At 65.6% G+C, this 112,056-nt stretch carries 109 protein-coding genes, 1 tRNA gene, 1 other RNA gene and 1 pseudogene (2 of these 112 only partly in view); 50 read left to right on the plus strand and 62 right to left on the minus strand.

All coding sequences use genetic code 11. From position 1 onward, the window contains the following. A protein-coding gene (gene tal, locus KYT87_RS22305) for a transaldolase (protein WP_219990861.1) crosses the window boundary here: on the plus strand, positions 1-78 show its end. Its footprint begins 876 nt before the window's first position; only the last 78 of its 954 coding nucleotides appear in the window; its start codon lies beyond the left edge, outside the window; the stop codon is at positions 76-78. Between the two features lie 87 nt (positions 79-165). Here tal and KYT87_RS22310 read toward each other — a convergent pair whose 3' ends face one another. Next, positions 166-693 (minus strand): carboxymuconolactone decarboxylase family protein, encoded by a 528-nt coding sequence (locus KYT87_RS22310; RefSeq protein ID WP_046806903.1) that lies wholly within the window; start codon positions 691-693, stop codon positions 166-168. Positions 694-792: 99 nt separating this feature from the next. On the opposite strand from KYT87_RS22310, the gene KYT87_RS22315 reads away from it, so the two are divergent. Genes KYT87_RS22315 through KYT87_RS22330 form a run of 4 tightly spaced genes read left to right on the plus strand, consistent with a single transcriptional unit; the run spans position 793 to position 4,616 of the window. After that, positions 793-2,985, plus strand: a complete 2,193-nt coding sequence (locus KYT87_RS22315) for an ATP-binding protein (protein WP_219990862.1) — start codon at positions 793-795, stop codon at positions 2,983-2,985. 24 nt (positions 2,986-3,009) lie between these two features. Beyond that, positions 3,010-3,363, plus strand: coding sequence for a response regulator (locus KYT87_RS22320; RefSeq protein ID WP_223264912.1), 354 nt, complete (start codon positions 3,010-3,012; stop codon positions 3,361-3,363). 7 nt (positions 3,364-3,370) lie between these two features. Next, positions 3,371-4,030 (plus strand): hypothetical protein, encoded by a 660-nt coding sequence (locus KYT87_RS22325; RefSeq protein WP_219990863.1) that lies wholly within the window; start codon positions 3,371-3,373, stop codon positions 4,028-4,030. 10 nt (positions 4,031-4,040) lie between these two features. Further along, positions 4,041-4,616: a biliverdin-producing heme oxygenase gene (locus KYT87_RS22330; RefSeq protein ID WP_219990864.1), complete on the plus strand. Its 576-nt coding sequence runs from the start codon at positions 4,041-4,043 to the stop codon at positions 4,614-4,616. 31 nt (positions 4,617-4,647) lie between these two features. Here the strand turns inward: KYT87_RS22330 and KYT87_RS22335 are convergent, their stop codons facing one another. The 12 genes from KYT87_RS22335 to KYT87_RS22390 all read right to left on the minus strand — a co-directional run bounded on the left by KYT87_RS22335 (position 4,648) and on the right by KYT87_RS22390 (position 21,156). Beyond that, positions 4,648-5,442: an ABC transporter permease gene (locus tag KYT87_RS22335; protein WP_006222859.1), complete on the minus strand. Its 795-nt coding sequence runs from the start codon at positions 5,440-5,442 to the stop codon at positions 4,648-4,650. Between the two features lie 3 nt (positions 5,443-5,445). After that, entirely contained in the window at positions 5,446-6,255 is an 810-nt protein-coding gene (locus KYT87_RS22340) for an ABC transporter ATP-binding protein (protein ID WP_104144548.1), read from the minus strand. Then, positions 6,248-7,288 (minus strand): ABC transporter substrate-binding protein, encoded by a 1,041-nt coding sequence (locus KYT87_RS22345; protein WP_046806909.1) that lies wholly within the window; start codon positions 7,286-7,288, stop codon positions 6,248-6,250. The genes KYT87_RS22340 and KYT87_RS22345 overlap by 8 nt, the downstream gene beginning before the upstream one ends. Positions 7,289-7,300: 12 nt before the next feature. Next, positions 7,301-8,560 (minus strand): CaiB/BaiF CoA-transferase family protein, encoded by a 1,260-nt coding sequence (locus KYT87_RS22350; RefSeq protein WP_219990865.1) that lies wholly within the window; start codon positions 8,558-8,560, stop codon positions 7,301-7,303. Between the two features lie 76 nt (positions 8,561-8,636). Continuing rightward, on the minus strand, positions 8,637-9,245 hold the full coding sequence (gene recR / locus KYT87_RS22355; RefSeq protein WP_046806911.1) for a recombination mediator RecR: 609 nt from the start codon (positions 9,243-9,245) through the stop codon (positions 8,637-8,639). A gap of 21 nt (positions 9,246-9,266) precedes the next feature. Next, entirely contained in the window at positions 9,267-9,593 is a 327-nt protein-coding gene (locus KYT87_RS22360) for a YbaB/EbfC family nucleoid-associated protein (protein ID WP_006221090.1), read from the minus strand. 45 nt (positions 9,594-9,638) lie between these two features. After that, a complete protein-coding gene (dnaX, locus tag KYT87_RS22365) occupies positions 9,639-12,317 on the minus strand; it encodes a DNA polymerase III subunit gamma/tau (protein WP_219990866.1) in 2,679 nt (892 codons plus the stop codon). A gap of 151 nt (positions 12,318-12,468) precedes the next feature. Then, positions 12,469-12,566: signal recognition particle sRNA small type (gene ffs / locus KYT87_RS22370), an RNA gene on the minus strand. Between the two features lie 657 nt (positions 12,567-13,223). Then, positions 13,224-16,811 (minus strand): exodeoxyribonuclease V subunit beta, encoded by a 3,588-nt coding sequence (locus KYT87_RS22375; RefSeq protein WP_219990867.1) that lies wholly within the window; start codon positions 16,809-16,811, stop codon positions 13,224-13,226. 3 nt (positions 16,812-16,814) lie between these two features. Continuing rightward, on the minus strand, positions 16,815-19,478 hold the full coding sequence (locus KYT87_RS22380) for a PD-(D/E)XK nuclease family protein (protein WP_219990868.1): 2,664 nt from the start codon (positions 19,476-19,478) through the stop codon (positions 16,815-16,817). Between the two features lie 102 nt (positions 19,479-19,580). Further along, positions 19,581-19,760, minus strand: a complete 180-nt coding sequence (locus KYT87_RS22385; protein ID WP_219990869.1) for a hypothetical protein — start codon at positions 19,758-19,760, stop codon at positions 19,581-19,583. A 184-nt stretch (positions 19,761-19,944) separates the two neighbouring features. After that, positions 19,945-21,156, minus strand: coding sequence for an MFS transporter (locus KYT87_RS22390; RefSeq protein ID WP_046807928.1), 1,212 nt, complete (start codon positions 21,154-21,156; stop codon positions 19,945-19,947). A 359-nt stretch (positions 21,157-21,515) separates the two neighbouring features. Here KYT87_RS22390 and KYT87_RS22395 point away from each other — a divergent pair, with 359 nt between their 5' ends. From KYT87_RS22395 to KYT87_RS22410, 4 genes are all read left to right on the plus strand, one after another. Further along, positions 21,516-21,794 carry a DUF485 domain-containing protein gene (locus KYT87_RS22395; protein WP_046804506.1) on the plus strand — a complete coding sequence of 93 codons (279 nt, stop codon included), beginning with the start codon at positions 21,516-21,518 and terminating at the stop codon, positions 21,792-21,794. Continuing rightward, positions 21,791-23,467 carry a cation/acetate symporter ActP gene (gene actP / locus KYT87_RS22400; protein WP_219990870.1) on the plus strand — a complete coding sequence of 559 codons (1,677 nt, stop codon included), beginning with the start codon at positions 21,791-21,793 and terminating at the stop codon, positions 23,465-23,467. Before KYT87_RS22395 ends, actP begins: the two co-directional genes overlap by 4 nt. 100 nt (positions 23,468-23,567) lie before the next feature. Continuing rightward, positions 23,568-25,523 (plus strand): acetate--CoA ligase, encoded by a 1,956-nt coding sequence (gene acs / locus KYT87_RS22405; RefSeq protein ID WP_219990871.1) that lies wholly within the window; start codon positions 23,568-23,570, stop codon positions 25,521-25,523. A 7-nt stretch (positions 25,524-25,530) separates the two neighbouring features. Next, entirely contained in the window at positions 25,531-26,187 is a 657-nt protein-coding gene (locus tag KYT87_RS22410) for a response regulator transcription factor (protein WP_046804483.1), read from the plus strand. Here the strand turns inward: KYT87_RS22410 and KYT87_RS22415 are convergent. After that, entirely contained in the window at positions 26,177-27,835 is a 1,659-nt protein-coding gene (locus KYT87_RS22415) for a hybrid sensor histidine kinase/response regulator (RefSeq protein ID WP_219990872.1), read from the minus strand. The two genes, KYT87_RS22410 and KYT87_RS22415, sit on opposite strands and share 11 nt — an antisense overlap. Positions 27,836-28,110: 275 nt before the next feature. On the opposite strand from KYT87_RS22415, the gene KYT87_RS22420 reads away from it, so the two are divergent. Both KYT87_RS22420 and pbpG read left to right on the plus strand, forming a co-directional pair. Then, positions 28,111-28,185 (plus strand) — tRNA-Arg (locus KYT87_RS22420). A 310-nt stretch (positions 28,186-28,495) separates the two neighbouring features. After that, positions 28,496-29,740, plus strand: coding sequence for a D-alanyl-D-alanine endopeptidase (gene pbpG / locus KYT87_RS29910; RefSeq protein ID WP_046804451.1), 1,245 nt, complete (start codon positions 28,496-28,498; stop codon positions 29,738-29,740). 111 nt (positions 29,741-29,851) lie between these two features. Here pbpG and KYT87_RS22430 read toward each other — a convergent pair whose 3' ends face one another. Beyond that, positions 29,852-30,241, minus strand: a complete 390-nt coding sequence (locus KYT87_RS22430; protein WP_046804450.1) for a ribbon-helix-helix domain-containing protein — start codon at positions 30,239-30,241, stop codon at positions 29,852-29,854. Positions 30,242-30,540: 299 nt separating this feature from the next. Here KYT87_RS22430 and adhP point away from each other — a divergent pair, with 299 nt between their 5' ends. Continuing rightward, complete coding sequence (adhP, locus tag KYT87_RS22435) at positions 30,541-31,566, plus strand: alcohol dehydrogenase AdhP (protein ID WP_046804449.1); 1,026 nt, start codon at positions 30,541-30,543, stop codon at positions 31,564-31,566. A gap of 136 nt (positions 31,567-31,702) precedes the next feature. Here the strand turns inward: adhP and KYT87_RS22440 are convergent, their stop codons facing one another. The 4 genes from KYT87_RS22440 to KYT87_RS22455 form a co-directional block, all read right to left on the minus strand. Next, complete coding sequence (locus tag KYT87_RS22440; RefSeq protein WP_046804448.1) at positions 31,703-32,281, minus strand: DJ-1/PfpI family protein; 579 nt, start codon at positions 32,279-32,281, stop codon at positions 31,703-31,705. 166 nt (positions 32,282-32,447) lie between these two features. After that, positions 32,448-33,152, minus strand: a complete 705-nt coding sequence (locus KYT87_RS22445; protein WP_219990873.1) for an SDR family NAD(P)-dependent oxidoreductase — start codon at positions 33,150-33,152, stop codon at positions 32,448-32,450. After that, positions 33,142-34,122 (minus strand): tripartite tricarboxylate transporter substrate binding protein, encoded by a 981-nt coding sequence (locus tag KYT87_RS22450; protein WP_219990874.1) that lies wholly within the window; start codon positions 34,120-34,122, stop codon positions 33,142-33,144. The genes KYT87_RS22445 and KYT87_RS22450 overlap by 11 nt, the downstream gene beginning before the upstream one ends. 99 nt (positions 34,123-34,221) lie before the next feature. Further along, positions 34,222-35,160: a dihydrodipicolinate synthase family protein gene (locus KYT87_RS22455; protein ID WP_219990875.1), complete on the minus strand. Its 939-nt coding sequence runs from the start codon at positions 35,158-35,160 to the stop codon at positions 34,222-34,224. Positions 35,161-35,301: 141 nt separating this feature from the next. Between KYT87_RS22455 and KYT87_RS22460 the strand changes: the two genes are divergently transcribed. Together KYT87_RS22460 and KYT87_RS22465 are read left to right on the plus strand one after the other, a co-directional pair. Further along, on the plus strand, positions 35,302-36,195 hold the full coding sequence (locus KYT87_RS22460; RefSeq protein ID WP_255593437.1) for a LysR family transcriptional regulator: 894 nt from the start codon (positions 35,302-35,304) through the stop codon (positions 36,193-36,195). 179 nt (positions 36,196-36,374) lie between these two features. After that, positions 36,375-37,427, plus strand: a complete 1,053-nt coding sequence (locus tag KYT87_RS22465) for an NADP-dependent oxidoreductase (protein WP_219990877.1) — start codon at positions 36,375-36,377, stop codon at positions 37,425-37,427. Here the strand turns inward: KYT87_RS22465 and ybaK are convergent. The 3 genes from ybaK to KYT87_RS22480 all read right to left on the minus strand — a co-directional run bounded on the left by ybaK (position 37,384) and on the right by KYT87_RS22480 (position 39,916). Continuing rightward, on the minus strand, positions 37,384-37,872 hold the full coding sequence (gene ybaK / locus KYT87_RS22470) for a Cys-tRNA(Pro) deacylase (protein WP_104144562.1): 489 nt from the start codon (positions 37,870-37,872) through the stop codon (positions 37,384-37,386). The two genes, KYT87_RS22465 and ybaK, sit on opposite strands and share 44 nt — an antisense overlap. A gap of 70 nt (positions 37,873-37,942) precedes the next feature. Further along, a complete protein-coding gene (gene xerD, locus KYT87_RS22475; protein ID WP_219990878.1) occupies positions 37,943-38,926 on the minus strand; it encodes a site-specific tyrosine recombinase XerD in 984 nt (327 codons plus the stop codon). A gap of 75 nt (positions 38,927-39,001) precedes the next feature. Then, entirely contained in the window at positions 39,002-39,916 is a 915-nt protein-coding gene (locus KYT87_RS22480; RefSeq protein ID WP_219990879.1) for a LysR substrate-binding domain-containing protein, read from the minus strand. Between the two features lie 136 nt (positions 39,917-40,052). Between KYT87_RS22480 and KYT87_RS22485 the strand changes: the two genes are divergently transcribed. Together KYT87_RS22485 and KYT87_RS22490 are read left to right on the plus strand one after the other, a co-directional pair. Further along, the gene (locus KYT87_RS22485; RefSeq protein WP_219990880.1) at positions 40,053-41,735 is read left to right on the plus strand and encodes a thiamine pyrophosphate-binding protein; all 1,683 of its coding nucleotides are present in this window, start codon (positions 40,053-40,055) and stop codon (positions 41,733-41,735) included. A gap of 136 nt (positions 41,736-41,871) precedes the next feature. Beyond that, positions 41,872-43,065, plus strand: a complete 1,194-nt coding sequence (locus KYT87_RS22490) for an acyl-CoA dehydrogenase (protein WP_006221118.1) — start codon at positions 41,872-41,874, stop codon at positions 43,063-43,065. Between the two features lie 141 nt (positions 43,066-43,206). Here the strand turns inward: KYT87_RS22490 and KYT87_RS22495 are convergent, their stop codons facing one another. From KYT87_RS22495 to KYT87_RS22515, 5 genes are all read right to left on the minus strand, one after another. Beyond that, a complete protein-coding gene (locus tag KYT87_RS22495) occupies positions 43,207-43,650 on the minus strand; it encodes a MaoC family dehydratase (RefSeq protein WP_046804439.1) in 444 nt (147 codons plus the stop codon). A 79-nt stretch (positions 43,651-43,729) separates the two neighbouring features. Continuing rightward, positions 43,730-45,004 carry a benzoyl-CoA 2,3-epoxidase subunit BoxA gene (gene boxA, locus KYT87_RS22500; protein ID WP_046804438.1) on the minus strand — a complete coding sequence of 425 codons (1,275 nt, stop codon included), beginning with the start codon at positions 45,002-45,004 and terminating at the stop codon, positions 43,730-43,732. A gap of 54 nt (positions 45,005-45,058) precedes the next feature. Continuing rightward, positions 45,059-46,486 carry a benzoyl-CoA 2,3-epoxidase subunit BoxB gene (gene boxB / locus KYT87_RS22505; protein WP_006221121.1) on the minus strand — a complete coding sequence of 476 codons (1,428 nt, stop codon included), beginning with the start codon at positions 46,484-46,486 and terminating at the stop codon, positions 45,059-45,061. 114 nt (positions 46,487-46,600) lie between these two features. Beyond that, complete coding sequence (gene boxC / locus KYT87_RS22510; protein ID WP_219990881.1) at positions 46,601-48,289, minus strand: 2,3-epoxybenzoyl-CoA dihydrolase; 1,689 nt, start codon at positions 48,287-48,289, stop codon at positions 46,601-46,603. A 117-nt stretch (positions 48,290-48,406) separates the two neighbouring features. After that, a complete protein-coding gene (locus tag KYT87_RS22515) occupies positions 48,407-49,315 on the minus strand; it encodes a helix-turn-helix transcriptional regulator (protein WP_046804436.1) in 909 nt (302 codons plus the stop codon). Positions 49,316-49,516: 201 nt separating this feature from the next. Between KYT87_RS22515 and KYT87_RS22520 the strand changes: the two genes are divergently transcribed. The 5 genes from KYT87_RS22520 (at position 49,517) to KYT87_RS22540 (ending at position 54,918) form a co-directional block, all read left to right on the plus strand. Then, a complete protein-coding gene (locus KYT87_RS22520) occupies positions 49,517-49,993 on the plus strand; it encodes a DUF4863 family protein (protein WP_046804435.1) in 477 nt (158 codons plus the stop codon). 71 nt (positions 49,994-50,064) lie between these two features. Next, the gene (locus tag KYT87_RS22525) at positions 50,065-51,609 is read left to right on the plus strand and encodes a benzoate-CoA ligase family protein (RefSeq protein ID WP_219990883.1); all 1,545 of its coding nucleotides are present in this window, start codon (positions 50,065-50,067) and stop codon (positions 51,607-51,609) included. An 81-nt stretch (positions 51,610-51,690) separates the two neighbouring features. Beyond that, the gene (locus KYT87_RS22530) at positions 51,691-52,851 is read left to right on the plus strand and encodes an ABC transporter substrate-binding protein (RefSeq protein WP_219990884.1); all 1,161 of its coding nucleotides are present in this window, start codon (positions 51,691-51,693) and stop codon (positions 52,849-52,851) included. A gap of 25 nt (positions 52,852-52,876) precedes the next feature. Next, complete coding sequence (locus KYT87_RS22535) at positions 52,877-53,758, plus strand: branched-chain amino acid ABC transporter permease (protein WP_104144568.1); 882 nt, start codon at positions 52,877-52,879, stop codon at positions 53,756-53,758. A gap of 2 nt (positions 53,759-53,760) precedes the next feature. Continuing rightward, the gene (locus KYT87_RS22540) at positions 53,761-54,918 is read left to right on the plus strand and encodes a branched-chain amino acid ABC transporter permease (RefSeq protein WP_255593439.1); all 1,158 of its coding nucleotides are present in this window, start codon (positions 53,761-53,763) and stop codon (positions 54,916-54,918) included. Here KYT87_RS22540 and KYT87_RS30085 read toward each other — a convergent pair. Next, positions 54,847-55,059: pseudogene (locus KYT87_RS30085) on the minus strand (hypothetical protein); the annotation flags it as partial. The gene KYT87_RS22540 and the pseudogene KYT87_RS30085 sit on opposite strands and share 72 nt — an antisense overlap. On the opposite strand from KYT87_RS30085, the gene KYT87_RS22550 reads away from it, so the two are divergent. Next, positions 54,971-55,717, plus strand: coding sequence for an ABC transporter ATP-binding protein (locus tag KYT87_RS22550; protein WP_370638784.1), 747 nt, complete (start codon positions 54,971-54,973; stop codon positions 55,715-55,717). The pseudogene KYT87_RS30085 and the gene KYT87_RS22550 overlap by 89 nt on opposite strands. After that, the gene (locus KYT87_RS22555; RefSeq protein WP_219990886.1) at positions 55,687-56,415 is read left to right on the plus strand and encodes an ABC transporter ATP-binding protein; all 729 of its coding nucleotides are present in this window, start codon (positions 55,687-55,689) and stop codon (positions 56,413-56,415) included. Before KYT87_RS22550 ends, KYT87_RS22555 begins: the two co-directional genes overlap by 31 nt. Before the next feature lie 21 nt (positions 56,416-56,436). Here the strand turns inward: KYT87_RS22555 and KYT87_RS22560 are convergent, their stop codons facing one another. The 7 genes from KYT87_RS22560 to KYT87_RS22590 form a co-directional block, all read right to left on the minus strand. Further along, entirely contained in the window at positions 56,437-57,996 is a 1,560-nt protein-coding gene (locus KYT87_RS22560) for an acetolactate synthase large subunit (RefSeq protein WP_046804428.1), read from the minus strand. A gap of 192 nt (positions 57,997-58,188) precedes the next feature. Further along, positions 58,189-58,905, minus strand: a complete 717-nt coding sequence (locus tag KYT87_RS22565) for an amino acid ABC transporter ATP-binding protein (RefSeq protein WP_370638785.1) — start codon at positions 58,903-58,905, stop codon at positions 58,189-58,191. A 40-nt stretch (positions 58,906-58,945) separates the two neighbouring features. After that, positions 58,946-59,638: an amino acid ABC transporter permease gene (locus tag KYT87_RS22570; protein ID WP_006222809.1), complete on the minus strand. Its 693-nt coding sequence runs from the start codon at positions 59,636-59,638 to the stop codon at positions 58,946-58,948. A 31-nt stretch (positions 59,639-59,669) separates the two neighbouring features. Continuing rightward, a complete protein-coding gene (locus KYT87_RS22575) occupies positions 59,670-60,458 on the minus strand; it encodes an ABC transporter substrate-binding protein (protein ID WP_046804426.1) in 789 nt (262 codons plus the stop codon). A gap of 57 nt (positions 60,459-60,515) precedes the next feature. Further along, positions 60,516-61,424, minus strand: coding sequence for an arginase family protein (locus KYT87_RS22580; protein WP_219990887.1), 909 nt, complete (start codon positions 61,422-61,424; stop codon positions 60,516-60,518). 284 nt (positions 61,425-61,708) lie between these two features. Next, a complete protein-coding gene (locus KYT87_RS22585) occupies positions 61,709-62,575 on the minus strand; it encodes an IclR family transcriptional regulator (RefSeq protein WP_046804424.1) in 867 nt (288 codons plus the stop codon). Positions 62,576-62,731: 156 nt separating this feature from the next. After that, positions 62,732-63,754, minus strand: a complete 1,023-nt coding sequence (locus tag KYT87_RS22590; protein WP_104144572.1) for an amino acid ABC transporter substrate-binding protein — start codon at positions 63,752-63,754, stop codon at positions 62,732-62,734. A 354-nt stretch (positions 63,755-64,108) separates the two neighbouring features. On the opposite strand from KYT87_RS22590, the gene KYT87_RS22595 reads away from it, so the two are divergent. From KYT87_RS22595 to KYT87_RS22610, 4 genes are read left to right on the plus strand one after another with little or no spacing between them, the layout of a single operon-like run. Then, a complete protein-coding gene (locus KYT87_RS22595) occupies positions 64,109-65,128 on the plus strand; it encodes a tripartite tricarboxylate transporter substrate binding protein (protein ID WP_120156718.1) in 1,020 nt (339 codons plus the stop codon). Positions 65,129-65,179: 51 nt separating this feature from the next. After that, positions 65,180-65,860 (plus strand): 3-oxoacid CoA-transferase subunit A, encoded by a 681-nt coding sequence (locus KYT87_RS22600; protein WP_219990888.1) that lies wholly within the window; start codon positions 65,180-65,182, stop codon positions 65,858-65,860. 9 nt (positions 65,861-65,869) lie between these two features. Further along, a complete protein-coding gene (locus KYT87_RS22605; protein WP_219990889.1) occupies positions 65,870-66,511 on the plus strand; it encodes a 3-oxoacid CoA-transferase subunit B in 642 nt (213 codons plus the stop codon). Continuing rightward, a complete protein-coding gene (locus KYT87_RS22610; RefSeq protein WP_046804420.1) occupies positions 66,511-67,338 on the plus strand; it encodes an IclR family transcriptional regulator C-terminal domain-containing protein in 828 nt (275 codons plus the stop codon). The genes KYT87_RS22605 and KYT87_RS22610 overlap by 1 nt, the downstream gene beginning before the upstream one ends. 213 nt (positions 67,339-67,551) lie before the next feature. Here the strand turns inward: KYT87_RS22610 and KYT87_RS22615 are convergent, their stop codons facing one another. The 6 genes from KYT87_RS22615 to KYT87_RS22640 all read right to left on the minus strand — a co-directional run bounded on the left by KYT87_RS22615 (position 67,552) and on the right by KYT87_RS22640 (position 72,305). Beyond that, positions 67,552-68,610 (minus strand): L-threonylcarbamoyladenylate synthase, encoded by a 1,059-nt coding sequence (locus tag KYT87_RS22615; RefSeq protein WP_219990890.1) that lies wholly within the window; start codon positions 68,608-68,610, stop codon positions 67,552-67,554. Between the two features lie 57 nt (positions 68,611-68,667). Beyond that, entirely contained in the window at positions 68,668-69,858 is a 1,191-nt protein-coding gene (locus KYT87_RS22620) for a 5-(carboxyamino)imidazole ribonucleotide synthase (protein ID WP_219990891.1), read from the minus strand. Continuing rightward, positions 69,855-70,385 (minus strand): 5-(carboxyamino)imidazole ribonucleotide mutase, encoded by a 531-nt coding sequence (gene purE, locus KYT87_RS22625; protein ID WP_046804417.1) that lies wholly within the window; start codon positions 70,383-70,385, stop codon positions 69,855-69,857. The genes KYT87_RS22620 and purE overlap by 4 nt, the downstream gene beginning before the upstream one ends. 106 nt (positions 70,386-70,491) lie before the next feature. Further along, positions 70,492-71,064 (minus strand): disulfide bond formation protein B, encoded by a 573-nt coding sequence (locus tag KYT87_RS22630; protein ID WP_046804416.1) that lies wholly within the window; start codon positions 71,062-71,064, stop codon positions 70,492-70,494. Between the two features lie 10 nt (positions 71,065-71,074). Next, a complete protein-coding gene (locus KYT87_RS22635) occupies positions 71,075-71,233 on the minus strand; it encodes a DUF5993 family protein (protein ID WP_046804415.1) in 159 nt (52 codons plus the stop codon). 190 nt (positions 71,234-71,423) lie between these two features. Beyond that, positions 71,424-72,305: a phosphoribosylaminoimidazolesuccinocarboxamide synthase gene (locus KYT87_RS22640; RefSeq protein ID WP_046804414.1), complete on the minus strand. Its 882-nt coding sequence runs from the start codon at positions 72,303-72,305 to the stop codon at positions 71,424-71,426. 242 nt (positions 72,306-72,547) lie between these two features. Here KYT87_RS22640 and KYT87_RS22645 point away from each other — a divergent pair, with 242 nt between their 5' ends. After that, entirely contained in the window at positions 72,548-73,003 is a 456-nt protein-coding gene (locus KYT87_RS22645; RefSeq protein ID WP_104144577.1) for a GFA family protein, read from the plus strand. Between the two features lie 127 nt (positions 73,004-73,130). Here KYT87_RS22645 and fba read toward each other — a convergent pair whose 3' ends face one another. Beyond that, positions 73,131-74,195 carry a class II fructose-bisphosphate aldolase gene (fba, locus tag KYT87_RS22650; RefSeq protein WP_046804412.1) on the minus strand — a complete coding sequence of 355 codons (1,065 nt, stop codon included), beginning with the start codon at positions 74,193-74,195 and terminating at the stop codon, positions 73,131-73,133. Positions 74,196-74,384: 189 nt separating this feature from the next. Then, complete coding sequence (locus tag KYT87_RS22655) at positions 74,385-75,284, minus strand: SMP-30/gluconolactonase/LRE family protein (RefSeq protein ID WP_219990892.1); 900 nt, start codon at positions 75,282-75,284, stop codon at positions 74,385-74,387. A 292-nt stretch (positions 75,285-75,576) separates the two neighbouring features. Here KYT87_RS22655 and KYT87_RS22660 point away from each other — a divergent pair, with 292 nt between their 5' ends. After that, positions 75,577-76,818 (plus strand): dicarboxylate/amino acid:cation symporter, encoded by a 1,242-nt coding sequence (locus KYT87_RS22660; RefSeq protein ID WP_104144615.1) that lies wholly within the window; start codon positions 75,577-75,579, stop codon positions 76,816-76,818. 180 nt (positions 76,819-76,998) lie between these two features. Beyond that, on the plus strand, positions 76,999-77,373 hold the full coding sequence (locus KYT87_RS22665; RefSeq protein WP_046804404.1) for a hypothetical protein: 375 nt from the start codon (positions 76,999-77,001) through the stop codon (positions 77,371-77,373). Between the two features lie 114 nt (positions 77,374-77,487). On the opposite strand, the gene KYT87_RS22670 is transcribed toward KYT87_RS22665, so the two are convergent. The 9 genes from KYT87_RS22670 to phnG form a co-directional block, all read right to left on the minus strand. Next, entirely contained in the window at positions 77,488-77,922 is a 435-nt protein-coding gene (locus KYT87_RS22670) for a hypothetical protein (RefSeq protein ID WP_219990893.1), read from the minus strand. Positions 77,923-78,047: 125 nt separating this feature from the next. After that, positions 78,048-78,590, minus strand: coding sequence for an MOSC domain-containing protein (locus KYT87_RS22675; protein WP_104144580.1), 543 nt, complete (start codon positions 78,588-78,590; stop codon positions 78,048-78,050). Positions 78,591-78,615: 25 nt separating this feature from the next. Beyond that, the gene (locus tag KYT87_RS22680) at positions 78,616-79,815 is read right to left on the minus strand and encodes an alpha-D-ribose 1-methylphosphonate 5-triphosphate diphosphatase (protein ID WP_219990894.1); all 1,200 of its coding nucleotides are present in this window, start codon (positions 79,813-79,815) and stop codon (positions 78,616-78,618) included. Beyond that, on the minus strand, positions 79,797-80,537 hold the full coding sequence (gene phnL, locus KYT87_RS22685) for a phosphonate C-P lyase system protein PhnL (protein WP_219990895.1): 741 nt from the start codon (positions 80,535-80,537) through the stop codon (positions 79,797-79,799). The genes KYT87_RS22680 and phnL overlap by 19 nt, the downstream gene beginning before the upstream one ends. Before the next feature lie 2 nt (positions 80,538-80,539). Then, a complete protein-coding gene (phnK, locus tag KYT87_RS22690) occupies positions 80,540-81,316 on the minus strand; it encodes a phosphonate C-P lyase system protein PhnK (protein WP_046804399.1) in 777 nt (258 codons plus the stop codon). Further along, positions 81,313-82,233 carry an alpha-D-ribose 1-methylphosphonate 5-phosphate C-P-lyase PhnJ gene (locus KYT87_RS22695; protein WP_046804492.1) on the minus strand — a complete coding sequence of 307 codons (921 nt, stop codon included), beginning with the start codon at positions 82,231-82,233 and terminating at the stop codon, positions 81,313-81,315. Before KYT87_RS22695 ends, phnK begins: the two co-directional genes overlap by 4 nt. Positions 82,234-82,274: 41 nt before the next feature. Next, entirely contained in the window at positions 82,275-83,390 is a 1,116-nt protein-coding gene (locus tag KYT87_RS22700; protein WP_046804398.1) for a carbon-phosphorus lyase complex subunit PhnI, read from the minus strand. Between the two features lies 1 nt (position 83,391). Next, positions 83,392-84,030, minus strand: coding sequence for a phosphonate C-P lyase system protein PhnH (phnH, locus tag KYT87_RS22705; protein ID WP_219992751.1), 639 nt, complete (start codon positions 84,028-84,030; stop codon positions 83,392-83,394). A 166-nt stretch (positions 84,031-84,196) separates the two neighbouring features. Beyond that, complete coding sequence (gene phnG, locus KYT87_RS22710) at positions 84,197-84,667, minus strand: phosphonate C-P lyase system protein PhnG (protein ID WP_219990896.1); 471 nt, start codon at positions 84,665-84,667, stop codon at positions 84,197-84,199. Between the two features lie 195 nt (positions 84,668-84,862). On the opposite strand from phnG, the gene phnF reads away from it, so the two are divergent. From phnF to phnN, 4 genes are all read left to right on the plus strand, one after another. Beyond that, complete coding sequence (gene phnF / locus KYT87_RS22715) at positions 84,863-85,585, plus strand: phosphonate metabolism transcriptional regulator PhnF (protein WP_104144585.1); 723 nt, start codon at positions 84,863-84,865, stop codon at positions 85,583-85,585. A 93-nt stretch (positions 85,586-85,678) separates the two neighbouring features. Beyond that, positions 85,679-86,872: an alpha-D-ribose 1-methylphosphonate 5-triphosphate diphosphatase gene (locus tag KYT87_RS22720; RefSeq protein ID WP_219990897.1), complete on the plus strand. Its 1,194-nt coding sequence runs from the start codon at positions 85,679-85,681 to the stop codon at positions 86,870-86,872. Between the two features lie 2 nt (positions 86,873-86,874). After that, positions 86,875-87,618, plus strand: coding sequence for a DUF1045 domain-containing protein (locus KYT87_RS22725; protein ID WP_219990898.1), 744 nt, complete (start codon positions 86,875-86,877; stop codon positions 87,616-87,618). Then, positions 87,615-88,205, plus strand: coding sequence for a phosphonate metabolism protein/1,5-bisphosphokinase (PRPP-forming) PhnN (gene phnN / locus KYT87_RS22730; RefSeq protein ID WP_219990899.1), 591 nt, complete (start codon positions 87,615-87,617; stop codon positions 88,203-88,205). The genes KYT87_RS22725 and phnN overlap by 4 nt, the downstream gene beginning before the upstream one ends. Here the strand turns inward: phnN and KYT87_RS22735 are convergent. Then, complete coding sequence (locus KYT87_RS22735) at positions 88,202-89,176, minus strand: LysR family transcriptional regulator (protein ID WP_046804391.1); 975 nt, start codon at positions 89,174-89,176, stop codon at positions 88,202-88,204. The two genes, phnN and KYT87_RS22735, sit on opposite strands and share 4 nt — an antisense overlap. 117 nt (positions 89,177-89,293) lie before the next feature. Between KYT87_RS22735 and KYT87_RS22740 the strand changes: the two genes are divergently transcribed. From KYT87_RS22740 to KYT87_RS22750, 3 genes are all read left to right on the plus strand, one after another. Beyond that, a complete protein-coding gene (locus KYT87_RS22740; RefSeq protein ID WP_219990900.1) occupies positions 89,294-91,129 on the plus strand; it encodes a gamma-glutamyltransferase family protein in 1,836 nt (611 codons plus the stop codon). Between the two features lie 146 nt (positions 91,130-91,275). After that, positions 91,276-92,250, plus strand: coding sequence for a tripartite tricarboxylate transporter substrate binding protein (locus KYT87_RS22745; RefSeq protein ID WP_046804389.1), 975 nt, complete (start codon positions 91,276-91,278; stop codon positions 92,248-92,250). Next, on the plus strand, positions 92,247-92,759 hold the full coding sequence (locus KYT87_RS22750) for a GAF domain-containing protein (RefSeq protein ID WP_104144591.1): 513 nt from the start codon (positions 92,247-92,249) through the stop codon (positions 92,757-92,759). Before KYT87_RS22745 ends, KYT87_RS22750 begins: the two co-directional genes overlap by 4 nt. Here the strand turns inward: KYT87_RS22750 and phnE are convergent. From phnE to phnC, 3 genes are all read right to left on the minus strand, one after another. After that, a complete protein-coding gene (gene phnE, locus KYT87_RS22755; protein ID WP_219990901.1) occupies positions 92,756-93,550 on the minus strand; it encodes a phosphonate ABC transporter, permease protein PhnE in 795 nt (264 codons plus the stop codon). The two genes, KYT87_RS22750 and phnE, sit on opposite strands and share 4 nt — an antisense overlap. A 29-nt stretch (positions 93,551-93,579) precedes the next feature. After that, complete coding sequence (phnD, locus tag KYT87_RS22760) at positions 93,580-94,563, minus strand: phosphonate ABC transporter substrate-binding protein (protein ID WP_219990902.1); 984 nt, start codon at positions 94,561-94,563, stop codon at positions 93,580-93,582. Positions 94,564-94,628: 65 nt separating this feature from the next. Further along, a complete protein-coding gene (gene phnC / locus KYT87_RS22765; RefSeq protein ID WP_046804385.1) occupies positions 94,629-95,471 on the minus strand; it encodes a phosphonate ABC transporter ATP-binding protein in 843 nt (280 codons plus the stop codon). Between the two features lie 204 nt (positions 95,472-95,675). On the opposite strand from phnC, the gene KYT87_RS22770 reads away from it, so the two are divergent. The 3 genes from KYT87_RS22770 (at position 95,676) to KYT87_RS22780 (ending at position 97,441) form a co-directional block, all read left to right on the plus strand. Next, positions 95,676-96,113: a GFA family protein gene (locus KYT87_RS22770; protein WP_046804384.1), complete on the plus strand. Its 438-nt coding sequence runs from the start codon at positions 95,676-95,678 to the stop codon at positions 96,111-96,113. A 601-nt stretch (positions 96,114-96,714) separates the two neighbouring features. Continuing rightward, positions 96,715-96,978, plus strand: coding sequence for a translation initiation factor IF-1 (gene infA / locus KYT87_RS22775; protein WP_006221179.1), 264 nt, complete (start codon positions 96,715-96,717; stop codon positions 96,976-96,978). A 175-nt stretch (positions 96,979-97,153) separates the two neighbouring features. Then, positions 97,154-97,441 (plus strand): hypothetical protein, encoded by a 288-nt coding sequence (locus KYT87_RS22780; RefSeq protein WP_046804383.1) that lies wholly within the window; start codon positions 97,154-97,156, stop codon positions 97,439-97,441. Positions 97,442-97,474: 33 nt separating this feature from the next. On the opposite strand, the gene KYT87_RS22785 is transcribed toward KYT87_RS22780, so the two are convergent. The 3 genes from KYT87_RS22785 to mog form a co-directional block, all read right to left on the minus strand. After that, positions 97,475-98,296 (minus strand): peptidoglycan DD-metalloendopeptidase family protein, encoded by an 822-nt coding sequence (locus KYT87_RS22785; RefSeq protein ID WP_046804491.1) that lies wholly within the window; start codon positions 98,294-98,296, stop codon positions 97,475-97,477. A 53-nt stretch (positions 98,297-98,349) separates the two neighbouring features. Beyond that, positions 98,350-98,688, minus strand: a complete 339-nt coding sequence (locus KYT87_RS22790; protein WP_046804382.1) for a hypothetical protein — start codon at positions 98,686-98,688, stop codon at positions 98,350-98,352. Positions 98,689-98,751: 63 nt separating this feature from the next. Continuing rightward, positions 98,752-99,384 (minus strand): molybdopterin adenylyltransferase, encoded by a 633-nt coding sequence (mog, locus tag KYT87_RS22795; RefSeq protein ID WP_219990903.1) that lies wholly within the window; start codon positions 99,382-99,384, stop codon positions 98,752-98,754. A 289-nt stretch (positions 99,385-99,673) separates the two neighbouring features. Here mog and KYT87_RS22800 point away from each other — a divergent pair, with 289 nt between their 5' ends. The 4 genes from KYT87_RS22800 to KYT87_RS22810 all read left to right on the plus strand — a co-directional run bounded on the left by KYT87_RS22800 (position 99,674) and on the right by KYT87_RS22810 (position 103,338). Next, positions 99,674-100,798, plus strand: coding sequence for a D-alanyl-lipoteichoic acid biosynthesis protein DltD (locus KYT87_RS22800; protein WP_219990904.1), 1,125 nt, complete (start codon positions 99,674-99,676; stop codon positions 100,796-100,798). Between the two features lie 52 nt (positions 100,799-100,850). Further along, on the plus strand, positions 100,851-100,976 hold the full coding sequence (locus KYT87_RS29915) for a hypothetical protein (protein ID WP_255221300.1): 126 nt from the start codon (positions 100,851-100,853) through the stop codon (positions 100,974-100,976). Positions 100,977-101,082: 106 nt separating this feature from the next. Further along, positions 101,083-102,558, plus strand: coding sequence for an inorganic phosphate transporter (locus KYT87_RS22805; RefSeq protein WP_104144595.1), 1,476 nt, complete (start codon positions 101,083-101,085; stop codon positions 102,556-102,558). A gap of 123 nt (positions 102,559-102,681) precedes the next feature. Next, the gene (locus tag KYT87_RS22810; RefSeq protein WP_219990905.1) at positions 102,682-103,338 is read left to right on the plus strand and encodes a DsbA family protein; all 657 of its coding nucleotides are present in this window, start codon (positions 102,682-102,684) and stop codon (positions 103,336-103,338) included. A 4-nt stretch (positions 103,339-103,342) separates the two neighbouring features. Here the strand turns inward: KYT87_RS22810 and KYT87_RS22815 are convergent, their stop codons facing one another. The 3 genes from KYT87_RS22815 to KYT87_RS22825 form a co-directional block, all read right to left on the minus strand. Further along, entirely contained in the window at positions 103,343-103,957 is a 615-nt protein-coding gene (locus KYT87_RS22815; protein ID WP_120156729.1) for a glutathione S-transferase family protein, read from the minus strand. 70 nt (positions 103,958-104,027) lie between these two features. Then, positions 104,028-104,342 (minus strand): chaperone modulator CbpM, encoded by a 315-nt coding sequence (locus KYT87_RS22820; protein WP_046804377.1) that lies wholly within the window; start codon positions 104,340-104,342, stop codon positions 104,028-104,030. Positions 104,343-104,344: 2 nt separating this feature from the next. Then, a complete protein-coding gene (locus KYT87_RS22825; RefSeq protein WP_219992752.1) occupies positions 104,345-105,286 on the minus strand; it encodes a DnaJ C-terminal domain-containing protein in 942 nt (313 codons plus the stop codon). 222 nt (positions 105,287-105,508) lie between these two features. Between KYT87_RS22825 and KYT87_RS22830 the strand changes: the two genes are divergently transcribed. From KYT87_RS22830 to fabI, 6 genes are all read left to right on the plus strand, one after another. Further along, positions 105,509-105,838 carry a DHCW motif cupin fold protein gene (locus KYT87_RS22830; RefSeq protein ID WP_046804375.1) on the plus strand — a complete coding sequence of 110 codons (330 nt, stop codon included), beginning with the start codon at positions 105,509-105,511 and terminating at the stop codon, positions 105,836-105,838. Between the two features lie 176 nt (positions 105,839-106,014). Then, on the plus strand, positions 106,015-106,650 hold the full coding sequence (gene yfcF / locus KYT87_RS22835; protein ID WP_219990906.1) for a glutathione transferase: 636 nt from the start codon (positions 106,015-106,017) through the stop codon (positions 106,648-106,650). Positions 106,651-106,911: 261 nt separating this feature from the next. After that, a complete protein-coding gene (locus KYT87_RS22840; RefSeq protein WP_219990907.1) occupies positions 106,912-109,551 on the plus strand; it encodes a DUF3141 domain-containing protein in 2,640 nt (879 codons plus the stop codon). Continuing rightward, positions 109,548-110,492, plus strand: a complete 945-nt coding sequence (locus KYT87_RS22845; RefSeq protein WP_219990908.1) for a phosphate acetyltransferase — start codon at positions 109,548-109,550, stop codon at positions 110,490-110,492. The genes KYT87_RS22840 and KYT87_RS22845 overlap by 4 nt, the downstream gene beginning before the upstream one ends. Positions 110,493-110,597: 105 nt before the next feature. Beyond that, positions 110,598-111,791 carry an acetate/propionate family kinase gene (locus KYT87_RS22850; RefSeq protein ID WP_104144600.1) on the plus strand — a complete coding sequence of 398 codons (1,194 nt, stop codon included), beginning with the start codon at positions 110,598-110,600 and terminating at the stop codon, positions 111,789-111,791. A 26-nt stretch (positions 111,792-111,817) separates the two neighbouring features. Further along, on the plus strand, positions 111,818-112,056 hold the beginning of the coding sequence (gene fabI / locus KYT87_RS22855) for an enoyl-ACP reductase FabI (protein ID WP_219992753.1). 562 nt of this gene lie beyond the right edge of the window; the window shows 239 of its 801 coding nt (coding positions 1-239); its start codon is at positions 111,818-111,820; its stop codon lies beyond the right edge, outside the window.

A 112,056-nucleotide genomic window follows, 5' to 3' on the forward strand; every position in this document is an offset into this window, starting at 1 on the left:
AAACTGTCCGAAGGCATCCGCCTGTTTGTCGCCGACGCCGTAAAGCTGGATGCACTGATCGACGCACTGCGCCGCTGATCCTCCGGCATTGCGCAAAAAAATCGCGCGCCCAAGGTTTGGGCACGCGACTTGCTGACTTACCTGTTGGCCTGCTGGATGGTGGCCTTAGCGGTGATCGTCCGAATGCACCTGCAACGCTTCCAAAAAGCGCGACACCATGTTGTACGCCGCGACGGTTGCGGTCAGTTCGACAATGAGCTTTTCGGAGCCCATGGCGGCGCGGGCGGCTTCAAACACCGGCTGCGGCACCTGCACGTGGCGCGTCATGGCGTCGGTGTAGGCCAACACGGCTTTTTGACGTGGGTCGAACAGCGTTGAGTTTTCCCAATCGCCCAGCGCATCCAGTTGGGCCTGCGACACGCCTTCGCGAAGCGCGATCGGCGCGTGCTGATCGGCCTCGTAAGGCGCGCCGTTAAGCGCGGCAACGCGCATGATGACCAGTTCGCGCAGGTCTCCGGGCAAGCTGCTCAGTTGCCGGATGGAAGTCAAATAGTTCAGCCAGCCTCCGGCCACTGCGGGGCTGTGCAGCAGCATTTGGTACAGATGAAGCACGCTGCCGCGCTCTGCAACGATGCGCTCCACCAGGGGACGTGCGTCGGGATGAGATAGATCGGCGTAGGCAAGACGGGCCATGGAAGCTCCAGATAGGTGACAGGGCTGCAAATGCATACATTCATACAATATATTTGACATAATGACAGCTCATTGCGCGTCCCAGGTACCCCACCCACAATGAATGCGCCGACCCATTCCCCTACGCCAGTCACGCTCGCCAATTGCGATAGCGAACCCATTCATATTCCGGGCGCTATTCAGCCATTGGGCGCGTTGCTGGCGTTCGACTCGGATGGCATTTTGCAGTTCGCCAGCGAAAACGCCCCCACTGTGCTCGGTGCGCCGCTGACGCTGGGCCAGTGCTGCCCCGCCGGCATACTGCCGCCCGCCCTGGCGCATTGCCTGACGGCGTGGCTGGACGATCCCGAACCCATCTTCGATCCGCTGACGCTGGCCCTGAACGGTGCCATGTTCGACATCATCGTCCATCGCAACAGTGATGGGCTGACTATCGTGGAGTTGGAACTGCGCGTTTCAACGGACGCGGATATGGCGGACCCGGCGCGCATCTACCGCAGCATTGAACGCGTCCGGCGCCAACGCGATATCGCCGGGCTTCTTGAGTGCGCCGTGCGCGAAGTGCGCCGCGCAACCGGCTTTGACCGGGTGATGGCATACCGTTTTCATCCGGACGACAGCGGCGAGATCGTGGCCGAAGAGCGCCACGAATCGCTGGAAGATTGGGTGGGTCGGCGCTACCCCGCCGGTGACATCCCCGCGCAGGCTCGCCGCCTGTACACCGTGAATACGCTGCGCCAGATCGCGGACGCCCGATATGCGCCCGTGCGCGTCCGGGGCGCACCGTCCGCCAGCGCCACGCCGCTGGACATGAGCTTTTCGGCGCTGCGCAGCGTGTCGCCGATTCACCTGGAATACATGGCGAACATGGGCGTGCAGGCCTCGATGAGCCTGTCGCTGGTGATCGAGGGCAAGCTGTGGGGCATGATCGCGTGCCACCACCATGCGCCGCGCCCGATCCCCTACCCCGCCCGGCTCGCTTGCGAAGCCATGGCGCAGGTGCTGTCCGCCGCGGTGGCCAACATCGAAGGCGCCGAACGCGCGGCGCAAGCGCGCCGCAACGCCGCGCTGGTCAGTGAAATAACGGAACGGGTGTCGGCGTCCGAAAACCTGCACCTGGCCTTGTCCAGCGGCCCGGACACGCCCGCCTCGCTGATTCCCAACGACGCCGCGCTGTGCCTGTGGGGCAACAGCGTCACCGTGTTCGGCGGCATTGCCCCGCGCGGTGAATTGGCCGGCATCCTGTGCGCGCTGGACCAAAGCGGACAGCGGGTGGTGCACACCGATAACATCGCCCGCGACTACCCCGAATTGCAAACCGATCTGGTGCCGTACGCCGGCCTGTTGGCGTGCAAATTCGACCCCATGAACAACGGCTGGCTGATCTGGCTGCGCAAAGAACAGGTTGAAACCCTGGTGTGGGGCGGCAAGCCCGAAAAGCAATACGCCGTGGGCAGCCAGGGGCCGCGCCTGACGCCGCGCGGCTCGTTCGAGGCCTGGCGCGAAGTGGTGCGCAATACCTGCACATCGTGGCTGCCGGGCGAACTGGAAGCCGCCGACAACCTGCGCGACGAACTCTCTCACATCGCCACCAGCCGCGCCGCTGACGTAGACCGGGCCCGCACCGCGCTGCTGGCCATGCTAGGCCACGATCTGCGCGACCCCCTGCAATCGATTTCGATGGCGGCCACGCTGCTGTCCAAAACGGATTCGGGCGCGCGCATGGGCGAGCGCATCCGATATTCCAGCGGCCGCATGCAACGCCTGATTTCGCAAGTGCTGGATTTGTCGCGCCTACAGGGCGGCATGGGGCTGGGCATCGAAAAAGGCCTGTGCAACCTCAGCGACCTGGTCAATGGCTTGATCGAGGAAAAGCGCCAGGCCTACCCCGGCTTGCGCATCGAGCCGGACGTGCAACCCGGACTGGCGCTGATGGCGGACACCGACCGCATCGCCCAGGTCGTGACCAACCTGATGAGCAACGCGCGCCAGCATGGCGCGCCCCGCCAGCCCATCCTGGTGCGCGCGCGGCAAGACGGCGACCACATAGAATTGCAAGTCACCAACCATGGCGCGCCCATTGCACCGGAAGTGCTGGCGCACCTGTTTTCGCCGTTCAAACCCGAGTCGCTGGGCCATTCGCGCAACCGCAATGGCTTGGGACTGGGCCTGTACATCGCCGAGCAGGTGGTGCGCGGCCATGACGGCGAAATCTCGGTGCAGTGCCGGGATGGCCTGGTCATTTTTACGGTAAGACTGCCGCGCGAATCCCGCGCCGCAGCCACCCCCTGAAGTATGGAGAACCTTTTGAACGAAGTGCGCGCAGTTCGCGTCCTGCTGGTTGACGACAATGAAATGGGCTCGGAGTTGCTTGCCGAATTCCTGGCGCTTTCCGGCGTGGAAACACGCTGCGCCCCCACAGGCGAAGCCGCTTTGGAAATGGTCGACAGCTTTCGGCCCGAGGCCGTGTTGGTGGACATACTGCTGCCCGACATGGACGGCTATGAACTGGCAACGCGGCTGCGCGCGCGCACCGAATCTCCTCGCATCTACGCGTTAAGCGGCCTGGCTCGCCACGAGCGCCGCGACGAAGACGGCATGTTCAACGGCTGGATCGAAAAGCCCGCGGACCCGGACGCGCTGCTGGCCATCCTGCGGCAAGCACACTGAGGCCGCCATGTCGATGGCCAATCCCATGAATGCCCTGGCGGCCCAGGGCGTGCGGTTCAAAGTGCTGGCGCAGGTATTTCCCGTGCTGCGCCATGAAGTTGTCGGCCCCTTGTCCAACGCCACGTTGGCCGCCGCGATGCTGCGCCAAAGCCCGGAAGGCGCCGACGCCGATACCTTGCAGCAACGATGCCACCGCCTGGCCGGCGACCTGACCGGCATGCTGGAAGACAGCGTCACCATCGTGCGCGAGCTGGATCAGTGGCTGCTCGATAGCGGCGCAACCACGTCCACGCAGGCGCTATTGCGCGAGTGCCGCAAGCTGATGTTCTCGCATCTGCTGCTGTCGCGACACAGCATCGTGTGGCCGGAAGACGTGGCGGATTTGCAGGTGCCGCAATTCACGTCGCGGTACCTGTTGCTGGCCTGGCTGTTGAGCCTGCTGTCCACGTTGCCGGCGGATGCCGCGCTGACGCTGGATTGTTCGCGGGCCGACGTGTGGCACGCGCATTTCCCGGCGCTGCCCGATACCGCCAAGGCGCCTGCCGACGCCCCCGCCGCCTTCCCGCCCGAAGACATTGAACTGCTGGCGGCGGCATCAGGCTGGCGGCTGCAACGGCAGGCGCAATGCTGGTCGCTGCACCTGCCCGTCACCCCTGCCCCAGCATGAGCGGCCGCTTATGATTTCCCCGGTACACCAAGTGCTGCGCGACGGCACCCGCGACAGGCATGAAACGCTGGATCAAGGGCTGGCCCTGACCAGCGGCGACCTGGACCGCGACGGGTATCTGAACTATCTGCGCGCCTTGCTGGGGTGGCTGGAACCGCTGGAGCGCCGCCTGTGGCAGCTGGATTGGCCTGACAGTTTGCAAGCGCAGGCCCGTGCCGGAAAAAGCGATTGGATACGTGCGGACCTGGCGGCGGCCGGCGACGCCGCGCCCGTGGCGCACTGCCCCGACGCGCCCCGCGTAAACGCTGCCGATGCCTACGCGCTGGGTGTGGCCTATGTGGTGGAAGGATCACAGCTGGGCGGACGCTTTCTGGCCAAACAGCTGGCAGATATCAGCCCTGCCCTGCCACTGCGCTATCTGCGCGGTTATGGCGAAAACCTGGGCCCGATGTGGAAGAACTTTCTGCATTATCTGGACAGCGAGGCCGGCGCCCAGGGGCGCGAAGCCCGCGCATTGCAAGGCGCGCGCGACGCCTTCGACAGCCTGACGGTCTGGCTGCACAGCCGGCAAGCGCTGCGAACCTGAATCTGTCAGGTGCGCAGCGCCGGCTGACCGACTACAGCTTTTCGGTTTCGCCCGACTTGGGTTGCCACTTCATCAAGCGCTTTTCACCGATGCCGACGATGTAGTCCAGCACCAGCGCAAACGCCGTCAGCACCACTATGCCCGCGAACACGGTGTTCACGTCGAACGTGCCCTCGGCTTGCAGGATCAGGTACCCGACGCCGCTTGCCGAGCCCAGATATTCACCCACCACCGCGCCCACGAAGGCCAGGCCCACCGACGTATGCAGGCTGGAGAACACCCAGCTGGTGGCAGACGGCAGGTAGACGTGACGCAGCAACTGACGCTTGCGCGCGCCCAGCATGCGAGCGTTGTCCAGCAAGGTGGGGCTGACTTCGCGCACGCCCTGGTAGACGTTGAAGAACACGATGAAGAACACCAGCGTGACCGCCAGCGCCACCTTGGACCAGATGCCCAGCCCGAACCACATGCCGAAGATCGGCGCCAGGATGACGCGCGGCATCGAGTTGGCGGCCTTGATGTAGGGGTCAAGGATGGCGCTGGCGCGCGGCGACAGCCCCAGCCACAAACCAAAGCCCAGGCCCGCGATGGTGCCGATGAAAAACGCCAGCACGGTTTCGGTCAACGTCACCCACAAGTGGGTGTAGATGTCGGCGTTGGTGACGAACCAGGCCCAGATGCGGCCCCAGACTTTCAGCGGTTCGCCAAAGAAGAACGCCACCTTGGAATCGCGCGACGCAAAATGCCAGACGCCCAGGATGACGACCAGCAGCAACAGTTGCCAGAAGCGCAGGCTGGCGGAACCGGATTTGAATGACTTCGACATACCTCAGGCTCGCTTCTGTTGGGCATAGCCCTTGAGCACTTCTTCGCGCAGCACGGCCCAGATGGCCGAATGCAGTTCAACGAAGCGCGGATGGGCGCGGACCTCTGCCACGTCGCGCGGACGCGGCAGGTCTATGGCGAATTCCCCGATCGGGTGCGTGCCGGGGCCGGCAGACAACACGATCACGCGGTCGCTCATGGCAATGGCTTCGTCCAGGTCGTGCGTGATGAACAGCACGGCCTTGCGCTTGGCCATCCACAAATCCAGGACCTCGTTTTCCATCAACTGGCGCGTCTGGATATCCAGCGCCGAGAACGGCTCGTCCATGAGGATGATGTCGGGGTCGCGGATCAGCGTCTGGGCCAGCATGGCGCGCTTGCGCATGCCGCCCGACATCTGGTGCGGATAGCGGCTTTCAAAGCCGCCCAAGCCCACGCGCCGCATCCATTCGCGGCCGCGTTCCAGCGCTTCGGGGCGCGGCACGCCGGCGAAGTCCAGGCCGGCCACCACGTTGTCCAGCGCACTGCGCCAGGGCAAGAGCGCCTCGCCCTGGAACATGTAGCCCGCGCGCGAATTGATGCCCGACAGCGGTTGCCCAAAGACCTTTACCTGCCCACTGGACGGTGCCAGCAAGCCGGCGCCGACATTAAGCAGGGTGGATTTGCCGCAGCCGGTCGGGCCCACCACCGACACGAACTCGCCCGGCGCGATGGCCAGGGTCGTGTCGCTGACGGCGGTGTAGCGCTGCGACCGGTCGTCGCGCGAAACAAAGGTGCAACTGATATTTTCCAGCGATAGTGCGGCTTCAGCCATTGGCGTACTTCTCGTTGGCGCGGCGCGCGAAATCGTTGGTCCAGACCTTGGACGGATCAATCTTCGAGCCGTCGAAATCCGCTTGGTAGGCGGCCAGCGCCTTGAGCGCGGTGGCGGCGCCGTCCTCGGGGATCATGCCATTGGGCGACAGGCCTTCCAGGCTCTTGGAAATGGCGGCCTTGTACACGGCCGGATCGCCCAGCAGGTAGGTTTCCGGCACGATCTTGGCGATCTCGTCGGGGCCCGCCTTTTGAATCCATTTATCGGCGCGCACCAAGGCGTTGGTCAGCGCCTGGGTGGTGTTGGGGTTGGCGTCGATGAATGCTTGCGGCGCGTACAGGCAGCCGGCGGGCATGTTGCCGCCGAAGATGTCCTGGGTGTCTTTCAACGTGCGCGTGTCGACAATGATCTGGATATCGCCCGGCATTTCCAACATCGACACCACGGGGTCGGTGTTGGAGATGGCGTCGATCTGGCCACTGCGCAGCGCGGTCACCGCGCCGGCGCCGGCGCCCACACCGATGATGGAAACGTCCGAGGCCTTCAGCCCGTGCTTGGCCAGGAAGAAGCTGACCACCATATTGGTGGACGAGCCCGGCGCGGTCACGCCGATCTTCTTGCCCTTGAGGTCGGCCGGGCCCTTGTAGTTGGGCAGGTTTTTCTTGGACACGCCCACGCCGATCATCGGCGCGCGGCCTTGCAGCACGAAGGCGCGATAGGCCTGGCCCTTGGACTGCATCGACAACGTGTGCTCGAACGCACCGGACACGACATCGGCGCTGCCGCCGACCACGGCTTGCAGGGCTTTGGAGCCGCCGGCAAAGTCCGCGATGCTGACGTCCAAGCCTTCGTCCTTGAAGTAGCCACGTGCTTCGGCGATGGACAGCGGAAGATAGTAGATCAGGGGCTTGCCGCCGACGGCGATCTGTACCTTGGTCTTTTCCAGTTTTTGTGCGCGCACGATGGCGGGCGCCAGGCTCATGATGCCGGCGGCGCCGGCGATCTTGAGCAACTCACGGCGAGTAACTGACATGGGGTTGTCTCCTTAGTTGTCGGGTTTACCGATAGCGCCGGTCTTCGCCAGCTCGTCAATAGCCGCTGAATCATACCCCAGCGATTTCAGGACTTCCTCGGTATGTTCCCCTAATTTCGGGCCCACCCAGCGCGTCTGGCCAGGGGTTTCAGACAGCTTGGGAACCACGGCGGGAAGCTTGACGGGGCTGCCGTCGGCAAGGCGATGTTGTTCGATCATGCGGCGCGCCAGGAACTGCGGATCGTTGAACATGTCGGCCACGCTGTAGATCTTTCCGACCGGCACGTCCGCCGCTTTCAGGGTGCCCAGCGCCTCGTCGATATTGCGGCCGTCGCACCACTGCTGAATGGCGCCATCGATCTCTTGGACGCGGCGCGCGCGGCCGTCGTTACGCACCAGATCAGGGTCTTCGGCCAGGTCGTCGCGGCCGATGGCGCGCATCAGTCGGTGGAAGATGGCGTCGCCATTGCCGGCGATGACGATGTTCTGGCCATCGCGCGTGGTGTAGGTGTTGGAGGGCACGATGCCGGGCAACGCACCGCCGGTGCGTTCGCGCACCACGCCGGCCACGTCATATTCGGGCACCAGGCTTTCCATCATGTTGAACACGGCTTCGTACAGGGCCACGTCAACCATCTGGCCCTGCCCCGCCTGGCATGCCTCGCCCGTCTTGCCGTTCCAGCGCCCGCCCGTGGCGTCGCGATGGCGCAGCGCCATCATCGCGCCGATCACGCCATGCAAGGCGGCGATGGAATCGCCGATGGAAATGCCGACCCGCAGCGGCGGCCGGTCGGGGTGGCCCGACACGTAGCGCAGCCCGCCCATCGATTCACCGATGGCGCCAAAACCCGGCTGGTCTTTCATGGGGCCGGTCTGGCCGTAGCCAGACAGCCGCACCATGATCAACGCCGGGTTGATGGCGCGCAATTGCTCAAAGCCCAGGCCCCACTTTTCCAGCACGCCCGGCCGGTAGTTTTCAACCACGACGTCCGCGTCCAGCGCCAGCTTGCGGGCAATTTCCTGGGCACGCGGATCTTTCAGGTTCAGGGCAATGGACTGCTTGTTGCGCGCCTGCACCGTCCACCAGAGCGAATTGCCCTCGTGCAGATGGCGCCAGCTGCGGATGGGGTCTCCGCCGCCCGTGCCATCAGGCCCGTGGGGCGTTTCCACCTTGATGACGTCGGCGCCGAATTCGCCGAAGATGCGCGCGGCGAAGGGGCCGGCGATGAGCGTGCCGAGTTCCAGGACTTTCAGTCCGGTCAGCGCTGACATGGTTTGTCTTCCTCACGTTTCGTGCCGCGCCGATGCTTTGCCGGGCGGCTATTTTGACGTTGCGAGCCCTGCTTTGCTAAGTGGTCTTGCGCTCCATCAGCGCCCAGGCAATGGTGCCGGCGTCCACGTATTCAAGCTCGCTGCCCGCGGGCACGCCGCGCGCCAGCCGGGTCACGCGCAGGCCGCGTTCGCCCAGCGCTTCGCCCAGAAAATGGGCGGTGGTCTCGCCTTCCGCCGTGAAGTTGGTGGCCAGGATAACTTCCGCGACCACGCCGTCGGTGGCGCGCTTGATAACGCGGTCGAAGTCCAGCTCACGCGGGCCGATGCCTTCCAGCGGCGCCACCCGGCCCATCAACACGTAGTACAGGCCACGGTAGCCGTGGCTGGACTCGATCATGTTCTGGTCGGCCGGCGTTTCCACGATGCACAAGAGCGAGGGGTCGCGCTTGGGGTTGGCGCAGGTGCCGCAGACCTCGTCTTCAGAAAAGCTGTTGCACCGGGCGCAATGTTTCAGGTCCCGCACGGCGCCGGCCAGCGCCCGCCCCAGCATGTCCGCGCCTTGCGGGTCGTGCTGAAGCAGGTGATAAGCCATGCGCCTGGCCGATCGGACGCCGACGCCGGGCAGGCGCCGGAGCGCCTCGATCAGAGACACCAGCGGTTCGGGTTCAGGCAGTAAAGGATCCATTGCAGCCCAGGGCAGCCTTGCTTAGAACGGCAGCTTCATGCCCGGGGGCAGCGGCATGCCGGCGGTGACGCCCGCCATTTTTTCCTGCGACGTGGTTTCGGCCTTGCGCAGCGCGTCGTTGAACGCAGCGGCAACCAGGTCTTCCAGCATGTCCTTGTCGTCGCCCAGCAGCGACGGGTCGATCACGACGCGCTTGACGTCGTGGCGGCAGGTCATGGTGACCTTGACCAGGCCGCCGCCGGAGGCGCCTTCGACCAGGATTTCGGCCAGCGCATCTTGCGCCTTCTTCATGTTTTCCTGCATCTGCTGCGCCTGGCGCATCAGGCCGGCCAGTTGTCCTTTCATCATGATGGATGTTCCTTGAACGAGGGAAATAAGAGAGGGGCCGCCGCGTCAGGCAGCGGCCGGGGGATCAACGTGGCGGATGGAGTCGGGCACGACATACCCGCCGAAATCGGCCAACAAGGCTTGCACAAAAGGATCGACGGCCACCGCGTCTTCGGCGGCCTGCTGGCGCGCGGCGCGTTCGGCCTTGGCCACGGCATGCGCCGTGTCCTCGCCGGTGACGCCGACCTGCACGTCCAGCCGGATGCCCTGCCCGAAATGTTCGCACAAGACGGTTTGCAGGCGAACCCGGCTTTCGCTTTCGGCCAGGGTTTTTACGGCAACGCGCAGGATGATGGCATCGCCCTGCACGCCGGCCCATTCGCTTTGCCGCGCCAGTTCTGCGGCCAGGCCGGTCACGGGCAGGGTCGCGGCCAGCCCGGGCCAGGCGGCTTGCGTCATGTCTTCGATGCGGGCGCGCGACGAACGCTTGCGCGAAGGCGCAGCGCCCTCACGGCGGACGGGGGCCACGGGGGGCGCCACGGAGGGCGCACTGGCCAGCGTTTCAAAACCATCGTCGTCGGGATCGGATGTGAATCCGCTCTCGGGAACAAAGCCGCCTTCGGCTTCAAATGGAATTTCTTCGTCGACCCAGGACGGCGGGCCGTCGGGGTCAGTCTCGGCCGGCGCAGTCGCCAGCACGGCAGCAACCGCAGGCGTCACCGCCAGCGCCGCAGAGCCTGCGGCCTTGGCGGCCGAGGCCTCCGGCGTGGGGAGGGATGCGGAGGCGGCGGGGGCCTGGGCGGGCGTTCCGGCGAGGGGCGATCCGGCGAGGGGCGTTCCGGCGAGGGGCGATCCGGCGGCGGGCGTTCCGGCGGCGAGCGTTCCGGCGGCGGGCGTTCCGGCGGCGGGCGTTCCGGCGGCGGGCGATCCCGACGCATTGGCCGGGGATGCAACCGTGCTTGCCGGTTGCGCGGAGTCTTCAGGGAGGTCTTCCCAAGGCGGCACGCCATCCGCAGAGGCGACGGCTGGGGAAGCAGCAGCCTGCTGAGCAGCTGCGCCAGCTTGTGCCGACGCGATGGCCACCTGCGGCGCGGCGGGCGCGAAGTCGGCAGCCGGGGCGTCGACGGTCGGAGCAGCGACGGTCGGTGAGGCAACAGCCGGAGAAGCAATCGCCGGTGAGGCGACCACAGGAGCATTGGCGGCCATTGAACCGGGCAAGTTCGACGGCGCGTCCGCTGCTGCCTTCGAGGCGGCGGCCGCCGTCGAGTCGGCGTTCACCGAGGGTGCGGCCTGGCCGACGGGGCTCGCAGTCGAAGCCGTCGCGGAGGCCGACATCGGCGCGGATGCGGGCGCGGATGCTGGCGCGGCCAAGGGCGCAACTGCGGGTGCAGAGACAGAAGCCGCTGCGGGTGCAACGACAGGGGCAACTGCGGAAGCGACAGGGGCAGCTGCGGAAGCGACGGGAGTAGCGGCGGGAGTGGCAGAAGCAGCTGCGGAAGCGACGGGAGTAGCGGCGGGAGCGGCAGAAGCCTCAATCGCAGCCGCAGCATGAGCCACCGGCGCGGCCGACGCATCGGCCTCAATCGCTGCCGCCACTGTCGCCGGCTCCGCCATCTGGCGTGCGGGCGTGGCGGGCGCTTCCAGCGCGGTCTGCGGACCCGCATCGCCGTTCAGCGCCAGCATGCGCAGGCAGGCCATGATGAAGCCTGCGTACTCGTCGGGTGCCAGCGTCAGTTCGCCTCGGCTGTGCACCGCCACGGAATAGAACAGCTGCACGGCGTCGGGATGCAGGCCCAGCGCCAGCCGCGCAATGTCGGCGGCCAACGGATCTTCGGCGGGCGTGACGCCCGTGACGCGCTGCTCGATCGCGACACGCGACAGCAACACTGCCAGGTCGGCCAAGGCGCCGGCATACGACAAGCCGCGTATGGCTAGCTCGTCGGCAACCGCCAGCACGCCCTTGGCATCGCCGGTGGCCAAGGCCTCAAGCAGGCGCACCAGGTGGCGTTGGTCGATGGTGCCGAGCATGCCGCGCACGGCGTCCTCGGTCATGTTGCCGGCGCTATAGGCAATGGCCTGGTCGGTAAGCGACAGCGCGTCGCGCATGGACCCTTGCGCGGCCTGGCCGATCAGGCGCAGGGCGGGCACTTCAAACGCGACCTCTTCGTGGCCCAGCACGGCTTGAAGGTGCCCGACGATGGAATCGGCCGGCATCTGCTTCAAGTTGAATTGCAGGCAGCGCGACAGCACCGTCACCGGGATCTTTTGGGGGTCCGTGGTGGCCAGGATGAATTTGACGTGAGGGGGCGGTTCTTCCAGCGTCTTCAACATGGCGTTGAAGGCGTGGCCGGTCAGCATGTGCACTTCGTCGATCATGTAGACCTTGAAGCGCCCCGCGCCCGGCGCGTACACCGCCTGTTCCAGCAACTGCGTCATTTCCTCGACGCCGCGGTTCGAGGCCGCGTCCAGTTCCAGGTAGTCGACAAAGCGTCCGGCGTCGATCTCGGTACAAGCGCGGCAGACACCGCAAGGCTTGGACGTGATGCCGGTTTCACAGTTGAGGGACTTGGCCAGGATGCGGGACAACGTGGTCTTGCCCACGCCCCGCGTGCCGGTGAACAACCAGGCATGGTGCAGGCGTTGGGTGTCGAGCGCATGGGTCAGCGCGCGCACCACGTGATCCTGTCCCACGAGGGTATCGAACGATCTCGGCCGCCACTTGCGGGCCAGTACCAGATAAGTCATGGCTGGATTGTAGAGCCTGTTTCGCGTGCTGGCTGAAATGCAAAGGGGACGGGCTTATTCCCGCGGAACGAATCCCTGGAAAATAACCCCGTCCCCCTTGAAAGCGAAGGGCCATGAAATGAAATCATGACCCTTTGCTTTGAAGAATTCGGTTGGCGAGCCTGACTCCGGCACTGACCCTAAACGACTATGGCTGCTTCGTTCCCGACCTGACCAGGTTCACCGTCGAACCATGCGGAGGGGCCCGCCAACCGGAATTCTAGCAGAGCTGCGCTTCGCTTGCTTGCAGCCTTCCGGTTGGCGGGCCCCTGAGGGGCGGTATGTTGCCCCCTCCCCGGCCCTCCCCCCGAGGGGGAGGGGGTGATGGCTTTGCTTCGCTTGCCATTTTTGGCTCGCTTCGCTTTGCCCTTGCTTCGCTTTGCCCTTGCTTCGCTTTGCCCTTGCTTCGCTTTGCCCCTTGCTTCGCTTGCCTTGCTTCGCTTGCCTCGCTTCGCTTTGGCTTGCTTCGCTTCGGCTTGCTGCGCTTTAGCTTGCTCCGGTTTGCCTTGCTCCGGTTTGCCTTGGTCCGGTTTGCCTTGCTCCGGTTTGCCTTGCTCCAGTTTGCCTTGGTCCGGTTTGCCTTGCTCCGGTTTGCCTTGCTCCAGTTTGCCTTGGTCCGGTTTGCTTTGGTCCGGCTTTCCTTGGGTCCGATTTGCCTGGGTCCGGCTTGCCTTGGTCCGGCTTGCCGTGCTCGCCTTGCGTTGCCTTGTTCCGCCTTGCCTTGCTTGGCGTTGCTTGCGGCTTATCGGCTTGCTTGCGCCTTATCTGTATGTTTGGCTCGCATTGATGGCGTTCGCGAGCGGGTTGCCTGGGGTTGCTTGGCGGCTTTGGGGCGCGGTTATTTGTTTGGGGCCAGGGGGCTTTTGGTTATTGGTGTAGGTCGATCCAGGCTTTGGCTCGGGGGAAATAGAGGGCGGCTTTGGCTTTGCGGCCGTCTAGGGACGTGACTTGCGAGCAGTAGCGCAGGAGTTGGTCGCCGTGGCGTTGGCGCATTCTGGTGGCGAAGGCGGCGGGGGGTTCTCCGGGGTGGGGGCGGCCGGTTTTGTAGTCGACGATCAGCCAGCCGTCTTCGGTGCTCAGCGCCAGGTCGATGACGGAGACCTTGCCGGCGGCGTCGATCAGGGGCCATTCGCGGCGGGCGCTGGATTGGGATAGCAGCCATAGGCCGCGTTCGTCGGACAGGGTGGCTTGCAGCGTTTCCAGTACGGCTTCGGCGGCGTCGTCGGCTTGGGAGGCGGGGATGCCGGCCCGGGTCAGCTGGCGACGCATGGCGGGCAGGCGGTCGGTCAGGGCTTCGGGCGGCCAGGCTTTTACGCCGTCTTGGCCGATGCGGGCAAGCCAGGCGTGGGCCAGCGTGCCGATGGCGGCGTCGTAGCCGGCTTCCAGTTGCCAGGCGGGGTGTTCGGTGCCGTCGCCCCAGGCGCCGCGGTCGGCGGTGCCGAAACCGGCGCTGATAAGGACGTTGGACTGTTGGGCCAATTGCGTCAGGCCGTCGCCGGCGACGCGGCGCAGGGGTTCGCCTTGCCATTCGGGAGTGTCGGCGGCGTCCGGTTCGGGCTGTTGGTCCAGCGGGGGCGGTTCGGGGGTGACCAGGCAGGGCCAGAGGCGGCCCAGCAGGCTGGCGGATGGCGGGGCTTTCACCTGGCCGCTGGCTTCGTCGATGGACACGTGGCCCACCAGGTGCAGGCGTTTGCGCGCGCGGGTGGCGGCCACGTACAGCAGGCGGTCGATTTCATAGGATGCGCGGCGGGCCTCGCGGGCGCCCAGGTAGCGCGATATCGGGTCGGCCTCGACCTCGGCGCGCGGCTTGACAGGGCCGAACAGCACGCGGCCACTGCTTTGTTCGAAACGCACCAGCGGCGCCTGGTCGCCGCGCGGGGCGCGATGCAGGCCGTACAGGATCACGGTTTCAAATTGCAGGCCCTTGGATTTGTGCATGGTCATGATCTCGACGGCGCCGTCGTCCTCGTCCGCCGCGTCGGGCGCGGCGAACAAGCGCGAGATCCCGGCGTCCAGCGCTGCCGGGTCGATGGCCCCGTGCGGGGCCAGGCGTTCGACCAGCTGGAACAGGCTTTCGGCGTCGTTCGACACCGACAGGCCGGCGTACAGCGCGGGGCCGCCCAGGCGGCGCCACAGGGATTCCACCCAGGCGGCGAACGGCATCGCGCCCGAGGCATTGCGCTTGTCCAGCAGCACGGCCGCCACTTGCCGCAGCCGTTCGAATTCGTCGGGGCTCAGCAGGGCTTGCGCCAATGGCGGCTCGGACGCGGGCGATTCGGCTTCAGGCCATGCGCCTTGTGCAACACGGCCGACGCCGGACGATGCGCTGTCCAACGGTGCGGATTGCGAAGCACCGTTTGCGGCGTCTGGACTGGCGTCAAACAACGAGCCTTGCGCGCCGCTGGCGGAGATGCCGCGCGCCGGCGCGACGACTCGCGAGGCGCCAGCAGCCGCCGTCGGAGCGGTAGCCGGAGTCATGCGCAGCGCGCGTTCCAGCAGTACCGGGACCGGCGTGACGTGGTCGTCGCCGAACAGGCGTTGCAGGGACGTCAGCGTCAGCCCGCAGTACGGGGCGCGCAGTACCGACAGCCAGGCCATGCGGTCGGCCGGGTGCGACAGCGCGCGCACCAGTTGCACCAGGTCGGCCACCACCGGCCGCAGCGCCAGGGGCACCAGGTCCACGGCGCGGCAGCGGATGCCTTCCTGCGCCAGCCGGCGCGTCAGATTGCCCAGATGGCTGCGCGCGCGCACCAACACCGCCACGGGGTGCTTGGCGCCTTTGTGATCGATCAGCGCCTGGCGCACCAGGCCGACGGCGATATCTTCTGCCTGCTCCTCGGCGGGCGTGCCGCCCGCGCGCGACCAAGCGGGGTGGAATCGCACCGCGGGGTCGGGCAGCGCCTCGTGGAACGCGGTGGACGGGCTGTACGCGATGGCGCCCGCCGCGGCGTCGCTACGCCGGGGCAGCAGACCCGCAAACGAACGGTTCACCCATTCCACAATGCCCGCCTGCGAGCGGAAGTTGTCGGTCAGGTTCAGGAAATCAGGCGTCAATTCGCCCACGCCGATATCGGCCACCTCCAGGAACAGGCCCACTTCCGCCTTGCGAAACCGGTAGATCGATTGCATCGGGTCGCCCACCAGGAACAGGCTGCGCCCGTCGCCCGCCTGCCAGCCCGACGTCAACGTGCGCAGCAAGTCCAGCTGTGTCTGGCTGGTGTCCTGGAATTCGTCGATCAGCAGATGGCGAATGGACGCGTCCAGTTTCAGCAACAGTTCGCCGGGATCATCGGCGCTGCCCAGCGCAGCGGCCGCGCGTTGCGCGATTTCGATGAAATCGACCTCGCCTTTGTCCGCGAAGCGCAGGCGCAGTTGCGCCACCGCCAGCGCCAGCGTCATCAACTGCGCGCCCAGCACTTCCCATTGCGCGTCCGTGAAATGCGGCGCCGGAATGTCGCGCACGGCGTGCAGGCGGCGCACCCAGGCGGCCTGCCCGTCGGCCGATTCCAGCCATGCCACAAAGGGTTCCTTGTGCGCGCACTTGGCCGGAAAGCCCAGGTTTTTGTTGACGGTCTTGCGCAGGCTGCCCGTGCCGGTCAACAGCAGATGCGCCACGGCGCGCCACTGGTCCAGCATTTCGGCGTCCGGCGGCAGTTCTTCCGTCCAGTCCAATAGCGCCAGCAGCTTGTTGTCGTCGTCGCCATCCTGCAAATGGGACGCGGCCAGGCGGGCCGGGCCGCACAGCGCATCGGCCCAGCCCAGCGGCATGGCGTCGCACAGCGCGTCCAGGTCTTCGCCGATGGCCTCGGCCAGCATCGCTTCCATGCCAGCGCGATCGGAGCCGTGGCGCAGCAGCGGCAGCCACTGGTCGCGCTGCCCCAGCATGTCGGCCAGGGCATCCTTGGCCGCCTGCACGTCCACATCCAGATGCTTGAGCAACACGCGCACCGCGTCGTAGTCATCGGCAAGATCCAGCGTGGCGCGCGCCGCCGCTTCGTAGTGCGCGCGTGCATCGTCGGTAATGTCGGGCATGCCGCCCAGCTCGGACAGCCACGGCATGCTGCGCACCAGGCCCGCGCAAAACGAGTCGATGGTGCGTATGGCCAGGCGCGCCGGATGGTCCAGTAGATGCCAGCCCTGCTCGGCATTGCGCGCCAAGGCGGCGCGCGCCAGTTCCCAGCTGCGGCGCTCGTGCATGGCCTCGGGCGGGGCGTCCAGCCCACGGCGCAGCTTGCTCAACACGCGCGCGTGCATTTCGGATGCCGCCTTGCGCGTGAACGTGATGGCGACAATTTCCTCGGGCCGGTTCACCGTGGCCAGCAGCGCCAGGATGCGGTCGGTCAGCAGTTCGGTCTTGCCCGAGCCGGCCGGCGCCTGCACGAGAAAAGAGCGGGTGGGATCCAGCGCGTCGGTACGCGCGGCGTGGTCCTGTGGCAGGCGTTCAGTGTCGGCCATGGCTTAGGCGTCCTCGTCGTCAAGATGCAAACGCAAGAACGGCAATGCATCGCAGTATTTCAAATCGTCCCGGCGGTAGGCCATGTTGGTGGCCACGCCCGCCACATACTCATCAGCCAGCGCTTCGATGGCAACGCGCCAACGCTGCCGGATCTCGGGCCAGGTCAGACCATCGAAGAACTTGCTGTCGCTGGCCAGCGTCACCCCGGGCACGCCAAGGTCTTCATCGGCCAGCCCTTGCGCCGCGACCTGCCGCGCATGGATCTGCGCCAGCACCAGCCCGGCGACCTCGCCGCCCGCGGCATCGGCAAGCACCGACGCGTAGAACGGCAACTGCACATTCACGGGCCGACTGCGCGACCAATCGGGTTCCGGCTTGGCGGCGGCCACGCCTGTCTTGTAATCGACGATGACGTTGCGCCCATCGGCCAGGGTGTCGATACGGTCCAGACGCAATTTCAGGTTCAACGCGCCGCGTTGCCACTGGTGGTTTTTTTCGACCTGGGCAACCGCGAACGGCAAGCGCTGCGCTTCCATGTCCAGCCACGCGGCCAGCACGGCGCGCGCGCGCTGGCATTCCAGCGCCTTCAACGCGGGCGCGTAGTCTTTGAGTTCTTCGTCGGCAGCCTGCGCCACGGCCTGCTCCAGCAAGGCAGCCAGCCGGCTCGTGGCCATGATTTCATGCAGCGTGTCCTGGTCGGGCATCATGCCCCATACCAATTCCAGCGCCTTATGCAGGAACTGCCCGCGCACGTTGACCGTGGCGCTGTCCGCATAAGGCGCCAGCTCGCGCCCGCCCAGGCGGTGGCGCACGAACGCCCAAAGCGGGTTGCGCGCCTGCGTGTCCAGCACGTCCAGCCCGCCGCCGCCCCGGTTGCCCGGCGCCAGTGGCGGCCCCAGATTGTCGTCCAGCGACTCTTGCGGCAAGGGCGCAGTGGGAGCCGCCGCCGGCGGCATCCAGTCGCTTAGCAAGGCGCCCGCGATCAGCGGCGATGGCCGTAGCTCGCGTTCCCCGTCCATGTGCGCGTGGCTGACGATGATGTCGGGCGCGCAGCGGCACAGCGCGGCGTACATGCCTTCGGCCCATTCGCGTTCACGTTCCGGCGTGGCGCGTGGCGCCTTGGCCTGGCGTAGCACTGCCAGCGGCAACAGCGGGTTGGGCTTGGGCGAGGCCGGCAGCACGTCGTCCGTCAAACCCAGCATCCAGACGCCGTCCCAATAGCCGCCTTCGGCTTCCAGCAGGCCCAGCACGTCAAGGCGCGCCGTGGGATCGCGCTGCGGTTGAAACGATGCCGACCGCGCCACGCTTTGCAGCAGGTTGACCGCCGCCACCCCGCCCAGCCGGCCGGCTGCCGGCGCCAAGGCCGAAAAGCTGCCCAGCGCGTCGCCCAATGCGCCCATGACCTGGTAGGCCACGCTGTCCAACACGCCTTCGCCCGGGAAACCCAGCGCCGTCAGCGCCGCTTTCATGCGCAGCATCCAGACGTCGCACGTCGCCTGGCGGCCGCCTTGCGTCCAGATTTCCAGCGCCTGATGCCAGGCCGGCGCCAGCGCGGGAAGATCGGCCAGCAGTTTTTTCCAATCATGCGGGCTGACATGTTGTACGGCTTGACGGCGCCAGCGCGCGTCGATGGCGGCCAGGCGCGCGCGGTCGCGGACATCGCCGGCACAATGCCCGGCCAGCAAGGCCGCGCCCAGAACGTCTACGCCGCAGCCCTTGCCGCTTGCACATTCCGCCAACGCGCGCAGCCACGCCAGTGCGGCACGCGCCATCGGCCATTCATTCAGTGGCCGGCCCACGGCCACGTTGAAGGCATGCGCGGGCGCCCCGTCGCGACCGGCCAGCGCCTGGCTCAAGATGCGGCGCGCGAATGGCGATTCGGCTTCCAGCTGCGGCGAGACGATCGCAAAGCGCCCTTGCGGATGCGCCTTCAATTGGCCGGCAGCCCAAGCGGCCGCCGCGCGCCATTCGGCGCCTTGGTCGGCCGCTTCGAAACGGCGCGCCACCGTTTCAACACGCTGCTCGTCACGCCATTGCGACACCCGCGAACCCTGCATTTCAAAGGCGCTGAGCAGGCGGCGAAATCGCGGCGACATATCGGTAAAGCCGGCCAGGACCAACTGCGCGGGCGTGCGCAGACGGCCCTCTTCCAACGCGCGCAGCACACGTGCGTAGCCTTGGTTGGCGTCTTCGGCGTCGATGCCGGCCAGCGTTTGCCGGTAGCGCACGCGCCAGCGCGCAAAGCCGCGATATTCATCCGTGTCGGCGCCCGAAGGCACGTGCAGGTCCCATTCGTCCATCAGCAGGTCGGCGTCCATCGCCAGCCTAGCCGCCTGGCTGGCGTCCAGCAGCACGCGTTCGGCTTCTTCGGCGCGGATGGCTTCGGTCCAGACCAGTTGCGTGGCGAAGCTGTCCAGCCGATAGGCGGGCACGTCGTCGTCCGCTTCGAAGGCCAGCTCGTTGGCGGATTCGGCCAGCCAGGCGGACAGCGGCAGGATGCGCGGCAACTCGCTGACCTGGCGTTCCTGGCGCAGCAGCCCGGCCAGTTCCAGCGTAAGGCGGCGCGACAGCCGGTTGTTCACCGTCAACACCAGCGTGTCGGCGGCGGCCAGGGCGCCGATATCCGGCAGCGATAGAAAGGGATGGGAAAGCGACGCGTCCTGCATGGGCATCCGTAAATCGCGCGCCCGAAGGCCGCGCGGGAAGACGAAAAAAACGACGGGAAAATTACCGTCGTAGGATACCGCGAGCCGCCGGGGCAAAGGCGGCTAAAAGCCGCAAAGCGATGCCAGGTTTTCCCAATGCACCTGCATGTCGGGCGTGGTGTAGCCCCAGAAAGCCAAGCCCAGCACCGCCGCCAGCGCCAGCATGCCCACAGCGCGCCAGGCGCGATGGCGGCGGGCGGCGGGCGGTTGGGCAGGCGGCAGGGAAGGATCGTGGGAGGGCATCACAGGCGCGTCGATTTCGGTGAAATTGCGGGACAGTTTTATCTCAGTTTCAAACAAACACGAAGGGGGCAGACAAGCGTAACGGCGATTTTGGGCCGGTTTCGAAGCGGTTTGGAAGCGGGTTGGAAGCCGTTTCGAAGCGGCTCCGAAGCGGTTCCGAACCGGCGCCAGCCACCACGCCATCTCAGGCCGACACCGGGCGCGTCTCCACAGGCGTGACCGGCTGTTCGCGCACCGGCAGGCACAACAGCGCGGCAATCACGGCAAGCGCCACGCCCAGCCACCAGACCATGTCGTAATTACCGGTCTTGGCGTACGCGTACCCGCCCAACCACACTCCGATAAAGCTGCCCAGCTGGTGGCCCAGGAACACGATGCCCGATAGCGTGGCGGCATAGCGCAGCCCGTAGATCTGCCCGATCAGCCCCTGGGTAAGCGGCACGGTGCCCAGCCAGAACAGCCCCATCCACGCGGCGAACACGTACAGCACCCACGCCGACAGCGGCACCGCCAGCAACAGCAGGATGCCGAACGCGCGCATGAAATACACCACGGCCAGCAGCCGCTTCTTGCTGTATTTGCCGCCCAGCTTGCCCGCATAGAACGAGCCCAGCACATTGAACAGGCCGATCAACGCCACCGCCGTCGCGCCCTGCCCCGCCGTCAAGCCGCCATCCGTCACGTAGGCCGGCAAGTGCAGCGTGATGAACGCGGTGTGAAAGCCGCAGACAAAGTAGCTCCAGAACAGGAAGTGAAACGACGGATGGCGCACGGCCTGCCGCACCGCGGACGCCAGCGACTGCTGCGGCCCGGACTGCGCTTGCGGGCGCCCGCGCAGGTAATAGGCCAGCGGCGCGGCACAGGCCACGAACAGGGACAAGACCCACAACGCGCCGGGCCAGTCCATGCCGGTGATCAGCGCCTGCCCGGTCGGCACCACGGCAAACTGGCCCAACGAGCCGCCCGCGCTGGCAATGCCCATGGCCGTGCTGCGGTAGGCCGCCGGCACCGCGCGCGCCACGACCGGCAGGATCACCGGAAACGTCGTGCCCGCCTGCCCCAGCCCGACCAGCACGCCGGCCGACAGGTACAAGGTGGTTTCATCGGTGGCGAAGCGGGTGCCGATCATGCCCAACATGTACAGCACGGCGCCCAGCGCGATGGTGCGGCCCGAGCCGTAGCGGTCGGCCAGGATGCCCATGAAGATGCAGGCCACGCCCCAGACCAGGTTCTGTAGCGCGAAGGCCATGGAAAAGACATCGCGGCCCCAGCCGTGGGCCAGGCCCATCGGCTGCATGAACAGGCCGAAGGTGGCGCGCACGCCCATGGCAAGCAGCACCACCAGGGTGCCCAGGATCAGGGTGCGCGTGGAAATCGTATCGGTTTGCGTAGACATGAAACCCGTGTCTGGTTGTTGTGTGGGTTTGCGTCCCCTCCTCGGGACTCGGCAAACATCATAAACAAGTCGCCGCGCTCCAAACCGTAATAGCCCTTCTGGCGAATCACGCTTTATGCCGCGCTGTCACTAGGGCCTACCCCGTACGACCAAGGTCGAGTGTCCGAGCCGGTGATGCGTCTCTATATTGGGCAGAGGCCCGCAAGGCATCGCTGCGCGGGCCGACCCGGATGCCTACACGCCGTCCGGCAATAACAACAAGGAGCCCGACCGTGCCCACCCCCGACCCCACCCCCGACCCCACCCCCGGCGCCACCCCCGCCACCTCCGCCACCCCCGCCACCATCACCGACGCCGTCATGCGCCATCCCAAATACCAGGAATTGTTGCGACGCCGCAGTCGCACCAGCCTGCTCTTCTTCGCCATCACCGCCGTCATCTACGCCGGCTTCATCCTGACGCTGGCATTCGACCCCGTCTTCTTCGGCAGCCCCGTGCCGGACATGACGATGAGCATTGGCGTGCTGACCGGCACGTTGGTCGTGTGCAGCGCCGTGGTGTTGATTTCCGCTTACGTGCATATCTCCAATTCCGTGTTCGACCCGCTGTTGGCCGCCATCATCAAGGACGTGTCATGAAAAACAAGAAACTGGGCGCCGCATTGATTTTCATATCGGGTTGCGCGCTGGCCGGATCGGCACGCGCCGCCACCACCGGCCAGGCCAGCATGTCCGCCATCGTCATGTTCCTGACGTTCATCGCGGGCACCATGGGCATCACCTATTGGGCCGCCAAGCGCACCCGCACCACGTCTGATTTCTACACCGCCGGCGGCGGCTTGTCGGGGTTTCAGAACGGCCTGGCCATCGCGGGCGACTACCTGTCCGCCGCCTCGTTCCTGGGCATCGCGGGCATGGTGTACGTCAGCGGCTTCGACGGCATGATCTACGCCATCGGCTTCTTGTTCGGCTGGCCCGTGGTCATGTTCCTGATCGCGGAACGGCTGCGCAACCTGGGCCGCTACAACTTCGCCGACGTGACCTCGTTCCGGCTGGCGCAAACGCCGATGCGAGTGCTGGCCGCCAGCGCATCGCTGCTGATCATCGCGCTGTACCTGATCGCGCAGATGGTGGGTGCGGGCAAGCTGATCGTGCTGCTGTTCGGGCTGGACTACAACGTGGCCGTGGTCATCGTCGGATCCCTGATGATGATCTACGTGGCCTTCGGCGGCATGACGGCCACCACGTGGGTGCAGATCATCAAGGCCGTGCTGATGCTGCTGGGCGCCACATTGATGACGGTGCTGGTCATGGCCGCGTTCAGCTACAGCCCCGACGCCTTGCTGGCCGAAGCCACGCGGGTGCACCCGTCCGGCCGCGAACTGCTGGCGCCGGGCGCGCAGGTCAGCAGCAACCCGCTTAACGCCTTGTCGCTGGGTATTGCGCTGGCGTTCGGCACGGCTGGCCTGCCGCATATCCTGATGCGATTCTTCACCGTGTCCAACGCGAAAGAAGCGCGCAAATCGGTCATCTACGCCAGCTCGTTCATCGGCTACTTCTACCTGCTGACGTTCATCATCGGCTTTGGCGCGGTGGCGTTGCTGGTGCGTCATCCCGAGTATTTCGTCACGGGAGTCGACGGGAAGTTCGACATGCTGAAAAGCCTGATCGGCGGCACCAACATGGTGGCGGTGCACCTGGCCAACGCCGTCGGCGGCAACCTGTTGCTGGGCTTTTTGGCGGCGGTAACCTTCGCCACCATCGTGGCGGTGGTGGCCGGGCTGGCGCTGGCCGGCGCGGCGGCCATTTCGCATGACCTGTACGCCAACGTCATTGCACGCGGCCGCGCCACTGAACGCCAGCAGATGCGCATTTCACGCTTGTCCACCATCGCGCTGGGCATCATGGCGATCTTGCTGGGCATCGTGTTTGAAAACCAGAACGTGGCCTTCATGGTGGGCCTGGCGTTCGCCATCGCGGCCAGCGCCAACTTCCCGGTGCTGGTGCTGTCCATTTCCTGGCGCGGCTGCACCACGCGCGGGGCCACCATCGGCGGCTTCCTGGGGCTGGCCAGCGCCACGCTGTGGGTCGTGCTAAGCGACACCGTCTGGGTGGATGTGTTCGGTTTTGCCACCCCCATCACGCCCTTTCCGAACCCCGGCATCCTGTCCATCCCGCTTGCGTTCTTCTCGATCTGGCTGTTTTCAAAGTTGGACAACAGCCCGCGCGCACAACAAGAAGCCGCGGCCTTCGACGCGCTGACCGTGCGCAGCCAGACGGGCATCGGCGCCACCACGGCGGTTGCGCATTGAACGCCGCGCATGAATACGGACATGAACATGAACATGGACATGAGCATGAACATGCACCGTGCCCGATAACGATCTCCCATCAACCGCCCCAGGAGCCCTAATGGAACCCATCCCCGATCGCTACCCCGTCCCGCAAGGGTTTGCCGGGCCGCAGACGGTGACGCAGGAGCAATACGCGCAGCAGTACGCGGCGTCCTTGCAAGACCCCGACGCGTTCTGGGCAAACGCCGCCAAGCGCTTGCAGTGGTATCAGGAACCCACTCAGATCCGCGACGTGGACTTGTCGGCCGATAACTTTCACATCCGCTGGTATGCCGATGGCGAGCTCAACGTCAGCGTCAACTGTCTGGACCGGCACCTGGAAGCGCGCGGCGACAAGGTCGCGCTGATCTGGGAATCCGATGACCCCGACCTGCCCTCGCAACGCATCACGTATCGCGAGCTTCACGCCAAGGTCTGCCAGATGGGCAACGCGCTTCGCCGCCAAGGCATCGGGCGGGGCGACCGCGTCACGATCTACCTGCCCATGATCGTCGAGACCGTCGTGGCGTTGCTGGCCTGCGCGCGCATCGGGGCCGTGCACAACGTGGTGTTCGGCGGTTTCGCGCCCGCTTCCATCGCGGACCGCGTGCGCAACTGCGGCGCTAAAGCCATCATCACCGCCGATAGCGGCCGTCGCGCGGGCCGCGGCATCCCCCTGAAAGACAACGTGGACGCCGCGCTGAACATGCCGGGCATGGAAGGCGTGCGCACCGTGCTGGTGGTGCCCCACGCCGGCACGCCGGTCACCATGACCGCCAACCGCGACCACTGGCTGGATCAGCTGATGCAAGCCGAGTCCACCGACTGCCCGCCCGAGCGCATGAACGCCGAGGACCCGCTGTTCATTCTGTACACGTCGGGCAGCACCGGCAAACCCAAGGGCATGCTGCACACCACGGGCGGTTATCTGGTCTACGCCGCCTACACGCACGCCGCCATCTTCGACATCCGCGACAGCGATGTCTTCTGGTGCACGGCCGACGTTGGCTGGATCACCGGCCATAGCTATCTGGTGTACGGCCCGCTGGCCAACGGCGCCACCACCGTCGTGTTCGAAGGCGTGCCCAGCTACCCGGACGCCTCGCGCTTCTGGCAGGTTATCGACAAGCATGCCGTGACCATCTTCTACACCGCTCCCACCGCCATCCGCGCCCTGATGCGCGAAGGCCCGGGCCCGGTGCTGCGCACGTCACGCCAGTCGTTGCGCTTGCTGGGCACGGTGGGCGAACCCATCAACCCCGAAGCCTGGCGCTGGTATCACGGCGTGGTGGGCGCGGGCCGTTGCCCCATCGTGGACACGTGGTGGCAGACCGAAACCGGCGGCATCCTGATTTCGCCGTTGCCCGGCGCCAAGGCCGCCAAACCCGGCGCGGCCGGCACGCCGTTCTTCGGCGTCCGGCCCGAGCTTGTTGACGTCAAGACCGGCGCCATCATCGAGGGCGCCGGCGAGGGCAACCTGTTCATCCGCGACTCGTGGCCGGGGCAGGCGCGCACCGTGTACGGCGACGAACCGCGCTATATCCAGAGCTGCTTCAAGGATTACCCCGGCATGTACTTCACGGGCGACAGTTGCCGTCGCGACGAAGACGGCGACTACTGGATTACCGGGCGCGTGGACGATGTGCTTAACGTCAGCGGGCACCGCATCGGTACCGCCGAACTGGAAAGCGCGCTGGTGCTGCATCCCAAGGTGGCGGAGGCCGCGGCCGTGGGCTTCGCGCATGACATCAAGGGCCAGGGTATCTACGTGTATGTCACGCTGAAGGCGGGCGCGGAACCGTCCGATGCGCTGCGTCACGAACTGGTGGCGCACGTGCGCCGCGAGATCGGCCCCATCGCCACGCCCGACCATCTGCAATGGGCGCCCAGCCTGCCCAAGACGCGCTCGGGCAAGATCATGCGGCGCATCTTGCGCAAGATTGCCGAGAACTCCGTGGACGATCTGGGCGACATCACCACACTGGCCGATCCGTCGGTGGTGCAGGCGCTGGTCCGCGAACGGCGTGTGGCATGATCGGCCGATGCCTGTCCTGCTTATCGCCGATGACCACCCGCTGTTTCGAGAAGCCCTGCGTGGCGTGATCGGCCGGGTCTTTCCCGGCGCGGTCATCCACGAGGCCGACCAGGTCAGCGTGCTTTACGACCTGGTCGATTCCTGCCCCGACGCCGACCTGCTCTTGCTGGACCTGGACATGCCCGGCTCGTCGGGCCTGGGGCCGCTGAAGCAGTTGCGCGGCCAACATCCGCAACTGCCGATCGTCATTGTGTCGGCGCATGAAGATCCGCTGCTGATACGGCGGGCGCTGGATCACGGCGCGATGGGCTTCATCCCGAAATCGTCCGATGCGCAAACGCTGCGCACGGCCCTGATCCACGTGATGGACGGTGGCGCCTGGGTGCCAGGCGCCACCCCTGCCGCCAAGGCGTCTGCGGCGCGCGAACCCATGATGGCGGCTAGCGTACGCGAACTGACGCCACAGCAGTTTCGCGTGTTGCAGATGGTGGGCGCCGGGCTGCTGAACAAACAGATCGCGCATGAATTGCAGGTGTCCGAAGCCACCATCAAGGCGCACATGACGGCCATCATGCGCAAGCTGCGCGTGTCCAACCGGACGCAGGCGGTATTGATCGCCGAACGCCTGGGGCTGGGCACCTGGCGTTGCGGCATCAAGGTTTGAGCGTGGCCTGAGCGCGCAGTTTTGCGGCCAGGAAGGCGCGCAGCGACGCGGGCTTGACGGGCTTGGCCAGCACCCGATAGCCGCGTAACCGCGCAGCCTGCTTCAAGGCGCTATCGCCATCCACCGACAGCAACGCGCCTCGTACGGACGGCGCGGCCGCGCGCAGCGCATCCAGGCTGTCCAGGCCGTCAAGGCGGTCGCGCAAGTGATAGTCCACCAGCAGCACGTGCGGTTGATGCCGCATCATCGACAGCGCCTCGTCCAGCGTGGCGGCGCACAGCACGCTGGCCTGCCAGCGGCCCAGCAGCGCCTGCATGCCGCCCAGCACGTCGGGGTCGCTATCCAGGCACAACACACGCAGGCCTTGTAGCGAGCCATGCGACAGCGGGCGTTCCAGGCGCGGCGGCGGCCCTTGCAGGCACGTGTTTGATCGCGGCACGCTGATCGAAAACACACTGCCGCGCCCAACGGCCGATCGCGCGTCCAGCGGATGCCCCAGCAGCGAGGCAAACCGCCGGCAGATGGACAGGCCCAGACCATACCCGCGAAGGAGCTCGTCCTGCCCCGGGGCGTGGCGCTGAAACTCGTCGTAGACGGTGCGTAGCTGATGGGGCGCAATCCCCGGCCCGGTGTCCCAGACCTGCAAGCGCACGTGCCCGCCGCAAGGCCGCGCGCTTAACAGGATGCGGCCGCTGCGTGTGTAGCGCAGCGCATTGGCCAGGAAGTTCTGCAAGATGCGGCGCAACAGGCGCGGGTCGCTGCGCACCGGCAGCGGGCGCCTGGCATGCAGGCGCAATTGCAAGCCCGCCCGCAGCGCGACCAGGCCGTACTGGTCCGCCAGTTGGCGCAGCAGCGGTTCGACGTCGAAGTCGCAAGGCTCTGCCTGCAACATGCCGGCGTTCAAGCGCGACACATCGAGCAAGCCGTCAAGCAGCTCTTCGGCCGCGCGCAGTGACGTGTTGATCCGCCCGGCCAGGTAGCGCTGCGCCTCGGGCTCATGTTCCTCGTTCAGCGCCGACGCAAACAAGCGCGCCGCGTTGATCGGTTGCAGCACATCGTGACTTACCGCCGTCAGAAACTGCGTGCGTGACTGCTGCGCCGCCTCGATCTGGCGGGTGCGCGCGCTGACACGCCGCTCAAAGGTGTCATGGATGTCGCGCAGTTGAAGCTGCACGCGCTTGAAGTCGGTGATGTCGCGGTAGCTGGTGACGTAGCCGCCTCGCGGCAACGGCCGGCCCCGAAGCTCCACCACACGCCCACACCGCAACGTGCGCTGGCCGCGATAGACGGTGCCCGCCCGCATGAAGCCGACCCGCTTGCGCACGACCGCTTCGATATCCAGCCCAGGTCCCGAGCCAAATTTGCCACGCCGCGCGTTGAAGCGGATCACGTCCGCGACGGGTCGGCCGACTTTGAGCAGGCCGTCCGGATAGTCAAAAAAATGTTGATATTGCCGATTCCACGCCACCAGCCGCATACGGGCATCCACCACGCTGACGCCCTGATCGATGCTGTCCAACGTGGCCAGCAGGTCGGGCACGCGGGGCAGCGCCCCCGCGCCGGGCCGAAAGCGTCCCGCCCACCGAAGCGCGGCAACCGCGGGCGGGGCAAGGGCGAACAAGGCAAGCGCAAGCCAGCCCAGCGTCATGGCGCAAGTCTCCTGCATAGGGGGCGGGCCGAGGGCGCAAGTTGTAATTGTGATGATGCCCGGCGGCGTTGCGCATTATGACGCGGGCGCGGCGGCGAACGCGCTCCGGGCTGACGTCCGGCCTGCAATATCAGACAAGTACGAAGCCGCCGGGCGGGCAAGCCCGCCATACCCTTTGCACCGGCCGCCGCCGGTGGCTGTACGCCGCTGAAGGCCCAAGGCAGTGATAAACTCTGGCCCGGTCGCCACCCCATGCGCGACCCCAGCCTGACCGTCTCGCCGTAGTTAAATGGATATAACCGGCCCCTCCTAAGGGTCAATTGGTGGTTCGATTCCACCCGGCGAGGCCACCCTCCGGCCTCGATTCCCACGCCGATTTGCTCCCCGCCATGCCACGCGTTCAGCCAGATGAGGGTTAATCCGGGCTACGCTCACGCGCCTTGCGCCGGTAGCTTCTCATGTCGCTCCTTGTGACGAATTGAATCTTCGTCAATACGTCACCGATATTTTTTTCGGGCAAGATGGCGAATCGCCTTGCGTGCAACTTGATGTGCTGTTTAAATTCGACGCGTAAGCCCCTAATTCATCTGGACTTTTCCTGAACCGACGTCACGCCGGCTTAAGAAATACTTTTTCACAGACTGACAAGCCTGCTCAACCATGGCATTTTCCTGGAAACGTGCAATTGCGAACGCGGTAGCGCCGGCGGCGCTGGCGCTGTGCGCGCTCCTGCCCCCCGCCGCGCAAGCCGCGAAAAATTCTGACCCTTGCAAGACCAACGCCAAATCGGCGGCTTGCAAGGCGCAACAAGCCAAGAAAGCGCCTGCTCCCAAGGCCAGCGCCGGCAAGACGTCGGCGGGCAAGCAAGCCGCGCCGAAGTCTTCGGCCTCTGCCAAGCAAGCCGCGCCCAAATCTTCGTCCACCGCCAAGAAAGCCCCGCCCAAGTCTTCGTCCACCGCCAAGAACGCCGCGCCCAAGGGCGGCAAGCAGGTGGCCGCCAAGGCCACGCCGCCTAAGAAAGGCGCCGCCGCCACGGGCAAGAACGGCAAGCCGAACAAGCCCGGCCGCGCCCAGCGCCTGGCTGCGGCCGGGGCTGCGTCGGCAGCCATGCCGCCGCCCGCCTCGTCGGTACGCGCGGAAGCGGCGGCGTTGCGATCCAGCACCGCCTATGTGCAAGACCTGGAAACCTCGACCGTCCTTTTTGCAAAGAACGAAAACGTGGTGCGCCCCATCGCTTCCATTTCGAAGCTGATGACCGCCGTGGTCGTGGTGGACGCCAACCTGCCGATGGATGAAATGCTTGAGATCACCGACGACGACGTCGATGGCCTGAAGCACACAACGTCGCGTCTGCGCGTGGGCACCAAGCTGTCGCGCGGCGACATGCTGCACCTGGCACTGATGTCTTCCGAGAACCGCGCCGCCAACGCGCTGGGCCGCCATTACCCGGGCGGCCTGCCGGCGTTCGTGGCCGCCATGAACGCCAAGGCGCAATCGTTGGGCATGACCAGCACGCGCTTTATCGAGCCCACCGGCCTGTCCAGCAACAACGTGTCGTCGCCGCACGATCTGGCCCGCCTGCTGCGCGCGGCCTCGCAGCGGCCGTTGATTCACCGCTACTCGACCGATACCGAGTACGAAGTTGAAATCAACAACCGCACGCAGACCTTCCGCAACACGAACCTGCTGGTGCGCAAGCCCGACTGGGACATCAAGGTGTCCAAGACCGGCTACATCAACGAAGCCGGCGAATGCCTGGTGATGCTGGCTCGCATCAATGGCCGCGACCTGGCCATCGTGCTGCTGGATTCGCAGGGCAAGCTGTCACGGATTGGCGATGCGGTGCGCATCCGCCGTATCGTGCAGAACGAAGTGGCGCTGGCGTCGATTCAACCGGGTGGCTGAACGCCTGACCCGCTAAGCGCTGCGCAATGAAAAGGCCCGATCTGATCGGGCCTTTTCTTTTGGATGCGCGGCGCTTGAATGCGCTACGTTCGCCGGCGCAATTCGGTCTTGCTACGCGGCGGCGCGGCGTTTGGCGCGCAGCGGCTCAGCGTCGTACATGGAAGCGGGCAGGCCTTGCAGCACGGCTTGCGGGTTCAGCGATTGGATCGGCACGGCCGCGTCGCGCGGAATCCGGCCATCGGCTTGCAGCAGTTGATAACGCAGGCAGCACACGCGCAGGAACGACGTGAAGTTGGCGGCTTCGCCCCGATATTCGACCAGTTCGTCGTACAGGCGCTCGATCAGTTGCGTAACGCGCATGCCGTCGCGCCCCGCGATTTCTTCCAGGGTTTGCCAGAACAGCCGTTCCAGCCGCAAGCTGGTTGCCACGCCGTGCAGGCGCAAAGACCGGGTTTCGGGCGCGTACGACTGCTCGCTTGCGCGGATGAAGATTTCACACATGGGGGGCTCCTGCAAGGTCGGCGCGCCATGCCAGACGGCGCGCCTGCGGTGGACCACTGTACGACGTTTGGCGCGGCGGCTGCAAGATGCCACGCCGCCGCCATGCGCCGCGCCCTGCCCCGTCCCGTTGACCCTTGAATACGCGGCCCGCGACCCCGGCATTTTGGGGGCCAGAGCCTAACGATTCTGCAACGACACGTTTCCTATCGCCTTCCATCAACTACGGGTTGATATAAATCATGGATTAAAAGCTGTCCGCGTTCGAGCATGGTGAAACAGACCTGACTTCGGAGGTAGAGATGGATAAAACCATGAAGGCCGCAGTAGCGCGCGCATTTGGTGAACCCCTGGTGATCGAGGAAGTCGCGGTGCCGCGACCCGGGCCGGGCGAATTGCTGGTCAAGATCGAGGCCTGCGGGGTCTGTCATACCGACCTGCATGCCGTGCAGGGCGACTGGCCCGTCAAACCCAACCCGCCCTTCATTCCCGGCCACGAAGGCGTCGGCCACGTGGTGGCGGTGGGCGCGGGCGTGACCCATGTGAAAGAAGGCGATCGCGTCGGCATTCCGTGGCTGTATTCCGCTTGCGGCCATTGCGAACATTGCCTGGGCGGCTGGGAAACCCTGTGCGAACAGCAACAGAACGCCGGCTACTCGGTCAACGGCGGCTTCGCGGAATACGCGCTGGCCGCCGCCGACTACGTGGGGCTGCTGCCCAAGAACGTTGGCTTCATCGACATTGCTCCCGTGCTGTGCGCGGGGGTGACCGTCTACAAAGGCTTGAAGATGACGGACACGCGGCCCGGCAACTGGGTCGTGATTTCGGGCGTGGGCGGGCTGGGCCACATGGCCGTGCAATACGCCCGCGCAATGGGCCTGAACGTGGCCGCCGTGGACATCGACGACGCCAAGCTGGATCTGGCTCGCCGCCTGGGCGCCGAAGTCACCGTCAATGCCCGGACGACCGACCCGGCGGCTTACCTGAAGCGTGAAATTGGCGGCGCCCATGGCGCGCTGATCACCGCCGTGTCGCCCAAGGCTTTCGAACAGGCGCTGGGCATGGTGCGGCGCGGCGGCACCGTGGCGCTGAACGGCTTGCCACCGGGCGACTTCCCGCTGTCCATCTTCGACATGGTGCTCAACGGCGTGACCGTGCGCGGTTCCATCGTGGGTTCGCGCTTGGACTTGCAGGAATCGCTGCAATTCGCCGAAGAGGGCAAGGTCCGCGCGACCGTCTCCACGGACCGGCTGGAGAACATCAACAGCGTGTTCGACCGCATGAAGCAAGGGCAGATCGAAGGCCGCGTCGTGCTGGACTTTGCCTGACCCGACCTGACGGGATCGGTTGAACACAAAGGGCTTTGGGGCGTGATCCCGTGATCCAGTGATGGCTTGATGGCTTGAACGCAACGGCTCCCCGGGGCAATCCCATGCCCCGGGGAGCCTTTGTGCGCTCGTCCCGTCAGTGCGTGATCTTCGTGCCCAGCACCGCCAGGAACTGCGACAGCCATGCCGGATGCGCGGGCCACGCGGGCGCGGTCACCAGGTTGCCGTCGGTATAGGCCTGGTCGATGCCGATCTCGGCATAGGTGCCGCCCGCCAGACGCACTTCCGGTGCGCACGCCGGGTACGCCGAGCAGGTGCGGCCTTTCAGGATGCCGGCAGCGGCCAGCAACTGCGCGCCATGGCACACGGCCGCGATCGGCTTTCCGGCTTGATCGAAATAACGCACGATCTCCAATACCTTTTCGTTCAAGCGCAGGTATTCCGGTGCGCGGCCGCCCGGAATGACCAGGCCGTCATACGACGCCGGTTCGACGCGGGCAAAATCAAAATTCAGCGCAAAGTTGTGGCCGCGCTTTTCGCTGTAGGTTTGGGCGCCTTCGAAGTCGTGGATGGCGGTGGCAATGGTGTCGCCCGCTTTCTTGTCCGGGCAGACCGCGTGCACGGTGTGCCCCACGGCCAGCAGCGTCTGGAACGGCACCATGGTTTCGTAGTCTTCGGCGTAATCGCCGACCAGCATCAACAGTCTTTTGCTCATGGAAGTCTCCTTGGGATGAGGGCAGCCGGTTGCGCGCCCAGCGTGGTGGGGCCCGGTTCTTGATGTTGTAGCGGCCATTGTGCCCCCGCCGCGAAGACGGATGGTGGTAATGGGATACCACGCGCGGCAGGCAAGCGTGGCCTCCCGCGCAGTGCCGCAAAGGCGTTCAGCGCGGCAGCGATGCGCCGCCGCAGATCGCGATGTCCTGGCCGGTGATCGCCGCCGCCTCGCGCGACATCAGAAAGTGCACCAGTGCCGCGATTTCGTCGGGCTGAATCAGCCGGTCGATCGGCGGCATGCGCGGCGCGCTGGCCGCGCGCGCCGGATCATCCAGCATGGCCGTCTGCGTGGCGGCCGGCGACACCACGTTCACCGTCACGCCCTGCGGCGCCAGCTCGGCGGCCCAGCTGCGCGCCAATGCCACCAGCGCGGCCTTGGACGCGGCGTACTGGCTGCGACCCGCCATGCCCTGCGCCACGCGGCTGCCGATCAGCACCACACGGCCATCACCGCGCGCGGCCATCTCGGGCGTCAGGATCTGCGCCATGCGAACGGCGACATCCACGTGCAGCTTCCACATGCGCTCGCCGTCGGCCGGGTCCATCAGCGCCAGGGGCCCGACCCGCAATATGCCCGCGGCATGAACCAGCGCGCGCGCATCCTTGAGCGTATCCAGCACGCGCCGCGTTGCCGCCTCGTCGCACAGGTCGACCGTAATGTGGCGATAGGCATCGTGCCGCGCCACGGCCGGCCCGATGTCCAGGCCCGCCACCTGCCACCCCGCCGTCAGCAGATGCTGCACGATGGCAAGCCCGATGCCGCCCGTGGCGCCTGTCACCACGGCCAGGCCGGCGCTGCGTTCATTCGACATGAATGCGCCCCTCTTGCACGATCTTGAGCGAGCGCGCCATGTCGTCTTTCTGGAATTGCGCGAACGCACCGGCGGACCCCGGCGTCAAGGTCACCCCCAGCTGTTCGTACTTGGCCGTCATGCTCGAGGACAGGGCCTTGTTGACCTCGGCGTTCAACTTCTCGACAACGGGGGCAGGCGTGCCGGCCGGTGCCCACAGCCCGTACCAGCTATAGAACTGATAACCCGGCAAGATTTCGCTGACGGTGGGCACGTCGGGCAGGTTGGGCAAGCGCGCCTCGGACGTCACGGCCAGTATCTTCAGCATGCCGCTTTTGTAGTACGACACCGCGCCCAGCACCGGGTCGATGAAGCCGTCAATACGCCCGCCTACCAGGTCTTGCAGCGCGGGCGACGTGCCGCGATACGGGATCACCGTGTAGTCCAGGCCGCCTTGGCGCTTGAGCAGTTCCGTAGCCAGATGGCCGGCCGACCCGATCGAGCCCACGGCAAAAGTCAGGCGGCCTGGGTTCTGCTTGGCATACGTCAGCAGGCCGGCCAGGTCCGTTACCGGCAGATCTTTTTTCACGGACAGGGACAACGGCGCCTTGCCCGCCAGGGCCACGGGCACAAAATTCTTGTCGACGTCGTAAGGCACCGACTTCATCGTCATCGGCGCCGTCGTGAAGGTCGACGCGTTGAACAGCAGGGTGTAGCCATCGGCCGGCGACTTGGCCACCACGTCGGCGCCGATGATGCCGTTGCCGCCCGAGCGGTTTTCCACGATGAAGGTTTGCCCCGTCTGCTCACTGAGCTTCTGGGCCAGATCGCGGCCCAGCATGTCCAGCGTGCCGCCAGGCGGAAAGGGAATCACAAACCGGACCTGATGCGACGGATAGCTGTTCTGGGCCTGGGCCAGACTCTGCACCCCGCCGCCGGCAAGACCGACGCACAGCGCAACCAGGCCGCGCAACACGATTCTTTTTTGCATGATTTGTCTCCTCTTATTGATGATCCGTTGCGGCATCGTGCGGCGGTATGGCCCCAAGGCCATCCGCCTGCTTGCGTGCCGCCACGCGCGCAATCGGTGCTAGCGCGCCAGCAACTTCGCGTTCGACAGCGCCGCGCGCAGTGCGTCCATGTCGGCGTCGCCGGGCGCCTCGGTGGGCGGGCGCACGGTGGCGTTGTCCAGCACTCCGGCCAGGTACATGCCGGCCTTCATGCGGGCATGCGCCTCGCCAGTGGGCTCGCCGCCGCCGTAGACCGCATCTTTCAGCGGCGTGATCAGCGCCTGCACCTGCTGGGCGCGCTTCAGGTCGCCCGCCTTGACGGCTTCCCACAGGTCGATGATGAGTTGCGGGATGAAGGTGGCGAAGCCGACCAGCGCGCCGTCCACGCCCTGCACCATCGAGGCCAGCAGGTATTCGTCGTGGCAGGTCAGGATGGCCTTGGACGCATCCGCGTCGCGCAGCGCCTGGATGTCGCGGGCATATTTGTTCATGTCGCGCTGGCCCACCTTGAACGCCTGCACGTAAGGCAGGCGGGCCAGGTCCGCCAGCAGCTTCGACGAATACGAGGCGCGCGTCCACGCGGGATATACGTGGCACACCAGGTCCAGGTCGGGCGCGGCGCGGTGTATGGCGTCGAAATAATCCAGCGCGTGCCCGGGCGTGAAGCCAAAGCGCAGCCAGTGATGAGGCGGCATGACGTCCAATGCGGCGGCGCCCGCTTCCCGCGCGGCGCGGGCATGTTCCGTGGCCTCGGCAATGCCTTCGCACACAATCGACGAAATCACCGGCAGCTTGCCGCGCAGCTCGTCGGCCACGATACGGGTGACCTGCGTGCGTTCGGACGGGGTCAGGGAAAACACCTCGCCGGTGTGGCCGTTGGTCATGACGGCAACCACGCCATCATGGCCGGCCAGCCACGACGCCAGGCGGCGAAGCGCCGGCTCGTCGATGCGGTGATCGGCGGTAAAGGGGCAGGAAATTGCCGGGATGATGCCGCGGTAATTCGAGATGGAAGCCATGCTGCGTCTCCGTATCTTGTACGTGTTGGAATGGCTTTATGATCGCGGTAGCCCCTTGCGGCCGTCCAATACTCGAATTGCATAGAATTATTTTTGCTGCGGCGCACACACCTCATGGGACCCGGAAATCGACCTTTGGACATGAATTGGCTGGAGGACTTTTGCGCCCTGGCCGAGACAGGCAGTTTTTCGCGCGCGGCGGAAGCTCGCGCCATCGCACAACCGGCATTCAGCCGGCACATCCGCGCGCTGGAAGAATGGGTGGGCGCCGACCTGTTCGACCGCAGCAGCCACCCCACCGAGCTGACCGCGGCGGGCCAGAAATTCCTGCCGCTGCTCAAGCAGGTGATGGCCGACCTGGAGGCCGCGCGCATCAAGGCCATGGCCGCCCACGCGCAGCACGGCGCCAGCCTGCGCTTTGCCGCGACCCATCTGCTGGCGTTGTCGTTCTTCCCCAAATGGCTGACGCGGCTGGAAACCAGGATGGAAGTCGGCGCCATCCAGATGATGTCCGACAGTTTCCAGGCCTGCGAAGACCTGATGGCGCAGCGTCGCGTGCAGTTTCTGCTGTGCCACCGTCATCCTCAGGTAGCCAGCCGGCTGGATGAATTCGCCTATCCCAAGGTGTGCCTGGGTACCGACGTGCTGGTGCCGGTCGGTGCGCCGGCCTCGGACGCCAAGGGCGAACCGACACACCGCCTGGATGGCGACGACGCGGTGCCGTTCCTGGCCTATGGGTCCACATCAGGACTGGGCCGCATCGTGGCCAGCCAATTGCGATATAAGCCAATGCACGCTGACCGCATTCAGACCAGCTTTGTCGGACCGCACGCCACGCTGCTGCGATCCATGGCGATCCAGGGCCGCGGCATCGCGTGGCTGCCGGACATGCTGGTGCATGAAGACTTGCAAGACGGCAAGCTGGTCCGCGCCGGGGGACCGGAATGGGACATCCCGCTTGAGATCTGCCTCTTCAGGCAACCGAGCGACATGGCGCCGGTTGCCGAAAACTTGTGGGCGCTGGTCAGCGCGTAAGTCGCGCGAACGCCCGATTCGCGTTATCCATCGCCAGCGTAGATTGCCCTGCGCTGATCGGCGCTCGTACGTGCAGGCGCGGCGCATTGCGGCCCCAGCCTATTTAGATTACGATCGACATCTTAAAATTTACGCGTCTTGCCAAGCCGCGAATCGATCTTGCAAAAGGCGACGCCACCATGAAGGCATTCTTTATCAAGCGCTACAAGGACGTTGGCCGCCTGGGCCAATTGCCTGAGCCCACCGTGGGCGAGAACGACGTGTTGGTAGAGGTGCATGCGGCCAGCGTCAACGTGCTGGATTCCAAGATCCGCAAAGGCGAGTTCAAGCTGATCCTGCCCTATCGATTGCCGCTGATATTGGGCAACGACATAGCGGGCGTGGTAACAGCCGTGGGGCGCAAGGTCCGCCAGTTCAAGATCGGCGACGAAGTCTATGGCCGCCTTCCAGACGACCGCATCGGCGGCTTCGCCGAACTGATCGCGGTGGACGAGAACGCGCTGGCGCCCAAGCCGCGCAACCTGGACATGGAACAGGCGGCCTGCGTGCCGCTGGTGGCGCTGACCGCTTGGCAGGTACTGGTCGAGACTGCCCGGTTGAAGGCGGGACAAAAGGTGCTGATCCACGCCGGCTCCGGTGGCGTGGGAACCATCGCCATCCAGCTGGCAAAGGCGTTGGGGGCGCACGTGTCCGCCACAACCGGTAGCGGCAATGTGGAATGGGTCAAGGCGCTGGGCGCCGACATAGTCATCGACTACCGCACGCAGGAATTTCAGGCCGAGCTACACGATCTCGACGTCGTGCTGAATTCGCTTGGGCCGGACGTGCTGAAAAAATCGATAGCGGTGCTCAAACCCGGCGGCAAGCTGATTTCGATTTCCGGCCCGCCCACGCCCTCCTTTGCCAAGCAACGCGGGCTGTCTTGGGGCCTTGTGCAGGCCATGCGTTTCCTTAGCCTGGGCATCCGCAGAAAGGCCGCCAACGCCGGTGTCAGTTATGACTTCGTATTCATGCGTGCGCATGGACGGCAGTTACGGCAAATCACCGCCCTGATCGAAGCCGGATCCATCACGCCGGTGGTGGATCGGGTGTTTCCCTTGGAAGCCACGCAAGAGGCGCTGACCTATGTGGAAAGCGGCCGGGCCAAGGGTAAAGTGGCGATCCGGGTGCAGGCCTCGCCCTCTTCCCTTATTCCAACGCCACCGACACCGGCTTTGCGCCCAGCACCGTGACCAGCACGTTGGGGTCGATGCCGATCAGGTAGCCGCGCCTGCCGCCGTTGATATAGACGACCGGGTACGTCAGCACATCGGCTTCGACCCACACCGGCATTTTCTTGCGCGTGCCGAAGGGCGACGTGCCGCCCACCTGGTAACCGGAATGCCGCTGCGCCACCTCGGGCTTGCAGGGCTCGACCTTTTTCAGGCCGGCCTGACGCGCCAGGTTCTTCGTGGAGACCTCGCGGTCGCCGTGCATCACCACGATCAAGGGCTTGGCCGATTCGTCTTCCATCACCAAGGTCTTGACGACGGCATGCGGGTCCAGGCCCAGCTGGCGCGCGGCCTCACCGGCACCGCCATGGTCGACGTAGTCGTAGGTGTGCTCGGTGTAAGGCACCTTGTGCTGCTTGAGGAGCTGGGTGGCGGGGGTTTCCGAAACGTGGCGGGCTTTGCTCATGGATAGACCGGGTTGAGATGGGGAAGAAGAGGAACAAGAACAGGGCAAAGAACGGCCGGTCCGCCAGTGGCTATCCGCGCGGGTGGTGGGCGGCGTGCAGCGCCTTGAGGCGCTCGCGTGCCACGTGCGTGTAGATCTGCGTGGTGGAAATATCGGCGTGGCCCAGCAGCATCTGCACCACGCGCAGGTCCGCGCCATGGTTCAGCAGATGCGTGGCGAAAGCGTGGCGCAGCACGTGCGGGGATAGCGGTGCGTGGATGTCGGCCAGCAACGCGTATTTTTTCACCAGCTGCCAGAACGCTTGCCGCGACATGGCTTCAGCGCGGCCGGTAATGAACAACGCGTCGCTCTGCCGCCCCGCCCCCAGTTCGGGGCGCGCCGTCTTCATGTACTGGTCGATCCAGTGGGCGGCCTCGGCGCCCAGCGGCACCAGGCGGTCCTTGCCGCCCTTGCCCAGCACCACGCGCACCACGCCTTCGTTCAGGCTGACATCCAAGGCGCGCACGCCAACCAGTTCGGACACGCGCAGGCCGGTGGCGTACAGCGTTTCCAGCATGGCGCGGTCGCGCAGGCCGCGCGGTTGCGTAGCATCCGGTGCGCGCAGCAACGCATCCACCTGTTGTTCAGACAGCGTCTTGGGCAGGCGCGGCGGCTGCTTGGCGGCAATCAGGGTCAGGCAGGGATCGCGTTCGGCGCGATGCTCCCGCAGCGCCCAGGCGAAAAAGCGCCGCAGCGCGGCCAGCCGGCGGTTGGCGGTGGTGGCGCGGGTTTCTTCGTGGCGGAAGGCGAACCAGGCTTCGATGTCGGCCTTGTCGGCCTTGGACAGCGGCTTGGCTTGCCCGACGGGCAACGCGTGCGCGCCGGCCGCATCGCCATAGCGGTCGGCCATTTCTCGGGCGTACGCTTCGGGGTCTTCCAGCCAGCGGGCGAAACCCGTCAGGTCGCGGCGATAGGCGGCCAGCGTGTTGGCGGACAAGCCGTCTTCAAGCCACACGGCGTCGATGAAGGCGTCGATATCGGCTTGGGAAGCTAAGGGCGGGCGGGAAGTCGACATAAGGATGCGGCATTCTAGAACGTTCGGAAGACGGCGGCAGGCTTGAAAGCCGAGGGCGCGTCGGGCAGCCGGCGGTTATCGTTCCCCGACGCCCGCCGCCGCGGACTTCAGCCAGGCTTCAAACAGCTTCAGTGCGTCAGAGCGCTCGCTGCGCTGTGGATAGCCAAAGTAATACCCCTGGCTGACGGTCAGCGACTGCGGCACCGGCATGGCCAGCGTGCCCTGGTCCAGCGCGGGCTGCGCCAGAAAGCGCGGCATCAGCCCCACCCCCAGGCCGGCCTGCACCGCCGCCATCACCATGGTGAACAGCTCATAGCGCGGGCCGCCCGCCGCCTGCGGGCCATAAAGATGGTTATTGGCGCCGTACCACTGGCGCCAGGCGTCCGGCCGCGAGGCCAGGTGCAGATGCGTCATGCCCGTCAGCACGCTGACCCCGGCTTGCGCCGTCTTGGCGGCCCGGGCGGCCAGCGCCGGCGCGCACACCGGCACCAGTTCGCGCTCGGGAAACAGCAACACGCCCTGGGTGCCGGGCCACAGGCCGTCGCCGTGATACAGCGCGCCGTCAAACGGCTGGTCCTTGAATTGAAACGGCAAGGTGCGCACCGAGAGGCTGACGGTGATGTCCGCGTGCGCGTCCTGGAAATCGGCCAGTCGCGGGATCAGCCACGTGGTGGCCAGCGTGGGCACCACCGCGATATGGATGCTGCGCCCCATGCCGGTGCGGCTGACCAGCCCGAAGGTGTCTTTTTCGATCTGGTCCAGATGGTGACGGATGCGTCCCGCGTATTCGGCGCCGTGATCGGTCAGCACGATGCGCCGGCGCACGCGGGTGAACAGTTGCACGCCCAGGCGTGCTTCCAGGCTGGCCACCTGGCGGTAGACCGCGCTGTGAGTCAGGGACAGTTCTTCGGCCGCCCGGGAAAAGCTGCCCAGCCGGGCCGATGCCTCGAACGCCTGCAAGGCGGTCAAATTGGGGATGCCGTTTCTCATGGACCAAACTGCCTGAAAGCCAACAGGGCACTACGTGCCGGGGAATCAATAGATTGTGCAATTTTATCAATTGCGTTGTGCGGCCAGGGCACATATCCTCGGGAGTCTTATCCTCGGCTACCCACGACACCCCACCATGTCTCAGCAAGATTCCCGCCTTGGCGGTCACATTCTGGTCGACCAACTGGTCGCCCAGGGCGTCAAACACGTTTTCTGCGTTCCCGGCGAGAGCTACCTGGCGGTGCTGGACGGCCTGCACGACGCGGACATCAAAGTGACGGTGTGCCGTCAGGAAGGCGGCGCGGCCATGATGGCCGACGCGCACGGCAAGCTGACCGGCGAACCCGGCATCTGCATGGTGACCCGTGGCCCGGGCGCGTCCAACGCGCTGGCCGGCGTGCACATTGCCAAGCAGGACTCCACGCCGCTGATCCTGTTCGTGGGCCAGATCGAACGCGGCATGCGCGAACGCGAAGCCTTTCAAGAAATGGACTACCGCGCCGTGTTCGGCACGCAGGCCAAGTGGGTCACCGAGATCGATCAGGTCGAACGCATCCCCGAACTGATCTCGCGCGCGTTCCACATCGCCACGTCGGGCCGTCCCGGCCCCGTCGTGATTGCGCTGCCCGAAGACATGCTGGTCGAAGCGGCCAAGGTGGCCGACGCCCCGCGCTATGAGTTGATCGAATCCGCTCCCACGGCCGGCCAATTGGCCGACCTGGAAAAGTTGCTGGCCGACGCCAAGAACCCCGTCGCCATCCTGGGCGGCACCCGCTGGGACGCCCGCGCGGTGCAGCAGTTTGCCGACTTCGCGCAGCGCCATGCGCTGCCCACGGCGGTGTCGTTCCGCCGCCAGATGTTGTTCCCGGCAGACCACCCGTGCTTTATCGGCGACGTGGGCCTGGGCATCAACCCGGCGCTGCTCAAGCGCGTGGCCGACGCCGACCTGATCCTGCTGGTGGGCGGCCGCATGTCCGAAAACCCCAGCCAGGCCTACACGCTGCTGGACATCCCTGTCCCCAAGCAAAAGCTGGTGCACGTGCATCCCGACACCGCCGAACTCGGCCGCGTCTACCGCGCCACGCTGGCCATCAACACGTCGCCCGCCGCGTTCGCCGAATCGCTGGGCGGCCTGAAGGCGCCGGCCAAGCCCGTGTGGGCGGAAGGCACGCAGGCCATGCGCGAGTCGTACCTGAAATGGAGCGACCCAGAAACCATCACGACGCCAGGCGCGCTGCAAATGGGCCAGGTCATGGCCTATCTGGAAAAGACGCTGCCGGCCGACGCCATCATGACCAACGGCGCGGGCAACTACGCCACCTGGCTGCATCGCTTCCACCGCTTCACGCGCTTTGGCACGCAGTTGGCGCCGACGTCGGGCTCGATGGGCTATGGCCTGCCCGCGGCAGTGGGCGCCAAGCGCGTCTGGCCTGACAAGACGGTTGTCTGCTTTGCCGGCGACGGCTGCTTCCTGATGCACGGCCAGGAATTTGCCACCGCCGTCCAGTACGACCTGCCCATCATCGTGGTGCTGGTCGACAACGGCATGTACGGCACCATCCGCATGCACCAGGAAAAGCACTACCCCGGCCGCGTGTCCGCGACCGAACTGAAAAACCCGGACTTTGCCGACTACGCGCGCGCCTTTGGCGGCCACGGCGAACGCGTGGAAACCACCGAACAATTCGGCCCGGCTTTCGAACGCGCGCTGGCCAGCGGCAAGCCGGCCATCCTGCACTGCTTCATCGACCCCGAAACCATCACCCCGTCGACGACCTTGGAAAAGATCCGCGACGCGGCGCTCAAAGCCCAGCACTGACACCCCTGATCCGGCCGGCAATCCAGCGGCGCGCTCCCTAGCGCGCCGCCCTCGGAAACCCGAACTTGCCGCCCGAATTATTTTAGGTTTAAACTTTCTAGATTCCGAATACGGAAATCCATAGCGGAGACCCAGCATGTCCTCGAATCCTTCTTTTCAATGGCAAGATCCCCTGTTGCTGGACCAGCAACTGACCGAAGAAGAACGCATGGTGCGCGATGCCGCCTATGCCTATTCGCAGGACAAGCTTGCCCCCCGCGTGCTGAACGCCTTCCGCAACGAGAAGACCGATCCGGAAATCTTCTCTGAAATGGGCGAGCTCGGCCTGCTGGGCGCCACCATTCCTGAAGCCTACGGCGGCGCCGGCATGAACTATGTCAGCTACGGCCTGATCGCCCGCGAAGTCGAACGCATCGACTCCGGCTACCGCTCGATGATGAGCGTGCAGTCGTCGCTGGTGATGGTGCCGATCAACGAATTCGGCAGCGAAGCGCAAAAGCAGAAGTACCTGCCCAAGCTGGCTCGCGGCGAATGGATCGGCTGCTTCGGCCTGACCGAACCCAACCACGGTTCCGACCCCGGCGGCATGGAAACCCGCGCCGTCAAGACGTCCGACGGCTACAAGATTTCCGGCAACAAGATGTGGATCACCAACTCGCCCATCGCGGACGTGTTCGTGGTGTGGGCCAAATGCGTTGGCGGCGACTTCGACGGCAAGATCCGCGGCTTCATCCTGGACAAGGGCATGAAGGGCCTGTCGGCCCCCGCCATCCACGGCAAGGTCGGCCTGCGCGCGTCGATCACCGGCGAAATCGTCATGGACGAAGTGGAAGTGTCCGAAGACCAGATGATGCCCGGCGTGTCCGGCCTGAAGGGTCCGTTCACCTGCCTGAACTCCGCCCGCTACGGCATCGCCTGGGGCGCTGTCGGCGCCGCCGAAGCCTGCTGGCATACCGCCCGCCAGTACACGCTGGACCGCAAGCAGTTCGGCCGCCCGCTGGCCGCCAACCAGCTGATCCAGAAGAAGCTGGCCGACATGCAAACCGAAATCACGCTGGCCCTGCAAGGCTGCCTGCGTTTGGGCCGCATGAAGGACGAAGGCACCGCCGCCGTCGAAATCACGTCCATCATGAAGCGCAACTCCTGCGGCAAGGCGCTGGACATTGCCCGCCTGGCTCGCGACATGCTCGGCGGCAACGGCATTTCGGATGAATTCGGCGTGGCCCGCCACCTGGTGAACCTGGAAGTGGTCAACACCTACGAAGGCACCCACGACGTGCACGCCCTGATCCTGGGCCGCGCGCAAACGGGCATCCAGGCGTTCTATTGATCGCTTGATCCTTTGATGGATGGATCGCTTGCCGGTTCGCCGGCTTGAATGCAAAAACCGCCTTCGGATGAAGGCGGTTTTTTTTGGGGCACACGGCACATGGCGCGCGGCACACGGCACCCGGCGCGCGGACCCGTTGTTTTAGTTTTCGCCCGACAGATCAAACAGGCTTGTCGCGTCCAGTTCCAGCACGCCTTCGTCGTGCTGGTTGATGACCGTCCAGGCCCACGTGATGATGCCCAGGTCCGGGCGCGATGACGACGTGCGCGCGCCTTGCACGCGCGCTTCCAGGCGCAGCGTATCGCCGGGGCGCACCGGCGTGCGCCAGCGCACTTCGCCCAGGCCGGGCGAACCAAACGATTCGGAATCGTGCAGCGCGGCGTCCACCGCCATCCGCATCGCCAACGCGCATGTGTGCCAACCGCTTGCGATCAGCCCGCCCCAGCGCCCTTCCGCCGCGCGCTGCGGGTCGGTGTGGAACCATTGTGGATCGAATTTGCGAGCAAACTCCAGGATCTCGGCTTCGGTCACGGTGATGGGACCGGCCTTGATCAGCATGCCGTCCTTGAATTCAGCGAACTTCATTTGTTTTTTTCCCCCGGAATAACAAGCGGCGCGCTCAAGGCGCGCCGTGGTCTTCACGTATGTCACGCTGTGAATGACGCTAATAGGTCTCGAAATGCAGGCGCCCTTCGCGGCGCAGCACCTCGTGCAGGATAGACCAATCCTGCCCCGATTGCATCGTCACATCACGCAAGGCGTCCAGCACGCCGACTTCCATTCCCTTCAAGCCGCAGACATAGATACAGGTGTTGCGATCCGCTAGCAAATCGCACACTTGCGCCGCTCGATCGCGGATCAGATCCTGCACATAACGCTTGGGCTGGCCGGGCTCTCGCGATAGCGCCAGATTGATGTCGATGAAGTCGCGCGGCAGCTTCATCAACGGGCCGAAGTACGGCAGCTCGCGCTCGGTGCGGGCGCCGAAGAACAGCATCAGCCTGCCGTTTTCGCCGGAGTCGATGCGGCGCCGGTAGCGCTCGGTCATGGCGCGCATCGGCGCCGAACCCGTGCCGGTGCAGATCATGATGAGGTTGGCGCGCGGGTGGTTCGGCATCAGGAACGTATGCCCAAAGGGGCCGATGACTTGCACGGTATCGTTCTTGGCCAGGTCGCACAGGTAGTTGGAACACACGCCGTGCGCCGCCGCGCCGCCGTGGTCTTCGGTAACGCGCTTTACCGTCAACGACAGATTGTTGTAGCCCGCGCGTTCGCCATCGCGCGGGCTGGCCAATGAATACTGGCGCGCATGATGCGGGCGGCCCTGGGCGTCGACCCCGGGCGGAAGAATGCCGATCGATTGCCCTTCCAGCACGGGAAACGGCAGTTCGCCAAAGTCCAGCACGATGTGGTGAATATCGCTTTCGGTATCGGCGCCCGTCACGCGGTAGTTGCCCACCACCGTGGCCGTCATCGGCGCCTTGTGCGTGTACAGGTTGACGTAGGGATGCGCCGCCGACCACGGCGGCACGGACGCGCCGGCCGGGGTGAAGGACGCTTGCACGGGCGCTGCGGCAAGCGTTTCGGCGGCCTGCGACAACGGCGAATCCAACGATGTGTCGGCGCCTTCGATCGGGGTCGATGTCGGGCTTGCCGCCGGCAGCGCCTTTTCCTTGGGCAGTTCTTCCCAGCCGAACTGCTCTTGCACCGAATACGCTTCGCTGCGCACCATCAGCCGCCAGTTATCGATCGACCCGGTGGGGCACGGCGGCACACAGGCCATGCAGCCATTGCAGATGTCCGGGTCCACCACGTAGTTGTTGGAATCGTGCGTGATGGCGTCGACCGGGCAGGTTTCTTCGCACGTATTGCAGCGAATGCAGATCTCGGGGTCGATCAGGTGCTGCTTGAGCACATCTACGGGTAATGGGGCGTTCATCGCGGTCTTCCCAATGCGCGGGCGGGCGGCACGCGCGCGCCGCCCCCTTCGCCTTCAGTTGAAACGGACGTAGTCAAAGTTGACCGGCTGGCGGTTGATGCCCATGACGGGCGGCGCGATCCAGTTGGCGAACTTGCCCGGTTCGGTGACGCGCCCCATCAACGACGCCACAAAGGCGCGGTCCTCGGGCGTGGGCAGCCACTTGTGGCTGTTGGCCTGCCATTGCGATTCAGACAGGATTTCGCCTTCGGGCGACATGCGGATGCCGGCCAGCGTGCCGATCTGGCGGTTGAACGCCTTGTGCGGCACGTGCAGCCGGAACGGGATGCCGCTTTTCTCGATGACCTTGTTCCAGCGGCCGATCCCCGCCACGGAGTCGCGGATGAAATCATCGCGCAGCACTTCGTTCAGCGCATTCAGCATGGGCACCTCGACCTCGTTCAGCTTGCCGTTGTTCACGGTCAACACGCGGTAGGTGTCGTTCTTCAGTTGATGGTCGTCGGTGCGCTTGGACTCTTCGTAGCGGCCCTTCAAGCCCGAGCCATAGAAGATGGCGGCGTTGGAAGACTGGTCGGCGCCGAACAGATCGATGGTGACGCTGTAGTGAAAGTTCAGGTAGCGCTGGATGGTGGGCAGGTCGATCACGCCGGCGGCGCGCACGCTTTCCGGGTCGTCCGTCTTCAATTGGTTCATGACTTCGCAAGTGCGCTGGATCACGCGCGAAATGCCCGATTCACCCACGAACATGTGGTGCGCTTCTTCCGTCAGCATGAACTTCGTGGTGCGTGCCAGCGGGTCGAAGCTGGACTCGGCCAACGCGCATAACTGGAACTTGCCATCGCGGTCGGTGAAATACGTGAACATGTAGAACGCCAGCCAGTCCGGCGTTTTTTCGTTGAAGGCGCCCAGGATGCGCGGGTTGTCGGCATCGCCCGACGTGCGCTGCAACAGCGCATCGGCTTCTTCGCGGCCATCGCGGCCAAAGTAGCGATGCAGCAAATACACCATGGCCCACAGGTGGCGGCCTTCTTCGACGTTGATCTGGAACAGGTTGCGCAGGTCGTACTGCGACGGCGCGGTCAGGCCCAGGTGGCGTTGCTGCTCAATCGACGCGGGTTCGGTGTCGCCCTGCGTGACGATGATGCGGCGCAGGTTGGCGCGATGCTCGCCGGGCACGTCCTGCCAGACGTCGCGGCCCATGTTTTCGCCAAAGTGAATCTTGCGCTGGCCGTCTTGCGGCGCCAGGAAAATGCCCCAGCGGTAATCCGGCATGCGCACGTGGTTGAAGTTGGCCCAGCCGTCGGGTTCAACGCTGACGGCGGTGCGCAGGTACACGTCAAAACCGTGCGAGCCGTCCGGCCCCATGTCTTGCCACCATTGCAGGTAGTTGGGTTGCCAGTGTTCCAGCGCGCGTTGCAAGGTGCGGTCGCCGGACAGGTTGACGTTATTGGGGATCTTATCGGTGTAGTTGATTCCAGACATGTCTCGCTCCTTGTTTGTTTTCGGGTCCGCGTCTTTGGTCCGCGCTGTTGGTACGCGCGTTTGGTACGCACTGTTCGTACGCGCTTTTAGCCCGCATCCCAAGCCCGCCCGGGCTCAGACGCGATTCCAGTCGAACGTGGCCTGCTCGCCCTTTCCGTAGAGCTTCAACGCGCCCTTGTCGCCGGCCGCGTTGGGGCGGTTGAAGATCCAGTTCTGCCACGCGGTCAGGCGCCCGAAGATGCGCGTTTCCATCGTTTCCTTGCCACCGAAACGCAGGTTGGCTTCCAGCCCCGTCAATGCGTCGGGCGATAGCGCGCGGCGCTCTTCCAGCATCATTCGCACTTCGTCGTCCCAGTCGATGCTGTCCGGCGCGTAGGTCACCAGGCCCAGGTCCAGCGCGTCGGTGGCGGACAGCGGCTGGCCGGCCCGGCCGCGCACGGCTTCCAGCGGCGCGGTCTCTTCATAGAAACGACGTTGCAGGCGGCTTTGGCCATTGACCATCGGATAGGCGCCGAAATTGCGTTCGCCCACGACGATGTGCGCGTTGGGCGCATCCGGTTCGGCGTCGTTGTCCAGCATGTAGCTGCGGTCGGCGGCCAGCGCCAATTCCAGCAAGGTGCCCACAAAGCAGGAGCCCGGTTCGATCAGCGCGAACAGACTGCGCGACGTGACATCCAGCCGGGCCAGCGTACGGCGCAACATGCCCGCGGTTTCGCGCACAAACCAATGCGTGGCGTGGCGTTGCAGCGCGGCGTCGGCGGCCAGCACGGCGTCGGCGTCGCCCTCGGTCTTGAAGATCCAGGTGCCGATGTCCAGCTCGTTGGTGCGCATGGACAGGATGGCGTCGTCCAGTTCGCGCGCCATTTGCAGCGGCCACCACGCGGCGCCCGCCGTAACGATGTCGTCCAGTTCGGATTGCACCGGTTCCTGCGGCGCGCGCACGGTCCAGGTGGCCAGACGCTTGTCGCGATCAAGGTGGATATCGACGTAGCGATACGACAGACGATCGGGGGTTTCGGTGCGTTCGATGGGCGTCAGCGCAATGCCGTGCTCGCCTGCCTGGCGGTCGCTGGTGTCGGCCAGCGCCAGCGCGCGCTCGCGCACCGCTTCTTCAAAGCGGGCGGGCTTGACCACGTCGTCCACCAAACGCCAGTCCTTGGCGCGCTGGCCACGCACGCCTTCAACCAGCGTGCAGAAGATGTCGGCGTGGTCATGGCGCACGCGGCGCTTGTCGGTCACGCGGGTCAGGCCGCCGGTGCCGGGCAGCACGCCCAGCAGCGGCACTTCGGGCAAGGCCACCGACGACGATCGATCGTCCACCAGCAGGATTTCGTCGCAGGCCAACGCCAGCTCGTAGCCGCCACCCGCGCAGGCGCCGTTCAGCGCCGCAATGAATTTCAAGCCGCTGTGGCGGCTGGAGTCTTCAATGCCGTTGCGCGTTTCGTTGGTGAACTTGCAGAAGTTGACCTTCCACGCGTGCGACGACAAGCCCAGCATGAAGATGTTGGCGCCCGAACAGAAGATGCGATCTTTCATGCTGGTGACCACCACGCTTTTCACTTCGGGGTGCTCGAAGCGAATGCGTTGCAGGGCGTCGTGCAGTTCGATGTCCACGCCCAGATCGTACGAATTGAGCTTGAGCTTGTAGCCGGGGCGCAGGCCGCCGTCTTCGGCCACGTCCATGGCCAGCGTTGCAACGGGGCCGTCAAACGTCAGGCGCCAGTGGCGGTACAGGTCGGGCCGGGTGCGGAAATCAACGCGGGCCTCGGGCCGGGTTTCATGCCCGCTTGCGGTGCTGCTCATGGTGTGTCTCCTCGTACGCCCTGCCTGGACAGGAAAAATACTGCATCACATGAATTATTGTGCAGATTAGTTCAGGCAAAAACGCACGTCAAGCGAGACATGCATAAAAGTGCAGATTTATAGCGGCAGGCCGCAGGCCTTTCGAACCTGGGTGCGCAGGCCGGCAAAGCTTTCCTGGACTTCCAGGTTGCTGGTGACCCACGTCAGGTCGGCCTTGGCGTAGAAGGCTTCCCGCCCGGCAAGGATGCGCTTGAGATCGGCCATGGCTTCGTTGTTGCCCGACATGGGGCGGAAGTCGCCTTGCGCCATGACGCGGCCCATGTGTTCTTCGGGCGTGGCGCGCAGCCAAACCGTGTAGCAATGGGCCAGCAGCAGGTTCAACGTGGCCGGTTCGGATACCAGCCCCCCGGGGGTGGCCAGCACCATTTCGGGATAGATCTGCACGGCCTCTTCCAGCGCGCGCCGTTCGTAGCGGCGATAGGCGTTGGGGCCGTACAGGTTATGGATTTCAAGAATGCTGCACCCGGCTACGCGTTCGATCTCGCGGTTCAGCTCGACAAAGGGGTAGCCCAGATCGTCGGCCAGCATCTGGCCCAGGGTGGACTTGCCCGCCCCACGCAGCCCGATCAGCGCGACACGCTGCGTGCGGTTGGGCCGCTGCGCGCCCGCCCCCACGCCAAACAGCTGGGTCAGCGCCTCGCGTGCGCGTTGCAGGTCGGATTCCGTGCGGCCGCTGAGCAGTTCGCGGATCAGCAGCCAATCGGGCGACTCCGTGGTGACGTCGCCCACCAGTTCGGCCAGCGCGCAATTGAAGGCGCGCGCAATCTGCAACAGCACCAGGATAGACGCGTTGCCCACCCCGTGTTCCAGATTGGCCAGATGCCGTTCTGACACCCCCGTCACCTGCGACAGACCCTTGCGCGTCATGCCGCGTATGGCTCTAAGGCGGCGCACCCGCTCGCCTAAAGCCACCAGGAAAGCTTCCCGCCTGGGTTCGGTTGGCGCCGCATCTAGCGCTTGATTCATGTTTGGCTGACTCCGCAAATACCCTGATAAGCCTTGTTTTATGCACTATAGTGCTTGACCCTTTCGTATGGAAGCACTATTTTTCCTTCCAAGCAGTTCCAAGCGGTCATCGCGCATTAAAGCGGCAATAAAGCGCCATTGAAGCGGCACTGAAGTTCATGCCGCATTCCAAAGCGCCGACAGTGTAAAGGAGGAGTCCCGGTGAGCACGCCAGATCAATTCCATGCCCTGATGCAAGCGGCCACGCGGCTGGTGGCCGACGAGCCGCTGGATGCCGGGTTGCAGGCGAAGCTGAACCGCGAGGCCGGCCCCACCAGCGCGCTGTACCAGCAGATCTTCGCCGCCTGTAAGCAAGGCGTGGCCGACGGCTGGATGTGCAACCGCGAAGGCGGCGGCATCCGCTACGGACGCGTCATCAAGCCGGCCGACGACCTGGGCGGCTGCTCGGTGGATGTCGTGGACATGGATGACCTGGCCGGCCCGCACCACGCCCATCCCAATGGCGAAATCGACCTGATCATGCCGCTGACCGCCGACGCCCGCTTTGACGGCCACGGCGCCGGCTGGCTGGTCTACGGCCCCGGCAGCGCGCACAGCCCCACCGTAACGCAAGGCCGCGCCCTGGTGCTGTACCTGCTGCCCGGCGGCGCCATCGAGTTCACGCGGCCCGGCAGCTAGCCCCCGCTTTGCCGCCCGGCGACAAAAAAACATAGCCCGGGCGCGCCCCACCAGGACATCAGGAGACAACCGTGAACACCTGCCCCGCAGAATTGAACTTTGCCAGCCATCTGGCGGCGCTGAACGCCTCACGCGCCGACAAGCCCGCCTACATCGACGACACCCGCCAGCTGACTTACGGGCAGCTGGCAGAACGCGTGGCGCGCATGGCCGGCGCCTTGCGCGGGCTGGGCTTGCGCCGCGAAGAACGCATCCTGCTGCTGATGCAGGACACGGTCGATTGGCCCGTCGTGTTCCTGGGCGCGCTGCACGCGGGCGTAGTGCCGGTGGCCGTCAACACCTTGCTGACGCCGGATGACTATGCCTACATCGTGACGCACAGCCGCGTGCGCGCCGTGTTCGTGTCGGATGCGTTGCTGCCAACGCTGCAAGCCGCGTTGGCGCAATCGCCGGCAGATGTGGAGCATGTGGTGGCCACACAGGACATTGACGCCCTGCTGGCCGACGCCCCGCGGGCCGACGCCCCGCTCGCCCCCGCCGTGCGCACGCTGTCTGATGAAATCGCCTTCTGGCTGTATTCGTCGGGCTCCACCGGCAAGCCCAAGGGCGTGGTGCACACGCACGGCAACCTGTGGCACACCGCCGAACTGTATGCCAAGCCCGTGCTGGGCATCCGCGAAGACGACGTCGTGTTTTCCGCCGCCAAGCTGTTCTTCGCCTACGGCCTGGGCAACGGCTTGACCTTTCCGTTGTCGGTCGGCGCCACGGTCATCCTGATGGGCGAACGCCCCACGCCGCAAGCCGTTTTCCAACGGCTGACGCGGCACCGCCCCACCGTGTTCTACGGCGTGCCCACCTTGTACGCCAGCATGCTGGCATCGCCCGACCTGCCGCCGCGCGATCAGGTCGCGCTGCGTGTCTGCACGTCGGCCGGCGAAGCCTTGCCGCGCGACATCGGCGAACGCTTCACGCGGCACTTCGGCTGCGAGATCCTGGACGGCATCGGTTCCACCGAGATGCTGCACATCTTCATCTCGAACCAGACCGGACAACTGCGCTATGGCACCACCGGCAAGCCCGTGCCGGGATACGAGGTGCAACTGCGTGACGACAACGGCGCGCCGGTCGCGCCGGGCGCCATCGGCGACCTCTACATCAAAGGCCCCAGCGCCGCGCTGATGTACTGGAACAACCGCGACAAGACGCGCCAATGCTTCCTGGGCGACTGGCTCAAAAGCGGCGACAAATACACCTGCGACGCCGACGGCTACTACACCTACGCCGGCCGCAGCGACGACATGATCAAGGTCAGCGGCCAATACGTGTCGCCTGTTGAAGTCGAGAACATCCTGGTGCAGCACGAAGCCGTGCTGGAAGCCGCGGTGATCGGCGTGCCCGACCACGACGGCCTGGTCAAGACCAAGGCGTACGTCGTGCTGCGCCCCGGCTTCGAACCCGACGCCCAGACCGGCGCCGCGTTGCAGCACTACGTGAAGCAGCATCTGGCGCCGTTCAAGTACCCGCGCCAGATCGACTTCACCGAAGAACTGCCCAAGACCGCCACGGGAAAAATCCAGCGCTTCCGGCTGCGCCAGCTGGAAGAAGCCACGCTATGAAGTCCGCTTGCCGACACTCTCGGCGCGCGGACTAACCCCGGCCGGCTTTGCGCCAGCCCATGATAAGCACGGAGACAAACCATGAACCACGCCCTGACCCAGGCTGCGATTGCCGCGGCCTTGACGCTAGCCGCCACCAGCGCGCAAGCCGCCGACAAGCTCAAAGTGGGCTTCATGCTGCCCTATAGCGGCACCTACGCCGCGCTGGGCAACGCCATCGAAAACGGCTTCAAGCTGTACGTTGCCGAGCAAGGCGGCAAGCTGGGCGGGCGCGACATCGAATACTTCAAGGTCGACGATGAATCCAATCCGGCCAAGGCCGCTGAGAACGCCAACCGGCTGATCAAGCGCGACCAGGTCGACGTGCTGATCGGCACGGTGCATTCGGGCGTTGCGATGGCGCTGGCCAAGGCCGCCAAGGACAGCGACACCACGCTGATCGTGACCAACGCGGGCGCCAACGCCATCACCGGCCCGCTGTGCGGCCCCGGCATCTTCCGCACGTCGTTCACCAACTGGCAGCCCGCCTACGCCATGGGCCCCGTCGCCTACGGCAAGGGCCACAAGACCGCCGTCACCATCACCTGGAAATACGCGGCGGGCGATGAAGCCATCGGCGGCTTCAAGGAAGGCTTTGAAAAAGCGGGCGGCAAGGTCGTCAAGGAACTGAGCCTGCCATTTCCCAACGTGGAATTCCAATCGCTCCTGACCGAGATTGCCGCCACCAAGCCCGACATGGTGTTCACCTTCTTTGCGGGCGGCGGCGCGGTGAAGTTCGTGCAGGACTATCACGCCGCCGGCCTGGACAAGACCATTCCGCTGTATGGCTCGGGCTTCCTGACCGACGGCACCTTGCAGGCGCAGGGCGCTTCCGCACAAGGCCTGCTGACCACGCTGCACTATGCCGACGGCCTGAACACGCCGCGCGACAACGCGTTCCGCGCCGACTACGCCAAGAACTACAACGCCCCGCCCGACGTCTACGCCGTCCAGGGCTATGACGCGGCGCAGCTCATGCAATCGGGCCTGACGGCCGTCAAGGGCGACTTTGCCAAGAAGGCGGACTTTCGCAGCGCCATGCGCGGGGCGACGGTGGACAGCCCGCGCGGCCCGTTCACCTTGTCGGCGGCCGGCAACCCGGTGCAGGACATTTACCTGCGGCGCGTGGACGGCCTGGCGAACAAGGTGGTGGACGTCGCCGTGAAGAAGCTGGCCGACCCGGCCCGCGGCTGCAAGCTCTGACGCGACGCGGCCACAGGAGGGCCCCATGGACATCAGCATCCTGCTTATTCAAAGCCTGAACGCATTCCAGTACGGCTTGCTGCTGTTCCTGGTGGCCAGCGGCCTGACGCTGATCTTCGGCATCATGGGCATCATCAACCTGGCCCATGGCAGCTTCTACATGATCGGCGCCTACATGGCGTTTGCGCTGGGGCCGGTGGTGGACCGCTGGCTGGGCGGCGGCTTCCTCACCACGCTGGCCGTGTGTGTGGTGCTGGCTGGTGCTTTGGGCTATGTGCTGGAAGCCGCCTTCTTCAGCTACCTGTACCACCGCAACCACTTGCAGCAGGTGCTGATGACCTACGGGCTGATCCTGGTCTTTGAAGAACTGCGCAGCATTCTGGTGGGCAACGACGTGCATGGCGTGCCGCTGCCGGCGTGGCTGCAAGGCAGCATTTCCCTGGGCGGCGTGATGACGTATCCGGTCTACCGGCTGTTCATTTCTGCCGTCGGCATTGCGGTAGCGCTGCTGCTGTATTGGGTGATTTCGCGCACCCGGCTGGGCATGATGTTGCGCGCCGGCGCCAGCAACCGCGAGATGACGGGGTCGCTGGGTATCGACGTCAACAAGCTGTACCGGCTGGTGTTCGCGGCCGGTGTGGCGTTGGCCGCGTTGGCCGGCACCATCGCCGCGCCCGTGTCCTCGGTGTACCCGGGCATGGGCAACGGCGTGCTGATCATCTGCTTCGTCGTGGTCGTGATCGGCGGCATCGGTTCCATACGCGGCGCCTTTTTGGCCGCGATGCTGGTGGGCTTTGTCGAGACCTTTGGCCAGGTGCTGTTTCCGTCGGCGGCGGGCGTGCTGGTGTATCTGCTGATGGCGTTCATTCTTCTATGCAAGCCCGAAGGGCTGTTCAAACAGGGCTAGCCATGCAGAAACTACTTCCCATCGCAACGCTGCTGGCGCTGGCTGCCTTCGCGTTCAGCGGCAGCGACTACTACACCGGACTGGCGATCAAGGTCATGATCTACGCCATCTTCGCGCTAAGCCTGCAATTGCTGGTCGGCGGAGCCGGTTTGGTCAGCCTGGGGCACGCGGCGTTCTTCGGCATCGGCGCCTACGTGGCAGCGTTGCTGTCACCGGAATCCGAGGCGGCAAGCCTGTGGTGGCTGCTGCCGGCGGCCCTGCTGGCGGCAGCGCTTTATGCGGTGGTGACGGGTGCGCTGGCGCTGCGCACGCGCGGCGTGTACTTCATCATGGTGACGCTGGCGTTTTCGCAGATGGCTTACTACGTCTTTCACGACACCAAAGTGGGCGGCGGCAGCGACGGCATCTATCTGTATTTCCGGCCCGAATTGGCGTTGGGCAGTTGGGTGCCGTTCGACCTGGGCAACGCCACCACGTTCTACTTTTTTGTACTCGCCTGCCTGGCCCTGACCTGGGGCTTCCTGGCGCTGCTGCGGCGCTCGCCGTTCGGGGCGGCGCTGGCGGGCATCCGCATCAACGAGCAGCGCATGCGCGCGGCCGGGTATTCCACGTATCCCTACAAGCTGACGGCGTATGTCGTGGGCGCCACGTTGGCGGGCCTGGCGGGGTTTCTGTTCGCGCTGAAAGATGGTTTTGTCACGCCGGAACTGTTGGCCTGGGAACAATCGGGGCTGGTGCTGTTGATGGTGATCCTGGGCGGCATGGCCAGCCTGGGCGGCGCGGTCATCGGCACCGTGGCGCTGGTGCTGATGCAAGAGCTGTTCCAGTCGCAAGCCTTGTTTGGCGACTACGCGCGCCATTGGCATCTGCCGCTGGGCATCGCCATCATCGCGCTGGTGGCCTTGCTGCCCAACGGCATCGCGGGCCTGCCCGCGCAATGGCGACAACGCCGCGATGCGCGACTCGCGGCCGCACATGCCGCAGGGGCGCCTGCCGCAGGATCGCCTGCCGCAGGTTCGCCTGCCGCAGGGGCGCCTGCCGTCTCTACGGTCCGCCTGCCGCAGGGACGCCTGCCGCAGGATCGCCTGCCGCAGGATCGCCTGCCGCAGGATCGCCTGCCGCAGGATCGCCTGCCCGTCCAAGGGGAACCTTATGTCTGATCTTCTGCTTGCCGCCACGGGCGTTACGCGGCGCTTTGGCGGGCTGACCGCCGTGAACGGCGTGTCCCTGTCGCTCGCGCGCGGGCAAGTGCACGCCGTCATCGGCACCAACGGCGCTGGCAAGTCCACGCTGATCAACATCCTGTCCGGCGAGCTTGCGCCCAGCAGCGGGCAGGTCATGCTGGGCGCACAGGACATTACCGCCTGGCGCCAACCGCAACGAGCCCGCGCCGGGCTGGGCCGCAGCTACCAGCGGTCCACGTTATTCCCCGAATTAAGCGTGTTCGAAAACTGCCGCCTGACCGCGCAGGCGGCACGCCAGCGCTTCTGGCATTGGTGGCGCCCAGCCGCCGATTGCCGCCGCAGCGCCGAGCTGGCGCACCACGCGCTGGAACGCACCGGCCTTGCCGGCGATGCCACGCGCACGGCCGGCCTGCTGCCACACGGCCGCAAGCGTCAGCTTGAAATCGCCATGTGCCTGGCGGGCGAGCCGCAGGTGTTGTTGCTGGACGAGCCCCTTGCCGGCATGGGGCCGGAAGAAACCGACCGCATCCTGGACCTGCTGCAAACATTGAAGACGGGCCACGCCATCCTGCTGGTCGAACACGACATGGACGCGGTTTTTCGTATCGCCGAAACCATCACGGTAATGGTCAACGGCACCGCCATCGCCAGCGGCCCGCCCGAGGCCATACGCGCCAACGCCGACGTGCGCACCGCCTACCTGGGTGAAGACGCCCAGCCCACCCACGCACCAGGAGCCGCCGCATGCACGCCATCGCAAACCACGACGCGCTGATCGAGGCCGGCGGCTTGCACGTGTACTACGGCGCCAGCCATGTGCTGCGCGGTGTCGACATGCACATCGCGCGCGGGGAATCCGTTGGGCTTGTCGGCCGCAACGGCATGGGCAAAACCACGTTGATTCGCAGCCTGATGGGCCAGGTCAAGAGCTCGCGCGGCCAGGTGCGCGTGGCCGGGCGCGATTGCACACGGGCGCCCGCCCACGCCATTGCACAACTGGGCGTGGCCTACGTGCCCGAAGGCCGAGGCATATTTCCAAATTTGAACGTACGCGAAAACCTGCAAGTGGCGGCGCGTGCCAGCGTGCGCGGCGGGCGCGATTGGACTTACGCGCGCGTGCTGGAGACCTTCCCCCGACTGCGCGAACGGCTGGGCCACGGCGGGCAGCAACTATCAGGAGGCGAACAGCAGATGCTGGCCATCGGACGCGCGCTGATGACCAACCCCGATCTGCTGATTCTGGACGAAGCCACCGAAGGGCTGGCCCCGCTGATCGTGGCCGAGATCTGGCGCATCATCCGCGAGATCCGCTTGACCGGCATGTCCACGCTGATCGTCGACCGCAACTATCGCGCGGTGCTTGAACACACCGACCGGTGTCTGGTGATGGAAAAAGGACTGATAGTCGAAGACGGCAATAGCGCGTCGCTGGCCCGGCAACCGGAACAGCTGACGCGCTATCTGGGCGTGTAGACGTACGCGCCCCGCCGTACTTCAGATGATGGCTTCGATCAGGAAGGGGCCACGGCGCTTGAGGCCGTCGGCCAGCGCGCGCGCGAAGCCTTCCACCGTATCCACGCTGACCGCCTCCACGCCCATGCCGCGCGCCAGGTGCGTCCAGTCCAGGTAGGGTTCTTCCAGATCCAGCATGCGGCGCGCATTGCGGCCCGGTTCTTTCACGCCCACGTTTTTCATCTCGCCGTGCAAGGTGGCGTAGGAACGGTTGGCCAGGATCACTGTCAGGCAGTCCAGGTTTTCGCGCGCCTGCGTCCACAGCGCCTGCAAGGTGTACATGCCGCTGCCGTCGGCTTGCAGCGTGATGACCTTGCGGTCCGGGCACGCCACGGCCGCGCCCGTGGCCAGCGGCAGACCGATACCGATTGCGCCGCCCGTCAGCATCAGCCAATCGTGCGGAGCGCTGCTGGCGCTATAGATCGGAAATTCGCGGCCCTGCGTGATGGACTCATCGCACACGATGGCCTGCTCGGGCAAGGTATGCGCGATCAGGATGTTCACGGCGGCGCCCGTCAACTTGCCCGAGGACGGCACCTCATAGGCGGCGGCTGGGGTGGCCAGGCGCGGTGCATCGGCGGCAATGCCCAGTTCGTCGGCCAGCCATTCCAGCGCGTGGGCCAGGTCTTGTTCGGCCGAGGCCAGCACCACCTGATTGCTGTCAGCCGGGGCCAACAGGCTGGGCTTGCCGGGGTAAGCAAAAAACCCCACCGGCGCCTTCGCCCCTGCCAGCACCAGATGTTTGACGTCTTTCAGCTTGGCCACCGCAAGATCAATCGGATACGGCAAGCGATCGACCGGGGTGCGCGCGCCGCCGCGCTCGATGCGGCGGTTGGACGTTTCCGACATCAGGCGCACACCCGTCGCGCGGGCGATGCGCCCGGCGGCGTTCAGTGCGCGTTCGCGCAGCGCGGCGCCCCCCAGCATCAGCACGGTCACTTCGCCCGAACGGATCGCCGCGGCCGCCGCGCGCACGGCGTCCGCCGAAGTCTGGGCCAGCGCGGCATCCTTGACTTGTACGGGCGCGGGCGCGTTGTCGGGCAGATCGGTCCAGGCAGTGTCGGCCGGCAGGATCAACGTGGCGATATTGCCGGGCGCCTGCCGCGCCACGCCAATGGCTTCGGCGGCGTCCGCCGACACGGCAGCGGCCGTCATCGTGCGCTTGACCCAATGCGACATCGGCCGCGCCACGCCTTCCACGTCGCTGGTCAGCGGCGCGTCGTATTGCACGTGATAAGTGGCGTGGTCGCCCACGATATTGACCATGGGCGTACGCGCGCGCTTGGCGTTGTGCAGGTTGGCCAGCCCGTTGCCCAGGCCCGGCCCCAAGTGCAGCAAGGTGGCGGCCGGCTTGTCGGCCATGCGCGCGTAACCGTCGGCAGCGCCCGTCACCACGCCTTCGAATAGACCCAGCACGCACCGCATCCGGGGCTTGCGATCCAAAGCCGCGACGAAGTGCATTTCAGACGTGCCGGGGTTGGCAAAACACACGTCCACATCGTTGGCCAGCAAGGTATCGCAGAGACTGTCAGCGCCGTTCATGATTTTCCCTAGTCGTTTTCAATGGCGATGCGGGCGCATCCGCGCCCGCCTGATATGCATGATAGGTAGCGTATCAAAAACGCGATAGACCCATTTTCGGTTGGGGGCATGGAACCATTCCGGGAAATCGCCGCCGCGTTCCGCCAGCCGGAATTAGCGCTGGCGTGACGGCAGGCATGAGCGCTGCCCACATCAGCCCAGGATCTGCCCCAGGAATGCCTGCGCCCGCTCCGATCGGGGGGCATTGAAGAAGTTCTCCGGCGTGTCGGCTTCCACGATGGCTCCCTGATCCATGAAGACGACGCGATCCCCCACTTCTCGCGCAAAACCCATTTCGTGCGTGACGCAGACCATGGTCATGCCGTCTTTGGCCAGCGCGACCATGGTGTCCAGCACTTCCTTGACCATCTCGGGGTCCAGCGCCGACGTGGGTTCGTCGAACAGCATGATCTTGGGCTGCATGCACAAGGCGCGCGCAATCGCCACGCGCTGCTTCTGGCCGCCCGAGAGCTGGCCGGGATACTTGTCAGCGTGCTGCGGAATGCGCACCCGTTCCAGATATTCCATGGCGCGCGACCGGGCTTCGTCCGCCGGCACGCCCTTGACCAGCAGCGGTGCCAGCGTGCAGTTCTCAAGCACCGTCAAATGCGGAAACAGATTGAAGTGCTGGAACACCATGCCGACTTCCGCGCGGATGCGCTCGATGTTCTTGACGTCTTCATTGAGCTCTATGCCGTCGACAACGATGCGGCCCTTCTGGTGCTCTTCCAGCCGGTTCAGCAGGCGGATCGTCGTGGACTTTCCCGAGCCCGACGGCCCACAAAGTATCAGCTTTTCTCCGGGCGTCACTTCCAGGGCCAGGTCGTTCAGTACCTGGAAGTCTCCATACCATTTGCTGACGCCCTGCATCGTGATGATGGGCGCCAAGGCAGTCGTTGCATTCATCGTCTCAAGCCTTGGAAATGTCGTGGTTTTCGCCGGCGCCGCTCCAGTAGCCCGGCACCGTCAGACGCTTTTCAGAGCGTCGGAACAGGTACGACAGCACGCTGCACATGGCGAAGTAGATGACCCCCACCATCGTGTAGACCGTCAGTGCCTGGAAGGTCGCACCGGCCAGCATCTCGCCCGCCCGCATCAATTCGTACACGCTGATAACGGCCACCAGCGAAGTCTCCTTGATCAGCACCAGCGCGTAGTTGCCCAAAGCCGGGAAGACCGTGCGCAGCGCTTGCGGCAATACGATGCGACGCAGCCGCTGCACCTTGCGCAGACCCAATGCGCGCGCCGCCTCGTACTGACCCGTGTCCACCGACTGGATGCCGCTTCTGAACAGTTCGGCCAGGTACGCGCCGAAGTTCAAGGTCAGGCCCAGCACCCCGGCGACAAAGCCATTGATCACGACGCCCATCTCGGGCAGGCCGTAGTAGATGTAGAACAATTGCAGCAGCAGGGGCGTGCCGCGAATCACCTCGATGTAGAACCGCGCGCCACGGCTCAACAGGCGCGAAGGCGACAGGCGGCACAAGCAAACGACCAGGCCCAACGCCACCGCCAGGAAAGCCGAACAGAAAAACAGCGCCAGGGTCCAGACCGTGCCCTCGGCCAACGGGGTCAGGTACATGCGCAGCGTAGCGAGATCCAAGTCGTGCTCCTTATCCGTGCCGTAACGGCGCTTACTTGCTGATGAGGTCGGACACGCCCCACTTCTTGCCAATGGCGGCCATTTCGCCGTTCGCCTTCATGTCGGCAATCGCCTTGTTGACGGCTTCAAGCAGCGCGGTATTGCCTTTTTGCACGGCCATGCCCACTTGCCACGTGCGTTGCGGCTGGTAGCCCGTATCGAGCTTCACGCCCGGGATGTTCTTGGTCTGGATCTGGTAAATGATGCTGGGGGGATCCACGATGCCAAGGTCGACGCGGCCAGCGCGCACGTCAGCCAGCAAGGTTGAATAGTCCTGGTACGTCGTAACTTTGGTGCCCGGCATGTCCTTGATCATGTTGAACTGGACAGAATCCACCAGCACACCTACCCGCTGCCCCTGCATGTCTTCGAATTTGGCGTACTTTTTGGTCGCTTTGTCGCTGACTACCACGCCCTCTCCCCATCCGTAGACCGGGACTGAAAAGTCGATGGCCTTGGCGCGTTCTTCGGTAATGAACAGCGGCGCCGACATGACGTCCGCCCGCCCCGACGTCAGCGTGGGAATAAGGCCGGAAAATGGCACGTCGGACAGCTTGTCCGATACCTTCAGATGCTTGGCCACGCCCGCCGCCACGTCCACCATGATGCCTTCCAGCTGGTTGGACTTTGGATTCTTGAACCCGTGCGGCGGCGCCGATGCGGTGGTGACGACGGCCAGGCTTTTATCGGCGCGCACTTCGTCCAGCGTGCGCGCCTGCGCGCCGGTTTGAATCAGCAGGCCGGCGGCCGCCAGGCCCAGCAGAATGGCTTTGAATGTCATCGTTTTTCCCCTTGGATAAATGATTGCCGCGAACATGGATGATGCGAACGCCTCGGCTCAGGCCGGACGCCCTTGCGGATACTGCTGCACTGCCACCGCCGCCAGCGCGAAGAATTCCTGCATCACGGTGGCAGCCAGGAAGGCTGTCGCTCCCTGCACGTCTTGCGGCGGCGACACGGTATTGATGTCGAACGCCACGAAGTTCAGGCCGGCAAGCTGGCGCACCAGCGCCAGCCCTTCCTTGGCCGACAAGCCCCCCCACTCCGGCGTGCAAACTCCTGGCGCGCAGGAGGGGTCAAAGATGTCCATGTCGAAGCACAGGTACACGGGGCGCTGGCCGATACGCTGCTTGATGTCCGCCAGCGTGGCTTTCTGGTCCTGGTCGAAGTCGTCGTAGGGCACGATCGTGTAGCCGACCTCGCGCCCGAACTCCAGCACCCCGGGCATGAAAGAACTACCTCGCGTGCCCACGTGAAAGCTGGCCGCGACGTCCAGCAGACCCTCTTCGGCGGCGCGCGTGAACGTGGTGGCCGTGTTGTAGCCGGGGATGGGATAGGTGTCGGTGTGCGAGTCGAAATGCAGCACGACGAAATTCGGATGGCGGCGCCCCACGGCACGCAACTGCGGCAACGTCACCGCGCCGTCACCGCCCATCGAGATGGGGATGGCACCCGCGTCCAGGATGGCACCGATGCCGGCTTCGATCAGCGGATACGAAGCGTCGGTGTCTCCTGGGTGGCACGCCACGTTGCCCACATCGATGGCGCGCAGGAATTCAGGAGGACTGTCGATGCCATGGCGGCGAAAGATGTCGACGGGGCGCAGCAAACGGGATTGCTCACGGATCGCGTCCGGACCCTGCCGCGATCCCACGCGAAAGGGGTGCGTGCCGCAATCGAACGGAATGCCCACCACGCAAGCGCGTGCCCGGCCCGCTTCAGACTCGCGGGCCGATGGCAAACCCATGAACCCGGCTACGGGATGGAAACTAACTTCAGATGACTGCGGCACAGCGCGGCTCCCTGGATTTGCCCCGTCGTTGATAGGCGGGCGTTGCTATATTTAGATTCAGTCGAATCGCTATGCGATACGGTTGTGTCGTAAATAGATTAGCAGGCAAAAACTTGGCCGGCCTATTAGGGTGTTCCCCCTACAGGCGTGGAATTACTTGATCTGAATAGTCGGGATTAAAAAAGAATGCGCCCCGTCATGGCGCGCCGCGTGCACCGAAAACGGGCGTGCGAAAGGGATCAGACCTCGTCGTCTGGCAAGGGCATCGCCCCGCGCAACGCGCCACCTGGTGGTTCCATCAAGTAGAAGGGATGCGTACGGCCCAGGGTGCGTGATGCACTGATGGCGTGCGCGGTCTCCACCACTTGCGGGCCGAACACGGCTTGCGCCTGTTCAAAAGACCAGCGGCTGGAAGGCACGGACACGTTCACGGCGCCCAAGGGGGTGCCGCCGGCATCCAGGACCGCCGCGCTGACCGTGATGTCACCGGGGTAAAACTCGCCGTTGGACCTTGCATAGCCGTGGCGCCGGGCGAACTCCAGTTCGGCCAGCAAGGCGTCCATGCTGGTGATCGTATTCCCCGTGAAAGGCTTGCGGTCGCAGCGTTCCAGCAAGTCTTGCGCAACGCCGGGGTCCAACTTGGCCAGCACCGCGCGCCCTGCTGCCGTGCAATAAAAAGGCAAGCGCATGCCCACCGGCATGTTCACAAACATTTCCTTGTGCGTGGCAAAGCGCGCCACATAGACCATGTCCAAACCGTCGGGCTCCGCCAGGCTGCACGTCTCCTGACTGTTGCGGTTCAGCGTGTGCAGGAACGGGTTTCCGCCCAGAACGAGCGGGCTTGTCTGCACGTAGTGCATGCCCAGCTCCAGCGACCAGGGCGCCAGCGAGAACTTCTTGGTGACGGGATCCTTGCGCAGGTAGCCCAGCGTCCAGAGCGTGTGGGTAAAGCGCTGAACCGCGCTTTTACCCAGGCCCGTGGCTTCCGCGAGTTCCGGCAGCGTCATGGCAGGCTCGCCTTCGTTGAACGCCCTTAATACGGAAATGCCGCGCGCCAGCGCGGCAATGAACAAAGGCGAATCTTCGGGATGTGGCGTCTGGGTCATAGCGCAGCGCATGCAGGATAAAGCGCATAGCGTACCGTATAACGGTTCGCTTATATCGCATGGCGATTGGGGCGACAATCCGACCTCGGATCGCCGTCCCCGCGCTCACAAGAAAAACGGCCTGCATGCGCAGGCCGTCTCGTCAGTGTGGCAGCGTCAGCGGATCGGCCATGGGTACATGGCGCCACCGTTGCTCCACAGTGCATTCGTGCCGCGTTGCAGGCCCAGCTTGCTGTCCTTGCCGACGTTTCGCTCGAACACTTCGCTGTAATTGCCCACTGCCTTGATGGCGTTGTAGGCCCATTTTTCGTCCAGCCCCATGTTCTTGCCCGCGCCCGGCGTCACGCCCAGGATGCGGGACACGTTGGGGTTGTTGCTCTTGAGCATCTCGTCCACGTTCTTTTGCGTGATGCCGTATTCCTCGGCTTCCAGCAGGGCGAACAACGTCCAGCGGACGATGCCCAGCCAGTTTTCGTCGCCTTGGCGCACCATCGGCCCCAGCGGTTCCTTGGAGAAGCGTTCGGGCAGGATTTCGTAGTCGTCCGGCTTGGCCACTTGCGTGGCGCGCACGGCGGCCAGTTGCGAGGCGTCGTCGGTGAAGGCGTCGCAGCGGCCGGATTCAAAGGCGCGCACCACTTCGGTCACCTTGTCGATCACCACGGGTTTGAATTCGATTTTGTTGGCGCGAAACCAGTCGGCCAGGTTCAGTTCGGTGGTGGTGCCCGGTTGCACGCAGACCGTGGCGCCGTTCAGCTCCTTGGCGCTTTTCACGCCCAGCTTCTTGTTGACCAGAATGCCCTGGCCGTCATAGAAGCTGGCGGCCACGGCGGACAGCCCCAGCGACGTATCGCGCGTTTGCGTCAGCGTGACGGTGCGCAGCAGCACGTCGACTTCACCCGACTGCAAAGCGGTGAAGCGTTGCTGCGTGGACAGCGCCGTGCCCTTGAATTTGGTGGGGTCCCCGAATACGGCTGCGGCGACGGCGCGGCAGATGTCCACGTCCATCCCTTCCCATTCACCCTTGCTGTTGGTAGCCGAAAAGCCGGAGACGCCGTCGGTCAAACCGCATTGCACGAATCCCTTTTTCTTGACCGCATCCAGCGTGGGGCCGGCAAGCGCCGCCTGGGACACACAAGCCAGGGCCAGGGCGCCGGCTGCAAACAAAGTTGACCGCTTCATTGATGCCTCTCCTGAGAGTGATGTCCGTGCCGGCTTGTAAGACGGCGGCGGCTGAAACCAAACCCGGCTTTACAGGGCCGGCCGCCAGATTACGCCATGTCCACGGCGTGAACAACGCGGCTTTCCCTAGAGGAAACCCCAAGGATGACAAGCTTGATAGATTCCGGGCATTTGTCCGATGACCGAACTTTATCGAACCCTTGCGCCCCGTATGGCAGGCCCCTGCATGCCATACTTTTTTTGCGTCGATGTCCGATACGCGGCATCGCCGCCCCAGCCCTAAAACGCCGAGCGCGCCACATAAAAAACCCGGCGCGCATCGATATTCGGTCGATTCATGGAGGAGACAAATCCATGGCACATGTTTGCAACTCGCAGCCCCGCCGCAATGCCGTCGCCCCGCGCCGCCTTGCCCTGAAAACCGTGCTGTGCGCAGCGCTGGCCGCCGTCGGCATGATGGCCGGCCCCGCGCATGCCGCCGATGACTGGCCCACCAAGCCCATCAAGATCATCGTGCCCTACACGCCGGGCGGCTCCACCGACATCGTCACCCGCATCGTGGTGGAAAAGCTGGCGCCGCGCCTGGGCCAGACCATCATTGTGGAAAACAAGCCCGGCGCGAACAGCAGCGTGGGCTCGGCCATGGCGGCCAAGGCCGACCCCGACGGCTACACCTTTCTGGCGATGCTTCCCGCTTACCTGGTCAATTTCCACCTGTACAAGCTGAACTTCAAGCCCACCGACCTGGTGCCGGTTGTGCAGATGGCCGACCTGCCGCTGTTCCTGTTTGTGTCCGAAGACGTGCCCGTCAAGACCGTGGCCGAGTTGGTCGACTATGGCCGCAAGCACCCCGACAAGCTGACGTATGCCTCCAGCGGCACGGGGTCGAACGCGCACCTGACCGGCGCCATGTTCGCCTCGCAGAACAAGATTGCAATGACGCACGTGGCCTACAAGGGCAGCGCGCCGATTTTGACCGACCTGCTGGGCGGGCGCGTGTCGATGGTGTTTGACCCCATCCTGGTGCCCATGCAGTACGTGAAGCAGAACCGGCTGAAGGCACTGGCCTTCACCGGCAAGGAACGCTGGCCCGACGAGCCCTCCATTCCCACCATGGGCGAAGCCGGCCAGCCGGGCTTTGAAACGGGATCATGGGCGGGCCTGCTGGCGCCGGCCAACACGCCTCAGCCGATCATCGACCGCATGGCGCGCGAGATCGCCGAGGTGGTCAAGGACCCCGAGGTCAAGCGCAAATTCGTGGACGTGGGCTTCATGCCGGTGGGCGGCACGACCGCGCAATTTGCCGACCTGATGCAGAAAGAGTCGGCCCGCTACGCCGAGGTCATCAAGCAAGTCGGCATCACCGCGAACTGAAAGGCGGCGGGCGGCGGCATGGCCGGGCGCCCGCCCGATCGGAGCTTCACCATGATCAACAAGTTCATCGACACCCCCGAGGCCGCGGTCTCGGATATCCACGACGGCGCCACGGTGCTGATCAGCGGCTTCGGCGGCGCGGGTATGCCCACCGAACTGATCCACGCGCTGATCGACCAGGGCGCGCGCGAGCTGACCGTGGTCAGCAATAACGCGGGCAATCGCGAAACCGGGCTGGCCGCGCTGATCAAGGCGGGCCGCGTGCGCAAGGTGATCTGCTCGTTTCCGAAGGCCTCGCACTCCTGGGTCTTTGACGACCTGTACCGGCGCGGCGGCATCGAACTGGAATGCGTGCCGCAGGGCACCATCGCCGAACGGCTGCGCGCGGCCGGGGCCGGGCTGGGCGGGTTCTTTACGCCCACTGCCTACGGCACCGAACTGGCGGCAGGCAAGGAAACGCGCATCATCAACGGACGCGGCCACGTATTCGAAACGCCGCTGCATGGCGACTTTGCGCTGGTCAAGGCCGACCAGGGCGACCGCTGGGGCAACCTGACTTATCACAAGAGCGCGCGCAACTTCGGCCCGATCATGTGCATGGCGGCCAAGACCACCATCGTGCAGGTGCGCGCCAAAGCCGACCTGGGCGAGCTGCCGCCCGAAGCCATCGTCACGCCCGGCATCTTCGTCAAGCGCATCACCGAGGTGGCGAACGCCACCTTTTCCAGCTGAGGCCCACGTATGTACCAACCCCTGACCCGCGAGGCCATGGCGCGCCGCCTGGCCCTGGATATTCCCGACGGCAGCTACGTCAACCTGGGCATCGGCATGCCGGTGCTGGTGGCCGCTTGCCTGCCCGATGATCGCGAGATCGTGCTGCACAGTGAAAACGGCATCCTGGGCATGGGCCCACCGCCTTCAGAAGACGCCATCAACCTGGACCTGATCAACGCCGGCAAGCAGCCGGTGACGCTGCTTGCCGGCGGCGCATATTTTCACCACGCGGATTCGTTCGCGATGATGCGTGGCGGCCATCTGGACATCTGCGTCATGGGCGGCATGCAGGTCGCGGCCAACGGCGACCTGGCCAACTGGTCGCTGGCCAAGCCGGGCGAAGCGCCCGCCGTGGGTGGCGCGATGGACCTGGCGGTGGGCGCGCGCAGCGTGTTCATCATGATGGAACACAACAGCAAGAACGGCGATCCGAAAATCGTCGAACGCTGCACTTATCCGCTGACGGGCGCGGGCGTGGTTGACCGCATCTATACGGATTTAGCCGTGATCGACGTGACCCCGGAGGGCCTGGTTGTTCGAGATATGATCGACGGCATGACGCTGACCGAACTGCAAGGACGCACCGGCGCGCCGCTGCGCGCGGGCTGATGCTGCCCAACCTGCCCCCACCCGGCTACGCGCTGCCGCTGGCCGAGGACGAACATCCCGACCAGTTTCGTGGCGACCCGGACTACATGCTGACCCTGGCGCGCGGCCTGCACGTGATCCGCGCATTCGGCACGCGCCGCCATCCGCAAACCGCCGCTGAACTGAGCCGCCGCGCCGGGCTGCCGCGCGCCGTGGTGCAGCGCTGCCTGCACACGCTGGTGCTGCTGGGCATCGCGGAACAACACGGCAGGCTGTTTGTGCTGACGCCGCGCATCCTGGGCCTGGGCTACGCGTATTTCTCGTCCACGCCGTTCGTCTCCCTGGCCCAGCCGGTGCTGGAAGAGCTAAGCGCCACGGTCAACGAGACCTGCGCGCTGGCCATCATGGAAGGCAACGAAATGCTGTACCTGGCGCGTTCGGAAGTGAACCGCCTGCTGGCCACGTCCATGGGGCTGGGCAGCCGCCTGCCGGCATATTGCACATCGATCGGGCGCGTGCTGCTGGCGCAATTGCCCGAGCCGGCGCTGGCCCGCTACTTTGCCGCCACGCCGTTGCAGCCCTACACGGAATTCACGCTGACCACCGAAGCGCCGCTGCGCGCCGAACTGGCGCGCATTCGCGAGCAGGGTTACGCGGTGGTCGATCAGGAATTGGAATTGAACGTGCGCGCGATTTCGGTGCCGGTGCGCTCGGCCAGCGGCAAGGCGTGCGGCGCCGTGAATGTCAGCGTCAAAGCGGCGCGCGTGCCGCTGACGCGGCTGACGGACGAGTTCCTGCCGCCGCTGCGTCAGGCGGTGGAACGAATCGGGGAATTCCTGGTGGCGTAGGAAGGTGAACGCGCGGCCGGGGCAAGGCGGCCGCCGTTGCGAGGGAACGACGGCCCGGCGTTCGAGCATCGATCTGTTTGAGCCCGATGTTCAAGCCCCGATCTGTTCGAGCCCCGATCTGTTCGAGCCCCGATCCGTTTGAGCCCCTCCTGATCGAGCCCGTGCTGTGCGGGCCCCTTCTATTCGAGCCCGTTCTGTGACGCGCGCCTGTCCCTACGAAGCCAGGTCGGTGGTATCCAGCGTGAACGCCGCCGCCGCGCGGCCGATGCGATCGTTGACGGCGTGCCAGGCGTCGGTGGCAGGCGGCGCCTGCACGACGATGCGCGCATAGCCCTGCTTGTCCAGATCCCGCAGCAAGCCATACAGCGCCTGCGCATAACGCGTCGGGTCCGCCGGCACCGGGTGCCATTGCAGGCGCGCATCCAGCGCGTCGGGCTTGTCGCCATACGCCACCACCACCACCTTGCCGGGCGGCAGATTGCGGCCTTGCGCCACGTCGCGCAGGCGGTCGTCGGATGCCAGCTCAAGGGGGGTGCGGGGGGCGTAGTGCGCCTTCAGCGTGCCCGAGGCGCGCGGCGCGGCGGCATCCGGCGCGAACACCTGCACGCCCAGCACCGCTTCGATCTGCGCAGCGCTGATATGGCCCGGGCGCAGCAGCACGGGGCCCGCGCCGCGATCCAGGCGCGACAAGTCAAGAATCGTGGATTCGATGCCCACTTCCGATGCGCCGCCTTCCAGCACCGGCATGCCGGCCGCGACTTCCTCAGGGAATTCAGCGCGCACGTGGTCGGCGCGGGTGGGCGATACCTGGCCGAACTTGTTGGCCGATGGTGCCGCCACGCCGCCCTGCCCGTTCGGCTTACCCGCCGCGAACGCCGCCAGCAGCGCCTGCGCCACGGGATGCGACGGGCAGCGGATGCCGATGCTGTCCTGCCCACCGCTGACGGTGTCGGCGATGTGCGGCGCGCGCTTGAGGATCAGCGTCAGCGGGCCGGGCCAGAACGCGTCGATCAGCAGACGCGCCTCGGTCGGGACGTCTGCCGCCCAATAGCCGACGTCGCCCGAGGGCGCAATGTGCACGATGACAGGGTGGTTCGACGGCCGGCCCTTGGCCGCGTAGATCTTGGCCACCGCCTGCGGGCTTTGCGCATCCGCGCCCAGGCCGTAGACGGTTTCGGTCGGAAAGGCGACCAGTTCACCGTCCAGCAGGCGTTGCGCGGCGTGGGATATTTCCGCGTCGCTGGCGGAGTCGGGCGGGGGCAAGGAAGACATCGGGATCGTCGCGGGTGACTCGGAGTGACTCGGCGTTATTCGGGCGTGACTCAGGCGTTACTCGGGCGCCTGCATGCCCAGCGCGGCAGCCACGCTCGCGGCATCGCTGCGGGCCTGCTCCAGCGTGGGCGCCACGATGGTGATGTGACCCATCTTGCGGGCGCGACGCGCATCGCGCTTGCCGTACAGGTGCAGCTTGGCGGTGGGCACCGCCAGGGCCGCCGCCCAATTGGGTTCGCGCTGCTGCGTGGCCGTGGGCGATTCGTACCAGATGTCGCCCAGGATGTTCAGCATGACGGCGGGCGCCAAGAGCGCCGTGCTGCCCAGCGGCAAACCCGCCATGGCGCGTGCCTGCTGTTCGAACTGGCTGGTGACGCAGGCGTTCATCGTGTAGTGGCCGCTGTTGTGCGGACGCGGCGCGATCTCGTTGACGATCAGGCTGCCGTCTTTCAGCACGAAGAATTCCACGCACAGCACGCCGTGATAGCCCAGGCCTTGCGCAATGGATTGCGCGGCTTCGGTCGCGCGGGCCTGCCGTTCGGCATGCGCGGCGTCCGACTGCACGGGCGCGGCGGTGGACACCGCCAGGATGCCGTCGCGGTGCACGTTGCGCGCCACCGGGAAGACAACGCTTGCGCCGTCGAAACCGCGCGCCAGCACCACCGAGATTTCGTAGTCCAGCGGCATCAGCGCTTCCAGCACGCAGGCCACGCCGCCAAACTCGGCGAAGGCGGCCAGCGCTTCGTCGCGCGTGCTGATGCGGGCCTGGCCCTTGCCGTCATAGCCCAGGCGCGCCACTTTCAGGATGCCGGGAAACAAGGCGTCGGGCGCGGCGCGCAGGTCTGCTTCGGTGCGGATGGCGGCGTGCGGCGCCACGGCGATGCCTTGCGAGGCGATGAAGGTCTTTTCGGCGATGCGGTCCTGCACGATGGCGACGGCGTCGGCGGCCGGGCTGACGCGGCAACGCGTGGCTAGCGTACGCAGGCTGTCGGCAGGGACGTTTTCGAATTCGGTGGTGACGGCCTGGCAGGTCTGGGCCAAACGGGCCAGCCCGGCTTCGTCGTCATAGGCAGCCTGGATGTGCAGGTCGGCCACCATGCCCGCGGGGCATTCGTCGGCCGGGTCCAGCACCGCGACCTTGTAGCCCAGGCTTTGCGCCGCATGGCAGAACATGCGGCCCAATTGGCCGCCGCCCAACAAGCCCAACCAGCCACCGGGAGCGATCATGAAAGAAGTGGATTGGCTCATACGATCGACGCCTCGGGCGGAACCTTCATGTCGCGCGCGGCTTGCGTCTGGCGGGCGCGGAACGCCACCAGCTTCTGATGCAGGTCCGCATCGGTGCCGGCCAGCGTGGCAATCACGTGCAGCGCCGCGTTGGCGGCGCCCGCTTCGCCGATGGCGAACGTGGCCACCGGCACGCCCTTGGGCATCTGCACAATGGACAGCAGAGAATCTTCGCCGCGCAGGTATTTGGACGGCACCGGAACGCCAAACACCGGCACTTCGGTCAGCGCCGCCATCATGCCCGGCAGGTGCGCCGCGCCGCCAGCGCCGGCGATGATGCCGCGCAGGCCACGGCCATGCGCGGCCGCGCCGTATTCGGCCATGTCCTGCGGCATGCGGTGCGCGGAAATCACGCGCGCCTCATAGGCCACGCCGAAATCCTCAAGCATGCTGACCGCGTGCTTCATGACCTCCCAATCGCTGGAAGATCCCATAATCACGCCCACCACGGGCGAGGCCTTGGCCGCTGCGGAAGTCTTGGCTGTCATAACCGGTGTCAAAGAGGGTAAGACCGCGGAAACCTGCCCGCGGAATGTCAATGGACCGCGGATCCAGTCCGCGAAACCCGGTATTTTACCCGGCGCGCGCGGCAGGCTATGGCGCGGTGGCCTTGGGCAGCCACAGATAGGTGTCGGGGTTGTCCGGGCACGGGCCAAAACCGCATTCCAGCGTGGTGCCGCCGACGTTGGCCAGCGTCATGACAAAAAACAGGGCCATGACCAGGACGCCCAGCGCCGACACGGGCTTTTTCAGCATGGTGTCGCCCCATTTGCGGTCGGCCGTCTGCATCAGCACGCAGAAGACGATGATGGCCGCAAACGCAATGAACGCCCAGGTATAGAAGTGCATGCCCAGGAACGGCGAGCCATAGCCGGGATCGCCGGGCGCCAGGTGCAGCAGCACTTGCCGGCCCGATGCGACCATGCCGCCCAGCGACGCCGCGATGCTCATCGCGTAATGCATGGGCGATGGGCCCAGGCGCAGGTTCAGCAGGAACCCCACGCCGGCCAGAATCAGCGCCACGCGTTGCAGCAGGCAAAGCGGGCACGGCAGTTCGTCATAAATGAGTTGCCAGGCGAACGCCATGGCCAGGATGCCGGTCACGCCCAGCAGCGCCAGCCCATTGATGACACGCGAGCCTCGCGCCGGATTACCAGAAAAGATCATCGCCCGGCCTTTACAGCGACAACGCCAGCGGCGTATTCATGTGATGCACGCACCAGGCCGCGAAGATCAGCAAGGTCAGCAGCCAGAAGGTCACGCATGGACGGCGACGGCCCAGCACGCCAAACCACACGGCGATCAGACCAGTCAGAAACGGCAACATCATGATCATGCGACGGGCTCCTGTCGGCGGCGTCCTGTAAGCAACCGAGGAGTATAACGTAACAATCCGACATATTTGTTATCGAAAGCCCGGATGCGCGCGCGGCGAACTTATGCGTCCCCCCAAAGAAAAAACCCGCTCGGTGGACTCACCGGCGGGTTTGTTTTCGTCTAGGCGGCGTCAACGGCGCCCGACGGAATCAGGCAATCAGGCGGTCCAGCGCTTCGCGGTACTTGGCGGCGGTCTTTTCCAGCACTTCTTGCGGCAGGCGCGGGGCGGGCGGGGTCTTGTCCCAGGTCTGGGTTTCCAGCCAGTCGCGCACGAACTGCTTGTCGAACGACGGGGGGCTGATGCCCACGCGGTAGCCGTCAGCCGGCCAGAAGCGCGACGAGTCGGGCGTCAGCACTTCGTCCATCAAGTGCAGCGTGCCGTTGTCGTCCAGGCCGAATTCAAACTTGGTGTCGGCAATGATGATGCCCTTGGTGGCGGCGAAGCGCGCGGCTTCGGCGTACAGCTTGAGGGTCACGTCGCGGATGCGTTCGGCCATTTCCTGACCCACTTCCTTGACCACGTGCGCGAAGTCCACGTTTTCGTCGTGCATGCCGAATTCGGCCTTGGCGGCGGGCGTGAAGATCGGTTCGGGCAATTGGCTGGCCTGTTGCAGGCCGGCGGGCAACTGGATGCCGCAGACGCTGCCGGTGGCCTGGTAGTCTTTCCAGCCGGAGCCGATCAGGTAGCCGCGTGCAACGGCCTCCACCAAAATCGGCTTCAGGCGCTTGACCACGACGGCGCGTCCGCGCACCTGGTCAACTTCGTCCGGCGCCACCACGTCTTCGGGCTTCACGCCGGTGGAGTGGTTCGGCAGGATGTGGGCCAGCTTCTGCAACCAGAATTCGGTCAGCTCGGTCAGCACCTGTCCCTTGCCGGGAATGGGGTCGTCAAGAATCACGTCGAACGCGGAGATACGATCCGACGCGACGATCAGCAACTTGTCGTCGCCCACCGCGTACATATCGCGCACCTTACCGCGGCCCAGCAGCGGCAAGGACTTGATGCTGGATTGATGCAAAGCAGAAGTCACGGGAATGGCCTATGGCAAAAATGAAGATTCCCGCCACGGGCGAGCGCCAGGGCGGGAAGTAGAACGAAATCGAAACTTGCGCAAAAGGCGGCATGGCCTGTGCAAGACGCATAGATTACTGCAAATATGCCCGTCTTGCCGGGCGGCAAGGGCCGGGTTAGCCTCTGATTCCCGACTCACGATTCGCGCCGACCGCCCCAGCCGCGTCACGGCGCAGACCTCACGCCCGGAGACAAAGCCGTATGCAGGATGCTTCCCTTAAACGCCCGTCCGCCGCCGACGCGCAGGTACACCTGACTGGCGGTTGCCAGTGCGGCGCGATCCGTTACGCCGTCACCGACGAACCCATCACCGCCGCCACCTGCCACTGCCGCGACTGCCAATATTCCAGCGGCGGCGCGCCGGCCCATGCGCTGATCTTTCCCGCCGGCTCGATCACGATGCTGCGCGGCCAGGCCAAGGAACACCGCTACAAGGGAGACTCCGGGCACACCGTCATGCGCAGCTTCTGCGCCGCCTGTGGCACGCCGCTATTCGGCGGCTCGGAAGGCATGGGATACGAGGTGGTGCGCGCGGGCTCGCTGGACGATCCGGAAGCCTTTCACGCCAAGGCCAGCCTGTGGACGAGTTCGGCGCCGTCCTGGCACCACGTGGACCGCAGCGTGCCGCACTTCCCGCAAAACTCGCCGCCCGCCTGACTTGCGGGGCTGACGCGGCCAGCCGATACGCCCGTCTTGGCAGCCGGCCAAAACAAAGGGGTGGGTCCACGACGGACCCACCCCTTTTTGCTACCCCGGCGCCCCCCGAAGGCGGCGCTGGATAGGTTTACTGCACCACTTGCGACAGCTTGCCCGAGGCGTACTGCGCGGCGATTTCCGTCAGCGGCAGCGCGCGGATCTTGCTGGCGTTGCCGGCGGTGCCGAATTCCGTGTAGCGAGCCACACAGATCGCCTTGGCGGCGGCGCGGGCGGGCTTCAGGTATTCGCGCGGGTCGAACTTTTCGGGGTTCTCGGCAAAGAAGCGGCGGATCGCGCCGGTCATGGCCAGACGAATATCGGTGTCGATATTGATCTTGCGCACGCCGTACTTGATGGCTTCCTGGATTTCCTCGACCGGCACGCCGTAGGTTTCCTTCATGTTGCCGCCGAATTCGCGGATTTCAGCCAGCAGTTCCTGCGGCACGCTGGAGCTGCCGTGCATCACCAGGTGGGTGTTGGGCAGGCGGGCGTGGATTTCCTTGATGCGGGAAATCGACAGGATGTCGCCGGTGGGCTTGCGCGTGAACTTGTAGGCGCCGTGGCTGGTGCCGATGGCGATTGCCAGCGCGTCCAGCTGGGTGCGGCGCACGAAGTCGGCGGCTTGTTCCGGATCGGTCAGCAGCTGGTCCATGGTCAGCTTGCCGTCGGCGCCGTGGCCGTCTTCCTTGTCGCCTTCCATGGTTTCCAGGGAACCCAGGCAGCCCAGTTCGCCTTCAACCGTCACGCCCAGCTTGTGGGCCACGTCCACGACCTTCTTGGTGACTTCGACGTTGTAGTCGTAGTCGGCAATGGTCTTGCCGTCTTCTTTCAGCGAACCGTCCATCATCACGCTGGAGAAGCCCAGGTCGATGGCGCCTTGGCAGACCTTGGGCGACTGGCCGTGATCCTGGTGCATCACGACGGGGATGTGCGGGTAGGACTCAACCGCGGCCTGGATCAGGTGCTTCAGGAAGCCTTCGCCCGCGTACTTGCGCGCGCCGGCCGAGGCTTGCATGATCACCGGGCTGTCGGTCTCCGCAGCGGCTTCCATGATGGCCTGGACCTGTTCCAGGTTGTTGACGTTGAAAGCCGGAATGCCGTAGCCGTTCTCGGCGGCGTGGTCGAGCAACTGGCGCATGGAGACTAGGGCCATGAGTGGTCCTCCTAAGTACTGTTTATTGAAATGGTTGAAGGCTTGCTGAATGGGGTGATTTTACGGGGGTTTCCAGGAAAGGTCTTGCAACCGCCGGTATCCAGTCCATTCAGCCGAGGACGGAAGGCGTACAACCGGTCTACGCCTTCAGCCTCCACCCAGCCCCCCCGCCCGACTCCGGCCCCGGTCTCAGGGCCGACCGGCGTGCGGTACGTCCACCCGAGTCGTCAGGATGCGGGCTTCGGGCTTGGCGCGGCGGTTTGCCTCGATGAAATCCGGCGCGGCCGCCATGAACAGCGTGCAGCCGTCCGGACCGCCCAGCGCCGCGGCGAAGATGCCGAATTCGCCGGTATCGATCTGTTCCAGAATGGCGCCGCCCCGCTCCACCCGCACGATGCGCTTGCCGATGGCGTCCGCCACCCACAGCGCGCCCTCGGCATCCAGCGCGCCGCCATCCGGCGCGATGGCCGACGCGGCGATCAATACCGACAGGTCGTCGCTATCCGGCAACGGGCCGAAGTTGGCCCAGTCGCGGCGCGGACCCAGTGCCCCCGTGGGCAGGATGTCGAATTCCGAGATCCGGTTGCCGAACGTCTCGTTGACAATCAACGTGTTGCCATCCGGCGTGATGAACGAGCCATTGGGAAAGCACAGCCCATCGGCCACAGCCTGCGCGACGCCGTCCGTGTCGACGCGCACCAGCGCCGTGGTCGCGACGGGTTCGCCCGCCATCAAATCGAAACCGAAGTTGCCGACGTACGCCCGGCCCTGCGCATCCACCACCATGTCATTGATCGGGCCGCCCGCCAGCGAGGACAAATCCGCATGCACGCTTAGCGTGGCGTCCGCTTCCCGGCGCAACACCTTGCGGTCTTTCATGGATGAGATCAGCAGGCGGCCATCGGGCAGCCAGCCCAGGCCCGAGGGCTGCTGGGGCACGCGGCAGATCAGCTCAATATTGCCCTTCAGATCCACGGCGATGACCTGCCCGGTATAGAAGTCCGACGCCCACAAGCGGTCTTCGTGCCATCGCAAGCCCTCCAGGTAGGTGTATCCCGTTGCCAGCACGGACAGTTCGCGTTTCGGCATTGCCTTGTCTCCTGTTATCGCCCCATCGGGGCCGGCTTTTCAAATGCGCCGCATGGCCGATGCGTTCGGCCGGGCGGACCCATTCTGTCACGTCAAAGGTGTTACGGATATGTCCCCAAGATGACAACTGACTGTCAGGTGGCGGGCGTTAACATCGCGCCCCAAGGGAAAACCCGTACCCCGGGATTTGCCTTGGCATCCCCCAAACCGGACCGCCTTTCCCGCCCCATGCCGGCGGGCCGACCCCCACCCCGGGGCGCTATGCGGCGGGTCCCTTGTTTCCGTTTTGATCATGAATACAAAGAAGCTGACGCGTTACATCGGCATCGCCATGGTGCTGGGCGTCGTGGTGGGCTACGTGTGCAACAAGACGGCGCAGGACGCGAAGCACGCAGCGGAAATTGCGTCGTACTTCAGCCTGGTCACGGACATCTTCCTGCGCATGATCAAGATGATCATCGCGCCGCTGGTCTTCGCGACGCTGGTGTCCGGCCTGGCCAGCATGAGCGACGCGAACGCCGTGGGCCGCATCGGGTTGCGCGCCATGGTGTGGTTCATCGCGGCGTCCGCCGTGTCCTTGCTGCTGGGCCTGCTGCTGGTCAATATCTTCCAGCCGGGCGCACACATGAACCTGGCGATTCCGGACACGGGCATCACCTCGGGCTTGAAGACGGGCGACTTCACGCTCAAGGCGTTCATCGCGCACGTGTTCCCCAAGAGCATCGCCGAAGCGATGGCCAACAACGAGATCTTGCAGATTTTGGTGTTCTCGCTGTTCTTTGGCGCAGCGTTGTCGTTCATACGCGGCAAGGGCCACCACACGATCTACACCATGATCGACGAGCTGGCCAAGATCATGTTCCGCGTCACCGACTACGTGATGCGCTTTGCGCCGCTGGGCGTGTTCGCCGCCATGGCCGCCGCCATCACCACCGAAGGCCTGGGCGTGCTGGTCAGCTACGGCAAGTTGATCGGCGAGTTCTACCTGGGCCTGGCGCTGCTGTGGGCCATTCTGTTTGGCGTCGGTTACCTGTTCCTGGGCAAGTCCACGCGCCGCCTGGGCGGGCTGATCAAAGAGCCGACCTTGCTGGCATTTTCCACGGCCAGCAGCGAATCGGCCTATCCGAAGACCATCGAAGCACTGGAACGCTTTGGCGTGTCCAAGCGCATTTCGGGCTTTGTACTGCCGCTGGGGTATTCGTTCAATCTGGACGGCTCGATGATGTATCAGTCGTTCGCCGTCCTGTTCATTGCGCAGGCTTACAACATTGAGATGAGCTTTGCGCAGCAGTTGACGCTGTTGCTGGTGCTGATGGTGACCAGCAAGGGCATGGCGGGCGTGGCGCGCGCGTCGCTGGTCGTGGTGGCCGCCACCCTGCCGATGTTCCATTTGCCGGAAGCGGGCCTGCTGCTGATCATGGGCATCGACCAGTTTTTCGACATGGGCCGCACCGCGACCAATGTGGTGGGCAACAGCCTGGCCACGGCCGTCATTGCGAAACTGGAAGACGACCGCGACGATGCGGCGGCTTGATCGGGCTGTTGGATCGGGCTGTTGGATCGGGCTGCTTGATCGGGCCACGTAATCGGGCCACGTAATCGGGCCACATGATCGGGCGCTTGACCGCGCCGCAAGCGCGGGAGCAACATAGGCTTCCCGTTCTTGACCTGCGGCGCGGCGTGCCATCCGGCAGCGCCCGCCCCATGCAATGCCATGACACCCCTCCCCCTGCGCGGCATCCTGGCGGCAATCGCCCTGGTTGCCGCCGCTGACGCAAACGCCTGGACCCGCATTTCCTGCGACCTGGCCGGCACAGTCACCACGCCCGCGCTACAGATGCGGCAAAGCCGCACCGACGGCACGACGCTGTCTCAAACCACGTTTCGTATCAAGGTCAAGGCGGCCGACATTCCGGAAGGCGCGCGCGCGGACACGGATTGCACCGAATTCGTAAACCGCGAAATGGACGTGTCGCTGGAGGACACGCCGCCCGGCCAGATTCGCCAGGGCAAGCCAATCAAGCTGCGCTACCGCTACGACGAATCGTTGGGGCAAAGCCTGTCGACAAAATTCGAGCTGGTCCGCTGAAGACCCCGCCGCCGCCACGAGGGCGGATCGGCGGAGCGCGCAACCGGCTTTCAGTGCTGGGTCAGGCTTTCAGTCTTGATCGGACTGTCAGCGCCTGGCCGGGTTTTCAACTGCTTAGTCGTTGACCGAGCACGACACCGGCGCGCCGTCTTCGAATTCGACGTCATACGTGTGGACCGGATCCCACGGCAGCGTGAACCACAGTTCGTAGCCGTCGCCGTCTTCGTCGAACAGCCACAATGCGCGCAGCACGGCTTTTTCGGCCATGGCGTCGGCGGTTTCTTCCTGCAGCAGCTGGTCGTCTTCCAGACCCAGCTTTTTGTAGTGCTCGTACGAATAGTTATCCAGCAGGAACTCGGCCGCTGCCAGGATGTGCTCGTCAAGATTGTCGATGATGCCCTTGACCACCTTGGAGGCGCCGCTGTCGGGCTCTTCGCCATCCGTCTGGATCATGACGTGAATGGGGGGCCGGCCATCGCCGGCAGGCACGTTTTCGGCCGCCCACAGATCGGGTTCTTCGGGGTCTTGGGTGAAATTGAATCGTGCCATTGCGCGCTCCGGAAAATTGGATGGCGAGCCGAAAAAGTATCGGCTGCGCCTCAGGCCGTTACGCCTTTCGCCATTTAACCAGATGCGCGGCGACCCGTCTGTGGCTGCCCGCGATGTTTTTGACGCTACACCCGTTCCAGTGCCAAATGCGGCAGTGCGGGAAGCTCGGTTCGGATACTGTCGCCCGGGCAGACCGCCCCGCCCTCGATCACAATCCCCATCACGCCGGCGCGCCGTTGCAGGCTGCCGTCGGGATTGCGGCCCAGCACGGCGGCCATCAGACCTTTCTGATATTGGTCCAGTTGCACGCACGGATTGCGCAAGCCGGTGATTTCGATGATTGCGTCTTCGCCGATACGCAGTCGCGCCCCGCGCGGCAACGCCAACAGGTCAATACCGCGCGTGGTGATGTTTTCGCCCATCGTGCCTTCGGCCACATTGAAGCCGGCCAGTTGCAGCTCGTCGTGCAATTCCGCCTGAATCAGATGCACCTGGCGCAGATTGGGCTGCGTGGGGTCGGCCCGCACGCGCGAGCGATGCTTGACGGTCACCCCCTGATGCGCGTCGCCTTCGACGCCCAGCCCCTTGACCAGCAGGATGGTCGGCACGACCGGCTTGCTGAACGCATGCGTTGCGCTTAGCGCCACGGCAATCACGATCGGATTCATCGCGGTACTCCGGAAAAACAGGGTGTCATGCCGCCTCGCGTTGCGCTTCGGGCGACGCCGCCGCGTGCGTGCGCGTCGGCAGGTAGTGCGTGGAGAATACCAGCCGGCCGGCCGACCAGGTGTGACTGATCAGTGGCAGCGCGCCAACTTGTGCCACTGCCACCAGATCCGCCCGCTGGCCCACCGCGATCCGGCCCCGATCGGACAGCCCGCAGGCGTCGGCCGGGTTTGCCGTGACCAGCGCGATGGCTTGCGGCCAGCTCAGGTCGGTTTGCGCCGCCACGGCGAATGCGGCGGCGATCAGCGTGGACGGTTGGTAGTCCGAACACAGGCAGCTGGCCACGCCCGCGCGGATGGCGTCGATGGCGCGCATCGACCCGCTCTGGCTTTGCCCGCGCAACACGTTGGGCGCCCCAAGAATGGTGGGCAGGCCGCACGAGACCGCCGCGCGCGCCGTGTCCAGCGTGATGGGGAATTCGCTCATCGACACGCCCAGGTTGCGCATCGTGGCGATGCGCTGCACGGAATCGTCGTCATGGCTGGCGGTGGCGATGCCCAGCGCATGCGCGTGCGCCAGCAATGCCTGCACGCGCGTCACGGCCCCGTCCTTGGCGCGTGTCTTGGCGTGGGCCGCCTCTTCGGCCTGCTCGCGGCTCATGGCGTGGTTGCCCATCATGTATTGCAGATAGGATTCCAGCGTCTTGAACTGCCCCTGCCCCGGCGAATGGTCCATCACCGACAACAGGTCCACCGCGCCTTCGTCCATCAATGCGCGCAACACGTCCACCGAGCTTGGGTCGGTGACTTCGTAGCGGCAATGCACGCGGTTGTCCACCAGGCTGTGCGGGCGGAACGCATGCACCGCGCGCACCACCTGCGCCGCCGTCTGGTTGTTGCGCACGCCCCATTCATTGTTGGCGAACGACAGCGCATGAAAAGGCGTGGTGATGCCCGCGGCGGCGTTGCGACGGTCGACCTGCGCCACCGCGAAATCGAACGGAAACAGCACGCGCGAGCGAGGCTCCGCTTCCTTTTCGATGGCGTCGCAATGCAGGTCGATCAAGCCGGGCATCAAGGTCTGGCCTTGCAGGTCAACCACGCGGTCCGCCCGCGCGCCGTCCGGCTCGATGGCCACGATGCGGCCGTCATCGATCAGCACCGCGCTGTTCTCCAGCACGCGGTCGGGCATGATCACGCGGGCATGGGTCAGGTATGAGCTTGGCATGAGGGCTCCAGGGCAAGCGAGGCGGGCGGCGCGGGGCGCAGCGCCAGGGTTTGGGTGGCAACGGCGTCGCGCACTTCGGCGTCGTGAAAGATGCCCAGCAGGCAGCGGCCCGCCGCCAGTGCTTCGTGGATCAGCGCGATGACCACGCGGCGGTTGTCGGCATCCAACGACGCCGTGGGTTCGTCCAGCAACAGAATCGGATGGCGCGCAATAAAGCCGCGCGCGATGTTGACGCGCTGCTGCTCGCCGCCGGAAAACGTGGCGGGCGCCAGGCCCCACAAACGCGGCGGCACATTCAAGCGTTGCAGCAAGGCGCCGGCCTGCTCGCGCGCATCGGCGGCGTCCACGCCCGCCACGCGCAGCGGCTCGGCCACCACGTCCAGCGCGGACACCCGCGGAATGACGCGCAGGAACTGGCTGACATAGCCGATGACGTCGCGGCGCAGCGCCAGGATGCGCTGTTCGGGCGCGCCCACCAGCTCGACCCATTCATCATGGGCGCGCACGCGGATGCTGCCTTCGGTAGCCAGGTAGTTGCCATACAGGCAACGCAGCAAGGTGCTTTTTCCGGTGCCCGACGGGCCGGCCAGCACCAGGCAATCGCCGGCGGCGGCGGTCATGTCCACGGCATCCAGCACGGGCAGATGCATGCCGCCCTGGTTGTGCAGCGTGAACCGTTTCACCAGCCCCCGCACTTCGATCTTGGGTAAGGATGCATGCATGGTCAGCTCTGCAAAATGGAAGACACCAGCAACTGGGTGTAGGGGTGTTGAGGGTCGTCAAGAATCTGGTCGGTCAGCCCGCTTTCAACCACAACGCCGCCGCGCATCACCAGCGTGCGATGCGCCAGCAGCCGCGCCACCGCCAGGTCATGCGTGACGACGATGGCGGCCAGGCCCAGGTCCGTGACCAGTTGGCGCAGCAGGTCCAGCAGCCGCGCCTGCACGGACACGTCCAGCGATGCCGTGGGTTCGTCCATGAACACCAGGCGCGGGTGCGTCACCAGGTTGCGGGCGATTTGCAGACGCTGCTGCATGCCGCCGGAAAACGACACCGGCGTATCGTCCAGCCGGCCCACGTCGATCTCCATCTTTTGCAGCCAGTTGCCCGCCACGGCGCGCAGGTCGCCGTAGTGCCGGTCGCCCACCGCCATCAGCCGCTCGGCGATATTGGCGCCCGCGCTGACCTGCATGCGCAGCCCGTCGCGGGCGTTCTGCCGCACGAAGCCCCAATCGGTGCGCGACAACAATCGCAGCCGCGCGCCTTGCAGGCCGGCCAGGTCGATGAAGCCCTGGTCACGCGTGTCGTACCAGACGCTGCCTGCATCGGGCGCGGTCTGGTGCGACACGGCCGACAGCAAGGTGCTTTTGCCCGAGCCCGATTCCCCCACGATGCACAGCACTTCGCCCGGATACAGGTCAAAGCTGACGTCGCGGCAGCCGTGCACGCCGTCCCACGTGCGGGTCAGCTTGCGCACGGAAAGCAGTGGATGCGCGTTCATGCGGCGGCCTCGTTGTCGCGTTGCTGCGTTTGGCGGTGATTGCAGTATTCGGTGTCCGAACACACAAAGCGGCGTGTGCCGGCGTCGTCCAGGATGATCTCGTCCAGATAGCTGTCCCGCGAGCCGCACAGGTCGCAGCATTCGGCCCAGGTTTCCACGGTGAACGGGTGATCGTCGAAGTCCAGGCTCTTGACCGAGGTGTAGGGCGGCACGGCGTAGACGCGCTTTTCGCGGCCGGCGCCGAACAGCATCAGCGCGGGGCTGCCGTCCAGCTTGGGGTTGTCGAACTTCGGGATGGGTGACGGCCGCATCATGTAGCGGTCGTTCACGATGACGGGGTAATCGTAGGTGGTGGCGATGTGGCCATGTTGCGCGATGTCTTCGTACAGCTTCACGTGCATGCCGCCGTACTCGGCCAGCGCGTGCATGGTGCGCGTTTCGGTTTCGCTGGGTTCCAACCAGCGCAGGGGCTCGGGGATGGGCACCTGGAACACCATGACTTGCCCTTCGCGCAGCGGGGTTTCCGGGATGCGGTGGCGGCTTTGCACGATGGTCGCCGCGGGCGTGGACGTGGTGGTGGCCACGCCCGTGACGCGGCCGAAGAAGCGGCGGATGTTGATGGCGTTGGTCGTGTCGTCCGAACCCTGGTCGATGACCTTGAGCACGTCATCCGTGCCGATGATGGCCGCCGTTACCTGGATGCCGCCCGTGCCCCAGCCATACGGCAGCGGCATTTCGCGGCTGCCGAACGGCACCTGGTAGCCGGGGATCGCCACGGCCTTGAGCAGGGCGCGGCGCAACATGCGCTTGGTGGATTCGTCCAGGTAGGCAAAGTTGTAGTGCTCGTCGCGCGGGACCGTGGCGGCCGAGGCGGTGGCCGGATCGTTGGCTATGGCGCGGACCGTGGCGTTGGCCATCGCGTCCGCCTTGTTGTTCAGCGTTGCATTCGTGTTCGGGGTCATTGCGAAACAGCCTCGTCCATCAGGTCGCGGGAAGCGGGTTGCGGCGCGTGCCGGTCGGCGCGCAGCCGGCGCAGCAGTTCCAGGTTGGCCTGGAAGTCCACGTAGTGCGGCAGCTTCAAGTGCTGCACAAAACCGGACGCCTCGACGTTGTCGCTGTGATACAGCACGAATTCGTGATCGTTGGCGGGCGAGTCGGCGCGCTCGCCCAGCTCTTGCGCCTTTAGCGCGCGGTCCACCAGCGCCATCGACATGGCCCGGCGTTCGCCGTAGCCGAACGTCAGGCCGTAGCCGCGCGTGAACTTCGGGCCGTCTTCGCCATTGCCGGCGAACTGGCTGACCATCTGGCATTCGGTGATTTCGATTTCGCCCACCGTGACGGCAAAGCCCAGCTCTTCCACCATCATGTCGACTTCCAGCGTGCCGTAGCGGATCTCGGCGGCGAAGGGATGGGTGTTGCCATAGCCCCGCTGCGTGGAATAGCCCATGGACAACAGAAAGCCTTCGTCGGCGCGTGCCAGGTTTTGCAAGCGTGCCGGGCGCGATGCCGGAAATTCCATCGGCTGGCGCGTCAGGTCGAAAGGCTCGGGGTCGCCCTCGGGCACGGGTTCGGCGTCGATCAGGTCATCGTGCGCCAGCAGGTCCGTCACGCGCGGCATGTCGCTGTCCAGGGCGTCAGCGCCCGGGGGCAGCGCGTCGGCCTCGCGCTGGGCCGCCAGCGTGAAGTCCAGCAGGCGCTGCGTGTAGTCGTAGGTGGGGCCCAGGATCTGCCCGCCGGGCACGTCCTTGAACGTGGACGAAATGCGGCGTTGCAGGCGCATGGCGCCGGTGTCGATCGGCTGCGTATAGCCCAGCCGCGACAGCGTTGTGCGATAGGCTCGCAGCAGGAACACGGCTTCGATCTGGTCGCCGGCGGCTTGCTTGAGCGCCAGCGCGGCAAGTTGCGGATCGTAGAGCGAGCCCTCGGCCATCACGCGAGACACGGCCAGCGGCATCTGTTCGCGGATCTGGTCCAGGCTTAGCTCGGGCACCTCGCGGTTGCCGCGGCGGTAGTCGTCCAGCATGCGATAAGAATTCAGGATGGCGCGCTCGCCCCCTTTGACGGCGACGTACATGTCAGTTCTCCACGCGCGTGGTGCGCGGCAATCCACAGATCCGCTCGCCTTGCGTCAGGAACACGTCGACGCCCAGCGGGAAACGTTGGTGGTTCAGGCGCCATTCGCGCCAAAAGCCGTCGGGCAAGCCCGCTACCGACAGCGTGTGACGGGTCTGGATGCCGGGGCCGCCGAGGCTGACGGTGTCATGCGCGGCGTTCATGACGCCGTCGTCGGCCAGCGCGTCGACGTCGATCAGCAACGTGGTGGACAGGTCGGGATACGCCGGGTCGCCCGCATGGCAGGCCGACAGCGCGGGCGCGGCGTGGCCGGACGGCACGGCGGCAAAGCGGGCCAGCGACGGCGACGGCACGAAGGGGCATCCGCAGTGAAAGCGCAGGAACGTCACGACGTCCTCGTCCACACCGGGCGGCAACCACAGCGGGGTGTCACCGTCCGCCAGCGTCAGCAGCAACGCCGTCATCGCCATCGAAAGCCCGGCAGGCACGCCGGTGCGCGCGGTGATCCGCTGGATGCGACCGGGATGCGCCAACGCGCGCAGCGCGGCGCGGAAGGTGGTTTGCGCATCGTTGACGGGGTCGGCAAACCCGGGCAACAAGCCGCGCCGCGCGGCGGGCGCGGCGTCGGTGCGGATCGGCATCGCCTGGGCTTGCAGGTCCTGTGCTTGCGCGCTGTGTGCTTGCAGGCTGTGTGCTTGCAGGCTTTGTGCTTGCAGGCTTTGTGCTTGCAGGCTTTGTGCTTGCAGGCTTTGTGCTTGCAGGCTTTGTGCTTGCAGGCTTTGTGCCTGCATGGTCTGTGTCGGCATGTCAGTCCTCGCCCCGCACCATCGTGAAGAATTCGACCTTGGTTTGCGCGGCCACGCGGGCCTGGGCATCGACCTTGTCGGCATGCGCCCGCGCCAGCGGCTGGATCACTTGTGCATCCACCGTGTCGTGCCATTCGGGCAGTTGCAGCAGCGCGTCGGCCACGGCGGCCTGTTCGGCGTGCCGGGCGCTGCGCCCCTGCACATAGGCCATGCCCACCACGCCGTCGGCCAGCGTGACGGCGCAACGTGTCACCGTCATTTCGCCAAGGTTGAAGCGCGCCCCGGTGCCGCCGCTACGCGCCCGCACCATCGCCATGCCGGTCTGCGCGGGCCGCAGCATCTGGTGGGCGGGTACGCCGCCCAACCCTCTGAAAGCGCCTTCCAGCGCGGCCGGGTCGGCCAACGACAGCACGCGCATCCAGGCGGCGCGCCTGGCGTTCGCCGCGGTCTGCCCTGCTTGTGAGTGATTCATTATTTCCTCTACACGTCTAGACGACTGGATGAAGTATGATCGCTGACAAATTGAAGTTCAACAGTCTGGCGTGAATTTTTGATGACAGTTGCGGCGGCGATGCATCGGCTGCACATCGCCTACCCGGCCGCCGCCGCATGGTGCACAATCACAGCCATTCTTCATGAAGCTGATGTGACAGCAAGAGCGCACCCCATGGTCGAACGAGGTTCCGGCATCGCCGTCTGGCGGCAAATTGGCGAGTCCCTGGCGGACGACATCCGCAACAAGCTCTATATGGCGGGCGAACAGCTGCCGTCCGAGCCCGAACTGGCCGCCAAGTTTTCGGTCAACCGGCACACCATCCGCCGCGCCATGGGCGAGCTTGAGCAAAGCGGGCTGGTGCGCATCGAACAGGGCCGCGGCACGTTCGTGCAGGAACACGCCATTGATTACGCCATCGGCAAGCGCACGCGCTTTTCCGAAAACCTGCGTAGCCAGGGCGTGCTGGGCCACCAGGAAGCGCTGGGCAGTCAGACGCTGCGCGCCGCCGATATCGCCAAGCACCTGGGCCTGGCTCGCACGGCGCCGCTGTTGCGCGTGCAGATTGTTGGCAAGGCCGAAAACCGAACCATCAGTACCTCTGAACACTACTTCGACGAAAAGCGCTTTCCCGATTTTGCCGACCGGCTGACCGCGCTGCGCTCGGTATCGAAGGTGTATGGCCACTACGGCATTGGCGACTACACGCGCAAGTGGTCGCGCATTACCGCCACACTGCCCACGCCCGAAACCGCGCGCTTGCTGGGCCAGCCGAAAACGCGGCCCATCCTGCAAGTGGAAGCCCTGAACGTGGACCAGGACGGCGCGCCGTTGCAATACAGCATCACCCGCTTTGTCGGCGACCTGGTGCAGCTGATGGTGGCGGACGACAGCTGATCGGCCGGCTCGCCGTGCCGCGCACCGACGCTGAAAATGCAATATCAATCATCTAGACATCTGGCTGTCATGCTAGACCGATAACTTGGCGCAATGAACTCACACGCCCCCTCGCCCCTGGCCGGTGTCACAGGCCAACGCATCCTGACGCCGCGCGGCGTTGAACAGGCCAGCCTGCGCTTTCAAGGCGGACTGATCGACGACGGCGCAAGCGCCCCCGCGCGCGGCGCGCCGTGGTTCGACGCCGGCGGCCTGCTGGTGCTGCCCGGCATCGTGGACTTGCACGGCGACGCGTTTGAACGCGCCATCATGCCGCGCCCCAGTGTCACCTTTCCGTATGACAGCGCGTTGTTCGATGTCGACCGCCAGTTGCTGGCCAACGGCATCACCACCGAATTCCATGGCGTGACCCTGTCCTGGGAAGGCGGCCTGCGCGGCGAAGCCTATGCCGAACGCATGTTCGACGCGCTGGAGCGCATGAAGCCGATGATGGGCGCACGGCATTATGTGCACCTGCGTTTTGAAACCCACCACATCGGCGGCGTGGACCTGGCGCAGCAGTGGATTCGCGATGGCCGGGTGCGCTTTCTGGCGTTGAACGATCACCTGCCCAGCATGGCGCGCCGTCTTGGCGATGAACGCAAGCTGATGCAGTACGCAGACCGCGCGCAGTGCGATCTGGACACCTTCCAGCAACGCATCCGCGCCGCGATGTCGGCGGCGGATTCCGTGGCGGACGCCATGCGTGACCTGGCGCTGTGCGCGCAGGCCGCGGGCCTGAAGGTGGCCTCGCACGACGACCCCGACGCCGCCACGCGCCGCTACTACCACCAGCTGGGTTGCGGCGTAGCCGAATTTCCGCTGACCCGCGAAGCCGCCTGCGTCGCCCGCGACCTGGGCAACGCCGTGGTCTTCGGCGCGCCCAACGTCGTGCGCGGCGGCAGCCATACGGGCGCGCCGGGCGCCACCCAGATGATCCAGGCCGGGCTGTGCGACGTGCTGACGTCCGACTACTACTACCCCGCGCCGCTGGCCGCCGTGATGCGGCTGGTGCAGGACGGCGTGTTGCCCCTGGCGCAGGCCTGGAACCTGGTGTCGATGAACCCCGCGCGCGCCGCCGGCCTGAAAGACCGGGGCGCCTTGGCGCCAGGCCTGATCGCCGACGCCATCGTGGTGGACGACCATCTGCCGGGACTGCCGCGCGTGGTGGCCGCCATAGTCGGCGGCGAACTGCGCTATGCCACGCGGGTCTTCGGCGACGATCACAGCCAACGCATGGCGGCCTGACCATGGCGCTTGCGCATCGCTACGCCCTGTACCTGTCGCCCGCCAAACCCTGGCGCGATGTTGGCAGCCGCTGGCTGGGACGCTGCGCCGACACGGGCGCGGCGCTGCCGCCTCTGCCGGGCATGCCATCCGCCGCGCGCGACTGGACTGCCGCGCCACGCCATTACGGCCTGCATGCCACGCTGAAGCCGCCCTTTCGCCTGGCATCGGGCGCGACCCCGCAGGCGCTGGACGACGCGGCTCGCACGCTTGCGCGCGGTTTCGCGCCTTTTAGCGTCATGTTGGAATGCGCCACGCTGCGCGGCTTCCTGGCCTGGCGCATCGCGCAGGCGGATGCCGATGGCCACAGCCGCATCCAGGCCTTGGCGGACGCGGCCGTGCGCGATCTTGACGCCCTGCGTGCGCCCCCCACCGCCGACGAACTGGCAAGGCGCCAGGCCACTGCGTTGACGCCCGCGCAGCAAGCCATGTTGGCGCGCTGGGGCTACCCCTATGTCTTCGATACGTACACGTTCCACATCACGCTGACCGGCAAGTTGGAAGGCGACGCGCTGGCCGCGGCGCAACACAGCGTGGCCGCCTTTGCCGAGCCGTTGCGCGGGCAGGCCATGCCCGTGTCTGGCGTCAGCCTGTTCGTGCAGCCGGAGCCGGGTGCGGATTTCGTCGCCGCGCGCCACTACCATTTCGACGGCGCGCAAACAGACGCCATCGGCGTGCAGGCCTTGCAAGGCGCCCCCGCGCCATGACCGGGCCCGCACCGGTTCCGCCGCCGGCTTGCGGCGCGCGGCTGATCTACTTGATGGGCGCATCGGGCAGCGGCAAGGACACGCTGCTGCGTCGTGTGCGCGCCCAATTGCACGCGCATGAACCCGTGCTGGTGGCGCACCGCTACATCACGCGCGACAGCGGCGCCACGGAAGACGCGCTGTCTTTGACGCCTGACGAATTCGACCGCCGCGCGGCCTTGGGTTGCTTTGCGATGCGTTGGGCCAGCCACGGGCTGCAATACGGCATCGGCATCGAAATCGACACCTGGCTGGCGTGTGGCGCGGTGGTGATCGTGAACGGTTCGCGCGCGCACCTGCCCATCGCGCACGCGCGCTATCCCGCGTTGACGGCGGTAGCGCTGACCGTTGCCCCGGCGCTGCTTGCGCAGCGGCTGGCGGGCCGGGGCCGTGAAAGCGGCGAGCAGATCGCACAACGGCTGGCGCGCGCGTCGCGGGACTACGCGGTGCCGGCGCAGTGCGTGATACGGCGCGTCAGCAACGATGCCGACCCGGATGTGGCGGCCGCCGAGTTGCTGGACATCGTGCGGCGAACCATCGCCGTTTAGGCCGGGGCCGGGGCCGCCCCCGTACCAATGGACGCGCCCGCGTCGCCGCACAGGTCCAGCAGGATCTCCGAAAACCGTTCCTCGGCCGCCAGCACCTGATCGCGTTTGCGTCGGATCAGGTTGATGGGCGGCAGTTCCCACCCGAAGTCCCAGGGCGGCATGCCCAGCTTTCCGCGCTGGCAAAGCTCGCGCGCGATGTCTTCCGGCACCACCGATATCAGCGTTTCGTTCATCGTCAACATGCCTTCGATGACATCCGTTGAATAGGCTTCCAGCACGGGGGACGGCGGCCGCAATCCCGCGCGGATGAAGTGTTCAACGATCAATTGCCGCGTGGGGGTGTTCGCGGCGGGCAGCACCCAATCCATGGCGGCGACAGCGGCCCAATCCGGCTTGCGCCGCGCCAGCCGTTGCGCCAGCCTGCTATGGGCGATCAGGCGCGGCCGCTGGCGGTACAGGACCTTGTGCATCAGGTCGTCCAGCGCCACGGTGGACGTGGCCCGGCTGATGATGCAATCCAGCTCGTGGCGGCGCAGCATGGGCACCAGGTGGTCCGTGGTCGCGCGATGCAGGGTCAACGTGACGCCATAACGCTGATGCAGGCGGCTGATGGCGGCGGTCAGCAAGGCGCTGGACACGTAGGGCACCACGCCCACGTTCAGGTGCGCGGAATGGCCGGCATGCAGCGCCTGGACTTCGCGCGCCCATAGGTCCAGGTCGCTTTGCAGGTGGCGCGCGCGCACCAGCGCCAGGTTGCCCAGCGGCGTGGGCAACAGGCCACGACCGCTGCGCAGAAACAGCGGCCCGCCGAAAATATCTTCAAGTTCGGCCAGCGCCTTGGTGACGGCGGGCTGGCTGATGCCGGTAGCCGCCGCCACACGAGTCAGGGACCCATGCCGGGCAATGTTGGCCAGCAGGGCCAGATGACGGTGCTTCAGGCGATTGGACAGTCGGGTGGGGTCCCAGCTCATGCGGTACTCGGTGGCGCTCTATAACCGGACGGTTATTGAATCATGCCCATAAAGATGATTCCAGTTATTTCACGACCCTATACTGCGGTCGTTCCCCGCCTGTCACCGAGCCGCCCCATGAGCGCATCCTTCACCACCCGTCCTGAAATTCGCGGCACCTTTGGTGTTGTGTCGTCCACACATTGGCTGGCGTCGCAGGTAGCCATGGGCGTGCTGGAACGCGGCGGCAACGCCTACGACGCGGCCGTGGCCGGCGGCTTCACGCTGCAAATCGTCGAGCCCCACCTGAATGGCCCGGGCGGCGAAGTGCCCATCCTGCTCTGGAACGAAAACGAAAAGCGCATGCGCGCGCTGTGCGGCCAGGGCCCCGCGCCCGCGCTGGCCACGCCGGCCGCGTTCCGCGCGCTGGGCGTGGAGATGGTGCCCGGCATCGGGCTGCTGCCGGCCACCGTGCCCGGCGCGTTCGGCGCCTGGCTGACGTTGCTGCGCGACTACGGCACGTGGGAATTGGCCGACGTCTTGCGCCCCGCCATCGATTACGCCCGCAACGGCTTCCCGCTGGTGCCGCGCGTGTCGCAGGCCGTGCTGGCCGTGCAGGCGCTGTTTCGTGATGAATGGACCACCTCGCGCGACGTCTGGATGCCCGACGGCCGCGTACCCGCGCCCGATTCGCTGTTTTGCACGCCCGCCATCGCCGATACGTACACGCGCATCCTGGACGAGGCGCACGCCGCCAGCACCGACCGGCGCGGGCGCATCGACGCCGCGCTGGACTGCTGGTATCGCGGCTTTGTGGCCGATGCCATCGACGCCTACTACACCAATGAGCCGGTGCGCGACACCACGGGGCAGCGCAACCGTGGCCTGCTGCGCAAGTCCGACCTGGCCGATTGGCGCGCCACCTACGACGAACCTGTTACCACCCAGTACGGCCGCTACACCGTGGCCAAGTGCGGCGTGTGGTCGCAAGGGCCGGTGCATTTGCAGCAGCTGGCAATGCTGCGGCATCTGGGCATGGACGGGCTGGACCCGACCTCGCCGCAATTCGTGCACCGCATTGCCGAAGCCGCCAAGCTGGCCTTCGCGGACCGCGCCGCCTGGTATGGCGACCCCGACTTCACCCCGGTGCCGCTGGCCGCGCTGTTAAGCGACGCCTATGCCCGCGAACGCGCGGCATTGATCGGCACCAACGCGTCGCCGGATTTCCGCCCCGGCAGCCCGGCCGGCCTGGCGCCCCGACTGCCGGACCTGGACGCCGCGGCCCGCACGCTGGCCGCCTCGGACCCCCGCTTTGGCGTGGGCGAACCCACGTTCGCGGCCTTGCCGCCCGTGGCCGAATGGGCCGCGCGCGAAATCTTCGTGGGCGACACGTGCCAGATCGACGTGATTGACCGCGACGGCAACATGGTGGCCGCCACGCCGTCGGGCGGTTGGCTGTCGTCCAGCCCGGTCGTGCCGGGCCTGGGCTTTCCGCTGACGACCCGTTTGCAGATGACCTGGCTGGACGATGGCGTGCCCGGCCAGCTGCAACCGGGCAAGCGCCCTTGCACGACGCTGTCGCCAGGCCTGGTGCTGCGCGACGGGCAACCTTATATGGCGTTCGGCACGCCGGGCGGCGACCAGCAGGACCAATGGACGGTGGCGTTCTTCTTGCGTCACGCCATGGGCATGAATTTGCAGGAAGCCATCGACGCGCCGTCCTGGCACATCGATCACTTCCCGGGATCATTCTGGCCACGCACGCAAACGCTGAACCGCCTGACGGTGGAATCGCGTCTGCCCGAGGCCACCATCGACGCGCTGCGCGCGGCGGGCCACGACGTCAAGGTCGGCCCCGCCTGGTCCGAAGGGCGCATCAGCGCGTGCACGCGTGAACCGGGCATGGGCGGCGGCTTGCTGCTGCGCGCGGGGGCCAACCCGCGCGGCATGCAGGGGTACGCCGTTGGCCGGTGACAACAGGCGGCATTGAACACGCATACGCAAACCGCAAACCGCAAACCGCAAACCGCAAACCGCAAACCGCAAACCGCATTCACGAATCACATCCACTTTTTCAAACAGCCGGCGTCCAGACCGGCACTTACACAGGGGTAATCACCATGAAACTGTCTTTCCAACGACTGATGCGCGTGTGCGCGCTAGGCCTGGCCCTGGCCACGCCTGCCTTGTCCCAGGCCGCCTGGCCTGAAAAGCCGATCACGCTGATCGTGCCGTGGGCCGCGGGCGGGTCCACCGACATTCTGGCCCGCGTGCTGTCCGAAGGGCTGACGCAATCGCTGGGCCAACCGGTCATCGTGGAGAACCGGTCGGGCGCGTCCGGCAACATCGGCACCACCTTCGTGGCGCGCGCCAAGCCGGACGGCTACACGCTGCTGGTGGGCTCGATGAGCACGCACACCATGAACCAGGCGCTGTATTCCAACATGCCGTTCGATGGCGTCAAGGACTTCACGCCCATCGCCGAACTGGCGCTGGTGACGAACACGATGGTGGTGCACCCCTCGGTGCCCGTCAGCAACGTGAAGGAATTCATCGCCTACGTGAAAGACCGCCCGGATGCGGTGGCCTATGCCTCGGCCGGCCAAGGGTCGACCAACCACCTGAGCGCCGCGCTGTTCGAGAAAGCCGCCGGCGTGAAGATGATGCACATCCCCTATCGTGGCGGCGCGCCCGCGGTGCTGGACACCGTGGCCGGTCGTACGCAGGTGCTGTTCAGCGCCGGCACGCAAACCCTGCCGCACGTGCAGTCGGGCAAGCTGAAGCTGTTGGCCGTGACCGAAGAAAACCGTTCGCCGCTGTTGCCCGAGGTACCGACCGTGGCCGAAACGCTGCCAGGCTATGAGCTGTCGGTGTGGTACGGCGCGTTCGGCCCGGCCGGCATGCCGCCGGAGCTGACCGCGCGCCTGAACCGCGAGATCAACCTGATCCTCAAGCGCCCCGACGTCATCAAGAAGATGGGCGACATGGGCGTGCTGCTGACGGAAACGACGCCCGAGCAGTTCGGCCAGATCCTGGCGCGCGATGCCGACAAGTACGGCAAGCTGATCAAGGAACTGGGGATCACGGCGGAATGAACGCCACGCCGACTTCCGTGACGCCGGCGGCAGCCGGCGTGTCGGCCATTGCACAAGCCTACGCCGCCGCGGATGCGACGGCGGCCTTGCAGGCCATTGACGCCTACGCTCATGGCCGGCTTGAACATGCCTTGTGCACCGTCAACCGCTTTGACGCCGACACCATGCGCGTGGTGCGCTTGTACAGCTCGAACCCCAACGCCTATCCGCCGGGCGGCAGCAAGGACAAGCGCGGCACGCCGTGGGGCCAGCACGTGCTGCTGGACCAGCGCGTGTTCGTGGGCGAAGGCGAGGCCGCCATCCGCGAATTCTTCAACGACCACGACGCCATCCGGGAACTGGGCCTGCAATCGGTCATCAACGTGCCGGTGTCGTATGACGGGGTTTGCCTGGGCACCGTCAACTTCCTGATGCCGCGCCCCAAGGTGTCGGACGCGGACGTCGACCACGCCCGGCTGGCAGGCCTGTTGGCCCTGCCCGCCCTGCTGGCGCTGCGCCGCGCCGACTAGATCAGCGCGCGCCGGATGCGCGAGGACAACATGTCGATGGCCACCACGAAGGCCACGATGATGATCATCACCGCGCAGGTTTCGGCGTAGCGGAAGCTGCGGATGATTTCCCACAGCACCGTGCCGATGCCGCCCGCGCCCACGATGCCGACCACCGAGGCCGAGCGCACGTTGGATTCAAAGCGGTACAGCGAATACGAGATCCACAGCGGCAACACTTGCGGGATCACGCCGTACACGATTTCTTCCAACGCGTTGGCCCCGGTGGCGCGCACGCCTTCGACCGGACGCGGATCGATGGCTTCAACAGCTTCCGAGAACAGCTTGGCCAGCACGCCGGTGGTGTGCACCCACAAGGCCAGCACGCCCGCGAACGGACCCAGGCCCACGGCCACGATGAACAGCATCGCGAACACCATTTCATTGATGGCGCGGCACGCGTCCATCAGGCGTCGCATGGGCTGGTAGACCCACGCCGGCACCATGTTCGACGAACACAGCAGACCCAGCGGCACGGCCACCACGATGGCCAGGAACGTGCCCCACACCGCGATCTGCACGGTGACGAACATCTCGTCCAGGTACATGCGCCAGTCGCGGAAATTCGGCGGGAAGAAGTCGGCGGCAAACTGCGCCATGTTGCCCGAGTCGCGCAACAGATCCATCGGCCGCATGTCCGCGCCGCCCCATGACATCACCAGCAGTGCAAGAACAAAGGCCCAGACCAGCAAGACCGGCAGCGAAGAACGCGGCGCGGTGGGCAGGCGAGGGGAATGGGTGGCTAGGCTCATGGCGGTCCGATGGATGGCGATCAGGAAAGTTATTGCTTGGCGACGGCGGGTTGGCCCAGCGCGGCCAGCTTGCTGTCCAGGTCGGCCAACTGCTTTTGCTTTTCGGCCTGGCCCAGCGTGCTGTCGCCTTCTACCTTGGCCTTTTCACGGGCCAATTCGATCTGGCGGATGGGCACGAGCTGCTGGTTATCCGACGCGCGGAAGCCCTGGTACGTCAGCGCCTTCAGGTTGGCCAATTCGCGCTGGGCGTCCTTGCCCTTGCCGTAGTTGACGAAGAAGTCGCGGATGCGGCCCTTCAAGTCGGCCGGCAGGTCCGAGCGCATGACCAGCGGATCAGCCGGAATCAACGGCGACTTCCACAGCACGCGCACGCTGTCGTTGGCGTCCTTGCCCGTATTCAGGCGATAGCGCTCCAGCGCTTCGGTGTTGTTGACGGCAACATCCACCTGCTTGTTGATGACCGACAGCAGATTGGTTTCGTGGTTGCTGGCGCGCACCGTCTTGAAGAACGTCTTGGGTTCGATCTTGTTGGCGGCCCACAGGTAGTACCCGGGCACGGCGGTGCCGGACGTGGAGTTGGGGTCGCCCGCGCCGTAGCTCAGCTTGCCGCCGTTTTTCAGCACGTCGTCCAGCGTCTTCAGGTTGCTGTCCTTGTTGACGATCAGCAGCGACCAATAGCCGGGGTTGCCGTCCTTGTCGATCACCGACGCGAACACTTCGCCCTTGGCGCGGTCCACGGCTTCAATCGCCGACTTGTTGCCGAACCAGCCCATCTGCACCTTGTTAAAGCGCATGCCTTCGATGATGCCCGCGTAGTCCGAGGCGAAGAAGGGTTTGACCGGCACGCCGATGGCGCGGCTCAGGTCGTCGATGACGGGCTGCCAGACCGACTTCAGGTTGGTCGACGATTCGGTCGAGATGATGCCGAAGTTCAACGTCTTGGCGTCTTGCGCGACGGCCTGGGTGGACAGCGCGGCGGCGGCGATCAGGGTAAAGAAGGTTCTGCGTAGCATGGATGACTCCGGGGTGGATACGGTGAAAAGGCCGTGGGGTCGCGGCGTTGCAATCAAGGATCGGATCAGGCGGCGTGCGCCAGCCGCGACAGCGGCGCCAGCGCCGGCATGGCGGGCGACTGCTGCGTGTATTCGGGAAGCAGCTCGGACAGTTCAGAGCCGTACAGGTCGCGCAGCATTTCGGGGGTCAGGTCGGCGGCGCGGCCGTCGTACACCACCTTGCCGTGGCGCAACGCCACTACGCGCGGGCAGTAGCGCAACGCCACATCCACCTGATGCAACGACACCACCACCGCCACCTTGCGCGTGCGGTTGATGTGGGCCAGCGTGTCCATTACGCGGCGCGACGATTCGGGGTCCAGCGATGCGATGGGTTCGTCGGCCAGGATCACGCGCGCGTTCTGCACCAGCGTGCGGGCAATGGCGGCGCGCTGCTGCTGCCCGCCGGACAGCGTCGAGGCGCGCTGAAATGCGTAGTCGTCTATACCAACCTGGGCAAGCGCATCCAGGCCCTGACGCACTTCGGCGCGCAGGAACCAGCGGGTCAGGCTGCGCCACAGCGGCACGCGCGGCAACATTCCGGTCAACACATTGGTAATCACCGGCAGGCGGCCCACCAGGTTGAATTGCTGAAACACAAAGCCGATGCCGGCGCGCGCGGCGCGCACGTTGCGGCTTAGCCGGCCATGCTGCTGAATAAGCTGACCGTTGACGGTCACGCTGCCCTGGCCCGCATCCCCGGCCACAAAGCCGGCCAGATGGCGCAGCAAGGTGGACTTGCCCGAACCGGACGCACCCAGCAGCGCCACCATTTCGCCGTCGGCGACTTGCAGGCTGACGTTGTCCAGCGCCTTGGCCCCGGCATGGAAGGTCTTGCTCAAGCCCTGTACTTCAATGGCGACCGTCATCGCTGATCCCCTTGTCTGTGGTCATGGGCGCATTCTGTTTTCGCGGCATGACAGCGCGATGACCCGGCGGACAATTCGGATGGGATAAAAACCGGGGTCAGCAACGCACTGAAAGAGATCCGTCACAATCGCCGCCGCCGACGGCTTGCAGCCTGGGTCGGCGCGGGTATATTCAGTAAATCCCCCACTCGCTTGGCGCTCATCATGATTACCGGTTCCTGCCTGTGCGGCCGCGTGGCTTACGAGATCAACGGCCCCCTCACCAACGCCCTGAATTGCCACTGCATCATGTGCCGCAAGTCCCACGGCGCGGCTTTCCGCAGCCGTGCTTCGGTGCAAGTGTCTGATTTCAAATGGACCAAGGGCGAAAACCACGTCACCTGGTATGCCTCGTCACCCGGCAGTTATCGCGGTTTTTGCGAAGCCTGCGGCACGCCTTTGCTAAGCCGCTTTGACCAGACGCCCGACACCTATGGCCTGCCGCTGGGCGCGCTGGACGACGACCCGGGCGTCAAGCCCGCCGCGCACTGCCACGTGGCCAGCAAGGCGCCATGGTTCGACATCACAGACGACCTGCCGCAATACCCGGACGACTTCCCCGGCGTAGTCGAACCGGACGCGCAGGCGCAAAACGTCACCTAGGCATTGAAGCGGCGCGATTTGCCCCCATAAATAGAACAGACCGCGCGGGCGGGTGTGCTTGCCCCGGGGCGCCCATGAGTCGTCCAGCAGCAACTATCGCGGCTTTGCCGCAGATAAATACTGGCTAATCGGCGCGCTTTGCAGTAACATAAGTCCGTGATTTTTCCGCAAAAACCGGGCTTCGGTCACTCTGCGTGCCAACCTGTACTCCTTCGGGTCACCCCCCAAGATACCCAGGCTGCCCCCGGTTTGGTTGAACCTTGCCGGGCGACCTTCCTACTGTCGGCGACGTCACGACTGTCCCACGCGCCGCAGCCCTCTGCGCCGCAAGGCACGCAGCAAAAGTTCCAACCCGCTTCTTCCGGTGCTGTGCATTTGCACGGTATCGCGACCAAGCCGCGCCGTGCGCGCACATTGCCCACGCTGCGCGAGTATCCGTCATTTCAGACATCCACCCGGGATGCCGTGGCCATTACCCGCGCTTGCCCGAACGTTTTACGTTCAACCGCTGGACCTGGTTATCTGTGTCCAACGCGCTTGCCGCTTCGTGCGGCGCGTCATGCCGCCGGCCTGGCTGCGCGTATTGATCAAGGAGTAGAGAATGGCTAAAGAAGAACTCATCGAATTGGATGGCATTGTTGACGAAGTGCTGCCCGATAGCCGCTACCGCGTCAAACTGGACAACGGCATCGAAGTTGGCGCTTACGCCTCCGGCCGTATCCGCAAGCACCGCATCCGCATCCTGGCGGGCGATCGCGTCACCCTGGAAATGTCGCCGTATGACCTGACCAAGGGCCGCATCAACTTCCGTCACAAAGACGAGCGCGCACCCGCGCCGCACCGTCCCCAGCAATACCGCCGTTAAGTCAGGACCTCAGGGCCGGCCACAAGGCCGGCTCCCTGTCTTTATGTCGCACCGGTCCGGGGCCTTACCGCCCTTAAGGCCAAACCGCGACATGCCGTAATGCGTGGAACGTCCGTTCGTGAAAAAATGGCAACCCGGTCAGGCGCAATGTCTGGCGGGATACGCATGAAGCAAGATGGATTTCACAGAAGAATTGCAAGCCGCTGCTGACCAGCTTTCCCGGACGCGAAGAAAATTCGCCAAAGGGGAGGAAGGGCTGCGCCTGCTGCGTCAATCGCGCGAGGCGTTCATCAACAGCCTGCGCAACACCGGCCTGACCTACGCCGAAGCCAAGATCAAGTACGACAACTGCCTGGACGAACAGGAAGCCGAACAGCTTCATGTGCGCCAGCAGATGGAATATGCCGAGCGCATGCATCAGTTCGTGCTGAACAAAATCGCGCAGCAGGCCGCCACGGCGTAACGCGCCGGCCGGGCAGCCACGCCCGGCGGTGCATCAGGGCTTGAACGCCCCGATGAAAATGGCGGGATCGACCCGCGCATCGTTCAGGCTGACATTCCAGTGCAGGTGTGGCCCCGTGGCGCGCCCGGTGGCGCCCACCTTGCCCACCACGCCGCCACGCGGCACCTCATCCCCCACCTTCACGTCAATGGCCGACATGTGGCAGAACATGCTGATGAAGCCCTGGCCATGGTCGACGAACACCGTCTTGCCGTTGAAGAAATAATCCCCCACCAACACCACCACACCCGCCGCCGGCGACTTGATCGGCGTGCCCGCGGGCACGGCAAAGTCCAGGCCCGAATGCGGGTTGCGTTCCTGCCCGTTGAAAAAGCGGCGCAGCCCGAACGGGCTGGATAGGCGGCCACCGCTTACCGGGCGGTCCAGCAACAGGTTGCTGGGCGTGACGCCGGCGCGGTAGGTCCGGTTGGCCGCGCTTTGCTCGGCCATTTCGCGTTCGATGCGCTTCATGTCGTCCGGGTTGGGGTCGACCTGACGCGGATTCTTCAAGGTGATGTGCTGCGCCACGTATTCCTTGGCGCCCACCGAGAACGACACCTTGCGTTCGCCGTTGGCATCGCGCACCACGGCCTGCTGCTCGCCCGGTTTGACGCTAAGCGGAATGCCAAGCACGGCGATCCACTGCTTGCCCTCTTCGCGCACCACCATCACGCGGCGGTCCAGGAAGGTGACCTCGGGCGCGCGGTCGGCATCGCCCAGCGGCAGGATGGCAACGCCGCCCGGCACGGGCGCGTTCAGCTTGCGTGAAATAAAGCCTTGCTGCGTGGCGGCGCGCGCCGGCAGGCCGCAAGCCATGGCCGCCACCGCAAGGCCCAGGCGCAGAACGTCGCGGCGCAGGATCAGACGGCTTACAGGCACAGGTTCGCCGGTTCGATGATGCTCTGGTCGCGGCGGGCGATGCGCGTGGACAGGCGCGCTTCGGTCTTGCCCTTCCAGGTAGTCGTGCTGAGCACGGCTTCGACACCCAGGCTGTCTTCCTGGACCAGTTCAAACCCGTTACGGATTTCCTGGCGCTTGAAGTTGACGCCCATGTTCTTCCAGGCGTCGGCCACGCACGTCGTGTAGTCGTCGGCCGTGCGCTGGGTGGCGCCGTAGAAAACGGGGTCGCGCTTGCGCACGTCTTGCACGTTGGCGCAGGCTGACAAAGCGGTCAGGACGGCGAGGGACAGGGCGATGCGAACCTTCATGACGGTAGGACTCTTTAGGCAAATAAGTGGACGGAGCGGCCAAAACTATAACGCAGCAGCCGGTCAGGACTGCGGGGTGCGACGGGCCGATTTGGGACGGAAGGCGTCGATGATCTCGGGGCGGGTCTCGGCGTACGGCCCGCCGATCAGGTCGATGCAATACGGGATCGCGGCGAAGATGCCCGGCGCGATCACCGTGCCGTCATCGCCCTTCAAGCCTTCCAGCGTTTCACGGATGGACTTCGGTTGGCCCGGCAAGTTCACGATCAACGCGGCGTGCGACGGTGTTTCGCGGATGACGGCCACCTGGCGCGACAGGATCGCGGTGGGCACGAAGCGCAGGCTGATCTGGCGCATCTGTTCGCCAAAGCCGGGCATTTCCTTGGTGCCCACGGCCAGCGTGGCCTCGGGGGTGACGTCGCGGCGGGCGGGGCCGGTGCCGCCCGTGGTCAGCACCAGGTCGCAACCGCGGATGTCCACCAGTTCAATCAGTGTTTCGGAAATACGCGCGGGCTCGTCGGGAATCAGGCGGTCCACCGCCTGCCACGGCGACACCAGCGCCGTCCCCAGCCATTCCCGCAAGGCGGGCAGGCCCTGATCCTGGTAAACGCCGGTGGCGGCGCGGTCGGAGACGGACACCAGGCCGATGATCAGGTCGTCGGGATGGCGGCGGGCGATTCGGGTGGGCGTGGTCATAGGCGGTGGCGATGGCTGAAAGCGACAAGGGGGAACGGGTGCGCCGGGCAATAAGGCGGGCGGCGCGGCGGTCAATCATGGAAATCCAGAAGACGGCCGCGATGACGATGCTATCGCATTCTTTCCCAGGAGAAAGGCGTCCACGCCCCCACCAACCCGCTCGCGGACGTGTGGCAAAAAAGCGAATCGTCCGTGGCCCCGGTTTCGCGCGCTTGTTTGCGTCATGGGGGCTGGATAACATCCGCTAACAAAATACTTCCCTGGCTGGCCCGTCGCGCCTGTTGTCTCCATGTTCAAACGCACTTTATGGCAGCACGCGCTGGCCGCCGCGCTGGCCCTGACGGCCGCGGTCGCCGCGGGATGGCTCGCCTGGCATACGCTGGCATTGAAAACGGAACCCGTGCCCGCCGCCGCACCGGGCATCTACATTCCCAACCTGGGCAATACGCTGCAAGAACAGACGCGCAACCTGTCGCGCCTGAGCCAGGCACTGCGCACCGGCGACCGGGTGGTGATCCTGGGGTCTTCCGAGCTGACCAGCAACGACCTGCGCTTTGTCCCCTACCGCTATCTGGCCGACGAGTTACAGATGCCGGTGCTGGCCTACGGCCATTCGGGCTTCCAGTCCCTGGGGATGCAGCTGGTGCTGGCTGCACTGGCCGATGACCTGTCGCCCACCTCGCGCGTGGTGGTGATGTTGTCGCCCGGATGGTTCGACGGCGATGGCGGGCTGGGCGCTGACGAATTCAAGGAACACGCCAACCCGCTGCTGCCCCGGCTGCTCAAGCAACCCGAAGGCCGCGCCGAACTGGCACGCTGGCTGCGCGACAAAGGTGATGCGGGCGTGGCCTGGTCGATGATGACCGAGCAGGCCTATGTTTTCAGGCAACGGCTGGTCGACCTGTGGACACCGGCCCATGCCGCCCCCGCCCCCGAGCGGGAACGCGAGGGCCCCGCTGCTGCTGCCCGCGTGGTGGATTGGGACGCACTGGCCGAAGAGGCGCAACGTGCCGAGCAGGACTTGATGACCGGCAACCGCTACGCGGTGCGGGACGACTTCTTCAACAAATACCTGCGGACCCTTCCCGAGGGCGGCAAAACCGCGTACCTGCCGCAACCCCTGACAGGCCGCGACGAACTGCGCGAACTGACCGCCCTGATGGCGCTGCTGCACCAGCATGGCGTGAATGCGCTGTTTGTCATGCAGCCGCTGCACCCGATGGTCTTCAAGGACCTTAACCGTTTTCAGCCCGTGCAAGAGGAAGTGGGCGCCCTGTGCCGGCGCTATGCGATGACGTGCATGGATATGTACGACGCCCCCTTTGAAGTGGGCATGCTGCGCGACGTGCAGCACCTGGGCGAGCTCGGCTGGCTGCGGGTGAACCAGAAGATTGCCCAGGTGTTCCGGCCATGACCCCTGCCCGCCCCGCCCCTGGCCAGACCTTTCCCGCTGGAGGGATGCCGCGATGAAAAGAACGCTGTGGCTGTGCCTGCTTTACCTCGGCGTGTTCGCCGTGCTGCTGATCCAGGCGGACACCTCCGCCAATCTGGGCAAGCCGATGGAGATCGAGTTCCAGTATTCGAAATTCTGACGGCGCGCCCCCAGGGCGGGGAAAATTGGTTTTCCAACGCAACCAGGGCCAGGTCACAAATCTGCAATAATCGGCTCCTCACGCCGGAACCTCGCCCCCCGCCTCCATGTTCGACCTCTTCCACGGCCTTGATCTCTGGGTCGGCCTCAGTCTTGTGCTGGCCCTGACATTCGTCCTGGCCTTCGAATTCATCAATGGTTTCCACGACACGGCGAACGCCGTGGCCACGGTCATCTACACCAAGGCCATGCCGCCGCATCTTGCGGTCGTGCTGTCCGGTATCTTCAATTTCCTTGGCGTGTTGCTGGGCGGCGTGGGCGTTGCCTACGCCATCGTGCACCTGCTGCCGGTGGAATTGCTGATCAACGTGGACACCGGCCGCGGGCTGGCCATGGTGTTCGCCATGCTGGCCGCCGCCATCGCCTGGAACCTGGGCACCTGGTACTTCGGTATCCCCGCGTCCAGTTCGCACACGCTGATCGGCTCGATTCTTGGCGTGGGCCTGGCCAATGCACTGATCACCGACCTGCCGCTGGGCGAGGGGGTCAACTGGGGCAAGGCCGTGGACATCGGCATGTCGCTGGTGGCCTCGCCAATAGCCGGATTCATCGTCGCGGGCGGCTTGCTGTTGCTGCTCAAGCGCTGGCTGCCCACCTCCAAGATGCACAAGACGCCCGAACAGCGCCGCGCCATCGACAACAAGAAGCACCCGCCGTTCTGGAACCGGCTGGTGCTGGTGCTGTCGGCCATGGGCGTGAGCTTTGTGCACGGGTCCAACGACGGGCAGAAGGGCATCGGCCTGATCATGCTGGTGCTGATCGGCATCGTGCCGGCCAACTTCGTGCTGGATACGACCAGCACCACCTACCAGATCGAACGCACCCGCGATGCCGCGAACCACCTGAACGTGTTCTACCAGCGCAACGAAGCCATGCTGGGCGACTTCCTGGCGCTAAAGCGGGCGCCGGCTGCGTCCGACCTGCCGCGCAACTTCCGCTGCGACCCCGAATTGACCGTGCCCACCATCGCCGCGCTGCAAACGGACCTGGCCGGTGTCGCCAACTACGCCGATCTGTCGGCCGACAAGCGCATCGACGTGCGCCGCTACCTGCTGTGCCTGGACGATACCGCCAAGAAGGTGGCGCGCATCGAAGGGCTGCCCGCCCGCGAACGCGCCGACCTGCAACGGCTGCGCGCCGACCTGACCGCCACCACCGAATACGCCCCCTTCTGGGTGATCGTGGCAGTGGCCCTGGCGCTGGGCGCCGGCACCATGGTGGGATGGCGCCGCGTGGTGCTGACGGTGGGCGAAAAGATCGGCAAGCAGGGCATGACCTACGCGCAAGGCATGTCGGCGCAGGTGACGGCCGTGGCAGCCATCGGGCTGGCCAACGTGTTCAGCCTGCCGGTATCGACCACCCACGTGCTGTCCTCGGGCGTGGCCGGCACCATGATCGCCAACAAGAGCGGCCTGCAAGGCAATACGGTGCGCAACATCCTGCTGGCCTGGGTGCTGACGCTGCCCGCCTCGATGGCATTGGCGGCCGCGCTGTTCTGGATCGGCGTGCAGTTCACCGGTTGACCGGTTGACCGGCTGACCGGCTGACGTCTTTGCCCGCCGTGCGGGCAATCTGCACGGCCGATGCAACACTCTGGCGATCACGTCGGGCTTTTTCCGCCCGCTGCCCGCGTCTACCATCACGCCATGGCTACCCCGACCCCCACCCTGCATTACATCTTCGACCCGCTTTGCGGCTGGTGCTACGGCGCCGCGCCGCTGGTGGACGCCGCCCGCGATATCGCCGGCCTGCACGTGGCGCCGCATGGCGGCGGCATGATGACCGGCGGCAACCGCCAGCCCGTCACCGACGCGCTACGCCGCTATGTCATGCCGCACGACGAACGCATCGCCGGCCTGACCGGCCAGGTCTTCGGCAGGGACTATTTCGACGGCCTGCTGCGCGACAGCGGCGCGGTGTTTGACTCCGAGCCCCCCACCACCGCCATCCTCGCCGCCGAGCAGCTTGACGGGCGCGGGCTGGACCTGCTCAAGCGCTTGCAGCACGCCCACTACATAGAGGGCCGCCGCATTGCGGACCCGGCCGTGCTGGGCGTCCTGGCGCGCGACATCGGACTGGACGGCGCAGCGTTCGACGCCGCCTATGGCGCGGCGCAAGGAGCCGACACGGCAGCGCACATCGCGGCCAGCCGGCAGCTGCTAGCCAGGGTAGGCGGCAGCGGTTTCCCCACGTTTGCGCTGGAGCTCGGTGGCGTTTACACGCTGCTGGAACCGGCTCGCTACCTGGGCCGCCCCGCCCAATGGCAGGCCGACCTGCGGCAACGGATCCAAGCGGCGGCTTAGGCGGTCAGGACTCTTCGATGTCGCCGTCGCGTTGCAGGGCCCGGTGCATGGCCGGGCGCGCGGCCAGGCGTTCGATGTAGCCGTTGAACACGTCCGATTCGGCAATCACGTTCACCTGCATCATGTATTGCAGCGAACCGCCCAGCACGATGTCCACGGCTGAAAACGCGTCGCCCAGGAAAAAGGGCCGGGCTTGCAACACGCGGGTCAGGACCTGTTCGACTTCGTCGGCCGACCCCCACCCCGGTGCGCCCGCATGATGCGGCTGCTTGAAGGCGCGTTCGACCATGGCCGGCTCGAACACCCCGGTGGAATACGCCAACCAGGTCAGATACGGGCCACGATTGGGGTCGCCGATGCGCGGACCCAAGCCTTTCTCGGGGAACAGATCCGTCAGGTACAGCGCGATGGCAGGGGTTTCAAAGATGGGCACACCGTCGTGCACCACGGCCGGCACCTTGCGGTGCGGATGAATGTCGATGTAGTCGGCGGGCATGTGCCCGGCGCTGTCGGTGCCCCGGATGGACACCATTTCGGTGTCGTACGGCACACCCAGTTCTTCAAGCAGCCACAGAACCCGGAACGAGCGCGAACGCGGCGCATGGTAGAGCGTAAGCATGGTCGGCCTCCTTTGGACACCGACCATTTTGCCTGCGCTTGCGCACGGGCGAAAGACGTCAGATTGCGGATTATTCCGCCGCGCCCAAGGCCCGCAATTGCGCTTTCAGCCGCCGCACTTCCTGGCTCAGGTCCAGGATCAGCGCCACGGCATCCAGGCTGGCGCCGAAATCGTGCTCAAGCTTGCGAGCATGCAGCGCGCGCTGCAAGTCCATGCTGTAGAAGCACCATTGCTCGGGTTGGCGGCCGTCGGCGTTGACGATGCCGACCTCGACCAATTGGGCTACCCATTCCACTTCCGCGTTGCAGGCGCGCGCCAGATCATGGGCGCTGAGCGGCTGGGATTTGCCCACGACGGTGGCGCTGGTGATGACAACTTTGTTCATGGTCAAACCCCCATGTGGCGTCGCGGGTTGAACGGCGCATCCTGTTGCAGCTTGCGGTAGGCCGCCTTGGCCGCCTCGCTATCGGCGGGCGGCAACACCAGGTCCAGCACCAGATACAGGTCGCCCGGGGGATCACCGGGAATGCCGCGGCCGCGCAGGCGCAGCTTGCGGCCGTTGCCGGACCCCGCCGGAACCGAGACTTCCACCGTGCCGCCGGGCGTGGGCGCGTTCACTTTCGCGCCCAGCGCGGCTTCCCAGGGCGCCACCGGCAGGGTCATGTAAAGATCACGGCCATCGGCGCGGTAGCGCGAATTCGGCTTGAAGCGCACCTCCAGATACAGGTCGCCGTTTTCGCCGCCGCCGTAGCCGGGCATGCCTTGCCCCGACAGGCGGATGTACTGGCCTTCGCGTACGCCCGCGGGGATGCGCACGCTCAGGGTGCGCGTTTTCATCTGTGGGCGTCCCTGCTCGTCCATTTCCATGGACCGCAGGCTGATGTCGCGCGTGGCGCCCTTGAGCGCGTCTTCCAGGTCCACTTCGATGGCGGCGTGATGGTCGTCCCCGCGCGCACGAAACTCCTGCTGGCGCGCGCCGCCGCGTTGCCCGCGGCCGCCGAACAACGACGAAAAAAAGTCGCTGAACTGCGCCTCGTCGCCGGGCGCCGCGCCTCGGTGGAATTCGAAACCTTCGTCCCATCCGGGCGGGGGCTGAAAGCCACCGTCGGGCGACACGCCGGCGGCCAGGTTGTCATAGGCCAGCCGCTTTTCCTGGTCGCGCAAGACGTCATAGGCTTCGTTGACGTCGCGCATGCGGGTCTCGGCGTCGCTTTCCTTGCTGACGTCGGGATGGTATTTGCGGGCGAGTTTGCGGTATGCGCGCCGGATCTCGTCTTCCGACGCGCCGCGCTCCACCCCGAGAATGCTGTAGTAGTCCTTGAACTCCATATGCCAGCTCACCTTAAGGGTTTCGGCCGCCGCGGGCTGTGCCGTATCCGGCCTGGGATATCAAGAAGATAGGGGTTGCGGACCGATTTATCAATGCGCAATATCAGACCAAGTCGCGGATGCGGCCTGTCACCCGAGTGGCGTAGTATCTGTTTTTACCGGTGCTGTTACCGGCGTTTTACCGGTGGCCCCGCCACCGCCCTACCCCACGCAGGATCCACGATGAAGATGAGCAACATCCCCTTCGGCACCACGGACTGGTCCGAAGTCGAACGCACCGAACACGCCGGCGACACGGGCATGGCCTACTGGCGCACCCGCCAATTTGGCGACGTGCGCGTGCGCATGGTCGAATACACGGCGGGCTACCTGGCCGACCACTGGTGCACCAAGGGACACATCCTCTTCTGTCTGGAAGGCGAGCTGCACACTGAACTGGAAGACGGCCGCCAGTTCGTGCTGACCCCCGGCATGAGCTACCAGGTGGCCGACCAGGCCGAGCCGCACCGTTCGTCCACCACCACGGGCGCCAAGCTCTTCATCGTGGATTGATCCCGCCGGCGCAACGAGCGCAGCGAGCGCAACGATGCAATGCCACGGGGACGCACTGACGCGGCCACGCGACACGCAAAATTGCAGTTGCGTTACGCTTTGAAAATCATGCGGCACACCGCCGCGTGTCGATGCATTGCCACCTGCCAGACCCCTCGCCTGACCGGAGACTAGATTTGGGCGCCCCGATTACGCTTTACGTTGATTCCCAGTTCCTTAGCCCCTACGCCATGTCGGTGTACGTGGCGCTGACCGAAAAGCAATTGCCTTTCGAAGTGCGCCCCATCGACCTGAACGCCGGCGAGCAGCGGATGCAGCCCTACCAATGTCGGGCGCTGACTGCCCGGGTCCCCGCGCTGACGCATGACGATTTCAACCTGACGGAATCCAGCGTCATCGCCGAATACCTGGAAGAGGTTTTTCCCGCTCCAAAGCACGCCGCGCTGTATCCGTCGGGGGTGCGCGAACGCGCCCGCGCCCGCCAGTTGCAGGCGTGGCTGCGCAGCGACCTGGCCCCCTTGCGCCAGGAGCGCCCCACCGAAACCGTGTTCTACGACACCCCGGGGCAGCCCTTGTCGGACGCCGCGCATGCTGCCTCGGCCAAGCTGACACAGGTGGCCAGCTATCTGATCGGGGTGGGCCAGACCACGCTGTTCGACGATTGGTGTATTGCTGACCTGGACCTGGCCGTGATGCTCAAGCGCCTGGCGCTGGATGATTTGCCCGACCCGTTGCGCGCCTACGTCGACGCGCAGTGGCAACGCTCGTCTGTTCGGAAATGGCTGGAGCACAACGCCGCCGCGCGCGACTAAGCGCCTGTTCCCGCCACGGCGCCGTGGCAGCAGCCACTGCACGACCGTCTTGCAAGCGACGCTGCCGCCCACCGGGGTCCGGCAGCGTTGTCGGACACATCTGAAAAGCAGGGACGCTTAACGCTTTTTTGCAGGCCCCCCTCCGACTTATGTTGCGGCGCAGCATTCGTTGCGGTGTAATGGGGAGGTCAACTTGGCCGGTTCCACTCGGGGCCGGCCCGGCGGCACGTCGCCGCCGGAAGCAACTTACAGGAGATCGCCATGGCCGATTCCGGCAACGATCGCGTCCCCGCCCCGCCCATGAACCCCTGGACGGCCGCCTACGAATACGCCTTGGACGCCTGGCAACGCGGCGTGCTCTACGCCGACGTGCTGCGCCAGCGCGGCAACCAGTACCACGACCACATGGCCAAGCGCGCGCCCAACGTGCTGAGCATGGAGTCCGAGTTTGTGCTGGACGGCCGCGAACTGCCCCGCCCCGTCAACTACGGGCTGCTGCGCATCAAGCCGCCCGAAGGCGTGGAAACCGACCCGATCAAGCGCCCTTTCCTGGTGGTTGACCCGCGCGCCGGGCACGGCCCGGGCATCGGCGGCTTCAAGCCCGAAAGCGAAATCGGCGTAGCCATTCGTGCCGGCCACCCCTGCTACTTCGCCACCTTCCTGCCCCAGCCCATGCCGGAGCAGACCGTCGAAGACGTGATGATGGCCGAAGCGCGCTTCCTGGAAGAAATCATCGCGCTGCATCCCGATGCGGAAGGCAAGCCCGTGGTGGTGGCCAACTGCCAGGCCGGCTGGCAGATCATGATGACCGCCGCCATACGCCCCGAACTGTTCGGCCCGATCATCGTGGCCGGCGCCCCGCTGTCGTACTGGGCGGGCTGGCGCGGGATGAATCCCATGCGCTATTCCGGCGGCTTGCTCGGGGGCAGCTGGCTGACGGCAATGACCAGCGACCTGGGTAACGGCAAGTTCGACGGCGCCTGGCTGGTGCAGAACTTCGAAAACCTGAATCCCGCCAATACGCTCTGGTCCAAGCAGTACAACCTGTATTCCAAGGTGGACACCGAGGCCCAGCGCTACCTGAGCTTTGAAAAATGGTGGGGCGGCCACGTCTTCTTGAACGGCCCCGAAATCCAGTACATCGTGGACAACCTGTTCGTGGGCAACCGCCTGGCCACGGCTGGCCTGGTGACCTCGGATGGCATCCGCATCGACCTGCGCAATATCCGTTCGCCCATCGTGGTGTTCTGCTCGAAAGGCGACAACATCACGCCCCCGCCGCAAGCACTGGGCTGGATCCCCGACCTGTACCAGAACGAAGCCGAAGTGCTGGCTCATGGCCAGACCATCGTCTATGCCGTGCACGAAAGCATCGGCCACCTGGGCATCTTCGTGTCGGGCAGCGTGGCCCGCAAGGAACACCAGGAGTTCACGTCGAACATCGACATGATTGACGTCCTGCCGCCGGGCATCTACGAGGCCGAAATCGCCGACAAGACGCCCGACACGCCCAACGCCGACCTGGCATTCGGCAACTACGTGCTGTCGTTCGAGCAGCGCACGCTGGATGATGTGCGCACCATTGTCGACCGCAAGGAAGAGGACGATCGGCGCTTTGCCGCCGTGGCCCGCATTTCGGACATCAACCTGGGCATGTACCGCAGCTTCGTGCAACCGTGGCTGCGCGCCATGGTCACGCCGCAGTCGGCGGAATGGGCGCAACGACTGCATCCGCTGCGCCTGCCCTACGAGCTGATTTCGGACCGCAACCCGGCCATCGCGCCCATTGCGAAGGTGGCGGAACAGGTTCGCGCGCACCGCCAGCCGGTGTCCGAGTCGAACCCGTTCTTGATGGCGCAGGAAATGTTCTCGAACTGGGTCGAAACCAGCCTGAACATCTGGCAGGAAATGCGCGACTCGGCGGACGAACGCACGTTCATGGGCGTGTACGGATCGCCGCTGGTGCAGGACCTGGCCGGGCTGGGCGCACGGTCCGGCCCCCCGCGCAAGCACCCGGGCGTGTCGCCCGAGCATCGCCGCTTCATGGAAGAACGCACGGCGGACCTGCGTTCGCTGTTGCAGGAAGGCGGCCTGCGCGTGGCCGCGATCCGCATGCTGCTGTACGTGTCCGGCGCGGAAGGCGGTCTGGACGAACGCAGCTTCGCACTGATCCGCAAAGTGCGCGCCGAGTCCGACAACGCCATGACGCTACAGGAGTTCAAGGACACCATACGCGACCAGGCCCTGATCCTGACGCTGGATTCCGATGCGGCCATTCAGGCCATGCCGCGCCTGCTGGACAAGTCATCGCCGGCCGCGATTCGCGACGCGCTGAACACCATGAAGCACGTGCTGGAAGCGGCCGAACCGCTGAGCCCGGCCGCGCGCGAAAGCCTGACGGAAATGGAGCGCATCTTCGAAGCCGCCGAACGCCGCGCACAGAAGCGCGAGCAGACCCACGCGCCCGCGCAGCTGACGTTGGCCCCGTCGCCGACCGCGCCTTCGTTGAGCTTGATCGACGCAGCCGCCCAGGTACCGGCCAAAACCGCCAAGCCGCACCCGGCAGCCGCCAAATCGGCGGAAGACTCGGTGGCGAAGTCGGCACCGAAGTCGGCACCGAAGTCCGCTGGAAAGCCCGCCGCAAAGTCGGCTGCAAAGTCGGCTTCAAAGTCTGCCGCAAAGTCCGCCGCAAAGTCCGCAACCCCGGCCACCGCAAGGTCCGATGCCAAGCCTGCCGCGAACAGCACCGGCAAGACAGCCGGGAAGCCGGCTGACACGGCCGGGGCCAAACCCGCCGCAAAGACCGCGGCCAAGCGCGCGGCAAAGCCCGCCGCCAAGTCCGCGTCCAAGTCCGCCGGTAACGCCGGCGCCGGTCAACCCGCCAAGGCCAAGCGCGCATGACACTGCCTACCTCGACGCATTACGACACGCTGATCGCGCGCGCCCAGACGCTGGAGCCGGCCTTCTGCGCCATCGCCCACCCTTGCGACGAACCGTCTTTGTCGGCCGCCCTGGAGGCGCGTGACCTGGGCTTGCTGCACCCCATCCTGGTGGGGCCGGAACAGAAGATCCGCGATACCGCCGCGCAGTTCAAGCTGAACCTGGGCGATGCCCGTATCGTGGATGTGCCGCACAGCCACGCTGCCGCCGAAACCGCCGTGGCGCTGGTGCGCAACGGCGAGGCCACGCTGCTGATGAAGGGCAGCCTGCACACCGACGAACTCATGCACGAAGTCGTCGCGCGCACAACGGGGCTGCGCAGCGGCCGGCGCATCAGCCATGTATTCATCATGGAGGTGCCCACCTATGCCGGCCCGCTGTTCATCACGGACGCGGCCATCAACATTTTTCCGGACCTGGAAACCAAGGCCGACATCATCCGCAACGTGATCGACCTGCATCACGGGCTGGGGCTGGGCGAGCCCCGCGTGGCGATACTGTCGGCGGTGGAACAGGTCACGCCCAATATTCCCAGCACCATCGAAGCGGCGGCCTTGTGCAAGATGGCCGATCGGGGGCAGATCGCGGGCGGCCTGCTGGACGGCCCCCTGGCGCTGGACAACGCCATCAGCCCCGAGGCGGCGCGCATCAAAGGCATTCGGTCGCCCGTGGCGGGCGTGGCGCAGGTATTGGTCGTGCCCGATCTTGAAGCGGGCAACATGCTGGCCAAGAACCTGACGTTCCTGGCCAACGCCGAAGCGGCGGGCATCGTGCTGGGCGCACGCGTGCCCATCATCCTGACCAGCCGCGCCGACAGCCCGCGTTCGCGGCTGGCCTCGTGCGCGGTGGCGGCCATCTACGCGCACCACCTGAGCCAGTTGGCGGCCCGCCCGCTGATCTGACGCGCGCCTATTGCCGCAAGTATTGCCGCCCCTGTTGCCGCCCCTGTTGCCGCCCCTATTGCCGCACCTCTCGCCGCTCCCCTACCACCACCGGAACCCAGAGCCATGAGTGACACCCGCGACACCATCCTCGTCATCAATGCCGGCAGTTCCAGCATCAAGTTCTACCTGTACGACGTCGACGGCAACGAGCAACTTGCGCCGCGCCTGGGCGGGCAGCTTGAGGGCATCGGCACGTCGCACCCCAAGCTGCGCGTACGTGACGCGGCGGGCCAGACACTGGTGGAACGCGACATCGCGCCCGGCCATGCGCCCGACGTGCCCAACGCGCAGGAAGTCGTGGGCACGTGGCTTAGCGGCCATCTGGGCGGCACGCCGCTGGCGGTGGGCCATCGGGTGGTGCATGGCGGGCCTGATCTGTCCGAACCCGTGCTGATCGACGACGGTGTGCTGGCCAAGCTGGACACGTTCACGCCGCTGGCTCCGCTGCATCAGCCCAACAACCTGGCGCCCATCCGCGTCATCCGCGAGCGTCGGCCATGGATACCGCAAGTGGCGTGCTTCGATACCGCGTTTCATCGCAGCCATTCCGACGTGGCCGACCGCTACGCGCTGCCCGAATCGCTGTACCAGGAAGGCGTGCGCCGTTATGGCTTTCACGGCCTGTCCTATGAATACATCGCGCAGCGCTTGAAGCAGGCACTGCCCGAGCTGGCCATGGGCAAGATCATTGCCGCGCACCTGGGTTCCGGCGTGTCCGCCTGCGCCATGCATGAAGGCAAAAGCGTGGACAGCACGATGGGCTTCACGGCGTTGGAAGGCCTGCCCATGGGCACGCGCCCGGGCCGGCTGGATGCGGGCGTGGTGCTGTGGATGATGGAACGCGGCATGGACCATGACCAAATCGAACACCTGCTGTATCACGACTGCGGCATGAAGGGCCTGTCCGGCATCAGCAACGACATGCGGGAACTGCTGGCCAGCGACGCGCCCTCGGCCCAGTTGGCGTTGAAGTATTTCGCGTGGCGCGTGGCCGAAGGCATCATCGGCATGGGCTGCGCCATGAACGGCATCGACGGCATCGTCTTTACCGCCGGCGTGGGCGAGAACTCGCCCCAGATCCGGCAGATGATCGTGGACCACTGGGGCTGGCTGGGCATCAAGCTGGACCCCGAGCGCAACGCCCATCAAGGCCCGCGCATTTCCAGCGACGACAGCCGCATCGGCGTCTACGTGGTGCGCACGAACGAAGAGCTGATCATCGCGCAGCACACGCTGGCTTTGGTGCGCCAACGATGAGCAAGCCAACAATGAGCAAGCCGACGATGAACTCCGCCGCCCCCGCCCCCTCCTCTAGCGCGGCGCTGCCGCTGGCCGGCAAGCGCGGCCTGGTCACCGGCATCGCCAATGCGGACTCCATTGCCTGGGGCTGCGCCAAGGCGTTTCGCGCCATGGGGGCCGAACTGGCCGTGACCTATCTGAATGACAAGGCGCTGCCCCACGTCGAGCCGCTTGCGCGCCAGGTGGATGCGCCCTTGCTGATGCCGCTTAACCTGCTGAACGA

Origin of the sequence: Achromobacter sp. ES-001, assembly GCF_019448355.1 — a bacterium.
In the GTDB taxonomy this organism is placed as follows: Bacteria; Pseudomonadota; Gammaproteobacteria; order Burkholderiales; family Burkholderiaceae_B; genus Achromobacter; species Achromobacter spanius_B.

Excerpts from the sequence above, each read along its gene's own strand:
- KYT87_RS22310 (WP_046806903.1), bottom strand. The coding sequence starts at position 693 with ATGGCCCGTCTTGCCTACGCCGATCTATCTCATCCCGACGCACGTCCC.
- KYT87_RS22315 (WP_219990862.1), top strand. The coding sequence starts at position 793 with ATGAATGCGCCGACCCATTCCCCTACGCCAGTCACGCTCGCCAATTGC.
- KYT87_RS22325 (WP_219990863.1), top strand. The coding sequence starts at position 3,371 with ATGTCGATGGCCAATCCCATGAATGCCCTGGCGGCCCAGGGCGTGCGG.
- KYT87_RS22330 (WP_219990864.1), top strand. The coding sequence starts at position 4,041 with ATGATTTCCCCGGTACACCAAGTGCTGCGCGACGGCACCCGCGACAGG.
- KYT87_RS22335 (WP_006222859.1), bottom strand. The coding sequence starts at position 5,442 with ATGTCGAAGTCATTCAAATCCGGTTCCGCCAGCCTGCGCTTCTGGCAA.
- KYT87_RS22340 (WP_104144548.1), bottom strand. The coding sequence starts at position 6,255 with ATGGCTGAAGCCGCACTATCGCTGGAAAATATCAGTTGCACCTTTGTT.
- KYT87_RS22345 (WP_046806909.1), bottom strand. The coding sequence starts at position 7,288 with ATGTCAGTTACTCGCCGTGAGTTGCTCAAGATCGCCGGCGCCGCCGGC.
- KYT87_RS22350 (WP_219990865.1), bottom strand. The coding sequence starts at position 8,560 with ATGTCAGCGCTGACCGGACTGAAAGTCCTGGAACTCGGCACGCTCATC.
- recR (WP_046806911.1), bottom strand. The coding sequence starts at position 9,245 with ATGGATCCTTTACTGCCTGAACCCGAACCGCTGGTGTCTCTGATCGAG.
- KYT87_RS22360 (WP_006221090.1), bottom strand. The coding sequence starts at position 9,593 with ATGATGAAAGGACAACTGGCCGGCCTGATGCGCCAGGCGCAGCAGATG.
- dnaX (WP_219990866.1), bottom strand. The coding sequence starts at position 12,317 with ATGACTTATCTGGTACTGGCCCGCAAGTGGCGGCCGAGATCGTTCGAT.
- KYT87_RS22375 (WP_219990867.1), bottom strand. The coding sequence starts at position 16,811 with ATGGCCGACACTGAACGCCTGCCACAGGACCACGCCGCGCGTACCGAC.
- KYT87_RS22380 (WP_219990868.1), bottom strand. The coding sequence starts at position 19,478 with ATGCAGGACGCGTCGCTTTCCCATCCCTTTCTATCGCTGCCGGATATC.
- KYT87_RS22385 (WP_219990869.1), bottom strand. The coding sequence starts at position 19,760 with ATGCCCTCCCACGATCCTTCCCTGCCGCCTGCCCAACCGCCCGCCGCC.
- KYT87_RS22390 (WP_046807928.1), bottom strand. The coding sequence starts at position 21,156 with ATGTCTACGCAAACCGATACGATTTCCACGCGCACCCTGATCCTGGGC.
- KYT87_RS22395 (WP_046804506.1), top strand. The coding sequence starts at position 21,516 with ATGCGCCATCCCAAATACCAGGAATTGTTGCGACGCCGCAGTCGCACC.
- actP (WP_219990870.1), top strand. The coding sequence starts at position 21,791 with ATGAAAAACAAGAAACTGGGCGCCGCATTGATTTTCATATCGGGTTGC.
- acs (WP_219990871.1), top strand. The coding sequence starts at position 23,568 with ATGGAACCCATCCCCGATCGCTACCCCGTCCCGCAAGGGTTTGCCGGG.
- KYT87_RS22410 (WP_046804483.1), top strand. The coding sequence starts at position 25,531 with ATGCCTGTCCTGCTTATCGCCGATGACCACCCGCTGTTTCGAGAAGCC.
- KYT87_RS22415 (WP_219990872.1), bottom strand. The coding sequence starts at position 27,835 with ATGACGCTGGGCTGGCTTGCGCTTGCCTTGTTCGCCCTTGCCCCGCCC.
- pbpG (WP_046804451.1), top strand. The coding sequence starts at position 28,496 with ATGGCATTTTCCTGGAAACGTGCAATTGCGAACGCGGTAGCGCCGGCG.
- KYT87_RS22430 (WP_046804450.1), bottom strand. The coding sequence starts at position 30,241 with ATGTGTGAAATCTTCATCCGCGCAAGCGAGCAGTCGTACGCGCCCGAA.
- adhP (WP_046804449.1), top strand. The coding sequence starts at position 30,541 with ATGGATAAAACCATGAAGGCCGCAGTAGCGCGCGCATTTGGTGAACCC.
- KYT87_RS22440 (WP_046804448.1), bottom strand. The coding sequence starts at position 32,281 with ATGAGCAAAAGACTGTTGATGCTGGTCGGCGATTACGCCGAAGACTAC.
- KYT87_RS22445 (WP_219990873.1), bottom strand. The coding sequence starts at position 33,152 with ATGTCGAATGAACGCAGCGCCGGCCTGGCCGTGGTGACAGGCGCCACG.
- KYT87_RS22450 (WP_219990874.1), bottom strand. The coding sequence starts at position 34,122 with ATGCAAAAAAGAATCGTGTTGCGCGGCCTGGTTGCGCTGTGCGTCGGT.
- KYT87_RS22455 (WP_219990875.1), bottom strand. The coding sequence starts at position 35,160 with ATGGCTTCCATCTCGAATTACCGCGGCATCATCCCGGCAATTTCCTGC.
- KYT87_RS22460 (WP_255593437.1), top strand. The coding sequence starts at position 35,302 with ATGAATTGGCTGGAGGACTTTTGCGCCCTGGCCGAGACAGGCAGTTTT.
- KYT87_RS22465 (WP_219990877.1), top strand. The coding sequence starts at position 36,375 with ATGAAGGCATTCTTTATCAAGCGCTACAAGGACGTTGGCCGCCTGGGC.
- ybaK (WP_104144562.1), bottom strand. The coding sequence starts at position 37,872 with ATGAGCAAAGCCCGCCACGTTTCGGAAACCCCCGCCACCCAGCTCCTC.
- xerD (WP_219990878.1), bottom strand. The coding sequence starts at position 38,926 with ATGTCGACTTCCCGCCCGCCCTTAGCTTCCCAAGCCGATATCGACGCC.
- KYT87_RS22480 (WP_219990879.1), bottom strand. The coding sequence starts at position 39,916 with ATGAGAAACGGCATCCCCAATTTGACCGCCTTGCAGGCGTTCGAGGCA.
- KYT87_RS22485 (WP_219990880.1), top strand. The coding sequence starts at position 40,053 with ATGTCTCAGCAAGATTCCCGCCTTGGCGGTCACATTCTGGTCGACCAA.
- KYT87_RS22490 (WP_006221118.1), top strand. The coding sequence starts at position 41,872 with ATGTCCTCGAATCCTTCTTTTCAATGGCAAGATCCCCTGTTGCTGGAC.
- KYT87_RS22495 (WP_046804439.1), bottom strand. The coding sequence starts at position 43,650 with ATGAAGTTCGCTGAATTCAAGGACGGCATGCTGATCAAGGCCGGTCCC.
- boxA (WP_046804438.1), bottom strand. The coding sequence starts at position 45,004 with ATGAACGCCCCATTACCCGTAGATGTGCTCAAGCAGCACCTGATCGAC.
- boxB (WP_006221121.1), bottom strand. The coding sequence starts at position 46,486 with ATGTCTGGAATCAACTACACCGATAAGATCCCCAATAACGTCAACCTG.
- boxC (WP_219990881.1), bottom strand. The coding sequence starts at position 48,289 with ATGAGCAGCACCGCAAGCGGGCATGAAACCCGGCCCGAGGCCCGCGTT.
- KYT87_RS22515 (WP_046804436.1), bottom strand. The coding sequence starts at position 49,315 with ATGAATCAAGCGCTAGATGCGGCGCCAACCGAACCCAGGCGGGAAGCT.
- KYT87_RS22530 (WP_219990884.1), top strand. The coding sequence starts at position 51,691 with ATGAACCACGCCCTGACCCAGGCTGCGATTGCCGCGGCCTTGACGCTA.
- KYT87_RS22535 (WP_104144568.1), top strand. The coding sequence starts at position 52,877 with ATGGACATCAGCATCCTGCTTATTCAAAGCCTGAACGCATTCCAGTAC.
- KYT87_RS22540 (WP_255593439.1), top strand. The coding sequence starts at position 53,761 with ATGCAGAAACTACTTCCCATCGCAACGCTGCTGGCGCTGGCTGCCTTC.
- KYT87_RS22555 (WP_219990886.1), top strand. The coding sequence starts at position 55,687 with ATGCACGCCATCGCAAACCACGACGCGCTGATCGAGGCCGGCGGCTTG.
- KYT87_RS22560 (WP_046804428.1), bottom strand. The coding sequence starts at position 57,996 with ATGAACGGCGCTGACAGTCTCTGCGATACCTTGCTGGCCAACGATGTG.
- KYT87_RS22565 (WP_370638785.1), bottom strand. The coding sequence starts at position 58,905 with ATGCAGGGCGTCAGCAAATGGTATGGAGACTTCCAGGTACTGAACGAC.
- KYT87_RS22575 (WP_046804426.1), bottom strand. The coding sequence starts at position 60,458 with ATGACATTCAAAGCCATTCTGCTGGGCCTGGCGGCCGCCGGCCTGCTG.
- KYT87_RS22580 (WP_219990887.1), bottom strand. The coding sequence starts at position 61,424 with ATGGGTTTGCCATCGGCCCGCGAGTCTGAAGCGGGCCGGGCACGCGCT.
- KYT87_RS22585 (WP_046804424.1), bottom strand. The coding sequence starts at position 62,575 with ATGACCCAGACGCCACATCCCGAAGATTCGCCTTTGTTCATTGCCGCG.
- KYT87_RS22590 (WP_104144572.1), bottom strand. The coding sequence starts at position 63,754 with ATGAAGCGGTCAACTTTGTTTGCAGCCGGCGCCCTGGCCCTGGCTTGT.
- KYT87_RS22595 (WP_120156718.1), top strand. The coding sequence starts at position 64,109 with ATGGCACATGTTTGCAACTCGCAGCCCCGCCGCAATGCCGTCGCCCCG.
- KYT87_RS22600 (WP_219990888.1), top strand. The coding sequence starts at position 65,180 with ATGATCAACAAGTTCATCGACACCCCCGAGGCCGCGGTCTCGGATATC.
- KYT87_RS22605 (WP_219990889.1), top strand. The coding sequence starts at position 65,870 with ATGTACCAACCCCTGACCCGCGAGGCCATGGCGCGCCGCCTGGCCCTG.
- KYT87_RS22610 (WP_046804420.1), top strand. The coding sequence starts at position 66,511 with ATGCTGCCCAACCTGCCCCCACCCGGCTACGCGCTGCCGCTGGCCGAG.
- KYT87_RS22615 (WP_219990890.1), bottom strand. The coding sequence starts at position 68,610 with ATGTCTTCCTTGCCCCCGCCCGACTCCGCCAGCGACGCGGAAATATCC.
- KYT87_RS22620 (WP_219990891.1), bottom strand. The coding sequence starts at position 69,858 with ATGAGCCAATCCACTTCTTTCATGATCGCTCCCGGTGGCTGGTTGGGC.
- purE (WP_046804417.1), bottom strand. The coding sequence starts at position 70,385 with ATGACAGCCAAGACTTCCGCAGCGGCCAAGGCCTCGCCCGTGGTGGGC.
- KYT87_RS22630 (WP_046804416.1), bottom strand. The coding sequence starts at position 71,064 with ATGATCTTTTCTGGTAATCCGGCGCGAGGCTCGCGTGTCATCAATGGG.
- KYT87_RS22635 (WP_046804415.1), bottom strand. The coding sequence starts at position 71,233 with ATGATCATGATGTTGCCGTTTCTGACTGGTCTGATCGCCGTGTGGTTT.
- KYT87_RS22645 (WP_104144577.1), top strand. The coding sequence starts at position 72,548 with ATGCAGGATGCTTCCCTTAAACGCCCGTCCGCCGCCGACGCGCAGGTA.
- fba (WP_046804412.1), bottom strand. The coding sequence starts at position 74,195 with ATGGCCCTAGTCTCCATGCGCCAGTTGCTCGACCACGCCGCCGAGAAC.
- KYT87_RS22655 (WP_219990892.1), bottom strand. The coding sequence starts at position 75,284 with ATGCCGAAACGCGAACTGTCCGTGCTGGCAACGGGATACACCTACCTG.
- KYT87_RS22660 (WP_104144615.1), top strand. The coding sequence starts at position 75,577 with ATGAATACAAAGAAGCTGACGCGTTACATCGGCATCGCCATGGTGCTG.
- KYT87_RS22665 (WP_046804404.1), top strand. The coding sequence starts at position 76,999 with ATGACACCCCTCCCCCTGCGCGGCATCCTGGCGGCAATCGCCCTGGTT.
- KYT87_RS22670 (WP_219990893.1), bottom strand. The coding sequence starts at position 77,922 with ATGGCACGATTCAATTTCACCCAAGACCCCGAAGAACCCGATCTGTGG.
- KYT87_RS22675 (WP_104144580.1), bottom strand. The coding sequence starts at position 78,590 with ATGAATCCGATCGTGATTGCCGTGGCGCTAAGCGCAACGCATGCGTTC.
- KYT87_RS22680 (WP_219990894.1), bottom strand. The coding sequence starts at position 79,815 with ATGCCAAGCTCATACCTGACCCATGCCCGCGTGATCATGCCCGACCGC.
- phnL (WP_219990895.1), bottom strand. The coding sequence starts at position 80,537 with ATGCATGCATCCTTACCCAAGATCGAAGTGCGGGGGCTGGTGAAACGG.
- phnK (WP_046804399.1), bottom strand. The coding sequence starts at position 81,316 with ATGAACGCGCATCCACTGCTTTCCGTGCGCAAGCTGACCCGCACGTGG.
- KYT87_RS22695 (WP_046804492.1), bottom strand. The coding sequence starts at position 82,233 with ATGGCCAACGCCACGGTCCGCGCCATAGCCAACGATCCGGCCACCGCC.
- KYT87_RS22700 (WP_046804398.1), bottom strand. The coding sequence starts at position 83,390 with ATGTACGTCGCCGTCAAAGGGGGCGAGCGCGCCATCCTGAATTCTTAT.
- phnH (WP_219992751.1), bottom strand. The coding sequence starts at position 84,030 with ATGCCGATCCGCACCGACGCCGCGCCCGCCGCGCGGCGCGGCTTGTTG.
- phnG (WP_219990896.1), bottom strand. The coding sequence starts at position 84,667 with ATGAATCACTCACAAGCAGGGCAGACCGCGGCGAACGCCAGGCGCGCC.
- phnF (WP_104144585.1), top strand. The coding sequence starts at position 84,863 with ATGGTCGAACGAGGTTCCGGCATCGCCGTCTGGCGGCAAATTGGCGAG.
- KYT87_RS22720 (WP_219990897.1), top strand. The coding sequence starts at position 85,679 with ATGAACTCACACGCCCCCTCGCCCCTGGCCGGTGTCACAGGCCAACGC.
- KYT87_RS22725 (WP_219990898.1), top strand. The coding sequence starts at position 86,875 with ATGGCGCTTGCGCATCGCTACGCCCTGTACCTGTCGCCCGCCAAACCC.
- phnN (WP_219990899.1), top strand. The coding sequence starts at position 87,615 with ATGACCGGGCCCGCACCGGTTCCGCCGCCGGCTTGCGGCGCGCGGCTG.
- KYT87_RS22735 (WP_046804391.1), bottom strand. The coding sequence starts at position 89,176 with ATGAGCTGGGACCCCACCCGACTGTCCAATCGCCTGAAGCACCGTCAT.
- KYT87_RS22740 (WP_219990900.1), top strand. The coding sequence starts at position 89,294 with ATGAGCGCATCCTTCACCACCCGTCCTGAAATTCGCGGCACCTTTGGT.
- KYT87_RS22745 (WP_046804389.1), top strand. The coding sequence starts at position 91,276 with ATGAAACTGTCTTTCCAACGACTGATGCGCGTGTGCGCGCTAGGCCTG.
- KYT87_RS22750 (WP_104144591.1), top strand. The coding sequence starts at position 92,247 with ATGAACGCCACGCCGACTTCCGTGACGCCGGCGGCAGCCGGCGTGTCG.
- phnE (WP_219990901.1), bottom strand. The coding sequence starts at position 93,550 with ATGAGCCTAGCCACCCATTCCCCTCGCCTGCCCACCGCGCCGCGTTCT.
- phnD (WP_219990902.1), bottom strand. The coding sequence starts at position 94,563 with ATGCTACGCAGAACCTTCTTTACCCTGATCGCCGCCGCCGCGCTGTCC.
- phnC (WP_046804385.1), bottom strand. The coding sequence starts at position 95,471 with ATGACGGTCGCCATTGAAGTACAGGGCTTGAGCAAGACCTTCCATGCC.
- KYT87_RS22770 (WP_046804384.1), top strand. The coding sequence starts at position 95,676 with ATGATTACCGGTTCCTGCCTGTGCGGCCGCGTGGCTTACGAGATCAAC.
- infA (WP_006221179.1), top strand. The coding sequence starts at position 96,715 with ATGGCTAAAGAAGAACTCATCGAATTGGATGGCATTGTTGACGAAGTG.
- KYT87_RS22780 (WP_046804383.1), top strand. The coding sequence starts at position 97,154 with ATGGATTTCACAGAAGAATTGCAAGCCGCTGCTGACCAGCTTTCCCGG.
- KYT87_RS22785 (WP_046804491.1), bottom strand. The coding sequence starts at position 98,296 with ATGGCTTGCGGCCTGCCGGCGCGCGCCGCCACGCAGCAAGGCTTTATT.
- KYT87_RS22790 (WP_046804382.1), bottom strand. The coding sequence starts at position 98,688 with ATGAAGGTTCGCATCGCCCTGTCCCTCGCCGTCCTGACCGCTTTGTCA.
- mog (WP_219990903.1), bottom strand. The coding sequence starts at position 99,384 with ATGACCACGCCCACCCGAATCGCCCGCCGCCATCCCGACGACCTGATC.
- KYT87_RS22800 (WP_219990904.1), top strand. The coding sequence starts at position 99,674 with ATGTTCAAACGCACTTTATGGCAGCACGCGCTGGCCGCCGCGCTGGCC.
- KYT87_RS29915 (WP_255221300.1), top strand. The coding sequence starts at position 100,851 with ATGAAAAGAACGCTGTGGCTGTGCCTGCTTTACCTCGGCGTGTTCGCC.
- KYT87_RS22805 (WP_104144595.1), top strand. The coding sequence starts at position 101,083 with ATGTTCGACCTCTTCCACGGCCTTGATCTCTGGGTCGGCCTCAGTCTT.
- KYT87_RS22810 (WP_219990905.1), top strand. The coding sequence starts at position 102,682 with ATGGCTACCCCGACCCCCACCCTGCATTACATCTTCGACCCGCTTTGC.
- KYT87_RS22815 (WP_120156729.1), bottom strand. The coding sequence starts at position 103,957 with ATGCTTACGCTCTACCATGCGCCGCGTTCGCGCTCGTTCCGGGTTCTG.
- KYT87_RS22820 (WP_046804377.1), bottom strand. The coding sequence starts at position 104,342 with ATGAACAAAGTTGTCATCACCAGCGCCACCGTCGTGGGCAAATCCCAG.
- KYT87_RS22825 (WP_219992752.1), bottom strand. The coding sequence starts at position 105,286 with ATGGAGTTCAAGGACTACTACAGCATTCTCGGGGTGGAGCGCGGCGCG.
- KYT87_RS22830 (WP_046804375.1), top strand. The coding sequence starts at position 105,509 with ATGAAGATGAGCAACATCCCCTTCGGCACCACGGACTGGTCCGAAGTC.
- KYT87_RS22840 (WP_219990907.1), top strand. The coding sequence starts at position 106,912 with ATGGCCGATTCCGGCAACGATCGCGTCCCCGCCCCGCCCATGAACCCC.
- KYT87_RS22845 (WP_219990908.1), top strand. The coding sequence starts at position 109,548 with ATGACACTGCCTACCTCGACGCATTACGACACGCTGATCGCGCGCGCC.
- KYT87_RS22850 (WP_104144600.1), top strand. The coding sequence starts at position 110,598 with ATGAGTGACACCCGCGACACCATCCTCGTCATCAATGCCGGCAGTTCC.